We start from the raw sequence: 115,343 nt of genomic DNA, 5'->3' as shown, positions 1-115,343 counted from the left end.
ACCACGGCGCCGCCGCGCACCGTCGCGACCAGCCTCATCCGGGTACGCCGCTCCCCCTCCCGCACCACGACCACCCCGGCGCCGACGACCACGGCACCGCAGAGCCCCCGCAGCACGCCGACGAGCCGGTCGCAGCTGCTCGGCCCGAACAACCTGGGGCAGGCCCTGGCCGGCTACTGCGAGTCGAGCGGGGGCCGCGGCACGGGCGTCGGGCTGGCCCGGGACGGCTGGTACTGCGTGCAGTGGCCCGACCGCGCCTGGCGCATCGACATGGACGCCGCCTGCCGCCAGCTGTACGGCTCCCCCGTGCGCGCCCGGCTGCTCGACAGCACCGACCAGCGGAGCTGGCGCTGCTACCGCGACACCCCGTAAGCTTCGCCGCATGCACGCGCACTTGAGCATGTGGTGGCCCGCCGACCCGGCGGCCCATCCCTCCCGCGCGTAACCTTCACCCACCGCGGCCGCCTCCCCGAGGCGGCCGTCGTCGTGTGGCCCGGCCTCGGGTGGCAGCCTTGAACGCCCGAGGATGACCATGCAGCCTTTCGCCTACCTGCACCGTGACGGCGCCCCGCACATCGACGTGCTCACCGGCGACGTCGTCACCGCCGACACCCTCGCCGACATTCCGCTGCCCCCGGGACGGCCCGGCCCGGCGACGCTCGCGCTCGTGCCGTACCGGCAGATCAGCGAACGCGGTTTCGCCTGCGTCGACGACGCCGCGCCGCTGCAGTGCCTGCGGGTCGCCGCCCACCGCCGGGTGCCGATGGCCGACCTGCTCGCCGAACTGCCGGACCAGCCGATCGCGGCCACCGGCGGCTTCGACATCGCCGACGACGAGTACGCCCGGATCGTCGCGGACGTGCTGCGCGACGAGATCGGCGCCGGCGAGGGCGCGAACTTCGTCATCCACCGGGTGTTCACCGCCGAGCTCGACGGCGACCCGCTGACCGCCGCCCGGGCCGCGTTCCGCCGGCTGCTCACCGGCGAACAGGGCGCGTACTGGACGTTCCTCGTGCACACCGGCGACCGCACCCTGGTCGGCGCCACCCCGGAACGGCACGTCAGCGTCGCGGACGGGCTGACCATGATGAACCCGATCAGCGGCACGCACCGTCACGACGACGGCCGGGAACTGCTCGACTTCCTCACCGACCGCAAGGAGATCGACGAGCTGTACATGGTGCTCGACGAGGAACTGAAGATGATGGCCGCGGTGGCCGAGCACGGCGGGCAGGTCGTCGGGCCGTACCTGAAAGAGATGGCCCATCTCACCCACACCGAGTATCTGCTGGCCGGGCGCGGCCACCTGGACGTGCGTGAGGTGTTGCGGGCCACCATGTTCGCGCCGACGGTGACCGGCAGCCCGCTGGAGAACGCCTGCCGGGTGATCGCCCGCCACGAGCGCCGCGGCCGCGGCTACTACGCCGGGGTGCTCGCCCTGCTGGGCCACGACGAGCAGGGACGGCAGACGCTGGACGCGCCGATCCTCATCCGCACCGCGGAGATCCGCCCGGACGGCACGCTGCGGGTGCCGGTCGGCGCCACGCTGGTGCGGCATTCGACGCCCGCGGGCGAGGTCGCGGAGACCCACGCCAAGGCCGCCGGCATCCTGGCCGCGCTCGGCCTGCGGGCCACCGCGGCACGCCCGGCGTCCGCGGCCGCCCCGGCCACCGACGATCCCCGCGTACGGGAAGCCCTGGCCGCCCGCAACGACCGCCTGGCCCGGTTCTGGCTGGACCAGCGCCGCCCCGGCGAACTGGCCGTGAACGCCCTGACCGGCCGGCACGCGGTCATTGTGGACGGCGAGGACACGTTCACCGCGATGCTGGCACATCAGCTGCGCGCGCTCGGCCTGACCGTGACCGTGGCGCCGTGGCACGATCCGGCACCGGCCACCGGCGGCGCGGACCTGGTCGTCGTCGGTCCCGGGCCCGGCGACCCGGGCAACGCGGCGGATCCGAAGATGGCCGCCCTGCGCGCGCTGGTGGAGTCGCTGCTCGCCGCCCAGCGCCCGCTGCTGGGGGTGTGCCTCGGTCATCAGATCCTCGCGGGCACGCTCGGGCTGGCCGTGCATCGCCGCGGCGTGCCGTACCAAGGGGTGGCGCGCGACGTGCCGCTGTTCGGGGTGACCCGGCGCGTGGGCTTCTACTCCAGTTTCAGCGCCGTGGCGGCCGGGGACACCCTGGACAGCCCGTACGGCCGGGTCGAACTGGCCCGCGACCACGCCGACGGTACGGTCCACGCGCTGCGCGGGCCGGGCTTCGCCGGAGTGCAGTTCCATCCGGAGTCCGTGCTCAGCCAGGACGGCGTGGCGATACTCGCCGACCTGCTGCCCGGTGTGCTCGACGGCGTGTCCGCCGCGAACCGGCCCTGACGCCGGACGGCCGGGCGGATCACGCAGATCCGCCCGGCCACCGCGGTCAGGCCATGCGGTGCAACGCCGCGCGCAGCCGGGCGAGATCGCGTCGCCGCCGTTCCAGCGTCATGGCCAGGCCGACGAGCAGCAGACCGGCCGCGGCCAGCGGGATCCAGCGCGGAACCAGGTCCCAGACCAGCGCCGCCTCGTGCATGGCGACCAGCCCCAGCACGATCCCGCCGGTGACCACGGGCGCCTGCAGCCGGGCCTTCGCACCCACCAGCACGACCCCGAGCGCCCCCAGACCCAGCAGCAGCCGCCGGACCTGCTGGCCGTCACCGGTCAGCACCACCGCGAGCGTGGGCAGCAGGGCGGCGCCGAGCGCGACCGCGTACGCGCTCCAGCTCGACAGCCCGGGCAGGCCACGCCGGGCGAGCCAACCGGCCAGCACCGCCACCGCGGCCGCGGGCAGCGTGTACGCCTCCACGATGGACACCTGCTGGCCCCGGAGCAGCAGCCACCAGCCGACCAGTTCCGTGGCCGCGGCCGCCACGACGTACGCCCGCCGCACGGTCGGCGTTTCCCCGGCCCGCAGCGCGCGCAACCCGACCGTGACACCCCACAGCAGGCACACCACGGCCGCGTACCGCGCCGACCCGGCGGTGTTCAGCAACGCCACCACCGCACCCGCGTGCGCGGCGGCCTGCACCGCGCGCCCCTCAGTGGGACGGCGCCCGGCGAGCAGCACACCCAGCGCCAGTGCCGCGGCCGCCGCGCCCAGTACCGCGAACGCGGTGTGCGCCACCGGCAGCCCCGCGGTACGCCCGGCCGTGTACGCGATCGCCAGGCCCGCGGTGACGGCGGCGAGCCAGCCGGTGAGCCGGGCCGCCAGGTGGCGTCCCGCGGCGCCGGCGGCGGCACCCACGGCGAGCACCGCACCCAGCGCCGCCAGGGCCGACCATCGGGTCGGCAGCGCACCGGCCAGGCCGGCGCCGGTGAGCAGCGCGCCCACCCCGGCGACGGCCAGCCCGCCCGCGTCCTGCCACGACGCGCCGCCGCCGGATCCCTGGGTACCGGTGGCCCCGAACCCACCGGTGCCGGGCCCGAACGGCGTACGCACCGCCACGGCCAGCAGCCCCGCCAGACCGGCGAGCAGACTGCCCGCGGGCACCGCCGGCCAGGGCACCCCGGCCGCGGCGAGGGCCAGCGGCAAGACCAGGGCGAGCGGCGCCCCGGCCGCCCAGCACGCGGCCTGGCCGATTCCCGTCCGGCCTGCCCCGGCCACCGCGCGCCGACCGGCCGCCAGCGCCGCCGCGGGTACCAGCAACGCGATCGCGGCCGTGTCCGCGATCGTCACGTGACCGACCCGGTCGGGGTGCAGGCCGACACCGGCCGGGTGACCGGACCAGGCCGCCGTGAGCCAGCCCCACGGCAGCACGAGCACGCCGTACAGGCTCTCGGCGGCCGCGCCGAGCAGCACCAGCCCGAGCACCACCGCCGAGATTGTGGCGGCGGCATCCCCGGGCGCCTGCGCAGCGCGTGGGACATCGCGGCCTGCGTCCGTCACCTGCGCGCCGATCTGCGTCGTGGGCGCGGCCGGCCGCCAGGCGGTGAGCACGACCAGCAGCAGGCCGGTCGCCGCGTACAGGCTGACCGGGTCGCCCGAGGCGGCCGCCGCCACCGGCGCGCACACCGCGGCGAGCAGGGCGGCCGTGCGCGCCGGGGCGCCGTACCCGGGCCAGCGGGCCGCGACCAGGTGCCGGACGGCGACGAGCAAGACGGCGCCGGCCAGTACGGCGCGCGCCTGCGCGGTCGCGGGCAGTCCCGCCGCGGCGGCCCCGGTCCCGCCGATGGCCGGGACGGCCAGCAGGCCCACGGCAAGGCTGACTCCGCCGATGTCGCGCCGCGTGCCGGCGCCGGCCGCGCCCGCGACACCGAGCGCGAGCACCGCACCGAACGTGGCCGCCGCGACACCGGGCCGCCCGAAGCCCACGGCGACGGCGTGCCAGACGGGCACCACCGCGACGCCCGCGACGCCGCGGCGCACCACCCCGCGACCCGTGGCGTTCACGAACGCGGCGATCCGCGCGGCGAGATGACGGGCCGCGTGCTGCCGGGAACGTCCGGCGCGCAGCGCGACGGCCAGCGCCGCCGCCGCGGCCGCCAGGTCGAACCCGGGCGCCGACCACCACGGCAGGCGCAGCGCCGCCGGGGCGGCGAAAGCCACGAGCACGCCGCCGACCACCGCGGCCGCGGCCCGCACGCCCCGCGGCGCGAGCACCGCGGCACCGGCGGCCAGCAGCACCAGCGCGACGGCGAGCCACCGGTCTCCGCCCACGACCGCCACCGGGGCGACGAATACGGGCTGCGCGAGCGTCAACGTCGCACCGGCCGCCGCGATTGCCTGTCCGGCCGCGATCACGGACGGCACCGCAACGACCACGACGGCACCGGCCCACGGCCCCCGGCGGATCCAGGCCGGCAGGTACCGCGTGCCCACCGCGACCCCGGCGGCCAGCACCGCCGCCACCGCGGCCACCGCGGCGAGGGCCTGCGCGACGGCGAACGTCGCCACCCAGGCGCCGCCCAGGCCGAGCGCCACCACCAGCAGGCCGCCCGTGACCGTACGGGCCACCGTCGACCGGGACACCACGGCCCCGACGACCGCCACCGCGGACGCGGTCACCAGCGCCGCCGCCGCGGCCGCCCCGGGCAGCACGGACGTGGCGACGGCGAGCCCGACGAGCGCCGCGACCGACGACGCGGCGAGCAGGGCCGCACCCAGGGCGTACGCGGTCAGCACCAGCGCGGTGCACGCGCCGCGCAGGTAGACCACGGCCAGGTTGAGCACCGCGGTACCGGCCAATGTGAACGCCCAACCGGTGGCGTCCGGGTGCAGCGGCGCCACGAGCAGCGGGAGCACAGGTTGCGCCACGAGCAGGGCGACGAAACGCGGCCCGACCAGCCCGGTGACGTGCTCGTATCCGGCCGCCACCGCGGCGGTGACCGCGCACACCGCGCCCGCGTACCCGAGCGCGGAGTAGCGGGCCACGCCGAACAGGTCGACGTACCAGGCGGCGTAGCCGTCGAGCAGAACGAGCAGCAGACCGACCCCGGCGAACGTCTCGGCGGTCGCGGTCAGGCCGCGGCGCAGGGCCACGGGCGGCACGGCGAGCGCGGCCGCGGTGAACGTGGCCAGCAGCGCGGCGCGCCCGCCCACCCCGAACTGCGCCCACGCGACCGCGGTGAACACGATCGCGGCGACGCCCAGCAGCAGCCCGCCGAGCAGGAACAACACGTTCTGCACGAGCTTGCCGGAGGCTTCCGCCCGAGCCGGGGCCGGGCCGGACACCGCTGCCGCGGCAACGGGTGCGGGCGCCGCGGGCACGGATGCCAGGGACGGGATCCGGGCCGACGCCACTGTCGCCCGTACCCGGGCCGCGGCGGCCTCCCGCAACCGCCACGTCTCGCGCAGCTCGGTGTCGGTGGCGGCCAGCCGCTGATTCAGGACACGGATTTGCCCGTCGAGGCGAACCACCTCGACAGCGTCCAGGTCGGGGCCACGGCCGCAGCCGGGACATCCCACGGCCGCATCAGCCGGGACACTGCAGAACGGGCACGGGTACGAGATCACGCCAAGATCCTCGCCGCCCGGTGGTCACCGCGGCTGAGTCGGCGTACTCAGATCGACCCGGGTACCGCACTCAACCCGGCGACCACGACGACCAGTGGTGCACCTCGATGCGCAGGAACGGCCCGGCCGGTGGCGTGGCCGCGTACTGCCGGTAGCGGGCGGTGAGGGCGGCCAGCCCGTCGGGCGAGTCCGGCACCACCGTGGCGGTGCCGTCGGCGCGCACCCACCACAGCCGGGTCCAGTCGTCGTCGTAGTGGTCGGCGAGGACACTGACCCGCGGTTCGTGGGCGATGTTGGCGAGCCGGCGCAGCCGCCGGTGCCGTTTCGGCTTGTCGTCGACCGCGCTGTGGATGACGTCGCCGACCACCGCGAACACGATCGGCACGAGATGCGGTGCACCGGTGTCGTCGACCGTGGCGAGCCGCGCGACCCGCGCGGTGGCGAACAATTCGGCGGGCGTCACCGGCCGGTGAGCTCCGCGATCGCCCGCTCCCAGCGTTCCAGCGCCTGCTCCACGACGCTCCACGGCCCGGACGGCAGCCAGTACGACGCCCGCCGCACGCCCGCCTGTTCCAACTGCTCCAGAGCCTTCGGGTCGGAGGGCACGCTGAGCACCTGCACCTCGATCGGCCGGTCGGCGCGTGCCTGCAGCTGCGCGATGCGCTCGAACAGGTTGTCGTCGTGCCACTGCGGGAACCAGCCGTCGCCCCAGGCCAGCACCCGGTCGAGCACGGTCGGACCGCCGCCGCCGACCAGCACCGGAGGGTGCGGCTGCTGCGCCGGCTTGGGCCACGACCAGATCCGGTCGAAGTTGACGAAGCGGCCGGCGAAGGAGGCCTCGTCCTGCGTCCAGATCGCCTGCATGGCCTGCACCCGTTCGCCGAGCAACACCATCCGGGTACGCGGGTCCGTGCCGTGATTGGCCATCTCCTCGCGGTTCCAGCCCGCGCCGACGCCGAACTCCAGCCGCCCGCCGGAGAGGTGGTCGACGCTGGCCACTTCTTTCGCGGTGGTGATCGGGTCACGCTCGACCACCAGGCACACACCGCTGCCCACCCGCAGCCGGGTGGTCGCCTCGGCGGCGGCGGTCAGCGCGACGAACAGGTCGTAGCAGTGCCAGTACTTGCGGGGCAGTTCCGCCCCGTCACGCCAGGGGCTCTCGCGGCTTGCCGGGATGTGTGTGTGCTCCGCGAAGAACAGGGCATCCTGCCCGCGTTCCTCCAACTGCCGGGCCAGCGCGCCCGGGCCGACCCCGTCGTGGGTGGGGAAGTATCCGACGCCGTACTCCATCCTGGAAGTCTATGGGCGATCACGGCCAATCGGGACGGTGCCGGGTACACGTCAGCCCCGGGTGTCGCACGGTCCGCCGCACATCGATGCTGATGCAAACGTCTGATGTGACGTCCGGGTGGCCGTTGCGTTGCCATCTGCGGGTTCGGCCGGATGGATCTTCGGTGACCGTTAGCGTGGCCGGTTGGGCGTACTGCCCAACCGTCACGGAAACCCCGCGTTGAGCCCTTCCACCGCTCCGCGGACGCGACCGCGCCCGTGTTCACGCCTCGATGGCGCCTGCCCGAGTGGAGGTTCGGCCGGGATACACACACGGAAGGAGAACCTGCATGGCACGCCCACGTATCACCCGCTCGAGGCGACGGGTCGCCGTACTGTCCACGATCGGCCTGCTGGGCGCAGCCGGCGCGTTCGTGCTCAGCGGGTCGGCCGACGCGTCCGAGAGCGCCGCGGCCCCCGCCTGCGGCAACGCGACCCTGAAAGGCCGCTACATCTTCGCGGCTTCCGGCTGGACCATCTCCGGTGGGGCGAACCAGCCCTTCGCCCTGTCCGGCATCGAGCACTACACCGGCGCAGGCACGATCACCGGGACCGTCTCGCAGAGCGTGAACGGCGTCATCACCTCCCAAGCGCACGAGACCGGCACCTACAGCGTCAACGCCGACTGCACCGGCACGGCGACCTACACCGTGGCCGGGGTGGACGCCCACTTCGACCTGTACGTGGCTCCCTCGGGACAGTCGTTCACCGAGAACCAGACCGACGCGGGCACCGCGGTGTCCCTCACCGAGAACCGTGTGTCCCACTGAGACACTGCGCTAGTCGACCAGGGTCGACCGGCCTGCACTCCCCCGGTTGACCCTGGCACTGGCCCGCACGACTGCCCGTTGATCGACATACGACCCCACTTTTGGTCTGACCTTTTCCTCGATTCGCGTCCCCGGCCTGCCGACTGGATGGATGCACCTGTTCGGTGCACACATCGGGGAGGCCTGGGAGATGTCGATGTCATCGACGACCGCAACGCGGATGAGGGGTGTGCTCCGCCGGTGGGTCGACAACCGCGCGATGAACACGAAGATCCTGCTCGTGGTCGCGATCCTGGCCGCGACCTCGATCGGGGTCGGGATGGTGTCGCTGGCCCGCCTGGCGGAGATCAACGACCGGGCCCACACCCTGTACGAGGGTTCGGTCCTGCCCGTGGAGCACGTCGAGGCACTGGCCCAGACGATGACCCAGACCCGCCTCGACGTGCTGAACCAGGCCGTGTCGACCACGTCGGCGAACGTGACCCGCTACGAGCAGATCATCAAGAACGACGACGCCGCGTTCGCCAGCCGCCTCGCGGTCTACCGCCCGCAGTCGGCCGCGCCGGAGCTGGTCGACCAGCTCGTCACGACCTGGCGGGAATACCAGCAGGACCGGCAGGGAATGCTCGACGCGGGCCGGCGTAACGACTTCAAGACCGTCGAAACGGTACGGGACACCGTGGTCCGGCCCCTAGTGGACAAGGCGAGCGCGATCGTCTCCGACCTGGTCACCCGGGAGGAGACGGACGCCGCGAGCGTCGCCGCCGGGGCGGAGTCCGCGTACCGGACGGCGCGTACCGCCACGATCGCGTTCCTGCTGGGTGGATTGGTGTTGTCGGTGGCGTTCGGCCTGTTCGTGTCCCGGCGCATCGTCGGTGTGCTGCACCGGGTCTCGACCGTGATCGACGGCATGGCCGCCGGGGATCTGACGCGGTCGGCAGGGGTGACCAGCCGCGACGAGCTGGGCAGGATGGCCGCCGGGCTGGACACGGCAACCAGCCGGGTACGCGAGACGATCGGGGCGCTCAGCGCCAGCAGTCAGACGCTGTCCGACGCCGCGCAGCAGCTGTCGAACGTCAGCCAGCAGATCGGTGACTCCGCCGGGCAGACCAGCGCCGGGGCCGGCAGCGCCTCCGCCGCCGCCGAGCAGATCTCCCGCAACGTCGAGACCGTCGCCACCGGCGCCGAGGAAATGGGTGCCTCCATCCGGGAGATCGCCACCAGCGCCACCTACGCCGCACAGATCGCCGAGGGCGCGGTGCTGACGGCCGAGGACGCCAACCAGACGGTGCACAAGCTCGGACGATCCAGCGCCGAGATCGGCACCGTGGTCAAGCTGATCACCTCCATCGCGGAGCAGACCAACCTGCTGGCCCTCAACGCGACCATCGAGGCGGCGCGCGCCGGCGAGGCCGGCAAGGGCTTCGCAGTCGTCGCCACCGAGGTCAAGGACCTGGCACAGGCCACGGCCGACGCCACCGGCGACATCTCGGCCCGCATCCAGCAGATTCAGGACGACTCGGACGCCGCGGTCGCGTCCATCGGGCACATCTCCGAAGTGATCGACAAGATCAACGGGTACTCCGCCACGATCGCCTCCGCAGTGGAGGAACAGACCGCCACCACGACCGAGATCAGCCGCAACGTCGCCGAGGCGGCCACCGGCTCCGCCGACATCGCCCGCAACATCACCGAGGTTGCCACCGCCGCGCAGTCCACGCACTCGGGGGTCACCGAGGCGCAACGCTCCGCCGACCGCCTCACGCAGTTGTCGGGCGAGTTGCAGCACCTCGTCGGCACGTTCCAGATCTGAGCTTGCCCTTGTGATCCGCGTGAACGCGCCCGCCGTGACGGCGCGTTCCCGCTGGGAACTCAACCATGTCCCCGACAGTACGATTCTGCCGGTGATCAACACGTTGTTGCTGGATGTGGACGGGGTCCTGCAGTTTCCTCGGCCACAGTTCGTCGTGGACATCGAGCACGACTATCGGTGGAACGCCGGATACCTGGCCTTCCAGCAGGAACTGCTGCGGGATCCGGCCGAGGCGCGCAGCCTCGTCGGCGACGGCGACCTGATCACCGTGGTGCAACGACTGCTGCCTCGCCACGTGACCGGCCTGTCGGCCCGGCAGTTCCTCGATCGCTGGCTCGCCGAGAACATCGAGCTCAACCAGGAACTCCTCGACCTGCTCGCCGATGTCCGGGCCGACCAGATCTACCTGGCCACCAACCAGGAGTCCGAACGCGGGCGGCGCGTCAAGCAGCTCTACGCCGGCCGGGCCGGGCTGACCGGCATCCTGATCTCGCACGAGATCGGGCACCGCAAGCCGCATCGGGAGTTCTTCGATGCCGCGCTGACTCGCGTCGGGCGCCGCCCGGAAGAGTGCCTGTTCGTCGATGACCACGCCGCCTATGTCGCCGGTGCGGTCGAGGCCGGCATCGCCGGTCTTCTGTACCGCGACAACGCCCAGCTCATCGCCGCCCTCACGGAGTACGGCCTGCTCTGACCGGCGGCGGTACATATGCTCCGACATCCGGGGGCGGGAACGGCAGGGCGGTCAGGCGACGCCGGCCAGGCGCAGCAGGGCTGCCGTGCCGGCCGCCGCCACGACGACCACCACGAACGGTGCGCGTCGCCATGCCAGCAGCGCGCCGACCGCCACCCCGGCCGGGCGGGCGATGCCCGCGAACCCGCCGCTCTCGGTCAGCGCGGCGGTCACGGCCAACGCCGTGAGCAGCGTCGCCGCGGCCATTGGCAGCAGACGCTGCATTCCGGCCGGGAGTTCGAGGCGTTCGCGCATCTGCACCCCGGCGAGCCGCATGGTGTACGTACCCACGGTCAGCGCGAGGATCGCGGCGATCAGCATGCGGCCGCCTCCTCGCGCCGCGCCGTACCGCCTTGCGGGGTGCGACGGCGCGGGCGGAACAGGGCGGCCAGGCCCAGCAACGCGCACAGCACCGGCAGCCCCGCCGGCAGGATCGGCGTGAGCAGCAGCGCCAGGCCCGCTCCGGCCAGCGCCGTCAGGCGGGTGTCGCGGTCGCGCAGCGACGGCAGGACCAGCGCGATCAGCCCGGCCGGGAACGCGGCGTCGAGCCCGAGCACGGTCGGATCGCCGGCGGCGGCGCCGAGCCAGACCCCCAGGGCGGTGCCCACGTTCCAGGAGGTGAACAGCGTGACGCCGATCAGCCAGTACGTGCGGCGGCGACGCGCCGGATCGTCTTCGGCCAGCGTGAACGCGACCGCCTCGTCCGTCATGAGGTGGCTACCGATCAGCCGGTGGCGTAGCCGGGGACCGACGGACTGCGCGACCGCCAGCCCGTACGGCAGGTGGCGTGCGTTGAGCAGGAGCCCGGCCAGGACGGCGGCGACCGGGTTGCCCGCCGCGATCAGGCCGACCGCGAGGAACTGGGAGCCGCCCGCGAAGACGATCAGGGACATGAGCACCGGCACCCAGGCGGGCAGCCCGTACGTGATGGTGATGGCGCCGAACGACGCCCCGACGGCGAGCATGGCGGCGGCGAGGGCAGCGGCGTCGCGGCGGAGGGCCCGGTCGGGCGTTCGACTTGACGTACGCATGGTTCAGAATAATGAACGATGAGCCGACCGTTCGTCAAACCGAACGACATGATCGATGGAGCGAACATGGAACAGCCCGCACCGCCGCTGGCGACCATCGCCGCCGCGCTACGCCGCGAACGCGAGCGGGCCGGCATCTCGCTCGCCGAGCTGGCACGCCGCGCCGGCCTCGCCAAATCGACCCTCTCCCAGCTCGAAGCGGGGACCGGCAACCCGAGCATCGAAACGCTGTGGTCGCTCGGCGTCGCGCTGGGCGTGCCGTTCAGCCGGCTCGTCGAGCCGCCCGCGCCTCAGGTACGCGTCCTGCGCGCCGGTGAGGGGCCGCGCCTGCGGGCCGAGAGCGCCGACTTCATGGCGACCCTGCTGGCGGCCGGCTCCACCCACGCCCGCCGCGACCTCTACGTCATGGAGCTGGAGCCGGGACAGGCACGGCAGGCCGACGCGCACATCCCGCACAGCGTCGAACACGTGGTCGTCGCCGCGGGCCGTTTGCGGGCCGGGCCGGTGGGCGAAACCGTCGAGCTGGGGCCGGGCGACTACGTGACGTTCCCGGGCGACGTGCCGCACCACTACGAGGCGCTGGCGCCGGGCACCTGGGCGGTCCTGGTGATGGAACACCGCTGAGGCCCCACCTCAATTGCCTGACCTTTGGGATCCGAAAGCAACCGTGATCGCAACTGGCCTGCACCCCGCGGGCCGCACGCTGGGGCAGTCGTAAATCCGCCGGATTGTCAGGAGAGCCACTCGTGCGTCTGCGTCCCGTCGCCATCGCTGCCGTCCTCGCCGCAGCCGTCACGGTCCCCACCGCCGTCACCGCCACCATCGCGTCCGCGGCCAAGCCCGCGCCGCACGCCACCGCGCACGGCAAGCCGAGCAAGCCCGCCAAGCCCAAGAAGGTGGTGTTCAGCGCGAACGGCACCGTCAAAGCGGTCGACGCCGCCGCCGGCACGGTCACCGTCGCCGCCAAGGCAGGCACCAAGGACATCAAGGGCGCCACTCGCACGATCAAGGTTCCTGCGGGCGTCCGGATCGTCCTCAACGGCGCTCGCAAGTCACTGGCCGACCTCGCTCCCGGATACCGGATCACCGTGACCGGCACCCGGACCGGCAACGTCTACACCGCCGCGCGCATCCAGGCCACCGGGACCATGCCGGCCCCGGCTCCGTCCGCGACTCCGATGCCCACGCCGAGTGAAACGCCGACGCCGGACCCCAGTTCCACGCCGGACCCCGGATCCACGCCGGACCCCAGTTCCACGCCGAGCACCTACCCCACGGCCTGACGTGCACCGGCCGCCGGGCGGCCCCCGCTCTCGCGGGTACGCCCGGCGGCCGCGGCGCAACCGGATTGGCTTCTCCCCACAGTCCGACTGGATGGCGACGTCAGCTAGCCGGGAAGATCAGACAAACGACGGTCCTGAACGCGCCACCAGCGGCGCGACGCGAACGCGGCCAGCCCGGCGCCCGCGGCATTGAGCAGCACGTCGTCCACAGAGGACACCCGGTCGAGCCGAAGAACGTACTGCGCGACCTCGACCAGGACCGAGCAGCCCGCCGCGAGTGCCAGAATCCGCGCCACCGACGCCAGCGCCACGAACCGCAACGGCGCGAGGAAACCGAGCGCAGCGAACACCAGCAGATTGCCGACGACCTGGACCGTCACCGTCAACGGCCCGGCCGCCAGGACCGTGGCCAGATCCCGCAGCGGCACCAGACTCACCCGGCCGGGAACAGCCCCGGCCCGGGCACCCGGCAACATGATCATCCACACCCACGGCACCGTTCCGTAGACGATGCCGACCTCGGCGAACGACCTGCGCCACGCCCACGCCCGCGGGGCGCCGGCCGCACTGCGGCGCGCCGCCAGAACCCACACCACCAGTACGGCCAACGGCAGCGCGGCGACCGTGATGAGCACGACGCCGTTGAACGTGCCGAACCAGCCGTGCCACCCCTTGACCATGTCACCTCCGCCGCAGTTCCCGGCGAATCTACCCAGGCCACGCCAGCGACCCGCGCCACGGCCGTCCCGCGGTTCGAACCCCGCCGGCCGGCCGGTGTGCGGGCTCCCGAAGCGTGTCAGCAGGACATCAGGTGAGATGGCACAGCCGGCCACAGACCGGGCAGAAAGCACGCTTCGCGGTGGAGGTGATCTCTACACGGCACTCTTCACAGAAGCCGCCCTCGAACAGGTCCGGTTCAGGGCCGAATCCGCCGTCGTAATAGTCCCGATCAGGCCACGCGACAACGTCGAGGGTCACCGGAGCCTCGTCGGCCAGAAGCGGCACGGTGTCGTCGGCCTTGGTCGCTTCGGCCAGCACGAGGGTTCGGGTAAGGCCGTTCCGTCCCTCGCGATCGCCGTGACCGGGCAGCACACGCCGCACCACGTCGATGAACTCGGCAAGACTGAGCGACCGCAGCTGCGCGGCCAGCTTCTCCCGCTCGTCGTCGCTGCTCATGTTTCCGCCGGGGATCTCCCATCTGCCGTTGTCCCGACGCTGGACCACCAGAACCCTTCCCGTGTCATCGCAGATGACTGCGGCGACGCTCACGGAGTGGCGGGGCCGCTCTGACGTGGTCATCCGGGGTTCCCTTCGAACAGGCAGACGGCGGCGGTGGCGTCGTCGTGACGCTTGTACCGCGTTCGGACATGGCCATGCTGGTCAGCGCACTCCGCGGCGCGTACGCGGCGAATCAGTTCGGCCGGGCCCGCGGTGGCGGCCAGATCAAGCAACCTGGCCCAGCCGAACAGATCGAACTGCTCGACAGCCGCTGACGCGCCGTCGGTGAGCAAGGCGGCGCGGCGTACGTGTCCGGGTCCTCGCAACGGCGCCGAGCCGATGACCGCCTCATGTGCCGCCCGCGGATCCGCCGCGGCGATCCAGTACCCGTCGGGCTGGTTGATGTACTCCCATTTATGGCTGGCCGCGGCAGTCAGGCGTTCGACGTGCCCGGTGCCGGGCACCGAGGCCGCGCGTCGCAGGTTGGCGATCCGTTCGAAACGCGTGTCCTTGACGACGTCTGTGCGGTCACCGACGTCGAGGAGCAGCGGGCTGTCGCACAGCACCAGATAGTCGACGTGATCGCCACCGGCGCGAAGTACACAGGCTGTGGCAGCGGGCGTGCCGGGATGGCTCAGGTCGCAGGTGCCGCGGTGCTCATCCGAGACCGCCTCGATGGCACGAGCGAGTAGGTCGGGCAAGGCTGCGTCGGGTGCTTCACCGTATGCGCCGACGAGCTGCGCTGTCAGGCGGCGCACGTACCAGGCCGGGGTGTGCATGCAGCCGTTGTGAAGATCCGCGGGGTGGGTAACCCCGTCGAATACCGCGACCAGGTCGCCGACCACGACAGCGCCGTCCTCGTTGGCCGCCCGTCCCGGAGCGGCCTGAGAGGCGACCCGGACCTCCATCACAGCCGCATCCCACCCCGAGTCATGTCACCCACGGCGTATCGTGACCACACTCCTACGCAGCGCCACACACTCGGAAGGGTATGCGTGTCGGCTGTCCGCCGGTTGTACGCGGCCCCACGCGGCAGTCACCCGAGCACGAACGTGTAGCCCTTGCTCCTGAGCTGACGAATCGTGGAGTCGAGCGAGGCCACGGTGTTGCTGCGGTTGCCGCCGCCGTCGTGCATGAGCACCACGGCGCCCGGCCGCGCTCCGTGCAGCACCCGGGCGGTGATGGTGCGCGCCGGCGGCCGCTCCCAGTCGCGTGTGTCGACGGTCCAGCCCAGGATGCGCAGCCCATTGTCCCGGACGATGGTGCGGACCCGGGCGTTGGACGAGCCGTACGGGAACCGGAACACCGTCGGGCTGACACCGGCGGCGGCCCGGATCTGCTGCTGGGCCTTCGTGACCTCTGCGCGGGCGGCGGCACTCGACAGCCGTGCCATGTTGGCGTGGTTGCGGCTGTGGTTGCACAGCTGGTGGCCCTCGGCCCGGATCCGGCGGACCAGCGACGGGTACCGGGCGGCGTTGTCACCGACGATGCAGAACGTGGCCTTGATGTGGTACTTGCGCAGCGTGTCCAGCACCTTCGCCGTGTAGCGGGGGCTCGGTCCGTCGTCGAACGTCAGGGCGATGGTCTTGCGGGCGGCAGCAGCTTGAGGGACGGCCACCGGAGCCGACGCCACGGTGATCGCCTGGCGGGTGGCTACAGCGTGCTCGGTCGGTCCGGAGGCGACCATCGTGGCACCGGGCACCAGGGTGGCGAGCGTCATCAGCAAGGCAAGCATCACGGCGGTGATTGTGCCGCTATGACGCGTCGTCGGCCAGTCGGCGAACTGTAATCACGTATGCACTCTGGGGTATCGACCTGCCGTGCCGGTGCGCGTGCTTCAGTCGCCCAAGGGAAGCCTCGCCACCGTGTGCCACTCGTACATCCGCTGGTCGCGGTGCATTTCTATGAGGTCCAGGCGACTGATGCGCACTCGCACCGGATCGATGTGGATCCGCTTCACCGCCGCGACGTACGGTGCCGCGGCGCCGTCGGCCGTGATGTAGCCGATACTCACGTGCGGCCGGAACCGGTCCGGGTCCTCCACCACGCGGCGTTCACCCAGAACCTCGGCGATGGCGTCGCGCGCGGCGGCACGCAGTCGTTGCACCGGACCGGCGGGTGTCGCCGGCATGACAATGGCCTCGCCCGCGACGATCAGCTCCGCGAAGTCGACCTCGAACGCCGGGATGGCTGCCGCGATCCGGCCGGCCCGCTGCGCGAGGTCTCGAACGTCGGGATCCGCAAGCTCGTCGGTGAATCCGATGCCCTGCATGGTGAGGTGCAGCCATTGATCGGGAATGAGCGTCACCGTCGGGAGGTGGGCGAGCGAACTCCGGCACGCCGCCGCGAGAGCCTGTAGCGCCTGCTGCCCCTCGAAGGTGATGTGGAAGGCATAGAAGCGGCGTCCGACACGCCACCCCGGTCGCCACCACCAGTGATCCCGGACCTCGTCCGAGTGCTGACCGGGCAAGAGATCGGCGAGCGACATCATCTCTCCCTGCTAGACCTCTGAGGCGATGTCGGGCTGCACCGGCGTCTGCTCGATGTCATAGTCGTCGATCACCATGATCCCGTCCGCAGGCCATACGGATTCCGAAACCTCGAGGATGCTCCCGTCCTCCGCACGCGCAACGTGAATGACCTGCATGACGGGTGCGCCGGTGGGCAGTTCCAAGGCGGTCGCTTCCTCAACGCTCGGCAGCCGGGCAATCCAATGGTCGCGGGCCGCCGTGTAGCGCTTGCCGGTCAGGTCCTCGATGCAGAGGAACAGCGCTTTGGGAACCAGCGCCGGGTCTTCCAGGAAGGTTCCCCCGGCGATATCGACCGGGATGTAGCTGGCGCCGAGTTCACCGGAACGGCCAGTCTCCCTGTCGTACAGACGTCGGCGACATCGGCGGGCACGGCCGCGCGCTTGCGGAAAGGTCAGACAAAACCCGGAGCCGCACGGGTGGGATGCAGCTCGGGGAACCTCAAGACCGGCGGCCCCGGGTCGAAGGTGAGGTACAGGGTGCTGCGGCGATTCGGAGGCCGGTGTGATCGACGGGGCGGATGGGGCACGGCTGCCCGTCCCCGTGTCCGCCTACGGCCCGCTGGACGCCCTCGCCGAGCAGATCCACCTGATGGCCCAGAGCGGCCGGGCGGCCGAAGCCCTGGACGCCCTGGCGGTCTACGAACCGTTCGCGCGGACCTTCGGTGACACGAAGACCGTCGGTTTCCTCCTGCAGGGCCGCATGTACGCGTACCTGTATCTGGGCCGCATCCCGGAAGCGCTCGCCGTCGCCGAACATCTCCTGGAGTTCCACCAGGCCACCGGCAACGTGGTCGCCGTCGCCAAGAGCCTGGCCGACCTGGCCGACCTCAACCTGCGCGCCGACCGGGTCAACGCGGCGATGGCCAGTCTCGCGCGAGCCGGTCTGCTGCTGGAACAGACCACCATCCGCAACGACCGGTACGTCGCCGCCCTGTCCTCGGTGATCTGCGCGGCCACCAGCATGGAGCTGTTCGAGTCCGCGCACGCCACCTACCTGCAGTTGTCGCAGTGGTGGGCGTCGGAAGGCCGGACCGAGACGACAGCCAACCACGACCTGATCTACGCCGAGACGCTGCTGCAGTGGGGTCTGCGGCTCGATCAGCTCGGTGACCACGCCGAGGCAGGGCCCCGCCTGCGCACCGCCGCGAACATCTTCGGGCAATGGTGTGCGGCCTGCGAGGGCCGGGACGCGGCCGGACCGTTCATCGCGTTGCGTTCCCTGGCGCTGGCGAAGACCGGCGAGCTGGAGCTGGCGCACCGGCTCGCTGCCGAGGTCGTGGTGCAGCTCCGCACCGATGACGACCCGCACACGGCCTGGCCCGCCCACATGGCGCTGGGACTGGCGCTGCGGGCCCGGGGCGAGGTGGCCGCGGCGCGCCGCGAGTTCGTCGCCGCCGCCGAGCTCATCCGGGTCACCGGCTCCCCCAGCGAACAGCTCATCGTCGGCCACGAACTCGCCTGTCTGGCCGTCGACGAGGTCGGCGAGCACGCCAGCCGCGACCTGCGGCGCATGGTCGAGACCCAGGCCCGTCAGCTGTGGCAACTGCGTCTGCAACGCGTCACCATGCTGCGCCAGGCCCGCCACCGCGAGGAGCAGGAGCAGGCCCGGCGGGCGGCCGAGGCCGCGTCGCTGCACGACCCGCTCACCGGGCTCGGCAACCGCCGCCGCTTCGACCAGCTCCTGGCCGATCTGGACGCCGACCGGTTGCCGCAGCCGACCGTACTGTTGTTCATCGACGTGGATCGGTTCAAGGCCGTCAACGACACGTACTCGCACCGCGCCGGCGACGCCGTCCTGCGCGACATCGCCGCCACGCTGCGGGCGAACTGCCGCATCGACGACATCCCCATCCGCTACGCCGGCGACGAGTTCGTCGTCTTCCTGCGCACCGACCCGGACGGCGCCCGCCATGTCGCCGAACGCATCCGCGCCACGATCGCCCAGACCGATTACGACGACATCGCTCCGGGCCTGCACGTCAGCATCAGCATCGGCATCGCCGCGCACCGGCCCGGCATGCCCGCACACGAACTCGTCGACACCGCCGACGCGAACCTCTACCACGCCAAGCGCAGCGGGCGGGACCGCATCGCCGCCTGAGGACTACCGGTGCAGGGTCAGGATGAGGTCCACGACCAGCGCAGTCCACCCGGTCTGATGCCAGGCGCCCAGCCCAGCGCCGTTGTCGCCGTGGAAGTACTCCGGGAAGACGACCAGGTCCTTCCAGTCCGGATGATTCTGGAACAGTTCGTTCGCGCCGTACAGGGGGCGGCGGCCCCACGAGTCCGGCATGAACAACGACACCAGGCGGCGCGACACGTCGTCGGCCACCTCGGCCAGCGGGACCTGCACCCCGGAGCCGGTCGGGTACTCGACCTTCAGGTCGTCGCCGTAGAACTCGGCGTACTCCCGCAACGCCTCGACGATCAGGTAGTTCACCGGCATCCACACCGGACCCCGCCAGTTGGAGTTGCCGCCGAACAGCCCGCTGGTGCTTTCCGCCGGCTCGTACCCGACGGTGAAGTCGGAGCCGCCCAGCGACACCGTGAACGGTTTCTCCAGATGCGCGCGTGACAGGGTCCGCAGCCCGTACGGGGAAAGGAACTCCTCCGGGTCGAGCATCCGCGCCAGGATCCGCACGAGCTGATCCTGGCCGACCATGGACAGCAGCCGATGCTGGCGGCCGTCCGGGCCGAGGCGGCGGGCGCTGATCACGTCGCCGTACTGGGGCTGGCTGGTCTGCATCCAGCGCAGCCGCGCGGCCAGCGCGGGCAGCCGGTGCATCGTCGAGGAGGTGAGCCGGGTGGTGGCCGCCAGCGGCAGCAACCCGACGATCGAGCGTACCTTCAGCGGCATCTTGTGCCCGTCGGGCAGGCGCAGCACGTCGTAGAAGAAGCAGTCCTCGTCGTTCCACAGCCCCTGCCGGTACGCCGCCTCGGCGATGTACGCGAAATGCTCGAAGAACTTCGTGGCCATGTCGGTGTACGCGGAGTCGTGCAACGCCAGCCGGATCGCCATGTCGAGCAGGTTCAGTGCGTACATGGCCATCCAGCCGGTGCCGTCGGACTGCTCCAGCACCCCGGCCACCGGCAGCGCCGCCGACCGGTCGAACGGCCCGACGTTGTCCAGCCCCAGGAAGCCGCCCTCGAAGACGTTGTTGCCGCCGACATCCTTGCGGTTGACCCACCACGTGAAGTTGAGCAGCAGCTTGTGCATCACCTTGGCGAGGAAGTCGAAGTCCTTCCCGCCGTCGATCTCGAACACCCGCAGCGCCGCCCACGCGTGCACCGGCGGGTTCACGTCGGAGAACGCCCATTCGTACGCGGGGATCTGCCCGTTGGGGTGCATGTACCACTCGCGCAGCAGCAGCAGGAGCTGGCTCTTGGCGAAGCCGGGATCGACGCGGGCGATCGTGACACAGTGGAACGCCAGATCCCACGCCGCGTACCAGGGGTACTCCCACGGGTCGGGCATGGAGATGACGTCGAACGAGTTCATGTGCCACCACGCGTGGTTGCGGCCGTACTTGCGGCCCGGCGGTGGCGGCGCGGTTGCCGGGTCGCCGTGCAGCCACTGCTTGACGTCGAGGTGGTAGAACTGCTTGCCCCACATGAGTCCCGCAATGCCCTGCCGGGCGACCGCGGCTTCCTCGGCGGACGCGGCGGCCGGGATCAGCTCGGCGAAGAACTCGTCCGCCTCCGCCTCCCGCAGGCGCAACACCTCGTCGTACCCGGTGCCCAGGTCCGCAGGCGGCGGTGGCTCGTCGCTCTGGGTCAGGCGCAACCGGATCTGCCGGGTCTCTCCCGGACCGAGCGTCAGCACGTAGTGCAGCGCGCCCTTCGTGCCCTGCCCGTCCGGACTGACGGTCGGGGCGCCCGCGACGATGTGGTCGTTGATGCCGTCCTTGGGGTACAGCGTGGTGCCGGGCAGACCCCACAGCCGCTGCGCGTTGGTCTCGTTGTCGCACATCAGTGCGGGCGGCTCGCCTTCGGCGTCCAGCGTGATCCGGCCCAGGCTGCGATGGGTGCCCAGCAGCCGGCCGGGGCAGCCCTCCATCTCCGGGACCGGCCGGTTCGACGCCCCCCACGACCACGTGTTGCGGAACCACAACGTGGGCAGTACGTGCAGGGTGGCCGCCTCGGGGCCGCGGTTGGCGACCGTGACGAGGATGCACATGTCGGTCGGGGTGGCTTTGGCGTAATCGACCGTGACCGCCCAGAACCGGTCGTCGTCGAAGACGCCGGTGTCGACCAGCTCGTACTCGGACTCCTCCCGGGTGCGGTGGCCGTTGACGCGCACCAGCTCGTCGTACGGAAAAGCCTCCTGGGGGTAGTGGTAGCGCCACCGCATCCACGAGTGGGTGGGGGTGGAGTCCTGATACCACCAGTACTCCTTGGCGTCCTCGCCGTGGTTGCCGCCGTCACCACCGAGCCCGAACATCCGTTCCTTGAGGATCGGGTCGCGCTCGTTCCACAGCGCCAGCGCGAAGCAGAACGTCTGCCGGTCGTCGCACACCCCGGCCATGCCGTCCTCGTTCCACCGGAACGTCCGGGACCGGGCGTGGTCGTGCGGGAAGTAGTCCCACGCGGTGCCGTGCTCGCTGTAGTCCTCCCGGACCGTGCCCCACGCACGCTCGGCCAGGTACGGGCCCCACGCCCGCCACGGTTGCTCACCCGAATCCGCCTGCGCCAGCCGCACACGTTCCGCCACGCCGTCTCTCACCCCCATGGCTCGATCATCATCTCCGGTCGACCACACTGTGATTGTTACCGGCATGTGTTACGGGCGAGGGACGCTTCCCCGTTCAAGGTCAGGAGGGGGCCCGGTGCGGCGCATCGCGTTCGGCCCGCAGGTCTGCGGCCGCATCGAGGAGTCCTCCCTTCGCGAATGGCTGGTACCCGACGGCTGCGGCGGCTATGCCATGGGCACGGTCGGTGGCCTGCGCACCCGCCGCTATCACGGCCTGCTCATGGTCGCCGGGCGGCCGGTCGCGAGCCGCCGGCTGGGCCTGGCCGCACTGGACCCGGTGATCACCATGCCTTCCGGGACGATCGTGCGGCTGGGCACCCACGAGTGGGCCGACGGGACGATCGCGCCGCAGGGCCACACGCTGATGGCCGGGTTCGACCTGGTCGACGGCGTACCGCGATGGCGGTGGCGCATCGGCGACGTGGTGCTGGAGCGGGAGCTGGCCATGTCACACGGCAGCCCGAGCGTGGCGATCGTGCACCGGCTGCTCACCGGCGGCCCGGTCAGCCTACGCCTGGAAGCCCTGGTCACGTGGCGCGACGGGCACGCCGGGCGGACCGCGGCCGACGGGCCGCCGCCCACGGTCGCGCCGGCCGAGGGCGGGTGCGTCGTCGAGGACGCGTTCCGGCTGCGCGGCCCGGACTTCCTGGCCGCGGGCGAGTGGTACCGCGACGTCCACTACCGCCAGGAGGCCGCGCGCGGCTTCACCCCCACCGAGGATCTTTGGTACGCGGGTGCCGGCCACGCCGAGCTGCGCCGGCCCGGAGACACCGCCGAGGTGTCCGCGTGGGCGGGTGACCTGGCCGTGGTGCCGCCTCCGGCCGCGATCGTGGTCGCCGCGGCCCGCGAGCGCAACCGGGCCGTGGTGGCCGCCGCCGCCCCCGCCGACGAGTCACAGGCCACGCTGGCGCTGGCGGCCGACGCGTTCGTGGTGCACACCGCGGACGGCCCGGACGTGGTCGCCGGGTACCCGTGGTTCGGTGCCTGGTCGCGCGACACGATGCTGTCGTACGAGGGGTTGTTCCTGGCCAAAGGCCGCGCCGAGCTGGGCCGCGAGCTGCTGCGCAGCTACGCCGCCACGCTGTCGCAGGGGATGCTGGCCAACACCGCGGACACCGGCACGGTCGAGTACAACACCGCCGACGGCACGCTGTGGTTCCTGCACGCGATCGGCCGGCACGTGGCCGCCACCGGCGACACCGACCTGGCCGCCGAGCTGCTGCCCGCGGTCCGCGACGTGGTCGACGCCCACCTGGCCGGCACCCGGTACGGCATCCGTGCCGACCCGGCCGACGGGCTGCTCACCCAGGGCGCCCCCGGCGAGGCCCTGACCTGGATGGACGCCCGGGTGGACGGGGTGCCGGTGACCCCGCGCGCGGGCAAGCCGGTCGAGGTGAACGCGCTGTGGGTCAACGGGCTCGCCACGGTCATCAAGCTGGCGTGGCAGGCCCGTACGCACGCCGGCGCCGCCGACCGGGCGCACCCGGCGGCACTGGCCGGGTTCGCCCGCCGCTTCCCCGCCCCGGGCGGCCTGCTCTACGACGTGGTCGACGGCCCCGCCGGTGACGACGCCACGCTGCGCCCGAACCAGCTGCTCGCCTGGTCCCTGCCGTACGCCCCGCTGCGCCCGGAACCGGCCCCGCTGCAGGTGATCGGGCGGGCCCTGATGACCCCGCTGGGCCCGCGCAGCTTGGCCACCACGGAACCGGACTATCAGGGACAGCACCATGGTTCACCGGAGGAACGGGACACCGCGTACCACAACGGGACGGTGTGGCCGTGGCTGACCGGTCCGTACGTGGCCGCGTGGCGGCGCCTGGGCGTCTCCGCGGAGCAGACCCTGTCGGACGCCGACGGCCACCTCGGCGAGTACGGCCTCGGCTCGGTCTCGGAGACCGCCGACGGCGACGCCCCGCACGCCGCCACCGGCTGCCCGTTCCAGGCGTGGTCGGTGGCCGAGTCGCTGCGCGTACGCCGCCTCGACTGAAAACCGTCGCACCCCTTCGCTACGGTCCACTCCATCGATGCGATCAGCGCGCCCGCGCCATGCCGAGAGGTGGCCCCATGCCAGCCGACACGACGTACCTCGAACTGTCCGAAGAGGCGGGTAGCGCGCACAAGTTCTACGAGGTGACCGTCGACGGGACGGACGTGACCATCCGATATGGCCGGATCGGTGACCGCGGCCAGCTCAAGCTGTCGTCGTTCGCCACGCCGGACAAGGCCAGGGCCGAGGCGTCGAAGAAGATCGGCGAGAAGGTCCGCAAAGGGTACGCTCCGGCCGTTCCCGGAGCCCGGCAGAAGCGCGGCGTCTCCCGCCGCCAGATCGTGAGCACCCGATCCACCGCCACCCGTGCCCCCGTTCTGTGGAGGTATGTGTCGGGCAGCCCGGCGTTCGGCATCTTCGTCGACGACGAGGTCTGCATGGTCGGCAACGAGAGCGGCCTGATCACGACGCTCAGCCACGGCGCCGAGGTGCTGCAGCAGTTCCGCCTGCCCGACGGCGTGAAGTGCATCGTCGCCGACGACGGCTGGATCTACGCGGGCTGCGACGACGGCAATGTGTACGACCTGTCCGGCAAGGTGCCGCGCCTGGCGTACCGCATCGCCCCCGAGATCGACATCTACTGGCTCGACATCCACGACGGCGTCCTCGGCGTCTCGGACGCCGACGGCGGGATCTCGGCCGTCGACCACGAGGACGAGTTCCTGTGGCGGCGGCCCGGCCGAGGCGACTCGGCGTGGATGGTCCGCTGCGACGCCACCGCGGTGCACCACGGCCACTCTGCCGGCGTGACGAGCTACGACTGGCGTACCGGCCGCGAGCTGTGGCACACCACCACCGGGTCGGTCCTGTTCGGCTGGCAGGAGCGCGCCACGCTCTACGCCGGGACGTCGACCCGGCAGGTCGTCGAGCTGGGCAAGGACGGCACGCGCCGGCAGACGTACCGGTGCGACGCGGCGGTGTATTCGTGCGCCACCGCCCAGGACGGCCGGTATGTTTTCGCGGGCGACAGCGCGTCGTCGATCTACTGTTTCGACACCGACGGCACCCGGCTGTGGAAGCTCGGCACCGGCTGCGGCTCGGCGTACTCGATGCAGTATCGCGACGAGCGCCTGTACATCGTCACCACGGACGGGTCGCTGGCCTGCATCGACGCCAGCGAGCACGCGATCCGGTCCGCCATGGGCGGCACCGTCCCGACCGCGGTCGACGTGAAGGCACCACCCCGGATGCCCGCCATCGTCCCGTCCACCACCGTGGAAATCACCCACGACGTGGCGGACGGCGTCGTGGTCGAGTGCGTCGAGGACAGCGGCCGCCTGCGCGTGCGGGTGGTGTCGTCGGGCTACCACCGCGACTGGCAGGTCCAGTTCCCGAAGGGAATCCGCGAGCCCGGCAGCCGGTTCGTGGTGACCGGCATCCGCGAGGCCAGCCGCGGCGGCTTCTACCGGGCGTACGGCGACATCCGCCGCCTCCTCTAGGGTGTGCCGGTGCAGAATCTGTTGGACGACATGGTCGACGCCCGCCTCGGATGGACCTCCCCCGTCGTCGGGTCCTGGTATTCCGAGACCGACCTGCGTCAGCAGTTGCGCGACGCGATGGCCGCCGAAGCCGACCGGACGCACAACGGGGACTTCGGCAGCGAGTACCGCGACGGCGTGGGGATGGACGGACCCACGGACCCGCTGGAATGGGCCAACCGCCGCCTCGATCTGCCCGGCGGCGGTTGGGCGGTCACCGGGATCCGCTTCCGCGCACGTGACCTCAAGCGGCCGTTCGTCGACGTGGTCGCCACGAGTCTCCCCCCGACACCTGACGGCTTGTCCGTCGTCGCAGCGGCGGTCGCGTCGGCGTACCGGGACTTCGGCCCGTTGTGCTTGCGGGTGGATGCGCCGGACGTTGCGCGGCTGGTCCAGCAACTGCGGTCCGACCCCCGCTTCGGCCCGCACTGTGCCGTCGACATGTACGTCGTCGCGGGGCTCCTCACGCAGCTCAGGGCATACCCGCGGGCGTCCTCGTACGCCACGGTGCACCTGCGCGCCGGGGAGCCTCAGTTCCTGGCCGGGCGGGTGTCGGCCATCTACCAGGAGCTGGCGGAACGCGAGCCGCAGCTGCGGATGTGGGCGGCCCCGGAGGACGCCGAGTCCCTGACCGAGTGCGCGGACGCGGGACTGCTCTTCGAGGTGCACGCCGACGATGTGCCCGCCGGCGTCGTTGCGGCGCTGCGCATCGACGCGCACGCGATGCGCGGGTTCTCCGTGCAGGAGCTGTGCCTGGACGCGTCCCACCGGGGTCGGCGACTTGCCTCCGGGACTGTCCAGAGGCTGGTGGATCAGCTCGGCACCGACGACGGAGACGTGCTGTGGGGAACGATCCACCCGTCCAACTCGGCTTCCCTGCGCAATGCGCTCTCGATCGGCCGGGAGCTGGTGGGCGGCTACGCGTGGGTTGCCACGGAAGACTTTCCCGGCATGCCGGCCGACGCGGCACGCTGAAATGACGTCACGGTCGGCTCGCCTGGACTTCGCGAGATGATCGTGCGGATGGCCGGCGTGGCGGATGTGGCGGCGCTCGCGGAGCTGCGGGACATCGAACCGGACAAGCTCGCTGCGTACGCGGACTGGGTGGCCGCCCATGCGGACACGCACCTGGCCTTCGTCGCCGAGGTCGACGAGTACGTGGTCGGATCTGCCTGGCTGCTCATCGCGGAACGGGTGCCCGGCAACGGGTCGCTGGACCGGCGGTACGGCGACATCCAGTCGGTCATGGTCCGCGAGGAATACCGCAAGCAGGGCGTCGGCGCCGCACTGATGGACGCGATCCTTGCCGAGGCTCGCACCCGGGGCTTACTGCATGTGACCGTCCACTCAGGACGTCGCGCGGTCGACTTCTACCTGCGCACCGGCTTCAGCCACCACCGCCAGCTCCTGCTCTGGGAACCGGCCGCCCCCTGAGCGACCGGCCGGCACGCTTTGTGCGTGCCGGCCGGGCCGTCAGATGGTGAGGGGGCTGGGGATCAGGTCCAGCCGAACATCTGGGTGTAGTACGGGGTGCCGTTGCTCGCGTAGATCACACCGACCGCGAACGACTTCGCCTGGCAGTTGAGAATGTTCGCCCGGTGCCCCGGGCTGGCCATCCACGCCTTCATCGTCTCCGACGCGGTCCGGTACCCGTACGCCACGTTCTCACTCTGCGGGTACCGGTACCCCGCCGCGTGCGCCCGGTCCACGAACGACGAACCATGCGACCCGATGTGACTCATCCGGTTGGTCTGCGCCTGGTACGCACTGTGCCCCCGCGCCGCCAGCAACAACCGGCTGTCCACCCGGATGGCCTTGCAACCCGCCCGGACCCGGGTGTTGTTCGTGTAGGTCACCAACTGCGTCTGCAACGTCGAGGTCGACACCGCCGCCGCCGACGCGGGAGCCGCGGACACCGACAGAGCAGCAACCGAGGCCCCGGCACCGGCCAGCAGCACACCGACCGTCGTGACCATCTTGCGCAGCGTCTTGCGACCCACTCTGAATCTCCCCCGCTCCGGCCCGGCCCCTGTCAGCCGGTCACATGAAGAAGATTCGGGGTCGTCCGGAGCGGGCCCGGGTCCGCGACGGTTGCCTACCGGTTGCGACTCATACTTTCGGTGATCGCCGCGGGCGATATGGCCAGCCGGACCTGTCCGACCGGCCAGCACCCGAGTTCGCCGCGAGATCGGAGCCCGGGCACTTCGACGGCGCCGCCTACGGCGACTCATCGACAAACCAACGAGCCGCCCGGCGTGATGCCGGGCGGCTCGTGTGGTGCTGGTGGGTCAGGCGATTTTGACGTTGAAGATGGGGTTCGCGGCGAGGGTGCGGAACGCGGCGAGGTTCTGCTTGGTGGAGTCGATGCTGATGTCGCGGTCGCCTTGGTCGTCGTGCTTGGTGTCGAAGTAGACGATGGCCTTGATCCCGGGGCGCTTGGCCAGCTCCGGCAGCACCGACTGGTAGCCGGCGGTCTTGTCGACGGGGTGGCCGATGCGGTGGTACACACCCCACTCGGCGATCATGATCGGCTTGCTGGGGTGGTTGGTGACGGCCCAGTCGTACCAGCCCAGTCCCTTACCGGTCGACGCCTTGCGGTCGAGCAGGTCGGCGAACTGGCCGTAGTGGTAGTAGCCCTTCTCCGCGGACACGTAGGAGTCCAGGCCGATCCAGTCGACGACGTCGTCGCCGGGGTAGAGGTCCTTCCACCAGGACTGGGCCATCCACTTCTCGTTACCCATGTAGGCGAGCACGTTGACCGCGTTGGTCACACCCTGCGCTTTGAGCCGGGTGATGGTGTGGCGGTACATGGCGGCGAAGTCCTTGGCTTCCATGCCGGAGCCCTTGCGGGCGATGACGTCGTTCTCCGGTTCGTGGTTGAGCACCAGGAAAAACTTCTGCGGGTAGCTGGTTTTGATCCGCTTCGCGAACGCGTCGATGCGCTTGTCCTGCTCGCCCTTGGCGACGTTGGCCCAGGTGGAGCCGTAGGCGATCTTCCAGTTGACCAGCAGCGCCCGGGGGTGGGCGGGGTCGGTGGTCATCGCGATCTCGCTCTGGGTGGGGAAGACTTCGTCGCCCTTGTGGTAGGTGTGGAAGATCGACGCGGTCCGGCCGGACAGGGCCTCCCACTTCTTCAGCTCGGCGTCGCGGGGGGCGGAGGTGAAGCCGCCCGCGGCGGCGCCCCACAGGACTCCGCAGGAGGGGACGAGCTTGGCGCCGGTGACGCACTGCTGCTTGGCCTTCGGCTTGGCCGAGGACGCGGGAGCGGCGTGCGCCGCCCCGGCCGCGCCGACCACCGCGGTGGTCCCGGCCAGCATCGCACCCAGCAGCGTGACGACCTTGCGAACCTTGCGACCCAAAACGAATCTCCCCCGTTTGTTCCGGCCCACGTCGGCCGGTCACATGAAGAAGATTCGGGGTCAGGGGGAGCACCCCCGGGTCCTGGAAGGTTTCCTAACGGTTGCAGCTCATACTTTCGGCCCGGCCGATGCCCTGACCAGCCGATAGAGCCCCCACCGAACGGCGACCGGGGCCTCGTTGGGGTGGCGATGGCGGGACGGGGCATACCACCGCGGGCGTACAGGCCTTGCCGCCGCCGGGATGACGCGCGAATCCGGCCGCGGCGCGACGATGACGTCATGACCGACCGACAATTCCGCTTCGGCGTCGTCGCCGCGCTGGCAGGCAGCGGCGCGCAATGGACCGCGACCGCCCGGCGCGCCGAGGAACTGGGCTACGACATCCTGCTCGTGCCGGACACCGTGCACACGCTCGCGCCGTTGCCCGCACTCGCCGCCGCGGCGGCTGCCACCCGCACGCTGCGGGTCGGCACGTACGTCCTCAGCGCCCCCAACCGCAGCCCAGGGCTGGTCGCCTGGGAGAGCCGCAGCATGCACCTGCTCACCGACAGGCGGTTCGAACTGGGACTCGGCGGCGGCCGGCCCGGCGCCGACCGGGACGCCGCCCAGCTCGGCGCCGAATTCGGCACCCCCGGGCAGCGGCTGCGCGCGGTGGCCGACACCATCCGCGCGGTACGCGAAGCCGACGGCCCCGCGCCGCCGGTCCTGGTCGCCGCGAGCAAGCCCCGGATGCTGCGGCTGGCCGCCGAACAGGCCGACACCGTCGCGCTGGGACTGCCCCCGCGCTCCGACGAGCAGGACCTGGCCCGCGCGGTCGCGACGCTGCGGGAGCTGGCCGGGAACCGTACGCCGGAACTGCACCTCAACGTGGCCGCGGTCGCCGCGGATGCCCAGGCCGTACCGGCGGAGCTGGAGCGGATGGTCGGCGGCGACCCCCGCGCGATGGCCGCCGCCGGCGCCATCGGGTTCCTGCTCGGCTCCCCCGGCCGGATCGCGGAGACGTTGCGGCGCCGCCGCGCCGAGCTGGGCATCTCGTACGTGGCAGTGAACGGGATGTTCATGGAGCAGTTCGCGCCGGTCATCGCGCTGCTGAGGTAGCCGGCCACACCCGACCGGAACGGGCTCACGTTGTCGGGTCCGGCCCTGTGCAGCCGCCTAGCGTGATGTCAGCACAGGGAGGAGACGAGGTTGCTGGAACGGCTGAACGCGGCCATGGACCACATCGAACGCCATCTCGACGCGACCATCGACCCGGCCGAGCTCGCCCGGATCGCGGTCACCTCGGAGTACCACCTGCGGCGGATGTTCTCCGCGCTGGCCGGGATGCCGCTGTCGGAGTACATCCGGCGGCGGCGGATGACCGTCGCGGGCGCGGACGTGCTCGCCGGTCGCCTGACGCTGCTCGAGATCGCGGTCCGCTACGGCTACGGCTCCGGCGAAGGGTTCGCCCGCGCGTTCCGCGCCGTTCACGGCGTCGGGCCGGGCGAGGCCCGCCGCGACGGGGCAATGCTGCGTGCCCAGCCTCGGATGTCGTTTCGTCTGATCGTCGAAGGGAGCCACAGCATGCAGTACCGGATCGTGCGCCGCGACGGATTCCGGGTGGTGGGGCGCAAGGCCCGCGTACCACTCGTGCACGAGGGGGTGAACCCGGCGATCGCCGAATTCATCCGTGGCATCGGGCAGCCGGCTTTGCACCGCATCGCGCAGCTGTCCGACACCGAGCCGGACGGGATCATCAGCGCGAGCGTGAACCTGGACGACAGCCGCGCGGAAGGCACCGAGCTGGACTACTACCACGGCGCGGCCACGACCGGGCCCGTGCCGGCCGACCTGGACAGCCTCGACGTCGCGGCGGGGACGTGGGCCGTCTTCGACAGTTCGGGCGCGTTTCCGCAGGCGTTGCAGGGCCTCTGGCGGGACGTGTTCACCGAGTGGTTCCCGTCCAACCCGTACCGCAGCAGGCCGGGGCCGGAGATCCTGCGCGTACGGCTGTCGCCGGCGGCGACCGAAGCCGAGGCGCAGCTGTGGATTCCCGTGGAGGAGGCCGCGGCGACGCGGTGACCCGGCTCAGGCGGGACGCCTCACCGGCCGCGGTTGCGGGGATGGTTCCTCGCCGTCCGTTCGTTGCCGTGCCGGTAGTTGCCGGTCAGGCGGGCCATCAGCTCCTGCGGGTCCTCGTTCTCCACGTCGGCCAGGAACCGGGCGGCCATGGCGCCGCGCAGCACACCGGCGGGGCGGCCATGATGAAGCATCTCGACGTCGCCGTTCTTACGCTGGCGATAGGTGAATCCGTCCGGGGAATTGGTCACGCCGCATCATGGCGTGCGGCGGTGACCCACACGAGCGAATTACGGACGGCGAGCGCGCCGCACCGCGATCGCGGCAACGGACGAGACCGACCGGAGCCTCGAAGAGTGCCGCCATGCTGCAGAAACGCCACTGTTGTCGGTAGTCTCTCGGCCTTCGTGACGTGGAGAGGCAGAGGGATGGGCTGGAGCCGGAGGCGCGCGCTGTATGTCGGCGGCTGGCTGGCCGTGAACGCCGGTCTCATCGGGCTGTGGCGCTGGTCGCCCAGCAGCTCGTTGTTGCCTCACGACGACGGCTTCACCGTCGGCGACGTCGGGGCGCAAGAGGCCGTGGCGTTTCCCGTGCCGGAGCGGACCGCACGGCTGTTCCAGGACGGCAGCCGGCACCTGCTGGACAGCGGTGACTTGGCGATCGCCTCCACCAAGCCCGCCGGTGTTCTGCGCCTGCCCACGGGGCAGCTCGTGGCCGCCGACCCCAGTTGGCTTCCGAGCGCGCGGCAGCTCGGCATCGCCCCGTACACCGTGACCGTGCCCCCGGGCTCGTACCCGGTGGCGCTGGCGATGGTCAGCCTGCCCGGGGAGCAACGGGTCGCCGCCGCGAAGCTGACGATCCGCGACCAGCCCGTCACGGCCTGGGAGATGGCCCTGCGGCCGGGACAGAACCCCGCGACCCTCACCGCCGGACAGGCCTTCACGGTGGGTGTCGACTCCGGGACGATCGCGATCTTCGACGGGTCTGTGCTCGACGCGGCGGTCCGGCGTTCCGCGGACGATCCCCGGTCCTTCGACCTGGGCGAGAACGACTCGACGACCGCATCGATCGACGCGGCCTCGAAAGCCAACCTGGTCGCCTTCCGGACGGGATGGGGCGACGGCGCCTATCCGGCCTGGATCGGTCGCACCGCGAACGGCGCGGTCGGTTGCTTCCTCTTCGACATGACGATGCTGGCGCCGCAGCCGGGCGACACGGCAGCGGCGACCCCGACGCCACGCAGCAGCCCAACCGGCTGAGCGTGGCGGCGGGCCTGATGGGCCGGCCCAGGCGAAAACGGCCGGCCCATCCGTACGCCGTTACAGGGTTGCGCCGTCCCAGGTTTCCCGGCGGGTGTCCTTTCCGGGCTCCCAGACCCAGTGGGTGAGTTTGCCGTCGGCGCCCGCCGCCCACACGTGGTGCTGGGTCCCGAGGACGTAGCTGGTGGGGTCACCGGTGATGCCGTCACCCAGCACCTCGTCCTTGCGGCCGACCCCGCGGGTCCAGCTCCAGTGGTGCAGCTTGCCGTCACTGCCGCGGGCGTAGATGTGCTGCGCGTCGCTGGTGGCGTACCCGGTGGGGTCGCCGGCCAGGCTGCCGCTCCAGTCCTCGTGACCGCGCCCCTCGTTCGGGGTCCACTTCCAGTGCTGCAGCGCCGGGACCTGGCCCTCGGCGCCGCGTGCGTAGACGTGCTGCTGGTCGCCGTAGAGGAAGCCGACCGGGTCACCGATGATGTCCCCGCTCCAGGTCTCCTTGCGGGCCGGCTTGCCGGGATCCAGCACCCAGTGGGTCAGCACGCCGTCGGTGCCGCGAGCCCACACGTGCCCCTGCGCGCCGAGGGTGTAGCTGGCCGGGTCACCCTCGATGCCGTCACCGATGATCGAGTGGACCAGACCCGTGGCGCTGGTCCAGCTCCAGTGGTGCAGTTTGCCGTCAGTGCCCCGGGCGAAGACGTGCTGGGTGTCGGCGGTCGCGTAGCCGGTGGGGTCACCGGCGATCGTGCCTTCCCACGTGTCGCGGCGCACTCCCTTGCCAGGTTCCCACACCCAGTGGCTCAGTGTGCCGTTGTGGCTGCGGCCCAGCACGTGCTGCTGGTTGCCGTACACGAACGCGACGGGCCGGCCCGCCAGGTCCCCGCCCCAGCTCTCGAAGCCGCGACCCTCACCCGGAACCCACTTCCAGTGGTAAAGCTTGCCGTCCGCGCCGCGGGCGAAGATGTGCTGCTGATTGCCGTAGAGGAACGCCGCCGGCCGGGCCGGCAGCTTCACGTCGAGGGCGGTGGCGGCGTCCTGGCCCTTGAGCAGGAAGGTTTGCAGGCTCACCAACGTACCGGTGGTCAGCGCCTGCTCGGCGGCGGCGGTCAGGTTCGGCTGGTGGCCGGTGCTGCGGGCGGCCGCGCGAATCGCGGTGACCCGGTCGCGGAGCGCGGCGAGTTCCTTGGCGGCGGCGGCCTGCTCGTCGCGGGTGTTGGCCGCGGCGCCACCGGTGAAGATGAAATCGGACAGGGCCTTGGCGAGTTCGGCGTCCGGGGCGTTCAGGGCGGCCTGCGACGCGAGGATCACCTCGGCACCCTTGGCGCTGTTGTGGACCTGCAGGACGAACTGCCGGTCCGGCGCGTTGACGAGCTCGTCGGTCACCGGCAGCAACAGCAGCTGCAGCAACGCCCGCTTGGCCTGCGCCACCTGTTCGGCCCTGAGCTTCGCGGCCTGCTCGGCGTCGGCCTTGGCGATGGCCTCCTCGCGGTCCTGGTCGGCCGCGGCCTTCGCGCCCGTGGTCAGGAACGCCGTCCAGTCCTGCTCGGTGCTGCCGTCCCGGATCGCGTCCTTCGCGGCGGTCCACACGTGGCTGCCGGGTGCGACGCGCTGCCAGACGCTGAAGATGAAGTCCCGGTCGTTCTTGTCGATCAGCGCCGTGTCCTTGGGGTCCAGGCCGACCGTGACCGCGACCGACCGGCGCAGTGCCTTGGCGCGTTCGGCCGCGATCTCGATCTGGGCATCGTCCACGGCCGCGGTGAAGATGCCTTTCGTGATGAACGTGTACGCGGCGTCGGGGTCGGCGTCGTCGTACGCCCGCAGCGCGCCCACCTTCACGAACGTATCCGCCCGTGCGGCCCGCCAGAGCGCCAGCACGAACTCCTGGTCGTTGAGGACCAGCATGTCCACGCCCGGGTTGATGCCCAGCTCCCCGGCCGCCTTGACCTTGTCCTCGTCGCTGGCCTTGTTCGTCGGCTCCGCGATGCTCGACGCCGCGACCGCGACCGGCGGATCGGCGAATGCCGGCAGCGCGAAGCCGGCCGAGAGCACCGCCGTCGCGGCGAACGCGGCGACGAGCCGGCCCGCGGCCCGCGCTGCCACGCGGGTGTTCACTGTGCTTGCTGCCACTGAGAAAGCTCCCCCAACCATGTCGGCCGGGCGAGCGACGCCGAAGGTCGGTTACGACGTTCGGACCGGCCCCGTTCCGGCTCTACGCGTACGGTGCCGTCGGGCACCGGTTTTCCACAGGCGTCGCCCCGTCGGTGCGGGACGCCGTGAAGTGATCGCCGCGAATACTAGAACATGATCGGCACCAGGGTGCGGGCCGCCTCAGTCCCACCAGAAGAACCATCCGGTGGCGTTGACGAGGTCGTCGGCGTACTCGCTCAGTGAGCCGGTACCCTGCGTGATGTTGTCCGGGGCGAACGCGAAATGCTCCGCCGCCACCCGCAACGCGTGGTCGCGGTCGGCCGGCGGCGCGGCGACGCTCACCTGCATGGTGTCGAAGCCGAGCCCGATCAGGCGCGCGCCGAAGCGGTCCTCCCAGTCGCGCAGCACGGCGCAGATCCTGGTGATGTCGCCCTCGTGATTGACGGGACCGGACCAGCCGAGAACGGCCGGTACGTCGGCGCCCCGCTCGGCCGGCACGAGCCCCGGCCGCGGACTGTGGATCCAGCCGGCCCCGAGCAGCGACCGGAACTCTGTGGCGGCCCGCTCGTCGGGATCGCCCTGCAGCACACCGGGACGGGCGCGGCCGGGCCAGCCGTCCAGGAACGGGGCGACGGCCTCGCGCAGGTCCTCCTCACCTTCCTCCTGTTCGGGCTCGGCAGCCGTCCACCACTGACTCAGCAGCGCCTCCGGGTCGTGGTCGGACGGTGTCCCGGCGCTCCGGCCCGCCACGAGCTCGCCGGTGAGCCAGGGACGGTCCGGCTCGCGCGCCGACAGCCCGTGCAGCAGCAGCGGCCACCGCCCGGTGTGCCCGTGCCGGGCACGCGCATCCGCCCACCAGCCCGCGTCGAGCACCACGTCAGGAAGCTGGAGCGGGCTGTCTGGGCGTCGGCCGCCGCGCCGTGCGAAGAACATGGCCGGGACCATAACGGGCGGGTCCGACGCGTTCGGACCCGAGCACGGATCAGCCGAGCCAGCCGGGCCGGATCAGCCCGGCCTCGTACGCGTGCACGACGAGCTGAGCGCGGTCGCGGGCGCCCAGCTTGACCATCGTCCGGCTGACATGGGTCTTCGCGGTCGCCGGGCTGATCACGAGCCGGGCGGCGATCTCGTCGTTGGACAGGCCCTCGGCGACCAGCACCAGCACCTCCCGTTCCCGGTCGGTGAGCTGGTCCAGGCCCTGCGGCACCACGGCCGGGCGGTTGCGGGCGCCACCGGGAGCCGCGAACTCGCCGATCACCCGACGGGTCACGCTCGGCGACAGCAGCGCGTCTCCGGCGGCAACGGCCCGTACGCCGCGCAGCAGCTCGACCGGCTCGGTGTCCTTGACCAGGAAGCCCGCCGCCCCGGTGCGCAGCGCCTCGAAGACGTACTCGTCCAGCTCGAACGTGGTCAGAATGACCACCCGGGTGCCCGCCAGGGACGGGTCGGCGACGATCCGGCGGGTCGCTTCCAGGCCGTCGACGCCGGGCATCCGGATGTCCATGAGCACCACGTCGGGGCGGGTCCGGCCGGCGAGCTGCACGGCCGCCAGCCCGTCACCGGCCTCCGCGACCACCTCGATGTCGGGTTCGGCGTCGAGCAGCGCGCGGAAACCCGCGCGCACCAGGGCCTGGTCGTCGGCGAGCAGCACGGAGATCATGCGCCGCCCCGGGCGGGCACGGCGGCGGTGGGCAGGGCCGCACAGACCAGGAACCCGCCGCCGGGATCCGGCCCAGCGGACAGAGTGCCGCCCAGCGCCTGCGCGCGGGCGCGCATTCCGGCGATGCCGCTGCCCGCGCCGTCCGGACCGCGCTCGCCCGGGTGGGCCGCGGCGCCGTCGTTGCGGACGGACAGGCGCAGCTCGTCGTCCGCGTACGCGACGGTGACCGTCACGGTCGCGCCGGGCGTGGCGTGGCGGCGCACGTTGGTCAGCGCCTCCTGCACGATCCGGTACGCGGCCCGGTCCACCTCGGCCGGCAGCTCGCGGCGGTCGCCGCTGGTCGTGGTCGTGACCGGCAGACCCGCGTCCGCGGTCAGCTCGGCCAGCCGGTCCAGCCCGAGCGCGGGCTGACGCGGCGCCGCCTCCTCTTCGGGGCGCAGCACCCCGAGCACGGCGCGGACCTCGCGCAGGGCTTCCGCGCTCGCGGACTTGATCGCGGACAGCGCCTCGCGGGCCTGCTCCGGCCGGCTGTCCATGAGGTGCAGGCCGACGCCGGCCTGCACGTTGATCAGCGACAGGTGGTGGCCGAGGACGTCGTGCAACTCGCGGGCGATGCGCAGCCGCTCCTCCGACGCCTGGCGCCGCTCCTGCTCGTCGTGAGCGCGGGCGCGTTCCGCCCGTACCTTCATCATCTCGGCGAAGTGTTCGGCGCGGGCCTTTGCCGCGCCGCCCAGCAGCACGGTCACCGTCAGGGCGGCGGCAGCGAGCAGCGCCGCCCGCGGGTCGGTGTGGGCGGCCTGGCTCAGGCCGAGCCGCGCCGCTAACGGGCCGGTGACCAGCGCCCAGGTGAGCCAGCCGGCGGCGGCCAGGGCCACCGCGGACCGGCGCCGGCCCGCCTTGACCGCGCTGAACAGCGCGGCCACGGCGGCGGCCGCGTACGGCCAGCGGGGGGCGGTCAGTGCCGCGAAGCCGATCGTGGTGGCGAGCGCCACCGCCAGTACGGCGAGCGGGGCGCGCCGCCGCCACGCCAGGGCAATCGGCCCGGCCAGCAGCAGCGCGCACGCGAGCAGATCGCCCGGGGGTGCCACGGCGCGGGCCAGGCCCCAGGCGCCGAACACGTGGAAGCAGAACGCGGCGATCACCGCCCCGCCCGGCCGTGCCCGGTCGCGCCCACGCCAGGGCACCGGATGCATGTCGCGCACGTCTCGAACGTACGGCACCGCCGGGCGCCCGGGCATCCGCGCGCGGTCGCGTCGCGGCTGCGCCCGCCGGAGTACGCCGCGACCGCCGCTACTCCCCCGGGAGTACGTGGGCGGGCCGGGCTGCGCCCGCGCAACCGGACACGGATGCTCCTCCGGGGCGACGCGGCCCGGCCCGGATCGGGCGATTCTGGAGTCGTGTCCCGCCCCGACCTGGAGGTCAACGTGAACATGCACGACGACACCACCTGGTCCGGACCGAACCGGCTCCGGACCTCCGACAGCGAACGCGAGCAGGTCGCCACGATCCTGCGCGCCGCCATGGGCGAGGGGCGTCTCAACCTCGCCGAGGGTGAGGAGCGGCTCGCCGCGGCGTACGCGGCCACGTACCGCGACGAGCTGACCCGGCTGACCGCGGACCTGCCCGGCGGTGGCCGCCCCGATCTGCAGGAGACCCCGCAGGCGCGGACCGCCACCCGGCGCGGCGTACGCCGTCACGCGGGCGGGGTGGTCGTGGTCGCGGTGGTGCTGGTGGGCCTGTGGGCGCTGTCCGGGGCGCACGTGTTCTGGCCGGCGATCCCGCTCGCGTTCCTGTTCATCGGCGTGGTCCGGCACGCCCGCTACGGCGGCTACCGGCATCACGTGTACCACCATCACGGCGTCGCCCCGTGGAACCGGTGATCATCGACACTCCCACGTGGACGTGGCGGTCGTTGAACGCCCCCACCCGCTCTGCCACAGTGGCGGGGTTTACCCCCGGCCACTGCGGACCGGGCGTACGGGGAGGGGGCGACCGCCATGATGGGTCCATCGCATGCGCTGTCGGGTGCGGCGGCCTGGTTGGCCGGCTGCTGGGCGTTGGATCACTTCGCCGGGTACGGCCAGTCGCCGCTCGCGGTCGCGGTCGGCACCGCGATGTGCGCGGGCGGAGCGCTGCTGCCCGACCTGGATCTGTCCGGCAAGGTCACCCGTAACCAGGGCGGTGCCACGGTGGCCCGTACGTTCGGGGTGCTGTCGCTGTTCGTGGCGGAGGTCGTCGAGAAGGTGTCACTGGGCATCTACACGGCGACGAAGCTGCGCCGCGACCCGCGCCGGGACAACGGGCACCGCACGTTCACGCACACCCTGCCGTTCGCGGGGCTGGTCGGGTGGGGCACGACGGAGCTGTGCGTACGGTTCGGCAAGTGGGCCGTGGTGGCGATCGTGTTCTTCACCGCGGGCCTGGCGTTGCGCGGGTTGTTCGACGAGTGGGCGGAGCGGGCGGGCTGGCTGATCGTCACCGCGGCGTCGGCGGTGGTGGCGTGGTTCACCTGGTTGCACCTGCCCGGCGATCGCGGCTATCCGATGCTGGGCGTGGCGGTGGGGGTCGGGTGCGTGGTGCACCTGCTCGGCGACATGATCACGAAGAACGGGGTGCCGATCCTGTGGCCGATCCCGCTCGGCCGTCGCATGTGGCGGATGATCGGCATCCCGAACGCGGTGGCGGTCAAGGTGGGTGGCCGTGGTGAGGTGCTCGTGCTGCGCACGCTGTTCACCGTGGTGGCGCTGCTCGCGGTGGCGGCGATGTTCGCCCCGCACCTGCTGCAGCGCTTCGACCTGAACACGTGGGCCGACGGCACCGAATAGCGTCACCTGGCGTCGGCGTAACAGTCCACGACGGACACGTCGAGCGGGAAACGCACCGAGCTCCCTCCGAACAGCAGCCGCCCGGCCTCGGCCGCACCCGCCTGCACCACGGCGACCACGCGCTCGGCCTCGTCGGCCGGGCAGTGCACCACGATCTCGTCGTGCACGAAGAACACCAGCTCGGCGCGGAGATCGGCCAGGGCGGCACGGACCGTGGCGAGCAGCACGAGCGCCCACTCCGCCGCGGTGGCCTGGATGACGAAGTTGCGCGTGAACCGGCCCCGGGCCCGCCCGGACGCACCGCCCTGCGGCGACTCCGCGGAGCCCAGTTCCTCGGGCGGCTCCAGGCCCGCGTCGCGCCAGGCCGTGGACGCGGGCGGGCACGTACGCCCCAGCCAGGAACGGACCAGCCCGCCCGCCTCGCCGGTGCGGGCGGCGGACTCCACATACTCGAACGCGGTCGGATAGCGCTGCCGCAGCACCGCCAGGGCGGGCACCGCGGCGCCGCCGGTCTGGCCGTACATGGCGCCGAGCAGGGCCAGTTTGGCGCGCGGGCGGTCGCCGCCGAACGCGTCCGCGGCCAGTGCCGCATACAGGTCGCCGGCGCCGCCGGCCGCGGCGAGCCGGGCGTCGCCGGACACCGCCGCCAGGACCCGCGGTTCGAGCTGGCCCGCGTCGGCGACCACGAAACGCCAGCCCGGGTCGGCCATGACCGCGCGGCGGACCACCTTGGGGACCTGCAGCGCGCCGCCGCCGCGGGTCGCCCACCGGCCCGAGACCACGCCACCGGGCACGTACTCCGGGCGGAACCTGCCGTCGCGCACCCACGCGTCGCGCCAGGCCCGGCCGTGCGCCGTCCAGATCCGGTACAGCTCCTTGTACTCCAGCAGCGGCTTGACCGCCGGATGCTCCACCCGGCGCAGCACCCACGCCCGGGTGTTGGGGACCTCGATCCCCGCACGGGCGAACGCGCGCAGCACCTCGGCGGGCGAGTCGGGGTGCAGGCCGTGCACGCCGAACGCGTCGTTGACCTCGGCGGCCAGCTCGGCCAGGCGGCGCGGCGGCCCGACCGGCTGGGGCGGACCGAGCAGGTCGCGCAGCAGCTCGTCGTGGATGTCCGCGCGCCACGGCAGGCCGACCCGCCCCATCTCCGCGCCGACCAGGGCACCGGCCGACTCGGCAGCCACCAGCAGCCGGAAGCGCCCGGGATCGGCCGCGGCGGCCACCCGGCGCTGCTGGTCCGCGTACACCTCGACCAGGGCGCGCAGCCGCTCGGGCCCGGCGGCGGCCGGCGGGCCCGCGGCGGCCTCGAACAGGGCGCCCTGGGCCTGGCCGGGGGGCTCGGGCGGGCGCGGCGGCGGGTCGTCGGGCACGGGCGCACCGGTCAGGCGGGCCCATGCCGCGGCCAGGGCCCGGGGCTCACCCCACCGCCCCGCATACCCCAGCAGCAGGGCCTCGGTCAGCTCGACGTCGTGGCACCGGCCCACCCGCACCCCGGCGCGCAACAGTGCGGGATAGACGTCGGCGGTGGCGGGCCACACCCAGCGCACCGGGCCGACGGCCTCGCGGGCACGGACCGCCGCGGCCAGGTCGCCCACCGGCTCGGGCGCGGCCGACGGGCCGCCGTCGCGGCCCAGCGCCTGAAGCAGGCCGGCGGACGCGGACGCGCCGGCGGACTCCCCGCCCGGCCCGCTCGGCACCACCGCGACCAGCACGACGGCCATTCTGCCGCCGGGGTACGACAGCCCCCGGGCGGCCGGTTGCCCGTACGCCGGGAGTCACGTGTCCCGCGCGTCGCCCGCCCCAGTACGCTCGGCACCGTGCCGCGGCACAGGCCGCCACCCGCTCGGACGGGGGCGACGCCGTGGCCGATTCGGCGAGTTTGATGGCGTTGGTGGAGGTTTGGTCATGGCGGTGGGCAAGGTGGTGCGGTTCGACCGCACGCGGGGGTACGGATTCATCGCGCCGGACGGCGGCGGCGATGACGTGTTCGTGCACATGAACGAGCTGACCTCGCACGACTCCGTGATCGCCTCGGGAACGCGGGTGTCGTTCGAGACGATCGACGGTGAGCGCGGCCTCAAGGCGTACGACGTGCAGGTGCTCGACAAGCCGGCAAGGACCGCGACGTCCTCGTCCGGCACGGCGATGGGTGAGGACGAGTGTGAGGTGCTCAGCGAGGCGGAATTCGTTGGCGAGGTCACCGAGCGCCTGATCACCGGCGTGCCCACGCTGACCGGGGCGCAGGTCGCCGCGGTGCGTACCGCCGTCGCCAGCCTCGCTCGCGCACACGGCTGGCTCGACTAGGAGAGCGCGCCGGGGTCGGGGCGGTGTCTCCCTCCCGCCTGCGCTCGGTGCAGTCGCTCACGAAATGGTCGGGGCCTTCGGCCGGCCCGGGCACCGCGTAAGATCCGGGGCCACTCCGACACCGACAGCCGAGGGAACAGACGAGCGTGACTGATCAGATTGTGGTCGACGAGCCTGCGGCGCCGTCGGCGGCGAAAGGCCGCCCGGCGGAACCCGCACGCAGGCGGCCGGCGCTGCGGCGGCTTCTGACGCACGAGTGGTCGATCGCGGCGTTCTCGTCCGTTCTGTTGTCGATCGCGATGACCTGGCCGGCGGCCAGGGACCTGCGGCACACCATGGCGCTGGACATGGGCGATCCGTCACTGCAGTCGTGGGAGTTGTCCTGGATCGGGTGGGCGGTCAAGCACGACCCCGGACGGTTGTGGCAGACCAACGCGTTCCACGGCGAGCACCTGCCCCTGGCGTTCTCCGACTCGCTGCTCGGCTACCTGCCGTTCGCACTGTTCGGCTCGGGTCCGCAGGACGCGATCCTGCGGTACAACATCCTCTACATCCTCGTCTTCGCGCTGAGCTTCTTCGGCGCGTACGCGCTGGCCCGGCAGCTCGGCTCCCGCGTGCCCGGCGCGGTGGTGGCCGGGGCGGCCTTCGCCTACGCCCCGTGGCACTGGCCGCAGGGCGCACACCTGAACATCCTGTCCACCGGCGGCATCGCGCTCGCGCTGGCGATGCTGGCCCGGGGGCACGGCTACTCGCTGCGCGACGGCTACCGGCCGGAACGGGTCCGGCCGTGGTGGGCGCTGGCCGGGTGGCTCACCGCGGCCTGGCAGATCACCCTCGGCTTCGGCATCGGCATCCCGTTCGGGTACGCGCTCGCCGGCCTCGGGGCGCTGGCGCTGATCGGGTGGCTGGTGCGCCGGCCGCCGTTCAGCAAGCGGCTGCTGCGGATGGACGCCATCGGCGGTCTGATCCTCGGCGCGGTGACGGCGGGCATGGCCTACCACTACTTCGAGATGCTGAAGGCTTACCCGTACGGCCGGCGACAGCTCGCCGAGGTCCAGAACTACTCGACCGAGCTGCGGGGTTTCTTCGCCACCGGCCCGGACAGCTGGCTGCTCGGCAATCGCTTCCCGGGCATCCGGGAGAATCTGATCGGCGGCTGGGAGGGCCTGCTCAACCCGGGCTACGCCCTGTACGCACTCGCCCTGATCGGCCTGTTTGTCTCGGTCTGGTCCTGGCGGCGCCGGCTGCTGATGTTCGCCACCCTGATCATCGTCGGCATCCTCGCCCAGGGGCTCCAGGCGCCGACCACGCTGCTCTACCGCGCCATGTACAAGTTCGCCCCGGGCTGGGACGGGATGCGTACCCCGGGCCGGCTCATCGTGTGGATCACGCTGTTGCTCGCCGTCCTGGCCGCCGGTGCGGTGACCGCGATCGGCGAGCGTTTCGGCCCGCGCCTGCGTCGGGCCCCACGCCTGGTGGCCGCGCCGTTGCTGGTGCTGGGCATGCTGCTGCCCGGTGCCCTGGTGGTGCTGGAGGGCGTACAGAAGATGCCGTTCAAGACCGCACCGATGGGCCCGCCCGAAGTGGCGAACGCCGCGGGCCCGGTCCTGGTGCTGCCCATGAACTGGCGCGACGACCAGCTGACCATGCTGTGGTCGACCGACAGCTTCGTGACGCTCGCGAACGGCTCCAGCGGCTTCTTCCCCGCCGGCATCAACCAGACGCGCGAGGTGACCCGCAGTTTCCCGGACGCCGCGAGCGTGAAGTTCCTGCGTGACCGAGGCGTGAAGTCGGTCGTGGTGTTGCGCCACCCGGTCTTCGTGAACCAGCCGCTCGCCAACGACGACATGAAGGTCCCGCCGAACGCCCTCGCCGGCCCGATCGACGGTCTCGGCATCACCCGGCAGGAGTATCCGGAGACGGTCGTCTACCGGCTCACCGACTGACGTGCCGACGGCGCCGGGCGTTCGCCCGGCGCCGTCGGCCGCGTCACGCGGAGGTGCGCGACAGCCGTTCGAGGACGTGCACCTCGTCGGTGATCAGGCCCACCTGACCCGCCGCTTCCTGCACGCTCAGCGCGATCTGCCGGACCGAAGCGGACTGCTGCTCCAGCGCCGCCGCCAGCGACGTGTTGTGCGACGCGAGGTCGCCGACGCTCGCGGTGATCTCCGAGACCCGCTCCACGGCCGCGGCGACCTGCGTCTGCACCTCGCCCAGCGTGCGGGCGATGGTCTCGGCGTTACCGCCGGACTGGTGGGCAAGGTCCTTGACCTCGCCGGCGACGACCGCGAACCCGCGTCCCGCTTCACCGGCGCGCGCCGCCTCGATCGTGGCGTTGAGGGCGAGCAGGTTGGTCTGCTCCGCCACCCCGTGGATGACGTCCGAGGCCGCCATGATCTGCTCGCTGGACTTCTCCAGCGCGCGCATCAGGTCGGAAGCGTTGCCGGCCTTGTCCGCCACCGTGCCGGTGATCTCCTCGGTGAGGTGCGCGGTCCGGGTCAGGTCCTCAATGGCGCGCGACATCTCGTCGCTGGCGGTGGCGACCGCCTCGGTCTGCCGCCGTACCTGCTCGGCAGCCTCGGCGAGCACGGCACCCTTGTCGGCGATCTGCTGCTGGATGCTCTGCCGCTGCGCCAGTTCGGCGTCGGTCGCGGCGAGCCGCTCCTGGTCCGCGCGTTCGCGGTCGGCGGCGGCCTGGGCCTGCGCCTCCGCGGCGCGCTGCTCGGACGCCGCGGCCGCGGCGCTGGCGGCGTCCAGCCAGCCGCGCAGCACGTGCATGGTGATGCCGATGGCGGTGACCGACGCCCACGAGACCACGGTCAGCGCGGCGGCGTGCAGCGGCGTCTCGTGCATGAAGAGCGGCACGCCGATGCCCACGGCGGCCAGCGCCGAGGTGGCGATCATGTCACGCCGGTCGAGCGAGAAGCCGACCCACATCAGCAGCATCGAGAAGCCGACGATCACCATGAGCTTGTTGCCGCCCAGGCCGGTCAGGAAGAGGTTCACGGTGGCCACCGCAGGGGTGGCCCGCACCACGATCAAGGGCAGGCGGCGCAGCTTGACCGCGAACATCCCGCAGGCCACGACCAGCGCGTTGACGCCGGGCACGATCAGCCACAACCGAGCGTTGAAGCTGTCGACGGCAAGGACCGAGATCAGCGCGGCGAATCCCCAGACCAGCCACAGCGGCGGCAGCAGTAGCCCGGACAACGTCATGTCCTGGGACGGATTCGGACGCGCCACCGTGGTCGCGGCGGGCGTGGCGGGCAGAGCAGCGGGAGCGGGAGTCTCGTCGGTCACATCGCTGTTTTTCGGCGAACCGGCGGGCCGTCTTGAGGAGCCGCGGACGATATCACCGGGCTGATCCCGCCACAATCCCCTACGGCCATTTGGTCAGACGATATTCCGAGGCAAGGCAAGCCTGACGACGCCGCGGCGGCGCCCCGGCCGGGCACCGCCGCGTGCGCGTACCGCTTACTTCGTGGCGCCGGCGGTGAGACCCGCCTGGATCTGGCGCTGGAAGAAGGCGTACACAATGATCATCGGCAGGATCGAGAGGGTGAGCGCCGCGAACAGCGCGGCCCAGTTCGCCTGATAACCCGCCGACACCGAGATGTTCGCGATGCCCTGGGTGAGCACCCACTTCTTGTCCGCGTCCTGGCCCTGCATGATGGCCACCGGCAGCAGGTACTGGTTCCACTGCCCGACGATGTTGAAGATCGTGATGCTGACCAGGCCGGACCGCGCCATCGGCAGCATGACCTGGAAGAACAGCCGGGTGTGCGAGGCGCCGTCGACGATCGCGGCCTCCGCGACGTGGTTCGGCAGCGTCTTGAAGAACGCCGTCATGAAGAACACCGTGAACGGCAGCGAGTAGGCGATGTAGACCAGGATTAGACCGGTGTACGTGTTCAGCAGGCCGAGGTTCTGCAGGATCAGGAACAGCGGGACCAGCGCGAGGAACACCGGGAACGCCAGGCCCGAGACGAACAGGTAGTAGATGAACCGGTTGCCGAAGAACTTGTACCGGGCCAGCACGTACGCGGCCATCGAGCCGAACAGCATCGTGCCCGCCGTGCTGACCGCGACCACGAAGACGCTGTTGAGGAAGTACCGGCCGACGTGCGCCTCGCTCCACGCGGTGCGGTACGTCTCGAACGACAGCTTGCTGGGCAGGCTGAACGGGGCGTGCGTGAAGATCTCCGTGTTGCTCTTGAACGACGCGAGGATCACCCAGATCAGCGGCGCGATGACCAGCAGGCCCCAGACCGCCAGCGCGATGTGGGCGAAGCCGGTGAACATGCGGGTGTCGCGGTTGCCCTGGCCCGCTGCCGTGGCACGGCGGCCGGACCGCGACGCCGGTGCCGGATCGGGCGGCGGGACTGCCGAGGTGTCGGTGCTCATCAGGTTGGTCATCCTTGGCTCCCCGGGGCTCAGAGCTCGATCGACTCGCGCCGAGTGACCCGCAGGGTCAGCGCCGCGAACGTGATGGTGAGGAAGAACAGCACGACGCCCATCGCCGAGGCGTAGCCGAACTGGGCGTAGTCGAAGGCGTTGCGGTAGATCTCCAGGCCCAGCACCGTGGTGGCGCCGTCCGGACCGCCCCGGTCCACCGACATGACGTTGACCAGCGCGAACGCGTCGAATGCCGCGATGCCGAGGTAGACCCACGCCACCTGCAGCGTGTTCCACAGCAGCGGCAGCGTCACCTTGAAGAACAGCACCCCGCGCGATGCCCCGTCCAGCGCCGCGGCCTCGTAGATCTCCGTCGGGATCGAGCCCATACCGGCGGAGAACAGTACGACGTAGAAGCCCACGGCCTGCCACACGAGCACGGCCAGGATGGACCACAGCGCGATCCGGCCGTCCGCGAGGAACAGCACCGGCCCGAGGTTCAGCTGGTGCAGCAGGCCGTTGATGAGGCCGCTCTCGTCGGACGAGTAGACCCGGGCGAAGATGACCGCGACCAGCGCCAGCGCGAGCAGCTGCGGGAAGAAGAACACCACCCGGTAGAACTTCGAGCCCCGTACGCCCTGGGTCCGGCCGCCCTTCGACCCGCCGCCCACGTTGAGCAGGAACGCGAAGAACAGCGCGAGGGCGATCGTCAGCAACGGCAGGAAGATGAGCAGCACGATGTGGTGCCGGATCGCCTTCCAGAAGATGTCGTCGCCGAACAGCTTCGTGAAGTTGTCGATACCGATGTAGTGCACGTCCGGCGAGAAGCCCCGCCAGTCCGTGAACGACAACTGGAACGCCTGGACGTACGCCGCAATCACGAACGTCGCGTAGATGGTCACCGGCACGATCAGGAAGCCGATGATGAACGGGTACCTGCCGTGCTTCATGACTCTAGCTCCGTCCGTGATTGCGGGTACGTCGTCAGGGGTGGATCAGCGGTGGAACTTCTCGATGGAGGAGTCCTTCTTGATGGCGTCGGCCGCCTTCTGCATGCGGGCGCAGAACTTGTCGGCGGTGCCGCCGTTGTACATCAGCTCGTTCGTGGCGGCGCGGAGCTCGTCGTCGAGCTTCTTGTACCAGGTGTCGAAGCGGAAGCTGAAGTAGTTGGAACCGGCCGCGGACAGCATCTTGTTGCCGCTGGTCAGCCCGGGCGAGATGTCCTCGCCGTCGGTGGCGCCCTTGACGACGGTCAGCACCTTGGTGAGCTCGGTGAAGCCCTTGGCGCCGGCCTTCGACAGCATGTGGCGCAGGTACTCCATGCCGCCGCGCGGGTTCTTGCCGTGGCTGGCGACGAAGTACTGCTCACCGGCGGCCGCGTAGATCGCGGTCGCGGGCAGCTTGTCGGAGGCGGTGACGCTGGGGATCGGCATGACCTGGTAGTCGAAGCCGGCCGGGGTGTCCTTGGCCTGCTCGTTCTCCAGCCACGACCCGGACGGGTAGAAGCCCACCTTGTACTGGTCCTGCTGCAGCTGGACCTCGGTGTGCTTGAGCCCGAGGAACGCCTTGTTGGAGTACTTGGCGCCGACCTCGGCCCACGCGGCCGCGGCCTGCTTGACCGCGTCGTTGGTCCAGGCACCGTCCTCGAGGTTGTCGATGTTCTTGAGGACGTCCGCACCGCCGATCTTCGCAGCGCTGGTGAGGATCGCCGTGTACTGGTAGTACGAGGCGTTGGCGCCGGCGTAGCCGTACGGCGTGATGCCCTTGGCCTTCATCTTGTCCAGCAGCGCGGTGAAGTCCGCCCAGGTGGCCGGCGCGGTCCAGCCGTTGTCCTTGAACAGCTTGCCGGAGTACCAGAGCCCGAAGACCGTGAAGGCGTAGTTGAGCACGTACGGCTTGCCGTTGAACGTGCCCTGCTCGACCGTGCCGGGGATCAGGGTCTCCGCCACGGTCTTGCCGGGGATGTCCAGCGACGGCGCCGCGAACAGCTCGGTCAGGTCCTGCACCTGGCCGGCCTGCACGAGGGCGCCCTGGTCCATCAGCTTCGAACCGGAGTTGTTGATCATGTCCGGCGGGTTGCCCGCGGTGAACCGCGGCTGCACGACCGTCGCGATCTCCTCGGTCTGGCTGAACGCGACCTTCGAGTCCGGGAACAGCTTGTTGTACGACGGGATGTCCACGTCGGTGGCGTACTTGGTGCCCAAGCCACCGTTGAAGATGATGACCTCGAGCGGGGCCTTCGGGTCCACGCCGAGCGGGTTGGTCGCGGACTTCTCGCCCTTCGGCTTGTCCGCGTTGTTGCCGCTGTCGCTGCCACCGCCGACGCAGGCGCTGAGCATGCCGACGGCCGGGGTCGCGAGCAGGCCGACCGCAGCAGCGCGACGCAGCAGAGTACGGCGGTCAAGCTCGGGGGTGCCGAATATCTCGGACATCACATTCTCCTCGAGGGGTTTGGGAAGAGGTGGTCGGCCTGTGACGGAACCGGCCGCCAGGCGGAGCGGCTTGGAGGGTTATGCGGGTGAAGAGGGAGGATCTGGTACGGAGGGACTGCTTGACCGTCACCGGGGGCACGGGGATGGTCGCACCGGCCGGGGGCTGGCCCGGACGGCACCGATATTCATTTCTCGCCCTTCGCGTCCTTGACGGTCTTATGGCCGTGGACAGCCTGGGCGGTGCGCTGGAACGCGGTGTGCGAACGGTCGTGGGTGCGCTGCGCGACAGCAATGTAGAGAAGGTCGAGCACCACCAGCTGCGGATGACGCGCCGACAGCGCATCGGGCCGGAACGTGGTGGCCTGGGTGGCGGTGATCAGCACGATGTCGGCCAACTCCGCCAGCGGCGAGCGCGGGAAACTGGTGAGCGCGATCGTGGTGGCACCCCGGCTGCTCGCCTCGGCGAGCAGCTCGATCGTCTCCCCCGTCTCACCGCTGTGCGAGATGCCCAGCGCGACGTCGCCCGCCCGGGACAGCGCCGCGCTGGCCAGGCCGTTGTGCACATCGGACCACGCCCACACCGGTACGCCGATGCGGTGCAGGCTGAACTGCATCTCCTCACCGACCAGAGCGCTGCCGCTGGCGCCGTAGATGTTGACCCGCGACGCCGAGGCGATGGCGACCGCGGCCCGCTCGACCTCCGCGAGGTCGAGCAGTGTGGCGGTGTCGTGCATGGCCCGCGTGTCGGCCGCCATGATCTGACCCAGCACCCGGTCCAGCGGGTCGCCGGGCTCGATCTCCCGTCCGATGTCGACGGTCCAGCCCGCGGCGCGCGCCCGGCCGGTCTCGGCAGCGATGCCCAGCCGCAGGTCGGCGTACCCGTCGAAGCCGAGGGCCCGGCAGAACCGGGTCACGGTCGCCGGGGAGGTGCCGCTGCGCTCGGCCAGCTCGACGATCGTCGCCCGGGCGGCCGCGGCCGGGTCGGCCAGGACCTGCTCGGCGACCCGCTGCAGGGCGCCGGTGAACTCGGGGAGCCGGCTGCGGACCCGCACGAGCGCGTCGCCCGCGCCGCCCCCGACGGACACGACCTGGCCGCCCAGGGAGTCGACGACCGCGGTCAACGCGGTGTCGGTCATCTCTGGCTGCGCCATGGTGGTGTTCCCCTCAGGAAGGACTATTAACGGTTGCGGTAAAATTTCTTACTGAGACCCCCTTCCTGTCAAGAGCGTGAGTGAACTTTTCACGCGATTACTTGGAGTGAGAAGTCGAGCCACGGCGGTCGCTGTGTGATTTGACCACCGTCAATCCACAAATGTCCGAAACGGCCCGGCACGCCGCCACTGACCAGGTTGGATGCTGTTCACCCAGCGGCGGAACGGACGACCACGGCCTGGTCGACAGCAAACGTGATCACTCGCCCAGGCGCCCCCGACACCGGTACCAACATCACGGAGCGCACATGTTGGACCGATCGATGGCCGACATCCCATGAAAATCCGTGCCATGTGAACGATCGGCCGCCGCGCCTCGGACAGGGACGCGGCGGCCAACCGTTAGGAAATTGATGCGCAGGAGCTATGCGGAGGCGCGGATCGCCTCGGCGAAAACCTCGGAGCGGTGCTCGAAGTTGCGGAAACGGCCGTAGCTCGGCGCCGCCGGGGACAGCAGCACCACGCCCCCGGCCGGGGTCACCTCGCGGGCCAGGCGCACCGCCGCGGGCAGGTCCTCGGCGATCTGGGTACGCACCCCGGGCAGCCCGGCCAGCTGCGCGAGGATCCGCGGGCCGCTGTCCGGCAGACCGATCACCGTGATGTCCCGGCCGCGCAGATGCTCCCGCAGCGGCCCGTAGTCCAGCCCCCGGTCCGTGCCGCCGACCAGCACGGTCAGCGGCCGCCCCTCGTACGCGTCGATCGCATGCATCGCCGAGTACGGGCTGGTCGACAACGTGTCGTCGACGAACGTCAGACCCGACGGGTCATCGATCTCGGCCAGCCGGTGCGGCAGCCCCTCGAACGCCGTGACCGCCTTCTCCAGCACCCCCCGCTGATCCACCACGTCCACGCCCATGCCGTCCAGCACGGCCAGCGCCACGCACAGATTGCGCCCGTTGTGCTGCCCGCGCAGCCGCAGCGCCGTCCGCGGGAACAGGCGCGTGTCGCTCGCGTACACGTAGTCGTCCGGGCCGATCCGGAACCGCGAATCCGGCCCGGCGGCCTCCACCGGCGGCCAGCCGTTGAGGTCCGAGACGCCGCGCACCTCGCCCGACAGGCGCTCGTCGGCGCCGTTGACCACGATCAGCTGCGGGCCGTGCCGCAGCAGGTTGAGCTTGTCTCGGTAGTACTCGCGCTCACCGCCGTGCGCGTCCAGATGCTCCGGGAACAGCGCGGTCACCACAGCCACCCGCGGCGAATCGGTCAGATCCGCACATTGGTAGCTGGACAGCTCCAGCACGTACAGCTCGGCGTCCGGCAGATCCAGCAGGGGTACCCCGATGTTGCCGCCGAGCACGTTCGGCTTGCCCACGGCCTCCAGCAGCCGGCTGATCAGGCTGGCCGTCGTGCTCTTGCCCTTGCTGCCGGTCACCCCGACCGTACGGGCGGCGTGATCGGCCAGCCACAGCGCGCTGCCGCCGGTGATCGTGATGCCCCGGGAACGCAGCTCGGCCATCCACGCGTGCGTCGAGGGCACCCCCGGCGAGCGGACCACAACCTCCGCCGCGGCCAGCGCCGCGAACGCGTGCTCTCCCCCGGCCAGCGGGGCCAGCGCCGCCAGCTCGCCCTCCCACGGTACGGACAGGTAGTCGGCGCTGTCCTCGACGACGATCAACCGCGCCGGCTTGTGCGCCGCAATCGCCCGGACGGCCGCCCGGCCTTCCCGGCCGGTGCCCCAGACAGCAACGGACCGGCCGGTGAGGTCTGCCAGGCGCAACGTCGTCTCCCTTGGTCGAGTCGCACTAGTATGGCTCGCCGGGACGACGACGGGAGCCACTGGGTGCACGCGCAATTCGAGGTCATGCGATTCCCCTCGTACGCCTTCGACCCCGGCACCGGCGTCGTCACGTTCGACTACCTGCTCGACGGGCCGGCGCCGCTGCGCTTCACCGAGACGATCGAGCTGCCCGTGCCGGCGACCCCGCCGACCCCCGCGACCCTGGCCACGGTGCGCCGCGTACTTGACCTGCTGCACGTGGTGGCCGGGGTGAGCTACTACAAGGTCGGCGCGCCGCCCCGGGTCCAGGCGCCGGCGCCCGTCCCGGCCGCGGCCCAGGCGCTGTTCACCGCGGTCTACACGCACGGCCTCGCCGAGTACGCGTACCGCAACGACCTGCCGCACGTGCTCGGCCTGGCCGTCGAGGTGCCTGGCGTGACCGGGCCCGCGGCGCCGGTCGACAACGCCGAGGGCCGCCCGCTGTCCGCGGTCGGCGGCGGCAAGGACTCCATCGTCACGCTGGAGATCCTGCGCGCGGCCGGGCTCGACCCGGTGCCGTTCTCGGTCAACCCGAACCAGGTGATCGTCGACGTGAACGCCGCGTCCGGGCTGCCCGCGCTCGCCGCCCGGCGCCGCCTCGACCCGCACCTGTTCGAGCTCAACAAGGCCGGAGCGCTCAACGGCCACATCCCGGTCACCGCGATCAACTCCCTGATCGCGATCGCCACCGCCACCCTGCACGGCCTCGGCCCGGTGGTGATGTCCAACGAGCGTTCCGCCTCCGACCCGAACCTGATCTGGAACGGCCACGAGGTCAACCACCAGTGGTCCAAGGGCGTGGATGCGGAGGGCCTGCTGCGGGCCGCCGTGACCGCCCACGCGGGCCTGACCGAGCCGTACTTCTCGCTGCTGCGCTCGCTGTCGGAGCTGCACATCGCCCAGCTCTTCGCCCGGCACACCCGCTACGACGACGTCGTGACCAGCTGCAACAAGGCGTTCAAGCTGCACGACCGGACGGCCCGCTGGTGCGGCGACTGCCCCAAGTGCCGGTTCGTCTACCTGGCCATGGCGCCCGCGATGAGCCCGCAACGCCTGACCGGCATCTTCGGCCACGACATGCTCGCCGACCCGGCCCAGGTCCCGGGGTTCGCAGAGCTGCTCGGCATCGACGCGCACAAGCCGTTCGAGTGCGTGGGCGAGGTGGAGGAGTCCCTGGTCGCACTCGGCATGCTCGCCGAGGACCCGCGGTGGCGGGACATGCCCGGGGTCGTCGCGCTGACCGGCGCCGTGCCCGAGGCCGCATGGGCCAGTGCGTCCCGGCAGGACGTGCTGACCCCGGGCGGGCCGACGTTCGTTCCGCCCGCGTACGCGAAGGCGCTGGTCGACGCCTACTCCGGCGCGTCGTGATGGATCCGCTCCGGCGCCACCCCTAGCTGTTGCAGGGCCGCGCCGGTCGCCTCCAACATGATCGGCGGTCCGGCCAGGAAGACCTCGTGCCGCGACCACTCGCCGTAGGCCGCGATCGCGTCCGTGACCAGGCCCGATGCGTACGGGCCCGGGTCGCCCTCCGAGATGACCGGGACCACCGTGGCGCGCCGGCACGACCGGGCGATCTCCGCGATCTCGTCGATGTCGTACAGCTCGGCCAGGGTCCGGGCGCCCCAGAACAGCACCGCCGCCCGCGCGTCCCGGGTCGCCGCCAGCTCGATCAGCAGCGCCTTGAGCGGCGCGACCCCGGTGTCACCGGCCACGAACAGCAGGTCGTTGCGGTTGTCCGTGGGCAGGCCCATGGCGCCCTCGGCCTGGGCGATCCGGAGGTGGTCGCCGGGGCTCGTGCGGTGCACCAGCGCCCCGCTCACCCCGGAGTGAGTCTTGGCCCGTACATGCAACTCCACGGTGTTGTCGCGGCGCGGCGCCCCGGACAGCGAGTACGGGCGCCACACCCCGGGCAGCTCCGCCACCTCGATCCGCGCGAACTGCCCCGGCCGGTACGGCATCGGCAGGTACGGCCGGACCCGCACCACCGCGAGATCGGGCCGGCGCAGCTCGTGCTCCGTCACCACCGCGCGCCAGGTCATCGGCTCGTACCCGGCGGTGGCCATGCCGTGCGCGATCCAGTCGTGGGCGTGCTGCCAGGAGCCCCGCCACGCCTCATCCAGGTCCTGCCGCCAGGCCCCGGCCAAGCCCGCGCGCATCGCCTCGGCCAACGCCGCTCCCACGAGCTGGGTCGACGGCAGCGAGACGCCGCAGTGGGCCAGCGCGGCACCCAGCTCGGCGCAGCCGGCCGCCAGGGCCGGCGGGTCGTCGAAGTTGCGCGCCAGCCAGGTCAGCGCCGCGGCGAGCTGGTCGCGCTGGCTCAGCGGACCGCCCGGCAGCGTGGCCAGCAGGTCCGGCACCGCCTGCCGCAGCGCCGCCTGCAGGCGGGTGGCCACCTCCGGCGCGCCGCCCGCCTCGGTCAGGCTGCCCACGAGCAGCCGCTGCACCGCCCGCAGGGCGACCTCGTCCGCGGGGTCCATGCCATCGAGTGCCGCGGCAGCGGTCCGGGCCGGCGGCATGACGATCGGCGGCGGCCCGAGCTGGGTCGGGTGTGTGTCCGCCCGGACCGCGCCGCCCGGGATCCCGGCGGCCGGGGGCGGGCCCGGCGGGGCCGGGGGCACGGGGTTGGGCACCGGCCGCCCGAGGGGTTGCAGACCACCACCGGCCATCGCGCGTGCGACCTCCGCGCCGGGCGCCAATACCGGAGGCTGCCCGCCGGGCGCCAATACCGGAGGCTGCCCGCCGGGCGCCAATACCGGAGGCTGCCCGCCGGGCGCCAATACCGGAGGCTGCCCGCCGGGCGCCGATGCCGGGGGCTGCGCGGAGGCCGGTGCCGGAAGCTGCCCGGCGGAGGCCGCCATGCGCAGCTGGATGGCGCGGATCAGCGCCAGCAGGTGCGGCTGGCCGGAACCCGAACCGGAGCCGATCATCGACACCTGCACACCCCCCGAGACGCCGGACCATCACGAATGCGCCGGACCACGCGAACAGGACAACCGTACTGCCGACGCGCTGAGGCCCGAAAGCGTGGTGCCCGTGCTACGCGGTGGCCGCCGCCATCCGCCCGACGGCCTCGTCGAGGATCTCGGCACTCGTGCCGAAGTTGAGCCGCACGTGACCGGTGCCCGGGGCGCCGAAGCGCAGGCCGGGCTCCAGGGCGATCCGCCCGCGGGCGAAGAACAGCTCCCGCGGTGCGTCGCCCGAGCCCAGGACCGCGCAGTCGAGCCACGCCAGGTACGTCGCGTCGGGCGGTCGCCATCGCACCCCCGGCAGGCGTTCGGCGAGCAGACCGCCGAGCTGGGTGCGGCGCGCGTCGAGAGTGGCCAGGAGCCGGTCGAGCCAGGCGCCGCCCTCCGTGTACGCGGCGACGCTCGCGAGCACCCCGAGGTGCCCGGTACGCCAGCGGGCGTCCGCCGGGAAGCGGTGCACCAGGGCGGCCGTCGCGGGCGCGGCGGTCACCACGGCGGCGCACTTGAGGCCGGCCAGGTTGAACGCCTTGCTGGCCGACACCACGCTCACCGCCACCTCGGCAGCGCCGGGCACGCTCAGCAGCGGCGTGAACGTAGCGCCCGGCAACACCAGCGGCGCGTGGATCTCGTCGCTGACGATCGGGACGCCGTGGACCCGGGCGAGGCGGACCAGCGCGGCGAGCTCGTCGGGAGTATGCACCCGGCCGACCGGGTTGTGCGGGTTGCACAGCACGTACGCGGCGGGCCGGGCCGCGAACGCCCGGTCCAGCGCGGGCAGGTCCAGGCGGAAGCCGCCGTCCTCGTCGCGGGCCAGGGGCACCTCGTGCAGCCGGGCGCCGGCCTCGGGCACCCAGTCGAAGAACGGCGGGTACACCGGCGGGCTGACCACCACCGCGTCGCCGGGACGGGCGAGCGTGCGCAGCAGTTCCACGACGCCCACGCCGACGTCCGGTACGGCCGTCACCGCCGTCGGATCGACGGTCCAGCCCCAGCGTCGCGCCGCGAACCCGGCCAGCGCGGCACCCAGACCGGCATCGGCCGCCGAGTACCCGGTGTCGGACGCCTCGACCGCCGCGCGCAGCACCTCGGCGACCGGCGGGGCGAGCGCGAAATCCATCTCGGCGACGGTCAGCGGCAGCACGTCGGGCGGATGGGTCCGCCACTTGGCGCTGCTGCGGCGGCGCAGCTCGGCAAGGGGCGGGACGGGCAGTTCGGCGCTCATGCCCCCATCCTCGCGTACGCATCGAGAGCCCTCTTGCCCTTCCTGAGTTTGTATTGCAAACTTGTTGGGTATCCACATCCGAGGGGGTTCCCATCATGACCGACCTGTCCCGCTCGCCCGGCGCGGGCGAGGCCGAAGCACTGCTGGCCGACATGGCCCGGCTGCGGCACGCCACCCGGCGGGCCCGGCACGCGTACGCGGTGCCCACGCTGCTGTTCGGCGCTCTGACGCTGATCGCCGCACCGCTGTACCTCGACCACATCGGACCCAGCGAACTGCGCGCCACGCTCGACAACCCGCCGATGGCCGGGCTCGGCGGCGACCTGCTGGAGCACTCCGCGGCGATCGGCTGGTACTGGCTGGGCGCCCTGATCGGCGGCTACCTGCTCACGCTGTACTGGTACCGGCGGCACGCGCTCACCAGCGGCGTCCAGAGCCCCACCCGCCGGTACGTGTGGGCCGGCGTCGCCGGGGTCACCACCGGCCTGGCGCTCGGCCCGGTCCTCGACTGGCTCACCACACAGGCGTGGACCACGGTCTCCGACGTCGCCCGGCCACTGCTGGGTCCGGTGCAGGTCGTGCACAACCTCGGCCTGGTCCCCGTGTTCGTCGTCGCGGCGGGCCTGCTCGTGCTGGCCTGGCTGGAACGCAGCCTCCTGCTGGCCACCGTGGCCGGCACCGTCCTGGTCACGCTGGCGCTGGGCGCGGCATCCATCGCCTCGGGCGCCGCCACGGACGCCTTCCCCCGGTACGGCTACCTGCCGCCCGTACTGTTGTCGGGCCTGATCCTGCTCGCCGCCGGTGGTGTCGCCGCCGCCCGGACCCGCCGGACGCCCGCATGACCGAGCCCGACGCGTCCCCATCGAGCCCACCCGACGCGCACCCCACCAGCGGACTCGACGACGTCGTGCACCAGCGGCACCGCCTCGGCATCCTCACCGTCGCCGACGAGGCCGAGCGAGTCGAGTTCACCTATCTGCGCGACGCGCTGCAGCTCACCGGCGGCAACCTCTCCCGGCACCTCGCGGTGCTGGAGGAAGCCGGTCTGATCAGCCAGGAGAAGGGTCACCAGGGACGCCGCCCGCGGACCTGGATCACGATCACCGACCAGGGCCGCACCGCACTGCAGGCGGAACTGGACGACCTGGACCGGCTGATCCGACGGCACCGCGCCGGCCGGACGAGCTGAGACCCCTCACCCGGATGCGGGTTCGTCGTCGCGGCCCAGCTCCCAGAACGCGACCGCGGCCGCGGCCGCGACGTTGAGCGAATCCACCCCCCGGCGCATCGGAATACGGACCCGCACGTCACTGCCCGCCAGGGCGTGCCGCGACAGGCCCGGGCCCTCCGCACCGAGCACCAGCGCGGCCCGGGCCCGCTGCGCCCCGGTGAGGCGCTGCAACGGTACGGCGTCCGCGCCCGGGGTCAGCGCGAGCACGGTGAAACCGGCCTCGCGGACCCGTTCCAGGCCGTCCGGCCACGGTTCCAGCCGGGCGTACGGGACGGCGAAGACCTCACCCATGCTGACCCGAACGCTGCGCCGGTACAGCGGGTCCGCGCAGGACGGCGAGAGCAGCACCGCGTCGATGCCCAGCGCCGCCGCGCCGCGGAACACCGCACCGATGTTGGTGTGGTTGTTGACGTCCTCCAGGATCGCCACCCGGCGGGCGGCCGCCAGGACGTCGTCCGCCTCGCGCAGCGGCAGCCGGTGGAACGAGGCGAGCACCCCGCGGTGCACGTGGAAACCGGTGGCGCGTTGCAGCACGTCGGGGGTTGCCGCGTACACGGGTGCGGTGCCGAGCAGATCGCCCAGCTGGTCGACCCGCTTGGCATCGACCAGATAGGAACGTGGCGCGTACCCGGCGCGCAGGGCCCGGCGCAGCACCAGTTCGCCCTCCGCGATGAACAGCCCGTGCGGCGGTTCCCACCGGGTACGCAGTTCCACGTCGGTCAGCGCGCGATAGTCGCCGAGCCGTTCGTCGTCCGGATCCGTCAGCAGGTGCACAGTGGACATCAGCCGCTCAGTCCACCCGGTACGTGAGGTGGGTGGCGGTGCCGGAGGGCCTGACCCGTACCTGGCGCAGCTCACGCGGGGCGACCCCGCCGGCGAACAGCGGCGTGCCCGCGCCCAGCAGCACCGGCGACACGTGCAGGCGCAGCTCCTCCAGCAGCCCGGCGTCGAGGCAGCCGCGGATGACCTCGGCGCCGCCCATCACCACGACGTCACGTTCCTCGGCCATCGTGCACGCCTTGCTGACCGCGCTGCCGACACCGTCCACGACGAACGTGACCCGGTCGGCCATGCGTACCTTGTCGGGAGGGTTGCGGGTCACCACGAGCACGGGCTGCTGGCCCACGGCGTCGGCGCCGTAGCCCACGTCGTCGTTCCAGCCGTACGGACCGTCCACGATGTCGAACAGGCGGCGGCCCATCACGATGACGCCGGTGTTGTCGACCGCCTCGGCGAGCACCTCGGCGTCAACGTGGTCACCCCGGAACGCCCACGTGTGCAACGCCTCGCCGCCGCGGCCCAGGCCCTGGTCCAGGCCGGGGTCGGGGCCGGTCACGAACCCGTCGACGGACATCGAGATGTCGGCCACCACCTTGGCCATGTCCACGCTCCTTCCCGCGAGGCGCAGCACCCGCGCCCCGTCCACGGGAGCATGCCACCCGCCCGGCGCCACAGGTTCCGGGGCTCTGGAGATCGTGGAAGCCCGCCTCCAGGATCGCGGAAGGCGGCGGTCAGGCCGCAGGGATCAGGCGGTTGCCGGTCCACGCGAGTCCCATGCCCGCGGCGAGCATCAGCAGCGCACCGACCGTGGGCAGTGGACGTACCGCGAACGTACCGGCGCCGATGGACACCGCGGCGAGCATGACCAGGATCCCGTCGGCCGGGTTGACCAGCCGCGACCGGAAGACCGCCCAGCCCAGCAGCAGCCAGCCCGCCCCGGTGACCGCCGCCCCGACGAACGCGAGCGTCCGCACGGCGTCACCGGACAGGGCGCTGCCGGCCGGGGACGTGTCCGGCGGCAGGGCGGCGATCGGGAGCAGCAGCATGACGCCCGCGAGACCGACCAGCAGCCCGGCCAGGGCGGGGCGGCGTACCCGGGAACCGGCGAGCAGCCCGGCCAGGGCGATCATCGCGACCAGCGAGAACCAGCCCGCGGACAGCCGCAACAGCAGCGGGCCGGGCTGGGCGCCGAGCGTCGACCAGCCGTACAGGATCGCGGCCACCGGTAACGCCCAGAGGGCAACCCGCGCGTAGCGGCGTACCGACCAGATCCAGACGGCCTCACGGACCGGGAGCAGCCCGTCGTCGGCGCCGGTGGCGGGCTGGGCGGCGCCGACCCACGCGGGCGCGACCCGCAGCGGACGGCCACTGGCGGTGTGATGCTGGCTGATGCTCATGGCACACGCCCCCCGCTGTGCTCAGCCGAGCGGCCGGGGGGCACCGTCGGATCCCTGTCGGCCAGCCTTCCAGAAACCAGGCACGCACGGATCATTTCCGCCAAAATCGGACTGTCGGCCTGTCGGACGACGGACGCACAGAACGGCCCGGCCGGCATACGCATGATGCCGTCCGGGCCGTCGTGTGCCTGGGTTCAGGCGCGTTCCTGCTGCTGGTGCGCGCCGTTGTAATCGCCGCTGTCCAGGGCCGCGGGTGTCGGCTCCGGCGCGGGCAGGCCCTTCGGGGCGTCGCCGGACACCTGCGCCTCGGCTGCCCGTACGGCGGCGTCGACCTTCTCCGCCTCGGCGGCCGCGGCCTGAGCCGCCGCCGCGGCCTCCCGCTCGACCGCACCGGCGTCGACGGCGGACGACGGGGCGTCCCCGACCATGTTGGCCAGGCCGCCCAGCGCACCGCCGAGACCCTCCAGCGCCTTGGTCAGCTCGGTCGGCACGATCCACACCTTGTTCGCCGAGCCGTTGGCGATCTGCGGCAGCGACTGCAGGTACTGGTACGCGAGGACCTTCTGGCTCGGATTGGCCTGGTGGATCGCGTCGAACACCGTACGGATGGCCTTGGCCTGGCCCTCGGCCTGCAGGATGCGGGCCTGGCGGTCACCGTCGGCGCGCAGCACGGCGGCCTGCTTCTCACCCTCGGCCGTGAGGATCTGCGCCTGCTTGTGACCCTCGGCGTTCAGGATCGCGGCGCGCCGGTCCCGCTCCGCGCGCATCTGCTTCTCCATCGAGTCACGGATGCTTGGCGGCGGCTCGATCGCCTTGATCTCGACCCGGGTCACCTTGATGCCCCACCGGCCGGTGGTCTCGTCCAGCACGCCGGACAGATGCTTGTTGATCTCCTCGCGGCTGGTCAGGGCGCGCTCCAGATCCAGCGAACCAATGACGTTACGCAACGTGGTGACCGTGAGCTGCTCGATGGCCTGCAGGAAGTTCGAGATCTCGTAGGTGGCCCGGACCGGGTCGACCACCTTGAAGTAGAGCACGGTGTCGATGGAGACCACCAGGTTGTCGCTGGTGATGACCGGCTGAGGCGGGAAGCTGACGACCTGCTCGCGCATGTCCACCTTGGTACGGACCGCGTCGATGAACGGGACCAGCAGGTTCAGCCCGGGCGAAAGGGTGCGCTTGTACCTGCCCAGACGCTCGACGACGTCCATCCGCTGCTGCGGGACGATTCGCACGGACCTGATCAGCGTGATGACCGCGAACAACGCGATCACCATGACCAGGAGACCGATCACATAATCCATGGTGCCTCTCTTTATCGAATGTGCTCAGCAGCTCAGAGATGGGGCAGGTCGTCGCGCCAGACCAGCGCGGTGGCACCGCGTACCTTCACGACCCGGACGTGGTCGCCCGGCTGGTAGGTCTCCGTGCCGTCGAACGAGCGCGCCTGCCACAGCTCCCCGTCGATCTTGATCATGCCGCGGTCCGCGTCGACCTCCTCCAGCACGGTCGCCTGCGCACCCTCCAGGGCGGCCAGACCGAACGAGGACTCCCCGGCGTCGAGCTCCGGATGCGAACGCTTCACGATCAGCGGCCGGATCGCACCGACGGACAGCGCGGAGACAACGGCGAAAACGATCGTCTGCAGGAGCACCGGCGCCCCGAGCGCGGCGGCACCCGCGGCCGCGAGCGCACCCGCCGCGAACATGATGACGAACAGGGTCGCGGTGAACGCCTCGGCGATCGCGAGGGCGATGGCGAGAACGATCCACAGCACGGCTTCCACCCCACGATCGTGACACGAAGGCGCACTCCGGGGCGATGGCCCGACCGACCCACGCGCGCCCGCCACCATGACGCTGCGTGCACCCGCGTCCTGTATCCGTAGCCATATGCGCGCGGGGCCCGTTGTACACCAGGCATCGCCCCCCGAACATCCCCCTGGAAGGTGCGCCGTGTCCCTGTTGCCGGAAACCGGCCGACGTGTCAACGAGATCGCCGCACAGGCCCAGTCCGCGGGCCGGGCGCCGTCGCTGGCACTGGGTATCGTCCGCGACGCCAAGCTGCTGCACTTCGCGGCGGCGGGCGAACGACCGCAGCCCGACCCCGGACTCCAGTACCGCCTCGGATCGATCACCAAGACCATGACCGCGACGATGATCATGCAGCTGCGCGACGAGGGCTTCTTCGCCCTCGACGACCTGCTGTACCGGCACCTGCCGGGCACCTCGGTCGGCGGGATCACCCTGCGCCAGCTGCTCGGGCACGTCTCCGGGCTGCAGCGCGAACCCGACGGCACCTGGTGGGAACGCACCACCGGCGGCGACGTCGACCAGCTCCTGGCCGAGTTGCCGTACGAGAAGGTCGCCGGCCCGCCGTTCCGGCGCTACCACTACTCGAACCTCGCGTACGGGCTGCTCGGCGCGGTGCTGCACCGGGTCACCGGCGAGGACTGGCCGACCCTGGTCAGCAAACGGGTGCTGGACCCCCTGGGCATGAAACACACCACGTACGGGCCGGTCGAGCCGTTCGCCCGCGGCTACGTGGTCCACCCGCTGCACGGCAGCCTGCACGAGGAGCCGCGGCTGGACGCGGGCGCGATGGCGGCGGCCGGGCAACTCTGGTCCACGGTCGCGGACATGGCGGCGTGGGCCGCGTTCCTCGCCGACCCGGCCCCCGAAGTGCTCGCCCCCGACACCGTCGACGAGATGTGCGCACCGGTCGTCATCGCGGACGACACCTGGACCGCCGGCCACGGGCTGGGCCCGCAGCTGTACCGGGTCGGCGAGCGGGTGTTCGTGGGCCATGGCGGCTCCATGCCCGGGTACGTGGCGCAGCTTGCGGTGCACCGGCCCAGCCGTACCGGCGTGATCGCGTTCGCCAACGCGTACGGGCTGCGCGGCACCCACATCCAGCGGGTGGCCCTGGACGCGCTGACCGCCGTACTCGACGCCGAGCCCGTCACGGTGCAGCCGTGGCTGCCCACCGCCGCGCCCGAGGGTGAGGCCGCCGAACTGTGCGGCCGGTGGTGGTGGATGGGCCGCGAGTACGAGATCCGCGCCGACGCCGACGGCGTGGTGATGACGTGCCTGACCGTGCCGACAATCCCGTGGCGTTTCGCGCGTGAGGCGCCCGACCGGTGGCGCGGCACCTCCGGCATGAACGACGGCGAGATCCTGACCGTGCTGCGCGACGCGGACGGCGCCGCGGCCACGCTGGACATCGCCACGTTCGTCTTCGGCCGCGACCCGTCCCACCTGGCCTGACCGTTCAGCCGGCCGGGTCGTCCAGCACGGTGACGAAGTCGATGAGCCGCTCCATCGCGTTGACCAGCGGCGTCTCCACGTCCTTGTAGCTGTTCACCCCGGCCAGGATCCGGCGCCACATCTCCGCCGGTTCGGCGACCCCGGCCGCCGCACAGACCCCTTCCTTCCAGGGCTGCCCGGGCGGCACCACCGGCCAGGCGCGCAGCCCGACCCGCTCCGGCCGCACCGCCTGCCACACATCCACGTACGGGTGCCCGGTGACCAGCACATGCGGTGAGGTGACCGCGGCGACGATGCGGCTCTCCTTGGAGCCGGGCACCAGATGGTCGACCAGCACCCCGAGTTTGCGCCGCGGCCCCAGGGCGAAGTCACGAACCGCGTCGGCGAGGGAGTCGATGCCGTCCAACGGCTCCACCACGACACCCTCGATGCGCAGGTCGTCGCCCCAGATCCGCTCCACCAGGGCGGCGTCGTGGATGCCCTCGACCCAGATCCGGCCCGCCTTGGCGACCTGGGCGCGTACCCCGTGGACCGCCACCGACCCGGACGCCGTACGCCGCGGGCGCACCGGCACGGCCCCGCCGCCCGCCGGACGGCGCAACGTCACCACGTTGCCCTCCAACCGGAACGCGGCCGGTTCGAGCGGGAAGTTGCGGCGGCGACCGTTGCGGTCCTCCAACACCACCGCACCCAATTCGAAACCGACGACGGCGCCGCAGAAACCGGAGTCCACGTCCTCCACGACCAGGTCACGCTCGGCGTCGATGACCGGCACGACCTTGCGCCGGCGCCAGTTGCCGGCGAGCACATCCTCCCCATACATGCCCCGCACGGTAACTCCCCCGTGCGGGTACGCCCGCCCGACGCTCCGGCCGAGACAACCCCGGTGATCGGCACGTACCCTTGCTCGCATGTCCCCCGCAGCTGATGCGGCCACGCTCACCGCGCGCCGCTCGACCCGGTTCGTGGCCTGGGTGCGTGCCTGGCGCGCCGGGCTCGTCCCGTTCGACGAGCTGGCCGACGAGATCGCCGCCGGCGAGGAGCACCTCGTCGCGGACTCCCCCGGCACGTGGACCGACGTGTCCCTGTCCGCGGCCCTGCCCGCCTTCGCCAAGCTGCACCCGGACGACATCCGGCTCGTGCTTCCCGCCCCCGGCGACCCCCGCGGCCTGCCCGGCCCCGGGGAGCTCACGGGCGCGGCGCTGCTGGCCGGCGAGGCCGTGATGACCCCGGAATTCGGCGTGGTGCCCGAGGTGCGCCGGCACACGTCCGGTTCCGGGGTGACGTTCGAGACCGTGCTGTGGCGCTTCCACCCGGTGCCCGCGACCGGGTTCCGGCCCGGCTTCCAGATGGCGCCCGCCGAGGCCGAGGCCGAGCTGACCACCGCGCTGACCGAGGCGACCGCGCAGCTCACCCGGCTCGACGTCGCCCAGTGGCGCCCCGAGCTGGCCGGGGCGTTGCAGGCGCTGCGCCGCCCGGAGAGCACGGCCACCCTGCCACCCGGCTTCGACCCGCGTTCGCGGCGCCTGTTCGCCCGGGCCAGCATCCTCGACCAGGTGCTGGCGCTCGCCGAGCACAGTGCCCCGGGAGGCGCCGTCAACGGGTACGAGGCTCAGCAGCGCGACGCCGCGTTACGCCCGCTGACCTCGGCCTGCCGTCAGGCGCTCGTCGCGGCGTGCAACTCGCCGCTGCACCCCTGAGCCGCACATGCCGGACCGATACGCACACTGCACCTTCTGCGGGGCCCGTTTCACCCCCGGCCAGCCGTGGCCGCGCCGGTGCGCCGCCTGCGGCGAGACCAGCTACCTGAACCCGGTGCCGGTCGCGGTCGCTCTCCAGCCGGTCGGCCTGGGCCTGCTGGTCGTGCGGCGGGCCATCCCCCCGGCCGCGGACCTGCTGGCCCTGCCGGGAGGCTTCATCGAGCGCGGGGAGACCTGGCAGGAGGCGACCGTACGCGAGCTGCGCGAGGAGGTGGGCGTGCCCGCCGACCCGGCGACCGTACGCCTTTTCGACACGCTCAGCGCCCCCGACGGCACGCTGCTGGTCTTCGGCCTGCTCCCGTCGCTCGCCTCGCCCGAAGCCCTGCCGGACAGCGTCGCGAACACCGAGTCGCACGGCTGGCGGATCCTCGACGCGCCCGTCCCGCTCGGCTTCGACCTGCACACCCGCGTCGTCGAGGCCTATTTCGCCGGGATCGCCGCCGCCTTCTGACCGACGGCTGCCACCGGGTCGGGCCGGAAGGTGCCCTGCTCGGCGGGTATCCGGCGCCGTCGTGGCTGCGCGCGGATCAGTCCGGCGTTGCGGTCCGCCCACGCCATCCGGATGTACCAGAGGACACCCAGCGGGGTGAGCACGAGGCTGGTGACCAGCGTGTAGAGCGGCATCAGGGCGAGCCACCGGGTGCGCTGGCGCCAGTGGGCGTACGTGGTGACCGCCGTGTGCAGCACCAGCACGATCAGCAGGACCCGGCCCGCCGCGGCCAGCGACAGCCAGCGCAGCGGCGTGCCCAGCGTGACCAGCAGCGTGCCGTAGACCCAGAAGAACGGGTGCCGCAGCAGCAGCTGGGCGTTGACGGCGAACAGCCGGAACTCTCCCCCGGACCAGGCCAGCCGCTGCCGCCACCAGCTCCGCAACGTGTTCGGCACGGTGGTCAGCACCGGGAACGGCAGGTGCCCGACCCGGTAGCCGAGCGCCGTGGCGAGCAGCCCTGCCTCCACGTCGTTGCCCTGGAAGAACATCGAGTGGCGACGCATCACCGCCCGGTGCACCTCGGTACGCGCGACGTGGCACGCGCCGGACACCTGCCACGGCGCGATCCGGCGCAGATTCATCGCCGTGCGGTACTCGTACGCCTGGAGCCGCTCCAGCATCCCGGAGGTGTTCGCCGGCACGAGTGGCACCGACGCGAAGTCGTACCCGTGGGCGGCCATGGCGCCGACCAGCTCGCCGAGCGGGCGCTCCGTGGTGGTGTCGGCGTCGACGCACACCACGTACGGGCGGGTCACCGCGTGCTCAAGCGCCTCGCGTACCAGGCGGTCGCGGATCGTGCCGGAGGTGGCCCGGCGGCCGTTGCCGCCGGCGCCGCCGGCGACCGACTCCGCCCGGAAGATCCGGAAGCCGTGCCGGCGGGCCAGGCCGGCGATCGCGGCGTAGAAGTACCCGGACTCGCCGCCGGTGGTGCACAGCACCACCCGGTCGCCGTACTGCGCCAGGTAGTCGACGTTCTCGAGGTACGACACCGAGCCGTAGATCGGCACCAGCACGTCGAAGTCCTCGACCGGTACGCCCTCAGCGGCCGGAGCGCGGCGGGCCACCCGGGCGCTGATCCACGCCAACCGGTCGATGAGCACGGACGTCACCGGGATGATCAGCAGCGACAGCGCCAGGACCAGCCAGCTCACGGTGCTCGCGGTCACTAGGGCACCATCCCTTCGACAGGATCTTGGAAGTAGGGTCTTGTCGATCTCGGCGAGGTTCGGGAGATGGCTTGGTGCGGTCGCCCTTCGAGGGCCTTCATGACACCGCCACTCCCGGGCCTTGCCGGGGCTGCCTGACCGGCAACAGGGAGATGCGCCGTAGAGCGCCGGTTAGTGACCACCCGGCCGTCAGCCCCGCTCGTCGAGTCACGTCGCTGCCAGCGTTTGTAGGAGTTGTGTTGTCTCTCAACGTCGAAGGAGCATCCTTCTTCGTCGGAATCGACTGGGCCGCCGAGACTCACGCCGTGTGCGTGCAGGACGAAGCCGGCCGGAAGATCGCCGCGTTCACCATTGAGCACACCGCCGACGGCCTGGCCGGCCTGACCCGGCGGCTGGCCCGCATCGGCGAGCCCGAGACCATGCCAGTCGGGATCGAACGCCCGGACGGCCGCCTGGTCGACGTGCTGCTCGAAGCCGGCCACCCGGTGGTGCCGGTCAAACCGAACGCCATCAAAGCGTGGCGCGACTCCGAGGTGCTCTCCGGCGCAAAGTCCGACGCCGGCGACGCCGAAGTCATCGCCGAGTATCTGCGGCTGCGTCGGCACCGGCTGCACCTGGCCACCCCGTACTCGGCGCAGACCAAGGCCTTGCGCACCGTGGTCCGCACCCGTGGTGACCTGGTCGAGATGCGCGTCGCGGCCACCAACCAGCTGTCCGCGCTGCTCGACGCGCACTGGCCCGGCGCCAAAGCGATCTTCGCCGACGTGGAATCGCCGATCGCCCTGGAATTCCTGACCCGTTACCCGACCGCCCGCCACGCCCAGCACCTGGGCGTCAAACGCCTGGCCGCGTTCTGCGTCAAGCACGGCTACTGCGGCCGGCGCCCCGCCGAGCAACTCCTGGCCCGGCTGCGCGGCGCACCCGCCGGCACCCTGGACGAGACGCTCTGCGAGGCGGTCCGTGACACGGTCCTCGCCCTGGTCACCATCTTGAAGGCCATGGTCGGCGCACTCAAGGACCTCGACCGCAGCACCATCGCCACACTCGGAGAGCACCCAGACGCGCCGATCTTCACGTCGCTGCCAAGGTCTGGTCAGATCAACGCCGCCCAGATACTCGCCGAGTGGGGCGACTGCCGGCAAGCCTACGACAGCCCCGACGCCATCGCGGCGCTGGCCGGAGCCACCCCGGTCACCAAGGAATCCGGCCGACACCGAGCTGTGCACTTCCGCTGGGCCTGCAACAAGCGCTTCCGCGTCGCGGTCACCACTTTCGCCGACAACAGCCGCCACGCCAGCCCATGGGCCGCGAAGGTCTACACCGACGCCCGAGCCCGCGGCCACGACCATCCCCACGCCGTCCGCGTACTCGCCCGCGCCTGGATCCGCGTCATCTGGCGCTGCTGGCAGAACCGCACCGCCTACGACCCCGCCCGGCACGGCAACGCAAAACGCCTCATCCAACCCGGACAAAACGATTTGCTCGTTGCCTGAGGTTGACACAGGGAGTGTCATGAGGCTTCCGCCAGGGGCACGTCGCCGCCGGTGCGCAGCAGCAGGGTCCACAGGTGGGCCTGCAACTGCTCGTCGCCGTCCACCGCGGCGGCCATACCGAGCCGGTCCACCTCGGCCAGCAGACCCGGGTCGACCGGCCCGTCGGCCACCACCGCGGACACGCGCGAGTGCCGGGTCCGGACCAGCGTCTCGATGCCGTCGGACAGCTCCTCGTGCAGCTTCTCGCCGGGGCGCAGCCCGGTGTACGTGATCCGCGGCTGGACGTCCAGCCCGGCGGCGAACCGGCGGACCAGGTCCTCGATGCGCACCGGCGCGCCCATGTCCAACACGTACGTCTCGCCGGCCGACGCCATCTCGCCCGCCTCGATGACCAGCCCGGCGGCCTCGGGGATGGACATGAAGAAGCGGGTGACCGCCGGGTCGGTGATGGTGACCGGCAGGTTGTTGCTGAGCTGCCAGTGCAGCGTCGGCAGGAACGAACCCCGGCTGCCCAGGACGTTGCCGAAGCGGACCGACGCGACCCGCATGTCGCCGCCGGCCCAGGCAGCGGTGACCCGCTCGGCCAACCGCTTCGTGGCACCCAGCACACTGGTCGGTGCGGCGGCCTTGTCCGTGGAGATGTTCACCATGGTCGCGGTGCCGGCACGGGCGGCGGCGGCCACCACGTTGGCCGTACCGAGCACATTGGTCTTGATGCCCTCGGCGGGGTACCGCTCGAGCAGCGGCAGGTGCTTGTGGGCGGCGGCGTGGAACACGATGTCCGGGCGGATGCGGGCCATCAGCCGGTCGAGGACGTGGCCGTCGCGGATGTCGGCGAGCACGATGCGGTCGTCGTTGAGCAGGCCGTGCCCGCGGAGTTCGACCTGCAGGGCGTGCAGGGCACCCTCGTCGTGGTCCAGCAGGTAGACGACCTCCGGGTCGAGGCGGTGCACCTGCCGGACGATCTCGCTGCCGATGGAACCGCCAGCGCCGGTGACGAGCACCTTGCGCCCGGCGATCGAGGACTGCGCGGCCGGGCTGTAGACCGGGTTGATGCTCTTGCCGAGAAGGCTGGCCAGCGCGGACGGGCCGATGGTGAGCGGGTTGGTGTGCATCTACGGATCCCTCAGGGTGTCCCAGGGGAACGTCGGTTTCGCCAGTGGCTCCCCGCCGGGCACTCGGCGACCAGACTCGCCCGGCGGTTCGTTGCCTCGCTCGCGGCCGTCGATCGGCCGCGGGAAAAGTCTGATCAATTCTTCTTATCCGGACAATCCACCTTTTGTCAGGCTGCCTCGGTCGGTCGGTCAGGGCCGCACGCCCGAACCGGCATCACATCGGCCACAGCCGCCTCACCCGGCATCGTCGGTCACAGAGCCCGCCCGGGCCGACGCGCGGCGACTCGGCCGGTCAGACTTCGCCGATGAGGTCCGCGACGCTGTCGACGATCCGCGACGGCCGGTACGGGTACCGCTCGGTCTCGGCGCGCGTACTGATCCCGGTCAGGACGAGGATCGTCTGCAGGCCCGCCTCCAGCCCGCACAGCACGTCGGTGTCCATCCGGTCACCGATCATCGCGGTGGTCTCGGAATGCGCCTCGATGGTGTTCAGCGCCGAGCGCATCATCATCGGGTTCGGCTTGCCCACGAAGTACGGCTCGACCCCGGTGGCCTTGGAGATCATCGCGGCGACCGATCCGGCCGCGGGCAGGTCACCCTCGTTCGACGGGCCGGTGGCGTCGGGGTTGGTGCAGATGAACCGGGCCCCGCCGTTGATCAGCCGGATCGCCTTCGTGATGGCCTCGAAGCTGTACGTCCGGGTCTCACCCAGCACCACGTAGTCGGGGGCGTAGTCGGTCAGCACGTAGCCGACCGCGTGCAGCGCCGTGGTCAGGCCGGCCTCGCCGATCACGTACGCGGTGCCGTCCGGGCGCTGGTCGGCCAGGAACTGGGCGGTGGCCAGCGCGGAGGTCCAGATCGACTGCTCCGGCACCTCGATGCCCATGCGGCTGAGCCGGGCCTGCAGGTCGCGCGGCGTGTAGATGGAGTTGTTCGTCAGGATGAGGAACGGCTTGCCGGACTGCTGCATCCGCGCGACGAACTCGGGGGCCCCGGGGACGGGCACCCCCTCGTGCACGAGGACACCGTCCATGTCGGTGAGCCAGCTCTCGATGGCCTTGCGCTCGCTCATGACGCTCCTCGTCGCGGTGGAGGCGGGCAGCAGTTCTCCGGGCACACGTCCCACACCGGCAGCGTACCGAGCCGGGCGGGGGTGACCTGGGCGGTCCGCTCCAGTACCAACTCCCGGACCATCGCCACGAACCGGGGATCCGTGCCGGGGGTGGCCGCGCGGGCGTACCCGAGGCCCAGCTCCCGGGCCGTCGCGGCGGCCTCGTTGTCCAGGTCCCACACCACTTCGAGGTGGTCGGACACGAAGCCGATCGGGCTGACCACGACGTCGGTGATGCCCTTGTCGGCCAGTTCCCGCAGGTGGTCGTTGACGTCCGGTTCCAGCCACGGCACCTGCGGCGGGCCGGAACGGCTCTGCCAGACCAGGTCCCACGACAGGTCCGGGGCGGCCGCGGCGTGCACCAGCGCGGCGGTTTCGTGCAACTGGGCGGTGTACCGGTTGCCGTCCGGCCCGGCCGTGGCCGCCATCGTCACCGGGATGGAGTGCGCGGTGAACACCAGACGGGTGCTCGCCCGCCGGGCCGGGTCCAGTCCGGCCAGGGCGGCACGGACCGCGTCGGCGTGCGGCGCCACGAAGCCGGGGTGGTCGTGGAAGTGGCGCAGCTTGGCGATCCGGGGCGCGCCGGGGCCGACGTGCGCGCGGGCCGCGGCGATGTCCTCCCAGTACTGCCGGCACGACGAGTACCCGCCGTACGCGCTGGTGGCGAAGCCGAGTGCGGAGGTGACACCGTCGTCGCGCATCCGCGCCACCGTGTCGGCCAGCATCGGCTGCCAGTTGCGGTTGCCCCAGTACGCCGGCAGCCCGACGCCGTGCGCGGCGAAGTCGGCGTCGATCGCGGCCAACAGGTCCCGGCACTGCTGGTTGATCGGCGACACCCCGCCGAAGTGGTAGTAGTGCTCGGCCACCTCGGCCAGGCGTTGCTCGGGCACGCCGCGCCCGCGCGTCACGTTGCGCAGGAACGGCATGACGTCGTCACGGTGTTCCGGTCCGCCGAAGGACATCAGCAGGAAAGCGTCGTACCCCACGGCGTCCATCCTTCCCGAGCCCGGCCGGGCCGCCCACGTGAGGTCGGCCTCAGGCCCCCAGGGCGTGGTAGCCGCCGTCGACGTGCACGACCTCGCCCGTGGTGGCCGGGAACCAGTCGGACAGCAGCGCGCACACCGCGCGGGCGGCGGGCTCCTGGTCCTGCAGGTCCCAGCCCAGCGGCGCCCGGTCCGCCCAGGCCTCCTCGAACTGCTCGAAGCCGGGGATCGACTTGGCGGCCATGGTGCGCAGCGGCCCGGCCGACACCAGGTTGCTGCGGATGCCCTTGTCCCCGAGGTGCAGGGCCAGGTAGCGGGAGGCGGACTCCAGCCCGGCCTTGGCCACGCCCATCCAGTCGTAGACCGGCCACGCCTTGGTGGCGTCGAACGTGAGGCCGACGACGCTGCCGCCGCGGCCCATCAGCGGCAGGCACGCGGTCGCCAAGGATTTGTACGAGTACGTGGAGACCTGCACCGCGGTCGCCACGTCCTCCCACGGCGCGTCCAGGAAGCCCCCGCCGAGGCAGGTCTGCGGCGCGAACCCGATGGAGTGCACGACCCCGTCCAGCCCGTCGACGTGCTCGCGCACCTTGTCCGCCAGCCCGGCCAGGTGCTCGGCGTTGGTGACGTCCAGCTCGATGACGGGCGCCGGCTCGGGCAGCCGCTTGGCGATCCGCTCGACCAGCGACAGGCGGCCGAACCCGGTCAGCACGACCGTGGCGCCGTTCTCCTGAGCCAGTTTCGCCACCGAGAACGCGATGGAGGCGTCGGTGATGATGCCGGTGACGAGCAGGCGCTTGCCGGCGAGCAGTCCAGACACGGGTCTCTCCTGAAGTGGGTGGAACGGTCGTCAGTGGCCCATGCCGAGGCCGCCGTCGACCGGGATCACGGCGCCCGAGATGTACGCCGAGGAGTCGCCGGCCAGCCAGGTCACCGCGGCGGCGACCTCGCCGGCCTGGGCGAGCCGCCCGGCCGGGACGGCGTTGATGATCTCCGCCTTGCGGGCTTCGGGCAAGGCGTCGGTCATGTCCGTCTCGATGAAGCCGGGGGCGACCACGTTCGCGGTGATGTTGCGGCTGCCCAGCTCGCGAGTGATGGAGCGGGCCATGCCGACCAGCCCGGCCTTGCTCGCGGCGTAGTTGACCTGGCCGGGGCCGCCGTACAGGCCGACGACCGAGGAGATGAAGATGATCCGGCCCCACTTGGCGCGCAGCATCTTGGCGCTGGCCCGCTTGGCGCACCGGAACGCGCCGGTCAAGTTGGTGTCGAGCACCCGGGTGAACTGGTCCTCCGACATGCGCAGCAGCAGCGTGTCGTCGGTGATGCCGGCGTTGGCGACCAGCACCTCGACCGGGCCCAACTCCGCCTCGACCGTGGTGAACGCCGCGTCGACCGCGGCGCTGTCGGTGATGTCGCACTGGACGCCGAACAGTCCGTCGGGGGCGCCGCTGCCGCGGTGGGTGACCGCGACCCGGTCGCCCTGCTTGGCGAACTCCTGCGCGATGGCCAGGCCGATGCCGCGGTTGCCTCCGGTGACCAACACGGTGCGTGGCACACGAACTCCTTCTGCTGCGGGGATCACCTGGAGACTAGCGGGTGGCCCCCGCCACGCCGGGGACGCGCCGGTTTTCCTTATGTCGCGCTTCGGAGGTACGCTCTTCGACGGCCCGCAGACCGCCACGTTCCCGTGGCCCTCGACCCGACGGAGGTGATCGCTGTGCGAGATGGCGATCCTCCTAGTCGTGGCCGGGCCGGTCGTCAGCCCGCCTGAGCGCTGACACCCTTCCGCCCTCCCCCACCCGCAGCGCCGCATGATCGGCTGCGGGTCCGGTCGTGCGCGCCGCGGCCGCCGGGGAGCAGCGCCGGCCGCGACGTGACGCGTGCGCAGTTCCCCGCCGGTCTTCACTTCCGGAGGTTCCCGCAGATGAACCGTTTCGTCGCGCCTCTCGGCTTCACCATCGCCGCCGCCTGGGTGGTCGTCCTGTTCGTGCTGGTGCACAGCACACCCTGACCCGCTCAGGGCAGGCGGGAGGTCCACAGCAGACTCAGCCCCGCGGCGACCAGCCCGAACAGCAGGGCCGCTCCCGCATACCACTGGGTGATCTCCCGCGGCTCGATCCGGTGACCGATCGAGCTGCCCATGTCCTCGTACACCTGCTTCAGCTCGCCGACCGAGGCGGCTTCGTAGAAGTAGCCCTTGGTCGTCTCGGCGAGCTGTTGCAACGACAACCGGTCCACCGGTACGCGCTGCAGCTGGCCGCGGATGTCGACGACGCCGGTGTCCGTACCGAAAGCGATCGTGGAGACCGGGACGTTCGCGGCCGACGCCGCGGCGGCCGCGTCCTCGATGGAACGCCCGGAGGTCCGGTATCCGTCGGAGAGCAGCACAATGCGGGCCGGTGGGGCGCCGGCCGCCCCGTCGGCGGGCACGGAGCGGATCGCGTCCAGCGAAGTGAAGACGGCCTCGCCGGTCGCGGTGGCCTCGGCCAGCGTCAGCCCGTCGATGCCCGCGAGCACCGCGGACCGGTCCTTGCTCGGCGGCACCAGCACGTTGGCCGACTTCGCGAACGACACCAGCCCCAGGTTGTACGTGGGTGGCAGCTCGTCGACGAACGCCTTGGCCGCCTCCTGCGCCGCCTGGATCCGGGTCGGGGCCACGTCGTCGGCCTCCATGGACAGCGACACGTCGATCGCCAGCATGACCGTGGCCCGTTCCAGCGGCTCCTGGCGGTCGACCGACGGGCGCGCCATCGCCGAGGCCAACGCGACCATGCTGAGCAGGAACGCGCCCGCCGCCGCGTGGCGGCGCCACCCCAGGCCCTTGGGGGCGAGCGTGCGCAGCAGGTCGACGTTGGTGAAGCGCATCGCGTACGAGCGCTGGCGGAACTGGCGCCACACGTACACGCCGGCGACCACCAGGACCGGCAGCCAGGCGAGCAGCCACCACGGAGCCAGGAAACGGATCATCGGGTGGTCCCCCTGGTGCGTGCGTGTCGTTGGGCGGCCACGAAGCGGACCATGTCCAGCAGCCAGTCCGTGTCGGTGCGCAGGCGCAGGTGGGCGGCGCCGGCGGCGCGCAGGGCCCGGGCGATGACGGCGCGCTGCTCACCGGCCGCCTCGGCGTACCGGCGGCGCAGCCCCGGGTCGGCGGTCTGCACCTCGTGCAGCGCGCCCGTCTCCGGGTCGGCCAGGGTGAGCACGCCGACGTCCGGCAGTTCCAGCTCGCGCGGGTCGACGACCTCGATGGCGAGCACGTCGTGGCGGACCCCGAGCTTGCGGACCGGGCGGGCCCACCCCTCGACCGGGGCGAGGAAGTCGGAGATCACCACGGCCACCCCGCGGCGGCGCGGCGGCCGGTTCAGCATGTCGACCAGGGCGCCCAGGTCGGTCCGGCCGGGCCGGATCTGCGTACGGGCGATCGCCCGCAGCAGTCCCTGCGCCTCCTTGCGCCCCGGCCGGGCGGGCAGCCGCACCATCGACGGCTGCGGCGGCGTGGTCACCGGCGGGGTGTCGCGGCGCCGGCGCCACCCGCGGGACGCGACCGGGTCCGGGGCGCCGGAGCCGGTGCCGACGACCGCGCCGATCCGGTTGCCGCCGCGGACGGTGAGGTGGGCCATCGCGGCGGCAGCGGCGATCACCAGGTCGCGTTTGAGCCAGCGCGCGGTGCCGAAGTCGAGGCTGGCCGACAGGTCCACCGCCAGCCAGGTCTCCAGTTCCCGGTCGGCGACCGTGCGCCGCACGTGCGGGGTGGTCGTACGGGCGGTCACCGGCCAGTCCATCCGCCGTACGTCGTCGCCGGGGCGGTACTCCCGTGACTCCCCCGCCTCGCTGCCGGGGCCGGGCAGCAGGCCCGCGTAGTCGCCCTGCAGCAGGCCGTCCAATTTGCGGGTGACCAGCAGTTGCAGCCGGGACAGGACGGCCTCGGCGCGGGTGGTCCCGTCGTCCGCGGCAGGGGGTGCGGTGCCGGCCTGGGTCACGGCTGCCCCGGCCAGCCGACCTGCTGATGCTGGTGCGGTGGTGCGTCGTACCCGCCGGCGGGCGGGCCGCTCGCGGGGCCGGGCTGGCCGTTGGGCGCGGAACCCTGGCGGGAGGCGACCGACGGCACGGGCACGCTCTGCATGATGCGGGCGACGATGTGGTCGGCCGGGATGTCGTCGGCGAGCGCGTCGTAGCTGAGCACGAGCCGGTGCCGCAGGATGTCGGGGGCGATGTCCTGCAGGTCCTGGGGCAGGGCGTAGTCGCGGCCCCGCAGCAGGGCCAGGGCCCGGGTGGCGCGGACGATGCCGAGCGAGGCGCGGGGGCTCGCGCCGTACTGGATGAGCTGCGCGACGTCCGGCATGCCGTGCTGGGCGGGCGCCCGGGTGGCCAGCACCAGCCGGACCGCGTAGTCCACCAGCGCGTTGTGCACGAACACCTGGTCGGCGCGGCGCTGCAGGCCCAGCAGGTCCTCCGGGGTGAACACCGCGTTCGGCTCGGGCGCGCGCACCCCCATCCGGTAGACGATCTCGCGCTCCTCCGCGTCGGTCGGATAGCCGACGAGAATCTTCATCAGGAAGCGGTCGCGCTGCGCCTCGGGCAGCGGGTACACCCCCTCCTGCTCGATCGGGTTCTGCGTCGCCATGACCAGGAACGGGTCGGGCACCTCGTGCGTCTGCCCGCCGATGGAGACCTGGTGCTCGGCCATGACCTCCAGCAGCGCGGACTGCACTTTGGCGGGCGCCCGGTTGATCTCGTCGGCGAGCAGGAAGTTGACGAAGACCGGCCCGAGTTCGACGTCGAACTTCTCGCTGGACTGCCGGTAGATCCGGGTGCCGATGATGTCCGCCGGGACCAGGTCGGGGGTGAACTGCACCCGGGAGAACGTGCCGCCGACGACCTTGGCCAGCGTCTCCACCGCGAGGGTCTTGGCGACCCCGGGAACACCTTCGAGCAGGCAGTGGCCGCGGGCCAGCAGGGCGACGAACATCCGCTCGACCATCCGGTCCTGGCCCACGATGACCCGCTTGACCTCGAACATCGCCCGTTCGAGCTGCGTGGCGTCGTGCGCGGGCGGTACGGGGGCCCCGGCGTCGGTGCTGGTCTCGGTATCGGGCGTGGTCGGCTGGGCCACCGGTCCTCCACAGCGGGTTCGGTTCATCACGTCGGCGCGGGTGCCGACGCTCAAGACTTACACGACCTTGCTGAGAACGGTCCGGCAGAGCGGCATTCGCCCGCCGGACGCCGGACAACGGCCACCGCGATCCGATCTTTATGCGCGATCCGCCGGAACGGGCACCCCGCGGGGCTGGACGCCGGGGCCATGGGAGCGTGTAGCATTCAGCGCGTCGCCGGGCGACTTCCCCCGTGGTCGCCCGGCGCTCAACTCTCCCACCGCCCCGCAGGTGCCCGCCGACGGCGAGGCCCGCGTAGTGTTGCCGGCGTGGTCGAGGACCTGACCCCCCAATGTTCCGCCAAGGGTTGCCGGGCGGCGGCGCTGTGGCAGCTGCGGTGGAACAACCCCAAGCTGCACGAGCCGCAGCGACGCAAGACGTGGCTGGCGTGCGCCGAGCACCGGGAATCGCTGGGAGCGTTCCTCGACGCCCGCGGCTTCCTGCGCGAGGTGCTGCCGTACCCGGCGGCCGAGATCGCGCCGTCGCCGCCCGGTGCACCCATCTCCTAGGCTCGAAGCGTGGCCGAACCTTCGCCTGTCACTTCCTCACCCGCCCCGCTCGGCGCCGGACCGGCCGGGCCGGTCGACCCGCTGCAGCCGTGGCCCGACACGGTCGCGTGGCGCCGGGTGTCGCCTCGGCTGATCACAGTGGAGCTGATCGCCCGCGGCCTGCTGACGGTCGTGGTGCTGGCCGGGCTGCTCGTCGGCTGGCTGTTCGCCACCCACCCGTGGTGGCTGGCCGCCATGGCCGTCGTCGTGGTGGTCGCGGTGTGGCGCGCGGTCACGACCGTACGGGCCGTCCGGGCGTGGGGGTACGCCGAACGCGACAACGACCTGCTGGTCCGGCACGGGCTGCTGATCCGCCGGCTGTCGGTCGTGCCGTACTCGCGCATGCAGTACGTGGATGTCACCGCCGGACCGTTGGAGCGCGCATTCGGCCTGGCCACGGTGCAGTTGCACACCGCGGCGGCGGCCAGCGACGCCCGGGTGCCCGGCTTGCCGGCGCAGGAGGCCGCCCGGTTGCGTGACCGGCTCACCGCGCTCGGTGAGGATCGGGCCGAGGGCCTGTGACCACCGACGCGTCCCTGCCGGCCGGGCCACCCCGCCCGGAGCCGCCCCACGTCGAGGCACCGCGCCCGGACTCGCCCCACGCGGAGCCGCCCCACGTGAACGCGCCCCGCCCCGAGCCGCCCCACGCGGAGGCGCCGCGCCCCGAGCCGCCCCACGCGGAGGCGCCCCGCCCCGAGCCGCCCCACGGGGAGCCGCACGTCGGCGAGCCGCCGCATGCGGAACCACCCCCCGCGGAACCGACCCACGCCCAGCCGCCCGCGGTGGTGGAGCCGCGTCGTCGGCTGCACCCGCTCAGCCCGCTGCTGCACGGCGCCAAGTCGCTCGCGGTCATCGTGGCCGCGCTCAGTTGGCAGACACTGTCCCAGGTCGGTCTGGAACGCTTCGCGATCGTGGTGGCCGTGCTGGCGCTGGGCGCGATCGTCATCTCGGTCGTCGGCTGGCTCAACACCGGCTACCACGTGGTGGGGCGGGAGCTGCGCATCGCCGACGGCCTGCTGTGGCGGCGCAACCGGGCCATCCCGCTGGAGCGGCTGCAGGCCGTGGAACTGCGCCGGCCTTTGCTCGCCCAGCTCACCGGCCTCGCCGAACTGCGGCTGGAAGTGGTGGGCGGGGGCAAGACCGAGGCGCCGCTGGCGTACCTGACGGTCCGGGACGCGACCACGCTGCGGGCCCGGCTGCTCGCCCTGGCGGGCCGCGCCCCCGCCGTGACGGCGGCCCTGAGCAACGCGGCCCTGGGCGACCCGGCCCTGAGCGACCCGGCCCTGGGCGACCCGGCCCTGGGCGACCCGGCCCTGGGCGACCCGGCCGCGCCCGCCGAGCGGCGCCTGGCGGCGGTCGCCAACGGCGATCTGATCGTGAGTCAGCTGCTCACCCCGCAGGCGCTGCTGCTGCCGGTCGGCATCGGGGGCGTCGCTCTGCAGTTCGCGATGGACGGCACGTTCACGTTCGTCGGCATCGCCAGCACGCTCACCGCGGTCATCGGTGTGCTGCTGCAGCCCGCGCGGCGGATCCTGCGGGACTGGGACTTCCGCCTGGCCCGCGACACCGGCGGCCGCCTCGCGGTACGCCACGGCCGGGTGGAGACGCGCAGCCAGGTCGTCCCGTTGCACCGGGTGCAGTCCGTCACCGCCACCTGGCCGCTGCTGTGGCGGGCGAAGGGCTGGCTGCATCTGCGTCTCGACGTTGCCGGGTACGCGGGCCCGCAGGACAACGACGAGAACCGTTCCGACCGGCTGCTGCCGGTGGGTGACGCGGTCACCGCCCGGGCGCTGGTGTGGGAGGTGCTGCCCGGCGCCGACCTGTTCGCCCTGCCGACGATGCCGCCGCCCGCCCGGGCCCGGTGGCTGCACCCGTTCGCGCTGCGGTACTTCGGTGCCGGGCTGGCGCCCGGGGGCTTCGTCACGCGGTCCGGGTGGCTGACCCGCGAGCTGCAGCTCGTGCCGTACGCGCGGCTGCAGAGCGTCCGGGTGGTGCAGGGGCCGCTGCAGCGGCTGCTGCGGCTGGCGACGGTACACGCGGACACCGCGGGCGGGCGCGGCGCGGCGGCCCGGGACCGTGACCTGGGCGAGGCGTGGGCACTCGCCGCGCAGCTCGCGGAGCGCGGGCGGCAGGCCACCGCGCCTTAAGCTGAGCCGATGGAGCTTCCGGAGTTCGCCCCCGGTCTCACCGCGCGGGTGGAGTTGACCGTCACCGATGCCGACACCGCCCAGGCCCTCGGCTCCGGCGACGTGCCCGTGCTGGGCACGCCGCGTGTGCTCGCGCTCGCCGAGGCCGCCACGGTCGCGGCGACCGCCCGCCAGATTCCCGGCGGGGTGACCACGGTCGGGACGCGCACCGAGCTCGAACATCGCGCCCCCACACCGGTCGGCCGTCGGGTGACCGCGCTGGCCACGCTGGCGAAGGTGGACGGCCGCAAGCTGGTGTTCGACGTCGTGGTGCGGGACGGCGAGGAACTCGTCGCGGAGGGCCGGGTGGAGCGGGTCGTGCTGGACCGGCAGCGGTTCATCGCCAAGGCGCTGGGCTCCTGAGCGGCGCCACGGCGCTGGGCTCCTGACCGCCGGCCGGCCCTCAGGGCAGGGGGCCCCAGCGGCCGGTGACCTCCGCAGCGGTGGGCATCGCCACCGCGCCGCCGGGGCGTTCGCACACGAGCGCGGCCACGGCCAGGGCGAAACGTACGTGGCGCTGCCAGTCCGCCGGGCCGGCGGGCGGGCCCTCGGCGAGCAGCCGCTGCACCAGCGCGCCCATCACCGAGTCGCCGGCCCCGGTGGCGTCGCGGGCGGACACCCGCGGCGCGGGCAGCATGGTCGCGGCGCCGGGTGTCGCCAGGTAGGCGCCCTGTGCCCCCGCGGTCACCACGACCACCCCGGCGCCCCGCCGCAGGATCTGCGCGGCGGCCTGCTCGGGTGGGGCTCCGGCGTACAGCACCGCGGCGTCGGCGGCGCTGAGTTTCACCAGGTCGGCGGTGGCGAAGAACTCCTCGACCAGGTCACGTAGCGAGGCCACGGCGGCAGGGCCAGGCAGCAGGGTGGGACGCACGTTGGGGTCGAAGACCCGTACCGGGCCGGGGATCGCCCAGGCGGCGCGGGCGGCGGCCCGGAATGGCTCGCGCAGCAGGGCGATGGAGCCGGCGTACAGCACGGAGGCGCCGGCGATCAGGGCCGCGTCGAGGTCGTCCGGGCGCAACAGCGCGTACGACGGGGGCTCGCCGTAGAACGTGAAGCTCGGTTCGGCGCCCTCGAACGTGGTCACGGCCAGCGTCGTGGGCACCGGCACCCGCCGCACGCCGCGGGCGCCGACCCCGGCCGTACGCAGAAGGGCGGCGATGCGCTCGCCCGGCGCATCCGTGCCCAGCGTGCCCGCGAACTCGACGTCGCCGCCGAGGCGGGTGGCGCCGACCGCGACGTTCAGCGGGGCGCCGCCGATGGCCTGGCGGTAGATGAGCTCGCCGTCGCGTTCGGTCTCCAGCAGGTCGACGAGCGCCTCGCCGAGCACCACCGCGTAGCCCATGTCGTTCCTTCCTGCGCCGGACACCGGCCCCCGCACCGTTTTCTCCGGTGGTGAAGCTCTTTCCCCGCAAACATCATTTCTATACGGTTCGGGGCGACGGTTCGGGGCCACTGCCATGGCCACCCGCCACCGGTCGGCCGGGAGGCGGTAACGTCGGCTACCGGACGACGGGAGGATGAGGCATGGCCGAGCAGAGCGACGGCGGCACCGAGGTGAAGACGGAGTCCCACGATCCGGATTTCCCTGAGGCGTTCCTGCAGTTCATGCGTGGCGGTTGGCGCGACGACGCCCGCACCGCGTCCCCGCTGCCCGAGGTACCGAACTACGCCAAGCGGCGCAACGCGCTGTCCGAGGCGTTCCCGGGCGAGACCCTGGTGATCCCCACGGGCGTGGAGAAGGTCCGGGCGAACGACACGGACTACCCGTTCCGGCCGGGCAGCGACTTCTTCTACCTCACCGGCGACCACGGCCCGGACGGGGTGCTGGTGCTGCGCCCGAGCGGTTCGGGCCACGACGCGGTGCTGTACTCGCGGCAGCGGTCGTCGCGGGACAACGACGAGTTCTTCCGCAGCCGCGACGGCGAGCTGTGGGTCGGGCGCCGCCCCACCCTCACGGAGAAGTCGACCGCGCTGGGCATCGAGACGGCGTCGTACGGTGAGCTCGGCCGGGCGCTGGCCGACTGCGCCCCGGCCCGGACCCGGGTGCTGCGCGGCCTCGACCCCAATGTGGACCGGGCGATCCTGGCGTACGAGCCGGCCGCCGACACGCCCCGCGACCGCGAGCTGGCCCACGTCATCAGCGAGCTCAAACTGGTCAAGGACGAGTGGGAGATCGGCCAGCTGCAGCAGGCCGTCGACGCCACGGTCCGCGGCTTCGAGGACGTGGCCCGGGTGCTGCCGGCCGACCGGGCGGTCAAGGAGCGGCTGCTGGAGGGCGTGTTCGGGCTGCGGGCCCGGTTCGAGGGCAACGACGTCGGCTACAGCTCCATCGTGGGCGCGGGCGCGCACGCCACGATCCTGCACTGGATCCGCAACGACGGCGTCACCCGCCCGGGCGAGCTGCTGCTCATGGACATGGGGGTGGAGGGCCACAACCTCTACACCGCGGACGTGACCCGCACGGTGCCGGTGTCGGGCACGTTCACCCCGCTGCAGCGCCAGGTGTACGACATCGTGCTGGCCTCGCAGCAGGCCGGGATGGACTTCATCCGGCCGGGCGTCAAGTTCCACGACGTGCAGCTGGTGTGCATGCGGGTGCTCGCCGAGGGCCTGCACGACATGGGCCTGCTGCCGGTGAGCGTGGACGAGGCGATGTCGGAGCAGTCGTCGGTGTACCGCCGGTGGACGCTGCACGGATTCGGGCACATGCTCGGCATCGATGTGCACGACTGCAACGCGGCGCGCAAGCAGGCGTACCGGGACGGCCAGCTGGGCGAGGGGTACGTGCTGACCGTCGAGCCGGGCCTGTACTTCCAGCCCGAGGACGACCTGGTGCCCGAGGAGCTGCGCGGCATCGGTGTCCGGATCGAGGACGACGTGGTGGTCACCGCGGACGGCTGCCGGAACCTGTCCGCGGGTCTGCCGCGTACGGCTGACGACGTGGAGTCGTGGCTGGCCGATCAGCGGGCGGCAGGTCCCCGGCTGCCCGAGTAGCAACCCCGGGGGGATCAGGACGCCGGCGCGTACTCCGTGATGACGAAGCACGACCCGTCGGCGTCCAGCCGCCCCGAGACGCTGAAGCTCACCGCGGTGGGGTGGCCGTCGCCCGGGTCGAACGCGGTGGTGACGGCACCGCCGTCGTCGGCGACGGTCTGCGCCAGCGTGAGCAGTTCCCCGAGCGTGGGGACCTCGATCTCCTCCTCGCCGGCGGCGGTCTTGCCGTCGATCCGCTCGGTGCGCACCACGTGCCCGTCCTGCACCGTGACGCGGTAGCGGCCCAGCGACGGGCCCTGCGTGCAGCGCCGCTCGGCCACGAATCCGTACGCGGCCGGCTCGTGCCAGGCCGGCGCGGACGCCGACGGCGCACCCGACCCGCCCGCGAACGTGGGGTGCGCGGGTGGTGACGACGTGCACGCCCCGAGCGCTGCGACCAGTGCGACACCGCCCAGCGCCACCTTCAGCCGCACGCTGACCTCCGACCTTCTGCTGCCGTCCGCCCTCGCGGCGGCGCCCGTGACCCGACCGCGCAATGTATCACCGCGATCCCCGTGCGCGGTGCGGCGTTACGGGGCTGGCCTCCGGGCGCTAGCGTGTGTCGTCGGCGAACCGGAAGGCACCCAGCAGGCATGAAGATCCTGTTTCTGATCAGCAACGGTTTCGGCATCGGCGGCACGATCCGGACGACGTTCAACCTGGCCGGCGCGCTCGCGGCGCGCGGGCACGACGTCGAGGTGCTGAGCACGCAGCGCAGCCGGGACGTGCCGCAGCTTCCGATGGACCCGGCGATCCGGCTGACCTCGCTGGTGGAGGCGCGCCCGCAGCACGCCGACTACTTGCCGGACGAGCCGCTGCGGGGTCAGCCCCCGCTGGTGTACCCGAAGGCGGACTTCCGTTCCGCGGACTATGACCTGTTCGTCGAGCAGCGGTACCGGCGCTTCCTGCAGTCCAGTGACGCCGACGTGGTGATCGCGACCCGGGCCGGGCTGATCGCGTACGTGGCGCAGTTCGCGCCGCGCCGGATGATCCGGATCGGCCAGGAGCACCTGACCCGGCGCCAGCAGCGCAAGGCGATGCGCGAGGAACTGCCCCGGCACATCAGGCGGCTGGACGCGTTCGTCACGGTCAGCGCGCGCGACGCGGAGGATTACCGGGCGCACCTGGGCCGGTTGCGCCGTACGGAGCTGTTGTTCATCCCGAACAGCGTGCCGCAGCCCGCGCTGCCGCCCTCGGACGGCACCTCCCGGATCGTGGTGGCCGCGGGCCGGCTGGTCGCCAGCAAGCGCTACGACGTGCTGATCAGGGCGTTCGCGAAGGTCGTCGCGGACCACCCGGACTGGCAGTTGCGGATCTACGGCGGCGGGACGGAGAACGCGGCCCTGCGCAGCCTGGTGCTGGAGCTGGGCCTGCACAACCACGTGCTGATGCCGGGCAGCTTCGCCCCGATCGACTCGGAGTGGGCGCGCGGCAGCATCGCGGCGGTCCCGTCGGACCGGGAGCCGTTCGGGATGACGCTGGTGGAGGCGATGCGGTGCGGGCTGCCGGTGGTGAGCACGGACGCCCCGCACGGGCCCCGGGAGATCCTGGCCGACGGCGAGGACGGGCTGCTCACCCCGGTCGGGGACGCCGACGCCATGGGTGAGGCGCTGCTGCGGGTCGTGGGCGACGCCGAGCGGCGCCGGACGATGGCCGCGGCGGCGCTGACGAACTCCGCGCGCTACGACCCGGATCCGATCGCCGCCCAGTACGAGCAGCTGTTCGAGCGGCTCGCCGCGCGCAAGCCGACCCGTCGCTGGTTCGGGCTGCGCGCGCTCGCGGCGCCAGGGCCACCGATGCCCGTCCTGGGTCCGGCGCCGCTGCTGTCGCAGCCGGCCGTCGACTGCACCGTGACGGCGGACGGCGAGGTGCGGCTGTTTCCGGCGGGTGCGCTGGCGGCGGACGCGACGCTGTGCTGGCGTCGCGTCGACGGCACCGGGCAGCAGCCGCAGCAGGGTCACACCGTCGGGCGCGAGGACCTGCCGGAAGGGGCCTGGGAGCTGCGTCTGGGCGACGGGCAGCCGGTGCATGCGGGGCTGCGCGACACCCGCACGCTGACCGAGCCGCAGCTGCCGGGAGACGGTGTCGCGGTGCTCGTGCCGTACCGCACGGGGGCGGGGACGTTCGCGGTGCGCAGCTGGCGCCGCGCGGTGCACGCCGAGGTCGGTGCGGTGTTCGCCGACGAGACCGGTCTGCACGTCGAGGGCCGGCTGATCGGGGCCACGATGCAGGCGCCCGTGCTGCAGGCGCGCGACGGTGACCGGGTGCACGAGGCGGCCGGCCAGGCGCTGACGCCGGACCGGTTCCGGGTGTCCGTGCCGGCCTTGCCGCCGGGGACGTGGCAGCTGTGGCTGCAGCACGACCCCGATGCGCCGTCGGTGCGGCTGGGCCGGTTCCTCGACGACGTGGTCGACAAGCGGACCGCGTACGTGCTGCCGGCCGCCGAGGTGGGCGGCGCGCGGCTGCAACCGGAGTACTCGGAGGCCAACGAGCTCGCGGTCCGGGTCGATTCCTGACCCGGGGTTGCACCCAATAGCAAGACGGACGTACGGTTTACAGCGAGCCTGAAACCGCTGGTTAGGTGTGCCTAACCGAGCGACGGCCCTCAGCCGTGCGACAGACTGCTGAGGAAAACTCACGCTGGGTGTGAAGGAGATGACGTGGCCAGCCTCGACACCTTCGGTGCGAAGAGCCAGCTGCGCGTCGCAGACGCGAGCTACGAGATGTACGCGATCGACAAGGTGGAGGGCCACGCGCGGCTCCCGTACTCCTTGAAGATCCTGCTGGAGAACCTGCTGCGGACCGAGGACGGCGCCAACATCACCGCCGACCACATCCGGGCGCTGGGCGGCTGGGACCCCACCGCGGATCCCAGCGTGGAGATCCAGTTCACCCCGGCCCGGGTGCTGATGCAGGACTTCACCGGCGTGCCCTGCGTCGTCGACCTCGCCACGATGCGCGAGGCCGTCAAGGCGCTCGGCGGCGACGCCACCAAGGTCAACCCGCTCGCGCCCGCCGAGATGGTCATCGACCACTCGGTCATCGCCGAGCTGTTCGGCCGCGAGGACGCGTTCGCCCGCAACGTGGAGCTGGAGTACCAGCGCAACCGCGAGCGCTACCAGTTCCTGCGCTGGGGCCAGACCGCGTTCAACGAGTTCAAGGTCGTCCCGCCGGGCACCGGCATCGTGCACCAGGTCAACATCGAGTACCTGGCCCGTACGATCATGGAGCGCAACGGCGTCGCCTACCCGGACACGGTCGTCGGCACCGACTCGCACACCACGATGGTCAACGGCCTCGGCGTGCTCGGCTGGGGCGTCGGCGGCATCGAGGCCGAGGCCGCCATGCTGGGCCAGCCGGTCAGTATGCTGATCCCGCGGGTCGTCGGCTTCAAGCTCTCCGGCGACATGCCCGCCGGCACCACCGCCACCGACCTCGTCCTCGTGATCACCGAGATGCTGCGCAAGCACGGCGTCGTCGGCAAGTTCGTCGAGTTCTACGGCCCCGGCGTCTCCGCGGTGCCGCTGGCCAACCGCGCCACCATCGGCAACATGTCGCCGGAGTACGGCTCCACCGCCGCGATCTTCCCGATCGACGGCGAGACCATCAAGTACCTCAAGCTCACCGGCCGCAGCGAGGCCCAGGTCGCGCTGGTCGAGGCGTACGCCAAGCGGCAGGGCCTGTGGCACGACCCGGCCGCCGAGCCGGACTACTCCGAGAAGCTCGAACTGGACCTGTCCACGATCGAGCCGTCCCTGGCCGGCCCGAAGCGCCCGCAGGACCGGGTGCCGCTGAACAGCGCCAAGTCGATGTTCCGCGCCGCCCTGGTGGACTACGTGGACACCACCGGCGTCGAGGGCACCGCCGACGAGGCCAGCGCCGAGTCGTTCCCGGCCAGCGACCCGCCCGCCAACACCGGCGACGACCCCGCCGACCGGCCGCACGAGCTGGTCAGCGCCGCGCGCGGAGCGGACGGGCGGCCCAGCAGCCCGGTCCGGGTCACCGGCGCCGACGGCACCGAGTACGAGCTGGACCACGGCGCGGTCACCATCGCCGCCATCACGTCCTGCACCAACACCTCGAACCCGCAGGTCATGGTCGGCGCGGCGCTGCTCGCCCGCAACGCGGTCGAGCGCGGCCTGTCCCGCAAGCCGTGGGTCAAGACCACCCTCGCCCCGGGTTCCAAGGTCGTCATGGACTACTACGACCGGGCCGGGCTCACCCCGTACCTGGACAAGCTGGGCTTCAACCTCGTCGGGTACGGCTGTACCACCTGCATCGGCAACTCCGGCCCGCTGCCCGAGGAGGTCTCCGCGGCCGTCAACGCCAACGACCTCACCGTGGTCAGCGTGCTGTCCGGCAACCGCAACTTCGAGGGCCGGATCAACCCGGACATCAAGATGAACTACCTGGCGTCCCCGCCGCTGGTGGTCGCGTACGCGCTGGCCGGCACGATGGACATCGACCTGGCCAACGAGCCGCTGGGCACCGGCTCGGACGGCCGCCCGGTGTTCCTCGCCGACGTCTGGCCCAGCGCCAAGGAGATCGAGGACGTCATCGGCTCCGCGATCGGTGCCACCGCGTTCTCCGACGCGTACCAGGATGTGTTCGCCGGTGACGAGCAGTGGCAGTCGCTGCCCACCCCGACCGGCGACACGTTCTCCTGGGACGCCGAGTCGACGTACGTGCGCAAGCCCCCGTACTTCGAGGGCATGGCCGCGCAGCCGCAGCCGGTCGCCGACATCGCCGGTGCCCGGGTGCTGGCCAAGCTGGGCGACTCCGTCACCACGGACCACATCTCCCCGGCCAGCACGATCAAGCCCGACTCCCCCGCCGGCAAGTACCTGGCCGAGCACGGGGTGCCCCGCCACGAGTTCAACTCGTACGGGTCGCGGCGCGGCAACCACGAGGTGATGATCCGCGGCACGTTCGCCAACATCCGGCTGCGCAACGAGCTCGTGCCGGGCGTGCAGGGCGGCTTCACGGTCAACCACCTGACCGGTGAGCAGACCACCATCTACGACGCCTCGGTCGCGTACCAGGCGGCGGGCGTCCCGCTGGTGATCCTGGCCGGCAAGGAGTACGGCTCCGGGTCCTCGCGCGACTGGGCGGCCAAGGGCACGATGCTGCTCGGTGTCCGCGCGGTCATCGCCGAGTCGTACGAGCGGATCCACCGCTCCAACCTCATCGGCATGGGCGTGCTGCCGCTGCAGTTCCCGCAGGGCCAGAACGCCGCGTCGCTGGGGCTGACCGGCACGGAGACGTTCACGTTCACCGGCGTCGAGGAGCTGAACTCCGGCTCCACCCCGCGGACGGTGAAGGTCAGCACCGACACCGGCGTGCAGTTCGACGCGGTGGTGCGCATCGACACCCCCGGCGAGGCGGACTACTACCGCCACGGCGGCATCCTGCAGTACGTGCTGCGCAAGATGCTCGCGCACTGATCTGACGAAGCACCGATGCCCCGCCGTCCCGCGACGGCGGGGCATCACCGTCTTCGGGCCGGTGTGCCTACGCTCTTGGACATGGATGACAAATCTGTCCTCAACCAGATCCACGGCCTGGTCGCCGAGGAGCACACGCTGCGCGGGCAGCTGGGCCGCGGCGAGATCAGCGGCGACGAGGAGCGCGCCCGCCTGCAGGAGCTGGAAGAGGCCCTCGACCAGTGCTGGGACCTGCTGCGGCGCCGGCGCGCCGCCCGTGACCAGGGCAACGATCCGGACGCCGAGCAGGCCCGCGCCGTCAGTGAGGTCGAGGGTTACCTGCAGTGACGCCGCCCTGCCGCGGCCACCGGGGTGCCGGTGGCCGCGGCCCGGGACGGGCGGTCCGTGGTGGCGTCGCCCCCGTATGCCGACTCACCGCAGACCCGCCTCGGTCAGCAGCCGCGCCGTAAGTTCCTCCTCGTCGAGCACCTCGGCGGGCAACCCGCGCGCGGCGAACCAGGTCGCCACGTTGTGCACGTCGCGGGCCAGGAACTGCGGCCCCTGCGGGTTGGCGACCACGTCGACCACCTGCGGCAGGTCGATCAGCACCAGCCGCCCGCGGTGCACCAGCAGGTTGTACGGCGACAGGTCGCCGTGGGCGAGCCCGCACCGGGCCAGCACGGACAACGCGTCCACCAGCTGATCCCACAGGTCGCGCAGCTCGTCGGCGTCGGGGCGTACCTGGGCGAGCCGGGGCGCGGCCTGCCCGGTCTCCCAGTCGCCGATGAACTCGAGCATCAGCTCGGTGCCGGCGAGCTGCACCGGGTACGGCACGCAGATCGCCCCGCTGGCGTGCCCGAGCTGCCACAGCCGCGACAGTGCGGCGAACTCGGCAGCCGCCCACTGGCCCGCGATGAGGTCGCGCCCGAACGCGGTACGCGTGGTCATCGCCCGCATCTCCCGGGAACGGCGCACCCGCCGCCCTTCCAGGTAGCCGGCGTCGCGGTGGAACAGCCGGTGATCGGCGTCCCGGTACCGCTTGGCGGCCAGCATGCTGACCTGCCCGGACTCGGGGACGGCCCGGCGGACCAGGAAGACGTCCGCTTCCTTGCCGGTTTTCAGCATGCCCAGCTCGGTGTCCACGGCGCCGTGCTCGGTGCGTACCCATTCGGGTTGCGGCTGCGGGCCGTGCAGGGCCCCGTCCCAGGTGGACCAGCGGTCACCGGTGTCGGGCAGGTCGGGGTCCTCGGTCAGGGCCGGTTCCAGCCGGCCCCGCTTCAGGAATTCGGGTTGGTCGTCGTCGAAGGTGCGACGGCCGCGGCGCATCGTGGCCCGGCCGGAGAAGTCGTGCTCACGCACTGCAGGGTCTCCTCGAGAGAAGGAAGAACAAATGGCGGGATCAGGCGCAGGGCAAAGACGGCCATGGTCGCCACCCCCTTCTCTCTCGGACCGGCTGCACCGGTCGGGGTCGCCCGGACCGGAATCAACCGGCCGGCGCGGGTACGCGCAGGACTCTGCCCGGCGCGGCCGGGGTGCGCAATCGAATTTCCGTCAGCGGACGGTTCCCCTCAGCGGGCGGTTCCCATTCAGCCGGCGGTTCCCAATCAGCGGGCGGTGGCCATGATGGCCGACAGGCCCTGGATGACGTTGCCGACGACCCGGGTGGGCGCGAACCGCTGATCCACCCAGTCCCGGCCGCGATGCAGCCACACGCTGGGCAGGCCCATGGCGGCGGCCCCGCCGATGTCGGCCTCGGGGCTGTCACCGACCACCCAGGCGCCGCCGAGGCGCATCCGGACCCGCTGGGCGGCCAGCGCGAAGATCCGCGGGTTCGGCTTGCTGACGCCTTCCTGCCCGGAGATCACCCAATCGGCGACATACCGGTCCAGGCCGGTGCTGCGGATCCGGCTCTCCTGCAGTTCGTGCGGGCCGTTGGTCACCACGACCGGGACGAATCCGGCATCGCCCGCGATCTGCAGGGCGCACGCGACCAGTGGGTCCAGCCGTTCATGGGTGAGCGGGCCCTCGTGCAGCTCCTCCAGCAGGTCGATCGAGGGGGTACGCAGGTGGTAGCGGTCGCGGATCAGGTCGGCGAGGTCCCACCGCGAGGTGAGCCCATCGGCATCCATCGAGATCAGCCACTCGAGGTCGTCCTGGGGAGCGGCGATCTCGTCGAGGAAACCCTTCGCCCAGAGCCGGAACGCACCACTGCGATCGAGCAGGGTGTCGTCCAAGGCGAGGAAGACGAGAGGCACGCGGGCACTTTACGTGAGTGGTTGCGGGACGAACAGCCCGCAACTGTCAACATGCCCTAACCAGCCCGGCTGAATCCGCCTCATCCGACCAGGGCGCACACCCGGTCCGTCCGGACCCGGCCGCGGTGTGGCAAGCCGTACGTACGGATTGCAAGGCACCGAGCGCTCATGACACGATCAATGACGTGCCCAGGGTTAGCCAGGACCAGCTCGACGCCCGCCGCCACGAGATCCTCGCCGCGGCCCGCGGCTGCTTCGCGCGCTACGGCTACGAAGGGGCCACGGTGCGCCGCCTGGAAGACGCCACCGGCCTGTCCCGGGGCGCCATCTTCCACCACTTCCGGGACAAGGACTCCCTGTTCCTCGCGGTCGCCGAGGACGACGCCGCCACGATGGTCGAGACGGTCACCCGCAACGGCCTCGTCCAGGTGATGCGCGACCTGCTCGGCCGGGCGGGCGCCTCGGCCGGCGACGGCGACACCGCCGGATGGCTCGGCACCCAGCTGGAGGTGTCCCGCCGGCTGCGCACCGACCCCGCGTTCGCCAAGCGCTGGGCCGAGCGGTCCAACGCGATCGCGACCGCCACCCGCGAGCGCCTGCAGCGCCAGCGCGACGCCGGGGTGCTGCGCGACGACGTGCCGGTCGAGGTGCTCACCCAGTTCCTGGAGCTGGCGTACGACGGGATGGTGCTGCACCTCGCGACCGGGCGTCCCCCGGGTGAGCTCAGCCGGGTTCTCGACCTGGTCGAGGAGGCCGTCCGGCGGGTGTGACCGTACCGTTGCGCGGGCCTGCACAATGAGGCCCAGAGCCCGGTTCACGGGCCAGTTCACACGGGAGGTCCGCACATGACGCTCGCCGCGACCGGCGCCACCTGGGGCATCCCCGGCCCGACCTTCCTGCTCTACTACATCGCCGCGGCGTTGGTGCTGACCATCGCGGCGATCGTGCACCGCCGTGCCCTGTTCGCCGGGCGCGCCGACGCCGCCGTCGACCGGCTCGGCCCGCAACAGGTCGCGTACCTGGGCGGCGGGCCGCGGCTCGCGCTCTACTCGGCGCTGGGCGGGCTGCGCGCCGCCGGTGCCATCGGCAGCGGGCCCGACCGTACGCTCGTGCAGACCGGCCCGCTGCCCGGCGGGGTGACCCCGCTCGACACCGCGGTCTACAACGCGGCCGGACAGCGCATCCGCGCCCGCGACGCCATCTCGGAGCAGTGGGTGTCCACCGCGCTCACCCAGCTCGGTGACGGCCTGGAGGCCACCGGGCTGGCCACCACGACGGCGCAGCGCCGCGCCGGCCGCCTGTGGGCCCTGGCCGCGCTGGCGCTGCTGGTGCTCGGCGTCGCCCGGCTCGCCGCGGGTCTGGCCGGTGGCAAGGCAGTCGGCTTCCTGGTGCCGCTGCTGTTCGTGGTCGCCTTCACCGCCTTCCGGCTCTCCCGGGTGCCCCGGCAGACCCGCGCCGCCACCCGCGGCCTGGCCGCGCTGCGCGTCAGCCACCAGTACCTGGCCCCGCGCGAGTCGCCGTCGTTCGCCACGTACGGCGCGACCGGGGCCGCGATGGGCGTCGCCCTGTTCGGGGCGGCGTCGCTGTACACGATGGACCCGGCGTTCGCCGCCGACGCCGAGATCCGGCGGCGCGCCGCCGACAGCGGGTGGGCCGGCACCACGGGCAGCTCCTGCGCCAGCAGCAGCAGCTCGTGCGGTTCGACGAGCTCGTGCTCCTCCAGCAGCAGCTCGTGCTCGTCCAGCAGCAGTTCGTGCGGCGGGGGCAGCTCGTGCGGCGGCGGTGGCGGCGGGTGCGGCGGATGACCGGTCCGGAGACCGCGTACGGGGTCGGCATCGGCTGGCGTCCCGAGATCGCCGGGTTCGTCGCCGAGCTGCCCGGCCTGCGCTTCGCCGAGGTGGTCGCCGAGTCCGTGCCCGCCCACGGCGACCTGCCCACCGGACTGGCCCGGCTCCGCGACCGCGGCACCGCCGTGGTGCCGCACGGGGTCAAGCTGTCGCTCGGCGGCGCCGAACCGGTCGAACCGGCCCGGGTCGCCCACCTGGCCACGGTCGCCGACCGGCTGGGCGCACCGCTGGCCAGCGAGCACATCGCGTTCGTCCGGGCGGGCGGCGTCGAGGCCGGGCACCTGCTGCCGGTCCCGCGCAGCCGCGAAGCGGTCGACGCCGTGGTGGCCAACGTCCGGCGCACCCAGGCCGAGCTGGGAGTGCCACTGGCCCTGGAACCGATCGCCGCGCTGTTCGACTGGCCCGACGACGAGCTCGACGAGGCCGCGTTCCTCACCGAGATCCTGGACCGGAGCGGGGCGCTGCTGCTGCTCGACGTGGCGAACGTGTACGCCAACGCCCGTAACCGGGGCACCGACCCGCTGGCCCTGCTCGACGCGCTGCCACTGGAACGCGTCGCGTACGTGCATGTGGCCGGCGGCGCCGAGCACGACGGCATCTACCACGACACCCACGCCGATGCCGTGCCACAGCCGGTGCTGGACCTGGTGGCCGCGCTGTGCACCCGGCACCGCCCGCCCGCGCTGCTGCTGGAACGCGACGGCGCGTACCCGAGCGCCGACAGCCTGCGTGCTGAGCTCGACGCGATCGCCGCCGCCTCCGGCTACCCGGAGATCACATGAGCGGGCGGGGACTGGCCGAACGCCAGGCCGAACTCGTCGCGGCGCTGACCGGCGGGGTGGCCGTACCGGCGGGCTTCGACGCCCGGCTGGTCGAGGCCGCGCGTGTCGCACTGCTGAGAAAGCGCGCCGGTGAGGTCGCGCGGCAATGGCCGCTGCTGGCGGCCGCGCTGGGCGAGCGGTGGCCGCACGAGTTCGCCCGGTGGGCCGCGGCGCGGCCCACCCAGGGATCGCTGCGCGACGGCTGGGACCTGGCGCGCGAGCTCGTGGAGCAGGGCGCGCTGCCGGCCGCGGCCGGCGAAGAGCTGGCCACCCGGGAGGCCGTGTTCACCTACGACGGTCGGTCGGCGCCGCGGGCCCGCCGGGTGCCCGCGCTGCGGCGCGCCGCCGGCTCCGCGGTGGTGCAGGTCTTCGGCCGGGTACGCGCCCTGGGCCGCCCGGCGCACCGCCGGGCCTGAGGACAGTGGCAGGATCCTGACCATGGATCTGGGTCTCGCCGATCGTGTCTACGTCCTCACCGGCGCCTCCCGCGGCCTCGGCTTCGCCACCGCCCGGGCGCTGGTCGCCGACGGCGCGAAGGTCGTCGTGTCGGCCCGCGACGCCGCCCGCGTGGACGCGGCCGTCGCCCAGCTCGGGGGCGCCTCCGCAGCGACCGGTGTGGCCGCCGACCTCACCGACCCGGCGACGCCGCAACGGCTGGTCGACACCGCGACCGAGACGTTCGGCCGGTTCGACGGTGCGCTGATCTCCGTCGGCGGGCCCACCCGTGGCACCGCGGCGCAGATGACCGACGAGCAGTGGCGCACCGCGTTCGAGACCGTCTTCCTCGGCACGGTCCGGGCCGCACGCACGTTCGCGACCGCGCTGACAGCCGGTGGCGCGATCGGGCTGGTGCTGTCCACGTCGGTCCACTCCCCCATTCCCGGGCTGGGCCTGTCCAACGGCCTGCGCCCGGGCCTGGCCGGGGCTGCCAAGGACATGGCCGACGAGTACGGGCCCTCCGGCGTCCGCGTGGTCAGCCTGCTGCCGGGCCGGCTGCTCACCGACCGCAACCTCGAACTGTTCGACGCCAGCGGTGACCCGGCGGCCGCGCGGGCGCAGGCCGAAGCCGCCATCCCGCTCGGCCGCCTGGGCGAGGCGGCCGAGTTCGGCCGGGTGGCGGCGTTCGTGCTGTCCCCCGCGGCCGGCTACCTCACCGGCCTGACGATCCCCGTGGACGGCGGCGCCCTGCGCACGCTGTGAGCACCGGTCAGGGTTCGAGCGGAGTGGCGGGCACCGCGACGATGACCGGTTCCACGTCCTCGGCGTACGGCGGCGCCGGGCTGTCCGCCACCGCGAACTGTGTCCGGTACAGCTCCGCATACAGGCCGCCCGCCGCGACCAGGTCGGTGTGGCGGCCCCGCTCGACGATCCGGCCCTGGTCGAGCACGAGAATCTGGTCGGCGTCGCGGACCGTGGACAGGCGGTGCGCGATGACCAGCGCCGTACGCCCCTCCAGCGCCTTCGTCAGCGCCCGCTGCACCGCGGCCTCGGACTCGCTGTCCAGGTGGGCGGTGGCCTCGTCGAGGATGACGATCGACGGGTGCTTGAGCAGCAGCCGGGCGATGGCGATGCGTTGCTTCTCGCCACCGGAGAATCGGTAGCCGCGCTCGCCGACCACGGTGTCCAGCCCGTCGGGCAGCCCCTGGACCAGGTCGGCGACCTGGGCGCCGCGTAGCGCCTCCCACATCTCGTCCTCGGTGGCGTCGGGGCGGGCGTAGCGCAGATTCTCCGCGATGGTCTCGTGGAACAGGTGCGAGTCCTGGGTGACCACGCCGATGGTGTCGCGCAACGACTCCAGCGTGGCGTCCTGCACGTCGACGCCGCCGACCAGCACCGCCCCCGCGGTGACGTCGTAGACGCGGGAGACCAGCATCGAGGTGGTGGACTTGCCGGCGCCGGACGGGCCGACCAGCGCCACCATCTGGCCCGGCTCGACCGTGAAGTCGACCCCGCGCAGGACCGGCGCGGTCTCGGTGCGGTCGAGCGCGGCCACATCCTCCAGGGAGGCGAGGGAAACCTCGCCCGCGCTGGGGTAGCGGAAGTGAACGTCGCGGAACTCCACCCGGCCCGCGCCGGGCGGGATCGCCGTCGCGCCGGGCTTCTCCTCGATGCCGGGGCGCAGGTCGAGCACCTCGAACACCCGGTCGAACGACACCAGCGCGCTCATCACGTCGACCCGGACGTTGCTCAGTGCGGTGAGCGGGCCGTACAGCCGGGTGAGCAGCAGCGCCAGCGTCACCACGGTGCCCGCGGTGACGCTGCCGGTGACCGCCAGCCAGCCACCGAGCCCGTACGTCAGCGCCTGGGCCAGCGAGGCGACCAGCAGCATCGCGACGAAGAACGTGCGCGAGAACATCGCCTGCTGCACCCCGATGTCGCGGACCCGGGCGGCCCGCTCGCCGAACCGGGCCGCCTCGGTGTCGGGACGGCCGAACAGCTTGACCAGCAGGGCACCGGAGACGTTGAACCGCTCCGTCATCGTCGCGTTCATCTTCGCGTCGAGGTTGTACGACTCGCGGGTGATCTCGGCGAGTCGCTTGCCGACCCGGCGGGCCGGGACGATGAACATCGGCAGCAGCAGCAACGACAGCACCGTGATCTGCCAGGACAGCGTGAACATGACCGCGGCGGTGAGCACGAGCTGGATGACGTTGCTGACCACCCCGGACAGCGTGGAGGTGAAGGCTCGCTGAGCCCCCATCACGTCGTTGTTGAGCCGGCTCACCAGCGCACCGGTCTGGGTGCGGGTGAAGAACTGCAGCGGCATGCGCTGGACGTGGTCGTACACCTGGGTGCGCAGGTCGAGGATGATGCCCTCGCCGATGCGCGCCGAATACCACCGCTGGGCCAGCGACAGGAACGCGTCCACGACCGCCAGCACCGCGATCGCGAGCGCGAGCTGGACGACGACCGTGGTGGCCCCCGGCCCGCCCGCGGTGATCGCGTTGACGACGTGGCCGGCGAGGACCGGAGTCGCCACCCCGATCCCCGCGGCGAACACCACGGTGACCAGGAAGACCAGGATGTCGCGGCGATACGGCCGCGCGAACGTCAGGATGCGCCGCGTCGTACCGCGGCTGAGGCTGTGCTGGGCGACCCGGTCCGAGTTCTGGATCGAGCGCAGCATCCCCCAGCTGGAACCACCGGACATGCCCGGGCCCATGCGTCACCTCCGGGGTGTGGACGACTGCAGGACAAGTGTGCCCGCAGGGTCTGACAACCCCGAAGGTAACGCCCGTATTCCGGAATGCGCCTTACAGTTCGGTCGCGGTGGGGAGGGCTTACTCGCCCGCGCCTGCCAGCTCCCGCAACCGCCGGGTCTGCGCCTCCCGCTCGGCGCGGTCCTGCTCGTCGTACGAGCGGTCAGCCGCCCCCGCGAGCAGCGCCTTGATCTCGGCGACCGCGCCGCCGTCGGCGGACAGCACCGCCGCGGTCAGATCGGCCACCGCACCGTCGAGCTCGGCCGCCGGCACCACCGCCGTGGCCAGGCCGAGCCGGGCGGCCTCATCCGCCGCGATCCGGCGCCCGGTCACGCAGATCTCCAATGCCCGCCCGTAGCCGACCAGCTCGGTGAGCCGCTTCGTGCCGCCCAGGTCCGGAACGAGCCCGAGCGTCACCTCGGCCATGGAGAAACGGGCATCGTCGGCGAGGATGCGCAGGTCGCAATTGAGCGCCAGCTGGAATCCCGCTCCGATGGCGTGCCCGTGCACCGCCGCGATCGTCAACAGCGACGGACGCCGCAGCCACGTGAACGCCGCCTGGAAGCCCGCGATCCGCGCGGCACACTCCTCCGGCGACAGTCGGGCCAGTTGTGCCGGAGAAGCATCGCCGGAACCCCGCGCGACCGACAGATCGAGACCGGCGGAAAAGGCGCGCCCTTCCCCACGGACAATGACGACCCGCACGTCGCCCGGCAATTTCCGGGAAATGCTTTCCAGCTCGGACCACATGGCCGGGGTCTGCGCATTGAGCACGTCGGGGCGGCACAACGTCACCGTTGCCACCGGCCCCGCCTGCTCCCAGCGGACGCCCGCGTCGTCAGCGCCGTCAGCGCTGCCGGACGTCACGCCTTCTTACGACGCCGGGCGCCGCCACGCTGGCGCAGTTGCACACCCGACTCGGTAAGCACTCGGTGCACGAAACCGTACGACCGTCCGGTCGAAGCGGCCAGCGCGCGAATGCTCTCGCCGGAGGTGTAACGCTTGACCAGATCCTTGGCGAGCGTCTGGCGCTCGCTACCGACGATTCGGCGACCCTTCTCAGTGCTGGTGGCTGTGCCGGTGGCTGCCATGTTGAATCCTCACGTCCCAGACTGTGCGGTTCGATACGGTCCCACCTATTAGACCGCCTCGGACGATCATGCGCTAGGTATCCGGCGACAGCCAACGTGCCCATTTACCACTGTCAGGAACCCGACGGTGACCAAGCGCATCGATGCCCACGGCGCGGCGCGGCACCACGACCCGAGCCGCCCAGGTCAGCGCCGCGCCGCGGGAGGCAGCCCGGGCCACGCTCGGCACACCGTCGATCACCTGCGGATATGACCATGCGCGGCGACGCATCGAAGCTCACGCAAAGTCCCCAGATGCTCACCGTACGGCGTCGGCCGCGCGGGCTCCGCCGGACGCGCCGCCCGGGCGGGACGCGCGGGCCGCACCGGAGCCGCAGCCGCATCGTGCAGATGTCGCACATGCTGTGTGGGCACCGGTTGACAACCGACGATGTCGGTGACCCGGCGGCTCAGGCGAGCTCCACCAGCTCCAGCAACTCGTCGCTCCAGGCGTCCTCGTCACCGTCGGGCAGCAGGATCGCGCGGTCCGGCTTCAGCGCCACGACCGCACCCGGATCGTGCGTGACCAGCACGATCGCGCCCGGGTAGTTGGCGATCGCGTCCAACACCTGCTCCCGGCTCACCGGGTCGAGGTTGTTGGTCGGCTCGTCGAGCAGCAGCACGTTCGCCCCGGAACAGACCAGCGTCGCCAGCGCCAGCCGGGTCTTCTCGCCGCCGGAGAGCACCCCGGCCGGCTTGTCGACGTCGTCACCCGAGAAGAGGAACGCCCCCAGGATCTTGCGCAGCTCCGTGTCCGTCTGCTCCGCCGCGGCGCTGCGCATGTGCTCCAGCACCGTACGGTCGATGTCGAGCGTCTCGTGCTCCTGGGCGTAGTAGCCCAGGCGCAGGCCGTGCCCGGGCCGTACCTCGCCGGTGTCCGGTTGCAGCAGGCCGCCCAGAATGCGCAGCAGCGTGGTCTTGCCGGCACCGTTGAGCCCGAGGATCGCCACCCGCGAGCCGCGGTCCACCGCCACCCCGACGTCCGTGAAGATCTCCAGCGAGCCGTACGACTTGGACAGCTCCGACGCGGTCAACGGCACCTTGCCGCAGGGCGCCGGCGTGGGGAAGCGCACCTTCACCACCCGGTCCGAGGTACGGGCTTCCTCCAGGCCACCCAGCAGCCGCTCGGCCCGCCGCGCCATGTTCTGCGCGGCCACCGTCTTGGTCGCCTTCGCGCGCATCTTGTCCGCCTGGGCCATCAGCGCCCCGGCCTTCTTCTCCGCGTTCGCGCGCTCCCGCCTGCGCCGCCGCTCGTCGGTCTCCCGCTGCTCCAGGTACGTCTTCCAGCCCACGTTGTAGATGTCGACGACCGAACGGTTCGCGTCCAGATACCAGACCTTGTTGACCGCCGCCTCCAGCAGCGAAACGTCGTGGCTGATCACCACGAGGCCACCCTTGTGCTGGGCCATGTATCCGCGCAGCCAGGCGATCGAGTCCGCGTCGAGGTGGTTGGTCGGCTCGTCGAGCAGCAGGATGCCCTTGCCGCCCTGGGCGGCGTCGCGGAACAGGATGCGGGCCAGCTCGATGCGGCGGCGCTGGCCACCCGACAGGGTGCCGATGGTCTGCGCGAGGACCCGGTCCGGCAGGCCCAGGTTGGCGCAGATCCGGGCCGCCTCCGCCTCGGCCGCGTACCCGCCGAGGCTGGCGAACTGGTCCTCCAGCGCGCCGTAGCGGCGGACCAGCTTCTCGTCCGCGCTCTCCTCCAGCTGCACTTCCAGCTTCTGCATCTCGGCGAGCAGGGTGTCCAGACCACGGGCGGACAGCACCCGGTCACGGGCCGTCACGTTCAGGTCGCCCGTACGCGGGTCCTGCGGCAGGTAGCCGACCTCGCTGCGCCGCTCCACCGCACCCGCGTACGGCTGTCCCTCGCCCGCCAGCACCTTCAGGGTGGTCGTCTTGCCCGCGCCGTTGCGCCCGACCAGGCCGATCCGGTCACCCGGCTGCACCCGCAGCGTGGTGGGCGACATCAGGATGCGGGCGCCGGCACGCAGTTCGAGTCCGGTGGCGGTGATCATGAGAAGGCGTCTCGCTCTCGCAGGGGTCAGGCTGGCTCAGGGCACACGCAAACGCCGACCGGGTTCGTCCGCGGTCGGCGCGGGGGCGGTCAGCCTTCGCAGAGCAGCACTCGCCCATACTAGCGACCCGGCCGATTCAGCCCCCAGCCGATTGGCGGGCAGGATCAAGGGGTACACGCCGGACACCCGCGGCCGGACGGCTCAGTGAGGATGACATGGAACTCAACGAGAACGCCGAGATCGACACCAGTCAGATCGACGACGTCCGCGACTCGGGCGGAGGCGGCTTCGGCGGCGGTGGCGGCGGCTTCGGCGGCCTGCCGATCGGCGGCGGCGGGCTCACCGGCATCGTCATCTCCGTGGTCGTGGCGCTGGTCACCGGCTACTTCGGCATCAACCACCTGACGGGCGGCGGCTCCCGGCCCTCCGGCGACAACACCCGGCTGCGCCAGGAGTGCGCCCAGTCCGACCGGCTCAAGCAGCTCGACTGCCGCAACGCGCTGTACGTCAACTCGATCCAGAACTACTGGTCCGAGGCGATGCCGCACACGTTCAACAAGAGCTACTGGCCCGCCAAGACCGTGTACTTCTCCCGCGCCGTACGCACCGGATGCGGCAACGCCGATTCGGGCGTCGGCCCGTTCTACTGCCCCGCGGACGACCGGGTGTACATCGACCTCAGCTTCTACCGGGTGCTCTCGGACTCCCTCGGCGCGCCGGGCGAGTTCGCCCAGCCGTACGTGCTCGCCCACGAGTACGGCCACCACATCCAGGATCTGCTCGGCACCGAGGCGCAGATGCGCCGCGCGCAGCAACGCGACCCGAAGAACGCCAACCAGCTCTCCGTGCGGTTGGAACTGCAGGCCGACTGCTACGCGGGGGTGTGGGCGAAGAACGCGACCGGCACCGAGTCCGCCGAAGGCACCAAGATCTTCAAGAGCATCACGGCGCAGGACATCCAGCAGGGCCTGGACACCGCCGGCAAGATCGGCGACGACACGTTGCAGCGGCGCAGCGGCGGCGGCGTCAACCCGGCCGAGTTCACCCACGGTACGAGCGCGCAGCGGCAGCACTGGTTCTCCACCGGATTCCAGACCGGCACCGCCAAGAGCTGCGACACCTTCGGCGCCGCCTCCCTGGGCTGAGGCGCATCTCCGGGATCCTGGTTCGGTCCACAGCAGAACCCCGCAGAGGTAGCCAGGTCGAGCGGGTGGGCACCCCGGTCAGATACCCGTTTCGTTCAGCGCAGCTTCGCCCTCGCGGCACGAGCCGAGCGATGGTCCAGGTGGACGCCGGTCGCCGCGTCGGGCCGCCGGCCCCGAATCGCGTACTCATGCGAAGCCGCCGAGGAGCCCGGCCCGCTCGAGGTCGTCTGCGCCCTGCCGTCGGGGCTGAGGATGACGGAACCGAACCAGCTGTTGGCGACGCGACAGACCAGGTCGGGCAGGAGTTCCCGATCGCTGAGTGCCGGCCACGACGAGAGCAGATGGCGCCACTGCCGTCGGAGCGCTTCCAGCTTCTTCTCCGCCTCGTGGCTGAGCACCTCGGTCACCTGGGCCGGCCAGTCGGGGCCGCGGGTGTCCGGGTTCGGGGCCGCGAGCGTCAGTACCTCCTGCTCGAGCTCGGCGAGGCACAGCAGCAGGTCGACCACGCGGCGGTGGGTGGCTGCCTCGCCGTGGTCGGCGCCGGCGAGGAACTCCACGGCTTCGAAGTCGGCGGTGGCCAGGTTCACCAGCTCCGCACGGTCGGCCACCGGTGCCTGAGGAAGAGCGCGAAGCAGGATGTCCTCGGCCGCCACGAGCGACAGCGTCACCGGGTCCTGTTGATCCGCGACCAGCGGGGGAAGGCTCGCGCCGACACCCTCGAGCTCGCGAAGGATGCCTACGAGGTCATCCTCGGCGTCGGTACGCAGCCGATATTGGATGGGCTGGCCACCGGGACGGCGCTGAGCTCTGGTGCCGTCCCGTTCGACGAAGTGGGTGTCGCGTCCCAGCACGGTCCGGACGGTGTTTTCCTTGACCCCGCTGTAGTGGGCAAGGTCGGCGACGGTGAACTCCCGCAGCGCCAGGATGGCGTTCAGGACGCGATAGCGGATGAGCATGGCCATCGCTCACCTACCTCTTCTGCCTGCCCCGCTCCGCGGGAAGGACGACGCTCGGATGACCACAGCCTCCTCTGCCGTTATTCATTTGTCAAGTGAATCATCAAGGACTTCGTCGATCAGTTGGCCGACATCGTCGGTCTCCAGGTACCGACGGGTCAGAGTCACGAGGGCGGGGTTCACCCTTCCCAAAGTCGCCTTGTACACCCGCCCGACGAAGCACTCGCGTTGCTTGTTGCTGATGGTGGAGGTGTTGAGCCGGATGCTCAGGCGGACGAAGACCGCCTCCGGGTCCGTACGTGCTTCGGGCAGCTTGGCCAACAGCGCCACCATGTTCTGAGCGGCTTGGGCCCCCACGGCACGCTGGGCCCAGGCCCGGCCGTGGGGAGTGCGTTGATGGCGCGCCCGGTGCACCTTCTCGGCCGCCTCCAGCCGGGCGGTGGCCCGGGGCGAGGCCAGCAGGTCGGGCCCCGGCGTGTCGCCACGCCAAGGGTGGTCCAGCATCCGGTGCGCCAGGTACGCCGCGACGTCCATCCAGCCCTCGGCGAAACGGTCGGCCGCGTCCGGCTGGCTACGTCCCGCCTCCCAGGGGCCTTGCAGGACGTGGCAGACACACTCGTGCAGCAACACGTAGGGCAGCGAGAACACTGTCAGCTCGTCCAGCTCACCCGGGTTGATCACCACATCGACGCGAGCCGAGGGCCCTTCCGGCGGATCGTCGAGGTAGGTGGTCGCGGTGAGCTGGATGGGCAGCTCGGCCTGCAGGGGCATGCCCTGGTGCCCGAAGGTCACCGAGACCCGTTTCACGACGTCCTGCGGGACGTCCACGCCGTGCCGGCGGTACAGCTCGGCGGCCGCCCGCATCGCGTCGTCGAAAGCGGCCCACAGAAGGTCCTCGTCGTACCGGCCGGCTTCGGCCAGGACCCGATCGATCTCGTCCAGCAGGGGGATGCATGTCCTTTCGGCATCCGGGTCGGGAAACGAGATGCTTGCCCTGATCTCGGCACCCAGTTGACTCAGGTAGGAACCGAGTGAACCCGCGGGACTGAACTCGACCTGTGCCGCCGTCGAGTGGAGCAGCCGTTCCCTGATCGCGGTCCACAGCAGGCCGTATCCGGCAGCCTCGATCTGCACGTGGTGAAGATCGAGCATCTGGAACACGAGGCTGCGCGCCCAGACGGCCTTCTCCACGTGCGCGGGCAGAGATCGCGCGGCGCTCACGGTTCCGGCGCTCTCTCATCCTGGATGGCGTCCCGGCCGTACCTGCTGCGGATGCGCGGCAGCAGGACCTGCTTCCACAGCGAAACGAGGATCTCGTTGGCGGCCGGGGCGAAGGCAACGATCAGGGCGACGGCCGTGGGGTCGATGCCGGCGCCCCGCACGCTGACCCGGATGGCGCCCGGCCGGTCCGGCGCCGGCACCGCGGACGGGTCGACACCGGCGTCGGCCAGTTCCTTGCGCAGCTCGTCGCTGGCGTCCAGCTCGGCCCAGAAATTGTCGATCTCGCGCTGGACTTCGTCGGCGGTTCGGGTGCCCCGCCCGTACCACAGCTCCGTCATCTCCGCCCCTTTCCCTGGAGCCGCACGTCGACGTGGCGGACCAGAACTGTGGATCTCTGCATCGCGATCTCCAGGCGATCAGTCCGGCAATTGGTATCGAGCTTGACGAATATGGCGAATGGTTACCAAGATCGCAATGAGTGTGAAGCGCATGAAAGTCAACCAGATGATGCGAGGCGGCACCACCGCAAAAACCCGAGAAAACGGGGCCACTGCCCAACTTCCGACACCGTCAGGTTCTTTGGTCCCGGTTACTGCACGAGATGGCAGGACGGCGGGAAATGAATTGGTGACCGCTGGTGGACCTCGTTCCACCAGCGGTCGCTTTCTAAGGCCCCGGATCGCGGACCAGGATCCGCACGGCCCGGGCCGCGGCGATCGCGCCGACCAGGACCGTGCGCCGGGGCTCCGGCACGTCCAGGAAACGGTCCGCGCGCAGCCCCGCCAGCGGCGCCAGCGCGGGCGCGGACAGGACGGCGTCCACGGCCGCGCGGTCGCCGCCGGTGACGAGCGCCGCCATTGCCCGTACCTCGGGCAGCAGCAGGCGCACGACGATGTCGGCGCCGTCCGCCGCGGCCGCGCGGGCCTGGTTGTCGCGGCGGCGTGCGAAACGCTGCTGCGACCACCCACCGGCCGCGGTCCGGCCCTGCACGTAATGCGTCTCGACCTTCGACGCGACCAGCTCGTCGCCGTCGGCGACACCGACCGCGACGGCACCCTTGCGGGCCAGCAGCAGACCCAGCCGGCGCGGCGCGGCCGCCGCCTGCAGCAGCCCGGCGAGGTCGGCGACGGCCGGGGCTCCCGGCGGCGCGGCCAGCTCGGCCGACGCACCGTCCGCCGCCACCACGGTCAGACCGTGTTCCGTGTACGCCCCGTGCCGGGTCGCGAAGTTGTCCAGCCAGCGCGGCACGCGCTCGGGGGCGACATCGACCCAGCGGCCACCGCCGGCGGCCGGACGTGCGCTCATGGCCCGACCTTACCGATGACATGATCGGCCCATGTCCCGAGCGCTCGCCGACGAGATCCTGGACCGCCTGGTCCGGGTCTACGACGCCGCCCGCGAACCCGAGCGGGCCGTGCGGGCGGCGGCGTACATGCGCGACCAGTTCCCGTTCCTCGGCATGCCCGCACCGACCCAGGTGTCGCTGAACCGCACCGTGTGGGCCGGGCTGCCCAAACCCACCGAGGACGAGCTGCGCACGGTCGCGCTCGCCTGCTGGCAGCTTCCCGAACGCGAATACCAGTACTTCGCATGCACCTACCTGCGCCGCCACGCGGCGGTGCCCGGCCCCGGCTTCCTGCCCACCCTGCGCACTCTGATCAGTACGAAGTCCTGGTGGGACACGGTCGACCTGCTGGCCACCCGGGTCGTCGGCACGATGGTCCGCCGGCATCCCGCGCTCGGCGGCGAGATGGACGCGTGGTCCGCGGACGAGGACCTGTGGCTGGTCCGTACCGCGATCCTGCATCAGCTGAACTACGCCGCGGACACCGACGCCGACCGGCTGTTCGGCTACTGCACCCGGCAGGCCGGGCACCGCGACTTCTTCGTCCGCAAGGCGATCGGCTGGGCACTGCGCCAGTACGCCCGCACCGACCCGGACGCGGTACGCGCCTACGTGGCCGACCACCGGGACGCGCTGTCCGGGCTGTCCGTCCGCGAGGCCACCAAGCACCTGTAGCAGCCGCCACCGGCGCGCGCCCACCCGCGAATACCCGGCCGGCTACCGACTGCAGCCGGTCCACCCGAGGGTGTGGCCGAACCGGGCCCCGGTCCCCCACCGCGCCCGGGCCGGATCCGTCCTACAGCAGTTGCACCGCCAGCACCGCGATGACCACGCTCGACACCAGCGCGGTCACGAGCCGGGCCCGCTCACCGGTCAACAGCCGGCCCGCCAGCGAGCCGCCGCCGGCGATGAGCAGTTGCCAGCTCGCCGACGCCGCGAACGCGCCCAGCACGAACATCACCCCGCCACCGGAGCCACCGCGGCCCAGGACCAGCGCGGCGAAATACACGATCGTCGCCGGGTTGAGCATGGTGAGGCTCAATATCCCGAGGTACGCCCGCAGCGGGGTCGGGTCGGCCGCGCGGGCCGGTCCGCCGGGGCGGCGTGGGCGCAGGGCGGTCCATGCGGTGTGGCCGGCAAGCCCGAGCAGGACCGCCGCTGCCACCCAGCGCAGCGGCACGGCGATCGGCGCCACCAGACCGGCCAGCGCCGCACCACCGAGCACCGCGAGCAGCGCGTAGATGCCGTCGGCCGTGGCCGCGCCGAGTCCCGCGGCCGCGCCGACGCGCAGCGACGTACGGGCGCTCAGGCCCGCGACGAGCACGGCGATGGCACCCACGGGTATGGCGACGCCGTAGCCGGCGACCACGCCGGCCAGGAACGGGCCGGTCATGACAGCGCGGGTCGGACCGCCGGTTCGCCCGCGCACGCCTGCTGTCGCGCGGCCCGGACGGGCGCAGCGACAGTGGGGCAGCGGAACGAATCTGGCTTGGTCACGGGGCCATGGTGCCCTCGCCCGGCCGCCGCGGCCACCGAATTGCGCCGCCGCGCGAGCTTGTTCACAAACCCTCAACCGCCGCCCGCCCGGGCCGCGCGGGCTACTCGGTGTCGCCCCAGGTCAGCAGCAGCTCGACCAACTCCCGGTCGCCGTCGACGCGGACCCGCTCCAGGGGGATCCGCCGGTACAGCGCGAGAACCAGGTCACCGGCCGGACCTCGAACGGTGGCCCGCGGCTCGCCACCCGCGGCGGGATCGGGTTCCGGCGAGGAACCAGCGGGATCGAGCCGGACCCCCGCCGGCGACAGGTCGACGAGCCAGGACGGCCCCTCGGCGGTCACGAACGCGATCCGGGCCGCGGCATGCGGCCAGGCCCCCTCGGAGCCGAGGCCGACCTGCACGAACTCCGCGACCCCGTCCACCGCGCACGACCCCGGCAACGGCTCGGGCCTGCCGATCGCCTCCTGCGCGTCGAACGCGTGCACCGCGGCCTCCTGCACCTGATGGCGGGCCACCGCACCGGCCGTCATCGGGGCGCCCGAGGTGCCCCACCACGTCCAGCACGGCTGGCCCGGACCGGCCTCGCCCAGCGCGTCGAGCAGCAGCCGGGTGGACGCCGCGGACCAGTCGAGGAGATCACCGGTGGGCTCCGGATCGGGCACGCGGTCCCGCGCCGGCGCCGCGGCCGGATCGGCATCGGAGACCGCCACGGCCCAGAACCGGTGCACATGTCCCAGGTGGACGGTGAGGTCGCGCAAGGACCAGTCCGGGCAGCCAGGCACCGGGGCGGCGGGATCACCGGCGGCCACCGCGGCGCGCAGCGCGGTGGACCGCTCGTCGACCAGGGACAGCAGCTCGGGAAAGGACGGTGTCGTCATGAGGGCGTTGTACCACCCGCGACCGACACATTCGCCGGACCTTACGGGGCGACCACCATGGCGGGAGTGGAGAAGTTCGTCGCGGTGTACGCCACCACGTAGTAGGTGGCCGGGCCCGCGGGCGGGTTCGGCTCGGTGAACTGCTCGGTTTCCCCACCGGCGATCAAGCCGAGCCGGTCGACGAGGTGCACCTCGCCGGCGACCGTGCCTTCGATGCGATACCAGGGTTGCACCGACACCGCGAACGCCGGCGCCTCCTCGAAGACCTTGCCGGTGGCCCAGCCGGCCGGGGAGTCGACCGGCGCGCGCAGGTTCCATTCGGTGGTGGACAACACCCTGCCGGCGGCGTCGAAGAATTTCATGCCCGCGTGGACGCGCCGGCCGGCACCCAGGGTTTTCGCGGAGATGACCGCGGTGTACTGCTGCCCCGGAGTCGTGGCGATCCTGCGGCCGACCACCTCGAGGTCGCCGGCACCGCTGGAGGTCAGCGCCAGCGCGCCCGTACCGACCGCACCGCCGGTGCCCACGCGGCTCAGCGTGGTGCGCCCGTTTGCGGCGGTCCAGCCCGCGGTCAAGGCCGCAGGATCCTCGAAGCTGGACTCGTCGGCGGTCAGCAGGTTGCCGCGGACGTCGGTGCTGTCGGCCGGCACGTCGGCCACGACCTTGCCGTCGCGGTACACCCGGTAGCCGAGGATCGGGGGGTCGGACGCCGAGGACCCCGGCACGTTCCAGCCCAACGACTTGCCGGTCGCCGCAAGCCCTCCCGGGGCCGAGAGCGAGTTCCACCCGAGGATCGGCGTGCCGAGCAGGCCCGCGAAGGTGTTGGTCTCGCCGTTCGGTCCGGTGAGCACGGTGTTGGACGGGCTCCCCGAAAGGAGGTGCAGGTCGATGCCGAACCAGGTGGTCCTCCGGGCCGGGTCGTCCGCGATGGTGTTGCCGTAGATCCGGTCGCCGTTGCCGATGCCGATGCCGATGCCCGCGGTGACGAACCGGCCGGCGCCGGTGTCGTAGAAGGCGGAGCCGGACCAGCCGGCGTTGCGGATCGTGTTGCCCGTGAGCGTGTCCGGAACGCGCTTACCGGCGTCCCCGTACACCACGATGCCGGACTGGTCGGCGTACTCCACGACGTTGTCCCGGATGACGTTGTTGCCACCCTCGTCGACGATGTCGTCGGTGGGACCGCCGGGGTTCTTGCCGTAGGCCACGACGATGCCGGCGTCGTCCGCGACGCTGACCCGGTTGCCGGAGATCACCGTGTCGGCCGGGTTGCGGTAGATCTTCCTCCCGCCCTCGTATTCCACGTCGGTCATCCAGTCGAGGCGAATGTGGGCGCCGTACAGCACGTTGCCGCTGATGCTCGCGGCGGACATGCCTTCCAGGTGGAAGCTGCCGGCCACCCGCTTGTTGCGGGCGGCGGCGACGGCGCGATCGGACCGTACGGTGTTGTTGTCGATCGTGTCCCGCCAGCCACCGACGAGGTGGATGCTATCCCCGGACGCGGTGGTGTCGAACTGGTTGTCCTCGATCGTCACGTACTCGGCCCCGGCGCCGCCCACGTTGTCCGCCTCGCCCGACTCGGCGCCGCCCCAGTTGTCGAAGCGGTTGTCGCTGATGTGGACATGTCGGGTCGGGTCGTCGAGCCGGATCCTCACGGACTCGATGTTGGTGAAACGGACCTGCCGCACCATCCACCCCTCGCCGACCGACATGCCGCCCACAGCGTCCGCCGGGGACGGCCAGCCACCGGCGCCGCGGTAGTCACAGGGCTCGCCCGGGCGGCCCGGCATGTCCTGCGGGTTCGGGGCACCGGCGCCCTCGCGGCAGTTGCCGTTGACCGTCAGGTCGGACACCAGGCTGGTGGTTTCGTCCGCATACTCCGCAGAGCTGTGGTCGATCAGGTAACCGCCGCGGAGGTTGGACCAGTTCGCCGTGATCATCGAGAGCGTGGTGGCGGTGATGCCGCGGCCGCGCAGGTTGACGTAGGCGGGCAGCCGCAGGCTGTGGCTCAGGCGGTATGTACCGGCGTCGAGCAGCACCGTGGCCGGTACGGGCATCGTCCACGTCTCGCCGTCGAACGACAACGGGATCACCCGGGCAGCGGCCGCGTCCATGGCCGTCTTCAGCGCCGCGTAGTCGTCGCCGCCCGACGGGGCCGGCGCGGGCACGCAACGGGTGTCGGCGCTGCACTCGGTGGCCGTCATGGCGGGCGGGGAGACCGCGGTCGGGAGCGAGTACACCGGCGCGAGCGGCGCGGCGGCGACGGTCCACTCGATGGCCGCCGTCCCGGTACGGCCGACGATGTCGACGACGGTGACCGTGCTGCTGCGCGGCCCGGCGGTGGTGGGGGTGCCGGCGACGACGCCGGTGGCCCGGTCCATGCTGAGGCCGCCGGGCAGGCCGGTGGCCGTCCACGTGTACGGCGCCACGCCGCCACCCGCGGCGATGCTCAGCGACATGGCGACGCCGACGACGCCGTTGCGGGCGCCCGGGTTCTCGATCGTGACCGGCTCGGCGACCGCGATGGTGAACGTCGCGGTGCCGGTGCGGTTCCCGGCGTCGGTGACCGTGACGGTCACCGACGCGTCGCCGGCGGTCGCCGGGGTTCCGGACAGGACGCCGGCGGCGCTGAGGGTCATGCCGTCGGGCATCCCGGCCGCCGACCAGGTGTACGGGGCGACGCCGCCGTCGACGGTGAGCGTGGTGGTGGCGGCGGCCGTGGCGACCGTGGCGATCCGCGTACCGGGGTCGGTGATGACCGGCGCGGCGGCGGCGACCCACCGGAACGACGTACTGGCGCTGCGCTTGGCGGTGTCGGTGGCGGTGATCGTGACGGTGGTGGCGCCGGCCGAGGTGGGTGTGCCGGAGACGACGCCGGTGGCCGGGTTCAGCATCAAGCCCGCGGGCAGGGCGGTGGCGGCCCACGTGTAGGGCGCCTCGCCACCGGCGGCGGCCAGCTGCAGGGTGGCAGCCCGGCCCAGGGTGGCCTGCTGGGTGCCGAGTTCGGCCACGGTGATCGGGCCTGCGACCGCCCACGTGAAGGTGGCGCTGCCGGACCGGTCCGCGGCGTCGGTCACGGTCACGGTCACGGTGGCATCGCCCGCGTTCGTGGGGGTGCCGGTGACCGTGCCGGTGTCGGCGTTGATCCCCAGCCCGGCGGGCAGGCCGGTCGCCGACCATGCGTACGGGGTCGTGCCGCCGGTGGCGGTGAGGGTGGTCGATGCCGCGACGCCGACCGTGCCGGCCAGTGCGCCGGGTTCGGTCACGGTCGGCCTGGTCGCGGTCTTCCACGTGAACGTGACGGCGCCGGTGCGCCCGACGGTGTCCGTGGCGGTGACCGTCACCGTGGAGTCGGCGGTGGCGGTGGGCGTGCCGGAGACGACCCCGGTGGCGGTGTCGAGTGTGAGCCCGCCAGGCAGCCCGGTCGCGGTCCACGTGTACGGGGCGGTGCCACCGGCCGCGGCCGGGGTGAGGGTGGCCGGATCCCCGACGGTGGACTGCCGGGTGCCCGGGCTGGTCACGGTGAGCGCGGCGGCGGCGACGTCCCAGGTGAAACTCGCGCGGCCCGCGATCTTCCCGGCATCGGTCGCGGTGATCTCGGCCGGGTGGGTGCCCGCCGCGGTCGGGACACCCGCGATCACGCCGGTCTCCGCGTCGATGCTCAGGCCCGCGGGCAGGCCGGTCGCCGACCACACGTACGGGGCCTTGCCGCCCGTGGCCGACATGGCCTGGGAGACGGCGGCGCCGACGACCGCGGGCCGCAGGCCCGGGTTCACGACGACGGGCGCGGTCCCGGCGACCCACCCGAACGTGACGGTGTGGGTGCGCTTGACCTTGTCCGTGGCGGTGACCGTCACCGTGGCACCGGCGTCGGCGGTGGGCGTGCCGGAGACGACCCCGGTGGCGGCGTTGAGTGTCAGCCCGGCGGGCAGCCCGGTCGCGCTCCAGGTGTAGGGAGCGGTGCCACCGGCCGCGGCCAGCGTGAGGGACGTCGGCTGCCCGACGGCGGACTGCCGCGCACCCGGGCTGGCCACGGTGAGCGCAGACGTGGCGACGTCCCAGGTGACGCTCGCACTACCGGCGATCTTCAGGGCGTCGCTCGCGGTGACCTTGGTCGTCCAGGTGCCCGCCGCGGTCGGGCTTCCCACGATCGCCCCGGTCGCCGCGTTGATCCTCAGGCCCGTGGGCAGGCCGGTCGCCGACCACACGTACGGGGCCTTGCCGCCCGTGGCCGACATGGCCTGGGAGACCGCGGTGCCGACGACCGCGGGCCGCATGCCCGGGTTCACGACGACCGGCACGGTCGCGACGGTCCACGTGAACGACACACCACCGGAACGCTTGGCCGCATCGGCCGCGGTGACCTTTGCGGTGTACCTGCCGACCCTGGTCGGCTTGCCGGAGATCAGGCCGCTGGTGGTGTTGATCCGCAGACCGGTGGGCAGCCCGGTGGCCGACCACCGGTACGGCTTCCGGCCCCCGCCGGCGGTCATCTGCAGGCTCAGCGTGACGTTGACCGCGCTGGAGCGGGCGCCCGGGTTGGTCACCTTCGGCGTGCCGGCAGCCTGCGCCGAGGGCACCGCCACGACGCCGGTGACCAGCGTCGCCACACATGTCAGCGCGAGTACCGCCAGCATGCGGCGCCCCGCGCCGCGCCCGGCGGAACTCATCGCAACCCTGTCCGTCATGCCCACCTTCCACGCTCCCAGCGACAGAAGGAAAGTACGTATTGGCGGCATATGCCCGGCAGGGTCGACCGTCCCGCACCGGCGTGCGGTCGGTGCCGTCAGGGTCCGCCGCGCACCGATCTCGGTGCCCGAAGGGAGGAGACGCACTCAGGGCCACCTCAAGATCACGCATCAGCACGGCGATGCGGCCCCACCGGTCACACCGGCACCGGACGACCGCAGGCGGGTCGGAAAGATCTCCGGGAAAGCCCTAAAGGCATTCAGGCGCGCCGGATCCCCGACGCGCCTGAATGCCACGAGCCACCGTTACTGGCGGGCCCAGTTCCAATCCTTGATCAGCACCTCGTGCTGCGGCGCCCAGGTGGCCGTTTTGCCCGGCCACAGCGAAATCGCCTCGGCCTGCAGGCGGGCCGACACGTCGATGCCCCACCCGCTCTTGGGCGTCCGCGAGTACGGCGCCGGAATGGTGACACCGTCGATCGTCAAAGCCACCTTCTGGCCCGCCGGATCCACCATGAACGACACGTTGTGCCAGGCCGTGTCCGGCTTCAGGTAACCGGCTGCCGCCCACGTGCCGCCGTTCGCGCTCGTCCACACATTGATCTTGCCGAAGTTGGCATCCCAGGGGTTGAGCACCCACTGGAACGCGGTCCCGTGGTCGACCCGGGTGTTCATCCCGTCCCAGACGAACAGCCCACCCTCGACGGTCTGGCCGTTGAGCGGCCCCCCGGCCGTCGTCGGCATGTACGGCATCCGGAACGAGTACCCGGCCCGCTGCACCGTCGACATCATCGTCACGTCCGTGACCCGCTTGTACGACAGCACGTGCGCCATGATCCCCCGGTTGCCGACGTTGGCGCGCAGCCGCGTGTCGGTGCCCCGGTGCTCGGCGGCGATGTCCGCGTCGCTCACGGGCGCCTGGTTTTCCGCCGCGAAGACGCCGTCGCCGACGATGGTGGTCCAGCCCGTCAGGTCCGTACCGGAATCGGTGGCCGCAGCGACCACCGTGGACGGCGTGGAGTTGTCGTCCGACGTGTACGCCACCACGTGGTAGACGGCCTGCCCCGCCGGCGGGTTCGCCTCGCTGAACATCTCGGTACGCGTCCCGCCGACCAGGCCGAGCCGGTCGACCAGGTGCACCTCACCGGCGACCGTGTTCTCGATGATGTACCAGGCCTGCACCGACGTCGTGCCGGCCGGGGCCTTGCCGGTGTAGCTGCTGGTCATCCAGCCGGTCGTGGCGTCGAGCGTCGCCTGGTTGCCGGTCGCGGGCTCACCCAGCACCGTTCCGCTGGCGTTGGTGAACTTCAGGCCCGCGCGGACCCACCGCCCGGCGCCCTGCGCCTTCGCCGAGACGACCGACGTGTAGTCCTGACCCGCCGTCGCCGCGACCTTGCGGCTGAGCGCCTGGAGCTCGCCGGCGCCGGTGGAGGTCAGCGACATCGCACCGGTGCCGATCGCGCCGCCGGTGTCCACGCGGTTCAGCGTGGTGCGGGTGTTGGACGCGGTCGTCCAGCCGGTGGTCCCGGCGGCCGCGTTCTCGAAGCCCGACTCGTCCGCGGTGAGCAGGTTGCCCGGGACCGCGACGCTGCCGACCGGCAGATCGCCGACGACGTCGCCGTCGCGGTACACGCGGTAGCCGGCGACCGGAAGGCCGTCCTGCGGGACCGACTCCTCCCACGTCAGCGCCTTGCCGTTCGCGGTGACCTTGTTCGGCGCCGCCGGCATCCGCGTGGCGATGTGCACCGGCAGGGCGATCAGGTCGCTGAACGTGTTCGTCTCGCCGTACGGGCCCGTCAACACGGTGTTCGTCACGGGGGTGGGGCTGCTGCGGGCGCCCAGGTCGATGCCGTACCAGGTGGTCTTCTTGGCCGGGTCGTTGACGACGGTGTTGTCGTAGACCTCGTCACCGTTGCCGATCGACAGGCCGATGCCGGCGGTGTCGAACAGCCCGGCGCCGGAGTCGTAGACCGCGGAACCCGCCCAGCCGGCATTGCGGATCGTGTTCCTCTTGATCGTGTCCGGGGCGTTCTTGGCGACGTTGTAGGAGCCGATCACCAGGATGCCGGAGCGGTTGGCGTACTCGACCACGTTGTCCTCGATGACGTTGTGGCCGCCGGGCCGGACGAAGTGGTCGGTGCTGACCGTGCTGTCCTTGCCCCACTCACCGACGGTGCCCGTCGTGCCGTCGCCGTCCTTGTAGTCGTCGTAGGTCACGACGATTCCGGCGTCCGCCGGGTACAGGATGTGGTTGCCGTGCACCGCCGAGTCGCGCGGGTTCGTGATGTCCTTGTTCTCGCCCGAGTGGCCGTACGCGCCGTTGGTCTTGAGGTTGATCGCCGCGCCGTACAGGACGTTGTACGAGACCGTGGCCTCGACCATGCCCTCCAGGTACATGTTGCCGGACGCTTCCCCGCGGGCGGCGGTGACCGCACCGTCCGCGCGGACGGTGTTGTGCGCGATCGTGGTCCGGATGGCGTTGGTGAAGTCGAAGCTGTTGCCGTGGATGGTCTTGTCGAACTGGTTGTACTCGATGACGGCCCCGTCGTTCTTGCCGCCGCCGCCGACGTTGTCCTCGTTGCCGGACTCGGCGCCGCCCCAGTTGTCGAAGCGGTTGTCCGTGATCCGGGCGTCCGTGACGCCGTCGCCGACCCAGACCTTGAAGTACTCCAGGTTCGTGAAGCGCACCTGACGTACGGTCCACCGGTCACCGACCGCGATGCCGCCACCCGCGTTGTTGCTGTCCACGGGCGTCTTCACGCGGAAGTCGCAGTCCTGACCCGGACGCCCCGGCATGTCCTGCGGGACCGGGGCACCGGCACCCTCACGGCAGTTGCCGTTGACGGTCAGGTCCGACACCAGGTTGCTGCTGCCCGCCTTGGCGGTGTGGTCCCAGCTGATCAGGAAGCCGTAGTTGAAGTTGACCCAGTTGGCCGTGATCATCGAGACCGTGGTGGCGGTGATGCCCCGGCCGCGCAGGTTCACGTTCGGCGGCAGCTTCAGCATCTTGCCCAGCCGGTACGTCCCGGCGTCGAGCAGCACCGTGGCCGGCACCGCCGGGGTCACCACCGCACCGCTGCCGTCCAGCTCCGCCGGGGTGATGCGCGCGGCCGCCGCGGTCACCGCGGTGTTGAGCGCGTTCCAGTCGTCACCGCCCGAGGGGGCGGGTGCGAGGACACAGGCCGGGTCGCCGGTGCAGTCACCGGCCGTGATGGCCGGCGGCGACACGGTCGCGGCCAGCGAGTACGCCGCCGCGGCCGCGGCGGCGGTGTTGCCACGGACCTCGACCTCGTCGACCAGGGTCCAGTCGGCGCCGCCGTTGACGTCCACCTTGATGTAACGGACGTTCTGGTCCAGGTTGATCGCCCGGTACGTCTTGATCTGGTCGGCGTCCGAGACCGCGGGACGCTCGATCGCGGCCACCGGCGTGTACGCGTGGCCGTCCACCGAGGTCGAGTACGTGACCTTGGCCGGGAGGGAGATCTCCTCGGACCGGATCTGCAGCCAGCTGCTGTTGATCTCGGCGACCGGGCGCAGAACGCCCAGGTCCATGACGTACGAGAACGTGGCGTTCTGGCTGTGGCCCTGCCAGGGACCGGAGTTCTCCACGTCGAGGTCGCCGCGCCGGCCGTCGGTCAGCTCCGCGTCGTTGGCGTCGCCGTACTCCCGGCGGGTCGGCGAGGCGATGGTGGTGTAGAAGCAGCCGCGGTGGCGGTCCGCCGCGTCGCAGCGGGCGTAGTTGTACCGGGTGACCGGCAGAGCGCCGGTCGTCGCCGTCACCTCGGTGCTGCGCGCGGACTCGGTACCGTTCCCGTCGACCGTGCTGACCTGGTAGCGGTAGCCGGTCGAGCCGTCCAGCTGCCGGTCGGTGAACTGCGCGTTCGGCACCGTGGCGACGTACGCGTCATCGCGGTAGATCTTGTATGCGGCCGCCCCGGCCACGTCGGGCCACGACACGGTCACGGTCTGCGGGTCGGTCGACGACGTGGTCACCTGGCCCGGTGCCCCCGGGGCGACGCCCCATTCGACGACCACGCTGCCGGTACGGCCGAGCGCGTCGACCGCGGTGATCGTGGTGCTCGTCGGGCCGGCGGTGGTGGGGGTGCCGGTGAGCACGCCGGTGGCGGGGTCCAGCGACATGCCGGCGGGCAGGACGTCCGCCGTCCACGTGTAGGGCGCAGTGCCGCCGGTGACCGGCACCGGCACGGTGGCCGCGATGCCCACGGCAAGGTTGCGCTGGGCGGGAATGCCCACGGAAAGGGTGCCGAGCACGGTCCACGGGAAGGACAGGCTGACGGTACGGCCCGCGGCGTCGGTGACGGTCACGGCCGGCACGTACGAGTCCTCGGTGCTCGGCTTTCCGCTGATGACGCCGGTGGCCGCGTCGATGGCGAGGCCGCCGGGCAGCCCGGTGGCCGTCCACGCGTACGGCGCGACGCCGCCGCCGGCGACGAGGCTCAACGAGGTCGGGACGCCGACCGCGCCGGTGCGGGTGCCCGGGTTCTCGATGCCGACCGGCTCGGCGACCGCCACGGTGAACGTCGCGGTGCCGGTGCGGCCCCCCGCGTCGGTGACCGTGACGGTCACCGGCACGTCGCCGGCGGTCGTCGGGGCTCCGGCGAGGACACCCTGGGGGCTGATCGCCATCCCGGCGGGCAGGCCGGTCGCCGACCACACGTACGGGGCGACGCCGCCTTCCGCGGTGAGCGTGGTGTTCGTGTCCACGCCGATCGTGGCGATCTGCGTACCCGGGTCGGCGACGGCCGGTGCGGCCGCGGCGATCCAGGTGAACGAGACGCTGCCGGTACGTCCCGCAGCGTCGGTGCCGGTCACCGTGACGGTGTCACGGCCGGCCGCGGTCGGTGTTCCGCCGATCACGCCGGTGCCCGCGTTCAGGGTCAGGCCGGCCGGCAGGCCGGTGGCGGCCCACGTGTACGGCAGCGTGCCGCCCTCGGCGGCCAGGGTCAGGGTGGTGTCCTGCCCGAGGGTGGCCTGCTGCGTGCCGGGGTCGGTCACGGTGATCGTGCCGGTGACGGTCCACGTGAAGGTGGTGTGGCCGGTGCGCCCGGCGGTGTCGGTCACGGTCACGGTCACGGTCGCGTCGCCCGCGTTGGTGAGCGTGCCGGTGATGGCCCCGGTCCCGGCGTTGATCTGCAGCCCGTCGGGCAGGCCGGTCGCCGACCAGGTGTACGGCGCCGCGCCACCGCTCGCGGTGATCGTCGTGGCCACGGTCGCGCCGACCGTGCCGCTCTGCGCGCCCGCACCGGTCACGGTGGGCTCGGTCGCGGTCACCCAGGCGAAGGTGATCGTGTGAGTACGCCGGACCGCGTCGGTGGCCGTCACGGTGACCGTCGAGGTCCCGGAGGCGCTCGGCGTACCGGTGACGACGCCGGTGATGGCGTTGAGGCTCAGCCCGGCGGGCAGCCCGGTCGCGGCCCACGTGTACGGGGCGGTGCCGCCCGTGGCGGACAGGGTCAGGGTCGCCGCCCGGCCGACCGTCGACTGCCGGGTGCCCGGGTTGGTGACGGCGAGCACCGTGGTGGCGACGTCCCAGGTGAAGGTGGTGCTGCCGGGGATCTTCGCGGCGTCGGTCGCGGTGACCGTGACGCTGTACGCACCGGCGGCGGTGGGAGTGCCCGCGATGACGCCGGTCGTGGCGTTGATGCTCACGCCGGTGGGCAGCCCGGTCGCCGACCAGACGTACTTGAGTTTGCCGCCGGCGGCCGACATCGGCTGCGTGACGGCGGCACCGAGGACGGAGACGCGCGGGCCGGGGTTGCTCACGGTCGGCGCGATCCCGGTCGTCCACGGGAACGACACGCTGGCGGCCCGCTGGCCCGCGTCGGTCGCGGTGACCTTGACGCTGTACGCCTTCGCGGTGGTGGGGGTACCGGTGATCGCCCCGGTCGACGGGTTGATGGTCAGCCCGGCGGGCAGCCCGGTCGCGGTCCAGGCGAACGGCGTCGCCCCGCCGGTGACGGCCATCGGCAGGTTCACCGCGATCTTGATCCCGCTGAACTGGGCGCCGAGGCTGGTGACGACCGGGGTGGTCGCGGTGGCCCAGCCGAACCTGATGGTGTGGGTGCGCTGGACCTTGTCGGTGGCCGTCACCGTGACCATGGAGGCGCCTGTGGCGCTGGGGATTCCGGTGACGGCGCCGGTGGTGGCGTTGAGGGCCAGCCCGGCGGGCAGCCCGGTCGCAGCCCACGTGTACGGGGCGGTGCCGCCCTTGGCGGCCAGTCGCAGCGTGACCGCACGGCCGACGGTGAACTGCTGGGTGCCCGGGTTCGTGACGGCGAGCGCGGTGGCTGCGACGTTCCAGCTGACCGTGGTGCTGCCGGGGATCTTCACGGCGTCGGTCGCGGTGACGACCGTGGTGAACGCACCGGCCTTGGTGGGGGTGCCGGTGATGGCGCCGGTGGTGGCGTTGATGCTCACGCCGGCGGGCAGCCCGGTCGCCGACCACACGTACGGGGCGGTGCCGCCGGTGGCCGACATCGTCTCCGAGACGGCGGAGCCGACGACGGAGGCGCGCAGGCCGGGGTTGGCCACGGCCGGCGGGATCTCCGTCGTCCACGCGAACGACGCGCTGCCGGTCCGCTTGCCCGAGTCGGTCACGGTGACGCTCGTGGCGTACGTGCCGACCTGGGTC

General features: G+C 72.1%; 101 protein-coding genes (2 of these 101 running past the window's edge). 42 read left to right on the top strand and 59 right to left on the bottom strand.

The genetic code is table 11. The annotated features are described in order from the left end of the window. Nucleotides 1-372: the 3' portion of a hypothetical protein gene (locus ACMCNK_RS33195; protein WP_412740266.1), read on the top strand. Its footprint begins 318 nt before the window's first position; 372 of the gene's 690 nt are visible here — the last part of the coding sequence; its start codon lies beyond the left edge, outside the window; it ends in the stop codon at nt 370-372. 160 nt (nt 373-532) lie between these two features. Then, nucleotides 533-2,374 (top strand): anthranilate synthase family protein, encoded by a 1,842-nt coding sequence (locus ACMCNK_RS33190; protein ID WP_412741073.1) that lies wholly within the window; start codon nt 533-535, stop codon nt 2,372-2,374. A gap of 46 nt (nt 2,375-2,420) precedes the next feature. On the opposite strand, the gene ACMCNK_RS33185 is transcribed toward ACMCNK_RS33190, so the two are convergent. The 3 genes from ACMCNK_RS33185 to ACMCNK_RS33175 all read right to left on the bottom strand — a co-directional run bounded on the left by ACMCNK_RS33185 (nt 2,421) and on the right by ACMCNK_RS33175 (nt 7,280). After that, nucleotides 2,421-5,990, bottom strand: a complete 3,570-nt coding sequence (locus tag ACMCNK_RS33185) for an SCO7613 C-terminal domain-containing membrane protein (RefSeq protein ID WP_412740265.1) — start codon at nt 5,988-5,990, stop codon at nt 2,421-2,423. Between the two features lie 70 nt (nt 5,991-6,060). After that, entirely contained in the window at nt 6,061-6,453 is a 393-nt protein-coding gene (locus tag ACMCNK_RS33180) for a TIGR03668 family PPOX class F420-dependent oxidoreductase (RefSeq protein WP_412740264.1), read from the bottom strand. Continuing rightward, the gene (locus tag ACMCNK_RS33175; protein ID WP_412740263.1) at nt 6,450-7,280 is read right to left on the bottom strand and encodes an LLM class F420-dependent oxidoreductase; all 831 of its coding nucleotides are present in this window, start codon (nt 7,278-7,280) and stop codon (nt 6,450-6,452) included. The genes ACMCNK_RS33180 and ACMCNK_RS33175 overlap by 4 nt, the downstream gene beginning before the upstream one ends. Nucleotides 7,281-7,609: 329 nt before the next feature. Here ACMCNK_RS33175 and ACMCNK_RS33170 point away from each other — a divergent pair, with 329 nt between their 5' ends. The 3 genes from ACMCNK_RS33170 (at nt 7,610) to ACMCNK_RS33160 (ending at nt 10,596) form a co-directional block, all read left to right on the top strand. Further along, nucleotides 7,610-8,089 carry a hypothetical protein gene (locus tag ACMCNK_RS33170; RefSeq protein ID WP_412740262.1) on the top strand — a complete coding sequence of 160 codons (480 nt, stop codon included), beginning with the start codon at nt 7,610-7,612 and terminating at the stop codon, nt 8,087-8,089. 220 nt (nt 8,090-8,309) lie between these two features. Next, the gene (locus ACMCNK_RS33165) at nt 8,310-9,902 is read left to right on the top strand and encodes a methyl-accepting chemotaxis protein (protein ID WP_412740261.1); all 1,593 of its coding nucleotides are present in this window, start codon (nt 8,310-8,312) and stop codon (nt 9,900-9,902) included. A 91-nt stretch (nt 9,903-9,993) separates the two neighbouring features. Continuing rightward, on the top strand, nt 9,994-10,596 hold the full coding sequence (locus ACMCNK_RS33160) for an HAD family hydrolase (protein ID WP_412740260.1): 603 nt from the start codon (nt 9,994-9,996) through the stop codon (nt 10,594-10,596). A gap of 51 nt (nt 10,597-10,647) precedes the next feature. Here the strand turns inward: ACMCNK_RS33160 and ACMCNK_RS33155 are convergent, their stop codons facing one another. Both ACMCNK_RS33155 and ACMCNK_RS33150 read right to left on the bottom strand, forming a co-directional pair. Beyond that, nucleotides 10,648-10,956: an AzlD domain-containing protein gene (locus ACMCNK_RS33155; RefSeq protein ID WP_412740259.1), complete on the bottom strand. Its 309-nt coding sequence runs from the start codon at nt 10,954-10,956 to the stop codon at nt 10,648-10,650. Then, complete coding sequence (locus tag ACMCNK_RS33150; protein ID WP_412740258.1) at nt 10,950-11,666, bottom strand: AzlC family ABC transporter permease; 717 nt, start codon at nt 11,664-11,666, stop codon at nt 10,950-10,952. The genes ACMCNK_RS33155 and ACMCNK_RS33150 overlap by 7 nt, the downstream gene beginning before the upstream one ends. 66 nt (nt 11,667-11,732) lie before the next feature. On the opposite strand from ACMCNK_RS33150, the gene ACMCNK_RS33145 reads away from it, so the two are divergent. Both ACMCNK_RS33145 and ACMCNK_RS33140 read left to right on the top strand, forming a co-directional pair. After that, a complete protein-coding gene (locus tag ACMCNK_RS33145) occupies nt 11,733-12,290 on the top strand; it encodes a helix-turn-helix domain-containing protein (RefSeq protein WP_412741072.1) in 558 nt (185 codons plus the stop codon). A gap of 122 nt (nt 12,291-12,412) precedes the next feature. Next, complete coding sequence (locus ACMCNK_RS33140; protein ID WP_412740257.1) at nt 12,413-12,949, top strand: hypothetical protein; 537 nt, start codon at nt 12,413-12,415, stop codon at nt 12,947-12,949. A gap of 104 nt (nt 12,950-13,053) precedes the next feature. Here ACMCNK_RS33140 and ACMCNK_RS33135 read toward each other — a convergent pair whose 3' ends face one another. From ACMCNK_RS33135 to ACMCNK_RS33110, 6 genes are all read right to left on the bottom strand, one after another. Next, entirely contained in the window at nt 13,054-13,629 is a 576-nt protein-coding gene (locus tag ACMCNK_RS33135; protein ID WP_412740256.1) for a VanZ family protein, read from the bottom strand. Between the two features lie 127 nt (nt 13,630-13,756). Beyond that, nucleotides 13,757-14,248, bottom strand: coding sequence for an NUDIX domain-containing protein (locus ACMCNK_RS33130; protein WP_412740255.1), 492 nt, complete (start codon nt 14,246-14,248; stop codon nt 13,757-13,759). Beyond that, nucleotides 14,245-15,012 (bottom strand): hypothetical protein, encoded by a 768-nt coding sequence (locus ACMCNK_RS33125; RefSeq protein ID WP_412740254.1) that lies wholly within the window; start codon nt 15,010-15,012, stop codon nt 14,245-14,247. The genes ACMCNK_RS33130 and ACMCNK_RS33125 overlap by 4 nt, the downstream gene beginning before the upstream one ends. Before the next feature lie 191 nt (nt 15,013-15,203). Then, nucleotides 15,204-15,902, bottom strand: a complete 699-nt coding sequence (locus ACMCNK_RS33120) for a polysaccharide deacetylase family protein (RefSeq protein ID WP_412741071.1) — start codon at nt 15,900-15,902, stop codon at nt 15,204-15,206. Nucleotides 15,903-16,004: 102 nt separating this feature from the next. After that, nucleotides 16,005-16,655 (bottom strand): 2'-5' RNA ligase family protein, encoded by a 651-nt coding sequence (locus ACMCNK_RS33115; protein WP_412740253.1) that lies wholly within the window; start codon nt 16,653-16,655, stop codon nt 16,005-16,007. Between the two features lie 12 nt (nt 16,656-16,667). Then, entirely contained in the window at nt 16,668-16,997 is a 330-nt protein-coding gene (locus tag ACMCNK_RS33110) for a UTRA domain-containing protein (protein ID WP_412741070.1), read from the bottom strand. Between the two features lie 202 nt (nt 16,998-17,199). Between ACMCNK_RS33110 and ACMCNK_RS33105 the strand changes: the two genes are divergently transcribed. Then, entirely contained in the window at nt 17,200-18,798 is a 1,599-nt protein-coding gene (locus ACMCNK_RS33105) for a diguanylate cyclase (protein ID WP_412740252.1), read from the top strand. Nucleotides 18,799-18,801: 3 nt separating this feature from the next. Here ACMCNK_RS33105 and ACMCNK_RS33100 read toward each other — a convergent pair whose 3' ends face one another. Continuing rightward, a complete protein-coding gene (locus ACMCNK_RS33100) occupies nt 18,802-21,426 on the bottom strand; it encodes an MGH1-like glycoside hydrolase domain-containing protein (protein ID WP_412740251.1) in 2,625 nt (874 codons plus the stop codon). Between the two features lie 97 nt (nt 21,427-21,523). On the opposite strand from ACMCNK_RS33100, the gene ACMCNK_RS33095 reads away from it, so the two are divergent. The 4 genes from ACMCNK_RS33095 (at nt 21,524) to ACMCNK_RS33080 (ending at nt 26,406) form a co-directional block, all read left to right on the top strand. Continuing rightward, entirely contained in the window at nt 21,524-23,434 is a 1,911-nt protein-coding gene (locus ACMCNK_RS33095) for an amylo-alpha-1,6-glucosidase (protein ID WP_412740250.1), read from the top strand. Nucleotides 23,435-23,511: 77 nt separating this feature from the next. Then, a complete protein-coding gene (locus ACMCNK_RS33090) occupies nt 23,512-24,933 on the top strand; it encodes a WGR domain-containing protein (protein WP_412740249.1) in 1,422 nt (473 codons plus the stop codon). A gap of 9 nt (nt 24,934-24,942) precedes the next feature. After that, nucleotides 24,943-25,947 carry a hypothetical protein gene (locus ACMCNK_RS33085; protein WP_412740248.1) on the top strand — a complete coding sequence of 335 codons (1,005 nt, stop codon included), beginning with the start codon at nt 24,943-24,945 and terminating at the stop codon, nt 25,945-25,947. Nucleotides 25,948-25,983: 36 nt separating this feature from the next. Continuing rightward, entirely contained in the window at nt 25,984-26,406 is a 423-nt protein-coding gene (locus tag ACMCNK_RS33080) for a GNAT family N-acetyltransferase (RefSeq protein ID WP_412740247.1), read from the top strand. Between the two features lie 62 nt (nt 26,407-26,468). On the opposite strand, the gene ACMCNK_RS33075 is transcribed toward ACMCNK_RS33080, so the two are convergent. Further along, complete coding sequence (locus ACMCNK_RS33075) at nt 26,469-26,972, bottom strand: CAP domain-containing protein (RefSeq protein WP_412736698.1); 504 nt, start codon at nt 26,970-26,972, stop codon at nt 26,469-26,471. Nucleotides 26,973-27,260: 288 nt separating this feature from the next. Next, nucleotides 27,261-28,331, bottom strand: coding sequence for a glycoside hydrolase family 26 protein (locus tag ACMCNK_RS33070; protein ID WP_412740246.1), 1,071 nt, complete (start codon nt 28,329-28,331; stop codon nt 27,261-27,263). 279 nt (nt 28,332-28,610) lie between these two features. On the opposite strand from ACMCNK_RS33070, the gene ACMCNK_RS33065 reads away from it, so the two are divergent. Both ACMCNK_RS33065 and ACMCNK_RS33060 read left to right on the top strand, forming a co-directional pair. Then, nucleotides 28,611-29,429 carry an LLM class flavin-dependent oxidoreductase gene (locus ACMCNK_RS33065; RefSeq protein WP_412740245.1) on the top strand — a complete coding sequence of 273 codons (819 nt, stop codon included), beginning with the start codon at nt 28,611-28,613 and terminating at the stop codon, nt 29,427-29,429. A gap of 90 nt (nt 29,430-29,519) precedes the next feature. Beyond that, complete coding sequence (locus ACMCNK_RS33060; protein ID WP_412740244.1) at nt 29,520-30,392, top strand: AraC family transcriptional regulator; 873 nt, start codon at nt 29,520-29,522, stop codon at nt 30,390-30,392. Nucleotides 30,393-30,412: 20 nt separating this feature from the next. Here ACMCNK_RS33060 and ACMCNK_RS33055 read toward each other — a convergent pair whose 3' ends face one another. Beyond that, nucleotides 30,413-30,640 carry a hypothetical protein gene (locus ACMCNK_RS33055; protein ID WP_412740243.1) on the bottom strand — a complete coding sequence of 76 codons (228 nt, stop codon included), beginning with the start codon at nt 30,638-30,640 and terminating at the stop codon, nt 30,413-30,415. A gap of 177 nt (nt 30,641-30,817) precedes the next feature. Here ACMCNK_RS33055 and ACMCNK_RS33050 point away from each other — a divergent pair, with 177 nt between their 5' ends. After that, nucleotides 30,818-31,648, top strand: coding sequence for a DUF4241 domain-containing protein (locus tag ACMCNK_RS33050; protein ID WP_412740242.1), 831 nt, complete (start codon nt 30,818-30,820; stop codon nt 31,646-31,648). A 60-nt stretch (nt 31,649-31,708) separates the two neighbouring features. Here the strand turns inward: ACMCNK_RS33050 and ACMCNK_RS33045 are convergent, their stop codons facing one another. From ACMCNK_RS33045 to ACMCNK_RS33030, 4 genes are all read right to left on the bottom strand, one after another. Beyond that, the gene (locus ACMCNK_RS33045; RefSeq protein ID WP_412740241.1) at nt 31,709-33,769 is read right to left on the bottom strand and encodes a VCBS repeat-containing protein; all 2,061 of its coding nucleotides are present in this window, start codon (nt 33,767-33,769) and stop codon (nt 31,709-31,711) included. Between the two features lie 201 nt (nt 33,770-33,970). Then, nucleotides 33,971-34,723, bottom strand: coding sequence for a DUF4253 domain-containing protein (locus tag ACMCNK_RS33040; RefSeq protein WP_412740240.1), 753 nt, complete (start codon nt 34,721-34,723; stop codon nt 33,971-33,973). Nucleotides 34,724-34,772: 49 nt separating this feature from the next. Further along, on the bottom strand, nt 34,773-35,450 hold the full coding sequence (locus ACMCNK_RS33035; protein ID WP_412740239.1) for a response regulator: 678 nt from the start codon (nt 35,448-35,450) through the stop codon (nt 34,773-34,775). Further along, a complete protein-coding gene (locus ACMCNK_RS33030; protein ID WP_412741069.1) occupies nt 35,447-36,643 on the bottom strand; it encodes a sensor histidine kinase in 1,197 nt (398 codons plus the stop codon). The genes ACMCNK_RS33035 and ACMCNK_RS33030 overlap by 4 nt, the downstream gene beginning before the upstream one ends. Here ACMCNK_RS33030 and ACMCNK_RS33025 point away from each other — a divergent pair. Both ACMCNK_RS33025 and ACMCNK_RS33020 read left to right on the top strand, forming a co-directional pair. After that, nucleotides 36,638-37,330: a DUF1707 domain-containing protein gene (locus tag ACMCNK_RS33025; RefSeq protein ID WP_412740238.1), complete on the top strand. Its 693-nt coding sequence runs from the start codon at nt 36,638-36,640 to the stop codon at nt 37,328-37,330. The genes ACMCNK_RS33030 and ACMCNK_RS33025 overlap by 6 nt on opposite strands. Before the next feature lie 117 nt (nt 37,331-37,447). Further along, nucleotides 37,448-38,275, top strand: coding sequence for a metal-dependent hydrolase (locus ACMCNK_RS33020; protein WP_412740237.1), 828 nt, complete (start codon nt 37,448-37,450; stop codon nt 38,273-38,275). Between the two features lie 2 nt (nt 38,276-38,277). Here the strand turns inward: ACMCNK_RS33020 and ACMCNK_RS33015 are convergent, their stop codons facing one another. Then, the gene (locus tag ACMCNK_RS33015; RefSeq protein WP_412741068.1) at nt 38,278-40,020 is read right to left on the bottom strand and encodes a bifunctional 3'-5' exonuclease/DNA polymerase; all 1,743 of its coding nucleotides are present in this window, start codon (nt 40,018-40,020) and stop codon (nt 38,278-38,280) included. A gap of 163 nt (nt 40,021-40,183) precedes the next feature. Between ACMCNK_RS33015 and ACMCNK_RS33010 the strand changes: the two genes are divergently transcribed. Both ACMCNK_RS33010 and ACMCNK_RS33005 read left to right on the top strand, forming a co-directional pair. After that, on the top strand, nt 40,184-40,582 hold the full coding sequence (locus tag ACMCNK_RS33010) for a cold-shock protein (protein WP_412740236.1): 399 nt from the start codon (nt 40,184-40,186) through the stop codon (nt 40,580-40,582). Between the two features lie 146 nt (nt 40,583-40,728). Further along, a complete protein-coding gene (locus ACMCNK_RS33005) occupies nt 40,729-42,528 on the top strand; it encodes a hypothetical protein (RefSeq protein WP_412740235.1) in 1,800 nt (599 codons plus the stop codon). Between the two features lie 43 nt (nt 42,529-42,571). Here the strand turns inward: ACMCNK_RS33005 and ACMCNK_RS33000 are convergent, their stop codons facing one another. The 6 genes from ACMCNK_RS33000 to murD all read right to left on the bottom strand — a co-directional run bounded on the left by ACMCNK_RS33000 (nt 42,572) and on the right by murD (nt 50,337). Continuing rightward, a complete protein-coding gene (locus ACMCNK_RS33000; RefSeq protein ID WP_412740234.1) occupies nt 42,572-43,882 on the bottom strand; it encodes a methyl-accepting chemotaxis protein in 1,311 nt (436 codons plus the stop codon). 174 nt (nt 43,883-44,056) lie between these two features. Next, nucleotides 44,057-44,986 carry a carbohydrate ABC transporter permease gene (locus ACMCNK_RS32995; protein WP_412741067.1) on the bottom strand — a complete coding sequence of 310 codons (930 nt, stop codon included), beginning with the start codon at nt 44,984-44,986 and terminating at the stop codon, nt 44,057-44,059. Nucleotides 44,987-45,015: 29 nt separating this feature from the next. Further along, a complete protein-coding gene (locus tag ACMCNK_RS32990) occupies nt 45,016-45,927 on the bottom strand; it encodes a carbohydrate ABC transporter permease (RefSeq protein WP_412740233.1) in 912 nt (303 codons plus the stop codon). A gap of 45 nt (nt 45,928-45,972) precedes the next feature. Continuing rightward, complete coding sequence (ngcE, locus tag ACMCNK_RS32985; RefSeq protein ID WP_412740232.1) at nt 45,973-47,409, bottom strand: N-acetylglucosamine/diacetylchitobiose ABC transporter substrate-binding protein; 1,437 nt, start codon at nt 47,407-47,409, stop codon at nt 45,973-45,975. 185 nt (nt 47,410-47,594) lie between these two features. Next, nucleotides 47,595-48,560: a MurR/RpiR family transcriptional regulator gene (locus ACMCNK_RS32980; RefSeq protein WP_412740231.1), complete on the bottom strand. Its 966-nt coding sequence runs from the start codon at nt 48,558-48,560 to the stop codon at nt 47,595-47,597. Between the two features lie 424 nt (nt 48,561-48,984). Further along, nucleotides 48,985-50,337 (bottom strand): UDP-N-acetylmuramoyl-L-alanine--D-glutamate ligase, encoded by a 1,353-nt coding sequence (murD, locus tag ACMCNK_RS32975; RefSeq protein WP_412740230.1) that lies wholly within the window; start codon nt 50,335-50,337, stop codon nt 48,985-48,987. Between the two features lie 84 nt (nt 50,338-50,421). Here murD and ACMCNK_RS32970 point away from each other — a divergent pair, with 84 nt between their 5' ends. Continuing rightward, nucleotides 50,422-51,744 carry a hypothetical protein gene (locus tag ACMCNK_RS32970; protein ID WP_412741066.1) on the top strand — a complete coding sequence of 441 codons (1,323 nt, stop codon included), beginning with the start codon at nt 50,422-50,424 and terminating at the stop codon, nt 51,742-51,744. Here ACMCNK_RS32970 and ACMCNK_RS32965 read toward each other — a convergent pair. Continuing rightward, entirely contained in the window at nt 51,726-53,303 is a 1,578-nt protein-coding gene (locus ACMCNK_RS32965; RefSeq protein WP_412741065.1) for a globin, read from the bottom strand. The two genes, ACMCNK_RS32970 and ACMCNK_RS32965, sit on opposite strands and share 19 nt — an antisense overlap. A 109-nt stretch (nt 53,304-53,412) precedes the next feature. Continuing rightward, complete coding sequence (locus tag ACMCNK_RS32960) at nt 53,413-54,564, bottom strand: MalY/PatB family protein (protein WP_412740229.1); 1,152 nt, start codon at nt 54,562-54,564, stop codon at nt 53,413-53,415. 95 nt (nt 54,565-54,659) lie between these two features. Between ACMCNK_RS32960 and ACMCNK_RS32955 the strand changes: the two genes are divergently transcribed. Both ACMCNK_RS32955 and ACMCNK_RS32950 read left to right on the top strand, forming a co-directional pair. Beyond that, a complete protein-coding gene (locus tag ACMCNK_RS32955; protein WP_412740228.1) occupies nt 54,660-55,406 on the top strand; it encodes a hypothetical protein in 747 nt (248 codons plus the stop codon). Then, nucleotides 55,403-55,753 (top strand): winged helix-turn-helix domain-containing protein, encoded by a 351-nt coding sequence (locus ACMCNK_RS32950; protein WP_412740227.1) that lies wholly within the window; start codon nt 55,403-55,405, stop codon nt 55,751-55,753. Before ACMCNK_RS32955 ends, ACMCNK_RS32950 begins: the two co-directional genes overlap by 4 nt. 6 nt (nt 55,754-55,759) lie before the next feature. On the opposite strand, the gene ACMCNK_RS32945 is transcribed toward ACMCNK_RS32950, so the two are convergent. From ACMCNK_RS32945 to ACMCNK_RS32925, 5 genes are all read right to left on the bottom strand, one after another. After that, a complete protein-coding gene (locus ACMCNK_RS32945) occupies nt 55,760-56,578 on the bottom strand; it encodes a TrmH family RNA methyltransferase (protein WP_412740226.1) in 819 nt (272 codons plus the stop codon). A 7-nt stretch (nt 56,579-56,585) separates the two neighbouring features. After that, nucleotides 56,586-57,176 carry a dihydrofolate reductase family protein gene (locus ACMCNK_RS32940; protein WP_412740225.1) on the bottom strand — a complete coding sequence of 197 codons (591 nt, stop codon included), beginning with the start codon at nt 57,174-57,176 and terminating at the stop codon, nt 56,586-56,588. A 130-nt stretch (nt 57,177-57,306) separates the two neighbouring features. Next, the gene (locus ACMCNK_RS32935) at nt 57,307-57,972 is read right to left on the bottom strand and encodes a hypothetical protein (RefSeq protein ID WP_412740224.1); all 666 of its coding nucleotides are present in this window, start codon (nt 57,970-57,972) and stop codon (nt 57,307-57,309) included. 194 nt (nt 57,973-58,166) lie between these two features. Continuing rightward, nucleotides 58,167-59,276 (bottom strand): SPFH domain-containing protein, encoded by a 1,110-nt coding sequence (locus ACMCNK_RS32930; protein WP_412740223.1) that lies wholly within the window; start codon nt 59,274-59,276, stop codon nt 58,167-58,169. Nucleotides 59,277-59,308: 32 nt separating this feature from the next. Next, nucleotides 59,309-59,758: an NfeD family protein gene (locus ACMCNK_RS32925; RefSeq protein ID WP_412740222.1), complete on the bottom strand. Its 450-nt coding sequence runs from the start codon at nt 59,756-59,758 to the stop codon at nt 59,309-59,311. 169 nt (nt 59,759-59,927) lie between these two features. Here ACMCNK_RS32925 and ACMCNK_RS32920 point away from each other — a divergent pair, with 169 nt between their 5' ends. Then, nucleotides 59,928-61,238, top strand: a complete 1,311-nt coding sequence (locus tag ACMCNK_RS32920) for a serine hydrolase domain-containing protein (protein ID WP_412740221.1) — start codon at nt 59,928-59,930, stop codon at nt 61,236-61,238. A gap of 4 nt (nt 61,239-61,242) precedes the next feature. On the opposite strand, the gene ACMCNK_RS32915 is transcribed toward ACMCNK_RS32920, so the two are convergent. Then, on the bottom strand, nt 61,243-62,061 hold the full coding sequence (locus ACMCNK_RS32915; protein ID WP_412740220.1) for a DUF3097 domain-containing protein: 819 nt from the start codon (nt 62,059-62,061) through the stop codon (nt 61,243-61,245). Nucleotides 62,062-62,149: 88 nt separating this feature from the next. On the opposite strand from ACMCNK_RS32915, the gene ACMCNK_RS32910 reads away from it, so the two are divergent. Next, entirely contained in the window at nt 62,150-62,938 is a 789-nt protein-coding gene (locus ACMCNK_RS32910) for a hypothetical protein (protein WP_412740219.1), read from the top strand. Between the two features lie 7 nt (nt 62,939-62,945). Further along, complete coding sequence (locus ACMCNK_RS32905; protein WP_412740218.1) at nt 62,946-63,449, top strand: NUDIX domain-containing protein; 504 nt, start codon at nt 62,946-62,948, stop codon at nt 63,447-63,449. Here ACMCNK_RS32905 and ACMCNK_RS32900 read toward each other — a convergent pair. Then, nucleotides 63,419-64,654 (bottom strand): glycosyltransferase family 2 protein, encoded by a 1,236-nt coding sequence (locus ACMCNK_RS32900; RefSeq protein WP_412740217.1) that lies wholly within the window; start codon nt 64,652-64,654, stop codon nt 63,419-63,421. The genes ACMCNK_RS32905 and ACMCNK_RS32900 overlap by 31 nt on opposite strands. A gap of 239 nt (nt 64,655-64,893) precedes the next feature. Between ACMCNK_RS32900 and ACMCNK_RS32895 the strand changes: the two genes are divergently transcribed. Continuing rightward, nucleotides 64,894-66,147, top strand: a complete 1,254-nt coding sequence (locus ACMCNK_RS32895) for an IS110 family transposase (protein WP_412734627.1) — start codon at nt 64,894-64,896, stop codon at nt 66,145-66,147. A gap of 17 nt (nt 66,148-66,164) precedes the next feature. Here ACMCNK_RS32895 and ACMCNK_RS32890 read toward each other — a convergent pair whose 3' ends face one another. The 5 genes from ACMCNK_RS32890 to fabG form a co-directional block, all read right to left on the bottom strand. After that, nucleotides 66,165-67,262, bottom strand: coding sequence for an SDR family NAD(P)-dependent oxidoreductase (locus ACMCNK_RS32890; protein WP_412740216.1), 1,098 nt, complete (start codon nt 67,260-67,262; stop codon nt 66,165-66,167). A gap of 292 nt (nt 67,263-67,554) precedes the next feature. Beyond that, the gene (locus ACMCNK_RS32885) at nt 67,555-68,334 is read right to left on the bottom strand and encodes an HAD-IIA family hydrolase (RefSeq protein WP_412740215.1); all 780 of its coding nucleotides are present in this window, start codon (nt 68,332-68,334) and stop codon (nt 67,555-67,557) included. Then, the gene (locus ACMCNK_RS32880) at nt 68,331-69,359 is read right to left on the bottom strand and encodes a ferrochelatase (RefSeq protein ID WP_412740214.1); all 1,029 of its coding nucleotides are present in this window, start codon (nt 69,357-69,359) and stop codon (nt 68,331-68,333) included. Before ACMCNK_RS32880 ends, ACMCNK_RS32885 begins: the two co-directional genes overlap by 4 nt. Before the next feature lie 49 nt (nt 69,360-69,408). Then, complete coding sequence (gene fabI, locus ACMCNK_RS32875) at nt 69,409-70,176, bottom strand: enoyl-ACP reductase FabI (RefSeq protein ID WP_412740213.1); 768 nt, start codon at nt 70,174-70,176, stop codon at nt 69,409-69,411. 30 nt (nt 70,177-70,206) lie between these two features. Continuing rightward, nucleotides 70,207-70,911 (bottom strand): 3-oxoacyl-ACP reductase FabG, encoded by a 705-nt coding sequence (gene fabG / locus ACMCNK_RS32870; RefSeq protein ID WP_412740212.1) that lies wholly within the window; start codon nt 70,909-70,911, stop codon nt 70,207-70,209. Nucleotides 70,912-71,229: 318 nt separating this feature from the next. Between fabG and ACMCNK_RS32865 the strand changes: the two genes are divergently transcribed. Further along, nucleotides 71,230-71,367 carry a hypothetical protein gene (locus ACMCNK_RS32865; protein ID WP_412740211.1) on the top strand — a complete coding sequence of 46 codons (138 nt, stop codon included), beginning with the start codon at nt 71,230-71,232 and terminating at the stop codon, nt 71,365-71,367. Between the two features lie 5 nt (nt 71,368-71,372). Here the strand turns inward: ACMCNK_RS32865 and ACMCNK_RS32860 are convergent, their stop codons facing one another. Genes ACMCNK_RS32860 through ACMCNK_RS32850 form a run of 3 tightly spaced genes read right to left on the bottom strand, consistent with a single transcriptional unit; the run spans nt 71,373 to nt 74,466 of the window. Next, the gene (locus ACMCNK_RS32860; protein WP_412740210.1) at nt 71,373-72,323 is read right to left on the bottom strand and encodes a VWA domain-containing protein; all 951 of its coding nucleotides are present in this window, start codon (nt 72,321-72,323) and stop codon (nt 71,373-71,375) included. Then, entirely contained in the window at nt 72,320-73,333 is a 1,014-nt protein-coding gene (locus ACMCNK_RS32855) for a DUF58 domain-containing protein (protein ID WP_412740209.1), read from the bottom strand. The genes ACMCNK_RS32860 and ACMCNK_RS32855 overlap by 4 nt, the downstream gene beginning before the upstream one ends. Then, entirely contained in the window at nt 73,330-74,466 is a 1,137-nt protein-coding gene (locus tag ACMCNK_RS32850) for an AAA family ATPase (RefSeq protein ID WP_412740208.1), read from the bottom strand. The genes ACMCNK_RS32855 and ACMCNK_RS32850 overlap by 4 nt, the downstream gene beginning before the upstream one ends. Before the next feature lie 309 nt (nt 74,467-74,775). On the opposite strand from ACMCNK_RS32850, the gene ACMCNK_RS32845 reads away from it, so the two are divergent. The 4 genes from ACMCNK_RS32845 to ACMCNK_RS32830 all read left to right on the top strand — a co-directional run bounded on the left by ACMCNK_RS32845 (nt 74,776) and on the right by ACMCNK_RS32830 (nt 77,603). Beyond that, the gene (locus ACMCNK_RS32845; RefSeq protein WP_412740207.1) at nt 74,776-75,015 is read left to right on the top strand and encodes a hypothetical protein; all 240 of its coding nucleotides are present in this window, start codon (nt 74,776-74,778) and stop codon (nt 75,013-75,015) included. Nucleotides 75,016-75,024: 9 nt separating this feature from the next. Further along, complete coding sequence (locus ACMCNK_RS32840; protein ID WP_412740206.1) at nt 75,025-75,576, top strand: PH domain-containing protein; 552 nt, start codon at nt 75,025-75,027, stop codon at nt 75,574-75,576. Nucleotides 75,577-75,671: 95 nt separating this feature from the next. After that, nucleotides 75,672-77,201: a PH domain-containing protein gene (locus ACMCNK_RS32835; protein ID WP_412741064.1), complete on the top strand. Its 1,530-nt coding sequence runs from the start codon at nt 75,672-75,674 to the stop codon at nt 77,199-77,201. Nucleotides 77,202-77,210: 9 nt separating this feature from the next. Continuing rightward, nucleotides 77,211-77,603, top strand: a complete 393-nt coding sequence (locus ACMCNK_RS32830; protein ID WP_412740205.1) for a thioesterase family protein — start codon at nt 77,211-77,213, stop codon at nt 77,601-77,603. 40 nt (nt 77,604-77,643) lie between these two features. Here ACMCNK_RS32830 and ACMCNK_RS32825 read toward each other — a convergent pair whose 3' ends face one another. Continuing rightward, nucleotides 77,644-78,582 carry a carbohydrate kinase family protein gene (locus ACMCNK_RS32825; RefSeq protein ID WP_412740204.1) on the bottom strand — a complete coding sequence of 313 codons (939 nt, stop codon included), beginning with the start codon at nt 78,580-78,582 and terminating at the stop codon, nt 77,644-77,646. A 182-nt stretch (nt 78,583-78,764) separates the two neighbouring features. Between ACMCNK_RS32825 and ACMCNK_RS32820 the strand changes: the two genes are divergently transcribed. Continuing rightward, the gene (locus ACMCNK_RS32820) at nt 78,765-80,234 is read left to right on the top strand and encodes an aminopeptidase P family protein (RefSeq protein WP_412740203.1); all 1,470 of its coding nucleotides are present in this window, start codon (nt 78,765-78,767) and stop codon (nt 80,232-80,234) included. A gap of 14 nt (nt 80,235-80,248) precedes the next feature. Here the strand turns inward: ACMCNK_RS32820 and ACMCNK_RS32815 are convergent, their stop codons facing one another. Then, entirely contained in the window at nt 80,249-80,707 is a 459-nt protein-coding gene (locus ACMCNK_RS32815; RefSeq protein ID WP_412740202.1) for a DUF6174 domain-containing protein, read from the bottom strand. Nucleotides 80,708-80,866: 159 nt separating this feature from the next. Here ACMCNK_RS32815 and ACMCNK_RS32810 point away from each other — a divergent pair, with 159 nt between their 5' ends. The 3 genes from ACMCNK_RS32810 to ACMCNK_RS32800 all read left to right on the top strand — a co-directional run bounded on the left by ACMCNK_RS32810 (nt 80,867) and on the right by ACMCNK_RS32800 (nt 86,044). Beyond that, nucleotides 80,867-82,789, top strand: coding sequence for a glycosyltransferase family 4 protein (locus tag ACMCNK_RS32810; protein WP_412740201.1), 1,923 nt, complete (start codon nt 80,867-80,869; stop codon nt 82,787-82,789). A 144-nt stretch (nt 82,790-82,933) separates the two neighbouring features. Further along, nucleotides 82,934-85,717, top strand: coding sequence for an aconitate hydratase (locus ACMCNK_RS32805; RefSeq protein ID WP_412740200.1), 2,784 nt, complete (start codon nt 82,934-82,936; stop codon nt 85,715-85,717). 81 nt (nt 85,718-85,798) lie between these two features. Beyond that, complete coding sequence (locus tag ACMCNK_RS32800; RefSeq protein ID WP_412740199.1) at nt 85,799-86,044, top strand: DUF2630 family protein; 246 nt, start codon at nt 85,799-85,801, stop codon at nt 86,042-86,044. A gap of 84 nt (nt 86,045-86,128) precedes the next feature. Here the strand turns inward: ACMCNK_RS32800 and ACMCNK_RS32795 are convergent, their stop codons facing one another. Both ACMCNK_RS32795 and ACMCNK_RS32790 read right to left on the bottom strand, forming a co-directional pair. Next, nucleotides 86,129-87,055 (bottom strand): serine protein kinase RIO, encoded by a 927-nt coding sequence (locus ACMCNK_RS32795; protein ID WP_412740198.1) that lies wholly within the window; start codon nt 87,053-87,055, stop codon nt 86,129-86,131. 245 nt (nt 87,056-87,300) lie between these two features. Continuing rightward, complete coding sequence (locus ACMCNK_RS32790) at nt 87,301-87,951, bottom strand: HAD family hydrolase (RefSeq protein WP_412740197.1); 651 nt, start codon at nt 87,949-87,951, stop codon at nt 87,301-87,303. 185 nt (nt 87,952-88,136) lie between these two features. Here ACMCNK_RS32790 and ACMCNK_RS32785 point away from each other — a divergent pair, with 185 nt between their 5' ends. From ACMCNK_RS32785 to ACMCNK_RS32765, 5 genes are all read left to right on the top strand, one after another. Then, nucleotides 88,137-88,721, top strand: coding sequence for a TetR/AcrR family transcriptional regulator (locus ACMCNK_RS32785; RefSeq protein WP_412740196.1), 585 nt, complete (start codon nt 88,137-88,139; stop codon nt 88,719-88,721). A gap of 75 nt (nt 88,722-88,796) precedes the next feature. After that, entirely contained in the window at nt 88,797-89,756 is a 960-nt protein-coding gene (locus ACMCNK_RS32780; RefSeq protein WP_412740195.1) for a TIGR04222 domain-containing membrane protein, read from the top strand. Continuing rightward, nucleotides 89,753-90,580: a DUF692 domain-containing protein gene (locus ACMCNK_RS32775; RefSeq protein WP_412741063.1), complete on the top strand. Its 828-nt coding sequence runs from the start codon at nt 89,753-89,755 to the stop codon at nt 90,578-90,580. Before ACMCNK_RS32780 ends, ACMCNK_RS32775 begins: the two co-directional genes overlap by 4 nt. Continuing rightward, nucleotides 90,577-91,035: a hypothetical protein gene (locus ACMCNK_RS32770; protein WP_412740194.1), complete on the top strand. Its 459-nt coding sequence runs from the start codon at nt 90,577-90,579 to the stop codon at nt 91,033-91,035. The genes ACMCNK_RS32775 and ACMCNK_RS32770 overlap by 4 nt, the downstream gene beginning before the upstream one ends. A gap of 22 nt (nt 91,036-91,057) precedes the next feature. Beyond that, on the top strand, nt 91,058-91,819 hold the full coding sequence (locus ACMCNK_RS32765) for an SDR family oxidoreductase (RefSeq protein ID WP_412740193.1): 762 nt from the start codon (nt 91,058-91,060) through the stop codon (nt 91,817-91,819). A gap of 7 nt (nt 91,820-91,826) precedes the next feature. Here the strand turns inward: ACMCNK_RS32765 and ACMCNK_RS32760 are convergent, their stop codons facing one another. The 4 genes from ACMCNK_RS32760 to ACMCNK_RS32745 form a co-directional block, all read right to left on the bottom strand. Further along, the gene (locus ACMCNK_RS32760; RefSeq protein ID WP_412740192.1) at nt 91,827-93,782 is read right to left on the bottom strand and encodes an ABC transporter ATP-binding protein; all 1,956 of its coding nucleotides are present in this window, start codon (nt 93,780-93,782) and stop codon (nt 91,827-91,829) included. A gap of 118 nt (nt 93,783-93,900) precedes the next feature. After that, a complete protein-coding gene (locus tag ACMCNK_RS32755; RefSeq protein ID WP_412740191.1) occupies nt 93,901-94,686 on the bottom strand; it encodes an enoyl-CoA hydratase/isomerase family protein in 786 nt (261 codons plus the stop codon). Then, nucleotides 94,683-94,910 carry a helix-turn-helix domain-containing protein gene (locus ACMCNK_RS32750; protein WP_015620263.1) on the bottom strand — a complete coding sequence of 76 codons (228 nt, stop codon included), beginning with the start codon at nt 94,908-94,910 and terminating at the stop codon, nt 94,683-94,685. The genes ACMCNK_RS32755 and ACMCNK_RS32750 overlap by 4 nt, the downstream gene beginning before the upstream one ends. A gap of 449 nt (nt 94,911-95,359) precedes the next feature. Next, nucleotides 95,360-96,964 (bottom strand): ABC-F family ATP-binding cassette domain-containing protein, encoded by a 1,605-nt coding sequence (locus ACMCNK_RS32745; protein WP_412740190.1) that lies wholly within the window; start codon nt 96,962-96,964, stop codon nt 95,360-95,362. Between the two features lie 215 nt (nt 96,965-97,179). On the opposite strand from ACMCNK_RS32745, the gene ACMCNK_RS32740 reads away from it, so the two are divergent. After that, on the top strand, nt 97,180-98,109 hold the full coding sequence (locus ACMCNK_RS32740) for a neutral zinc metallopeptidase (protein WP_412740189.1): 930 nt from the start codon (nt 97,180-97,182) through the stop codon (nt 98,107-98,109). Nucleotides 98,110-98,204: 95 nt separating this feature from the next. Here the strand turns inward: ACMCNK_RS32740 and ACMCNK_RS32735 are convergent, their stop codons facing one another. The 4 genes from ACMCNK_RS32735 to ACMCNK_RS32720 all read right to left on the bottom strand — a co-directional run bounded on the left by ACMCNK_RS32735 (nt 98,205) and on the right by ACMCNK_RS32720 (nt 101,591). After that, on the bottom strand, nt 98,205-99,071 hold the full coding sequence (locus ACMCNK_RS32735) for a hypothetical protein (RefSeq protein ID WP_412740188.1): 867 nt from the start codon (nt 99,069-99,071) through the stop codon (nt 98,205-98,207). Between the two features lie 78 nt (nt 99,072-99,149). Continuing rightward, nucleotides 99,150-100,286 (bottom strand): hypothetical protein, encoded by a 1,137-nt coding sequence (locus tag ACMCNK_RS32730; RefSeq protein WP_412740187.1) that lies wholly within the window; start codon nt 100,284-100,286, stop codon nt 99,150-99,152. Continuing rightward, the gene (locus tag ACMCNK_RS32725; RefSeq protein ID WP_412740186.1) at nt 100,283-100,624 is read right to left on the bottom strand and encodes a hypothetical protein; all 342 of its coding nucleotides are present in this window, start codon (nt 100,622-100,624) and stop codon (nt 100,283-100,285) included. The genes ACMCNK_RS32730 and ACMCNK_RS32725 overlap by 4 nt, the downstream gene beginning before the upstream one ends. Before the next feature lie 328 nt (nt 100,625-100,952). Then, the gene (locus ACMCNK_RS32720) at nt 100,953-101,591 is read right to left on the bottom strand and encodes an acVLRF1 family peptidyl-tRNA hydrolase (RefSeq protein WP_412740185.1); all 639 of its coding nucleotides are present in this window, start codon (nt 101,589-101,591) and stop codon (nt 100,953-100,955) included. A gap of 31 nt (nt 101,592-101,622) precedes the next feature. Between ACMCNK_RS32720 and ACMCNK_RS32715 the strand changes: the two genes are divergently transcribed. Further along, nucleotides 101,623-102,306 carry a DNA alkylation repair protein gene (locus ACMCNK_RS32715; RefSeq protein WP_412740184.1) on the top strand — a complete coding sequence of 228 codons (684 nt, stop codon included), beginning with the start codon at nt 101,623-101,625 and terminating at the stop codon, nt 102,304-102,306. A gap of 121 nt (nt 102,307-102,427) precedes the next feature. Here the strand turns inward: ACMCNK_RS32715 and ACMCNK_RS32710 are convergent, their stop codons facing one another. The 4 genes from ACMCNK_RS32710 to ACMCNK_RS32695 all read right to left on the bottom strand — a co-directional run. Further along, entirely contained in the window at nt 102,428-103,024 is a 597-nt protein-coding gene (locus ACMCNK_RS32710) for a LysE family transporter (protein WP_412740183.1), read from the bottom strand. A 205-nt stretch (nt 103,025-103,229) separates the two neighbouring features. Continuing rightward, the gene (locus ACMCNK_RS32705) at nt 103,230-104,006 is read right to left on the bottom strand and encodes a maleylpyruvate isomerase family mycothiol-dependent enzyme (RefSeq protein ID WP_412740182.1); all 777 of its coding nucleotides are present in this window, start codon (nt 104,004-104,006) and stop codon (nt 103,230-103,232) included. A gap of 41 nt (nt 104,007-104,047) precedes the next feature. Beyond that, the gene (locus tag ACMCNK_RS32700) at nt 104,048-108,691 is read right to left on the bottom strand and encodes a putative Ig domain-containing protein (protein WP_412740181.1); all 4,644 of its coding nucleotides are present in this window, start codon (nt 108,689-108,691) and stop codon (nt 104,048-104,050) included. A 306-nt stretch (nt 108,692-108,997) separates the two neighbouring features. Beyond that, nucleotides 108,998-115,343, bottom strand: partial view of a putative Ig domain-containing protein gene (locus ACMCNK_RS32695; RefSeq protein WP_412740180.1) — the 3' portion only. The gene runs 320 nt beyond the window's last position; the window shows 6,346 of its 6,666 coding nt (coding positions 321-6,666); its start codon lies beyond the right edge, outside the window; the stop codon is at nt 108,998-109,000.

It is taken from the genome of Krasilnikovia sp. MM14-A1259 (genome assembly GCF_047159535.1).
Lineage (GTDB): Bacteria > Actinomycetota > Actinomycetes > Mycobacteriales > Micromonosporaceae > Actinoplanes.
This window is presented reverse-complemented; position numbering and strand designations above follow the sequence as displayed.

Coding starts and splice junctions, on each gene's coding strand:
- ACMCNK_RS32995 (WP_412741067.1), bottom strand. CDS start 44,986: ATGAGCACCGACACCTCGGCAGTCCCGCCGCCCGATCCGGCACCGGCG.
- ACMCNK_RS32820 (WP_412740203.1), top strand. CDS start 78,765: ATGGCCGAGCAGAGCGACGGCGGCACCGAGGTGAAGACGGAGTCCCAC.
- ACMCNK_RS32750 (WP_015620263.1), bottom strand. CDS start 94,910: ATGGCAGCCACCGGCACAGCCACCAGCACTGAGAAGGGTCGCCGAATC.
- ACMCNK_RS33130 (WP_412740255.1), bottom strand. CDS start 14,248: ATGACCACGTCAGAGCGGCCCCGCCACTCCGTGAGCGTCGCCGCAGTC.
- ACMCNK_RS32970 (WP_412741066.1), top strand. CDS start 50,422: ATGCGATTCCCCTCGTACGCCTTCGACCCCGGCACCGGCGTCGTCACG.
- ACMCNK_RS32890 (WP_412740216.1), bottom strand. CDS start 67,262: ATGCACACCAACCCGCTCACCATCGGCCCGTCCGCGCTGGCCAGCCTT.
- ACMCNK_RS32765 (WP_412740193.1), top strand. CDS start 91,058: ATGGATCTGGGTCTCGCCGATCGTGTCTACGTCCTCACCGGCGCCTCC.
- ngcE (WP_412740232.1), bottom strand. CDS start 47,409: ATGTCCGAGATATTCGGCACCCCCGAGCTTGACCGCCGTACTCTGCTG.
- ACMCNK_RS32770 (WP_412740194.1), top strand. CDS start 90,577: ATGAGCGGGCGGGGACTGGCCGAACGCCAGGCCGAACTCGTCGCGGCG.
- ACMCNK_RS32715 (WP_412740184.1), top strand. CDS start 101,623: ATGTCCCGAGCGCTCGCCGACGAGATCCTGGACCGCCTGGTCCGGGTC.
- ACMCNK_RS33090 (WP_412740249.1), top strand. CDS start 23,512: ATGCCAGCCGACACGACGTACCTCGAACTGTCCGAAGAGGCGGGTAGC.
- ACMCNK_RS32800 (WP_412740199.1), top strand. CDS start 85,799: ATGGATGACAAATCTGTCCTCAACCAGATCCACGGCCTGGTCGCCGAG.
- ACMCNK_RS32940 (WP_412740225.1), bottom strand. CDS start 57,176: ATGGCCAAGGTGGTGGCCGACATCTCGATGTCCGTCGACGGGTTCGTG.
- ACMCNK_RS32915 (WP_412740220.1), bottom strand. CDS start 62,061: ATGTATGGGGAGGATGTGCTCGCCGGCAACTGGCGCCGGCGCAAGGTC.
- ACMCNK_RS32720 (WP_412740185.1), bottom strand. CDS start 101,591: ATGAGCGCACGTCCGGCCGCCGGCGGTGGCCGCTGGGTCGATGTCGCC.
- ACMCNK_RS33145 (WP_412741072.1), top strand. CDS start 11,733: ATGGAACAGCCCGCACCGCCGCTGGCGACCATCGCCGCCGCGCTACGC.
- ACMCNK_RS32780 (WP_412740195.1), top strand. CDS start 88,797: ATGACGCTCGCCGCGACCGGCGCCACCTGGGGCATCCCCGGCCCGACC.
- ACMCNK_RS32775 (WP_412741063.1), top strand. CDS start 89,753: ATGACCGGTCCGGAGACCGCGTACGGGGTCGGCATCGGCTGGCGTCCC.
- ACMCNK_RS32950 (WP_412740227.1), top strand. CDS start 55,403: ATGACCGAGCCCGACGCGTCCCCATCGAGCCCACCCGACGCGCACCCC.
- ACMCNK_RS32710 (WP_412740183.1), bottom strand. CDS start 103,024: ATGACCGGCCCGTTCCTGGCCGGCGTGGTCGCCGGCTACGGCGTCGCC.
- ACMCNK_RS33155 (WP_412740259.1), bottom strand. CDS start 10,956: ATGCTGATCGCCGCGATCCTCGCGCTGACCGTGGGTACGTACACCATG.
- ACMCNK_RS33080 (WP_412740247.1), top strand. CDS start 25,984: ATGATCGTGCGGATGGCCGGCGTGGCGGATGTGGCGGCGCTCGCGGAG.
- ACMCNK_RS32830 (WP_412740205.1), top strand. CDS start 77,211: ATGGAGCTTCCGGAGTTCGCCCCCGGTCTCACCGCGCGGGTGGAGTTG.
- ACMCNK_RS32885 (WP_412740215.1), bottom strand. CDS start 68,334: ATGAGCGAGCGCAAGGCCATCGAGAGCTGGCTCACCGACATGGACGGT.
- ACMCNK_RS32760 (WP_412740192.1), bottom strand. CDS start 93,782: ATGGGCCCGGGCATGTCCGGTGGTTCCAGCTGGGGGATGCTGCGCTCG.
- ACMCNK_RS32810 (WP_412740201.1), top strand. CDS start 80,867: ATGAAGATCCTGTTTCTGATCAGCAACGGTTTCGGCATCGGCGGCACG.
- ACMCNK_RS32735 (WP_412740188.1), bottom strand. CDS start 99,071: ATGGCCATGCTCATCCGCTATCGCGTCCTGAACGCCATCCTGGCGCTG.
- ACMCNK_RS33025 (WP_412740238.1), top strand. CDS start 36,638: ATGCATGTCGCGCACGTCTCGAACGTACGGCACCGCCGGGCGCCCGGG.
- ACMCNK_RS33040 (WP_412740240.1), bottom strand. CDS start 34,723: ATGTTCTTCGCACGGCGCGGCGGCCGACGCCCAGACAGCCCGCTCCAG.
- ACMCNK_RS33150 (WP_412740258.1), bottom strand. CDS start 11,666: ATGCGTACGTCAAGTCGAACGCCCGACCGGGCCCTCCGCCGCGACGCC.
- ACMCNK_RS32700 (WP_412740181.1), bottom strand. CDS start 108,691: ATGACGGACAGGGTTGCGATGAGTTCCGCCGGGCGCGGCGCGGGGCGC.
- ACMCNK_RS32905 (WP_412740218.1), top strand. CDS start 62,946: ATGCCGGACCGATACGCACACTGCACCTTCTGCGGGGCCCGTTTCACC.
- ACMCNK_RS32825 (WP_412740204.1), bottom strand. CDS start 78,582: ATGGGCTACGCGGTGGTGCTCGGCGAGGCGCTCGTCGACCTGCTGGAG.
- ACMCNK_RS33030 (WP_412741069.1), bottom strand. CDS start 36,643: ATGCATCCGGTGCCCTGGCGTGGGCGCGACCGGGCACGGCCGGGCGGG.
- ACMCNK_RS32955 (WP_412740228.1), top strand. CDS start 54,660: ATGACCGACCTGTCCCGCTCGCCCGGCGCGGGCGAGGCCGAAGCACTG.
- ACMCNK_RS32910 (WP_412740219.1), top strand. CDS start 62,150: ATGTCCCCCGCAGCTGATGCGGCCACGCTCACCGCGCGCCGCTCGACC.
- ACMCNK_RS33120 (WP_412741071.1), bottom strand. CDS start 15,902: ATGCTTGCCTTGCTGATGACGCTCGCCACCCTGGTGCCCGGTGCCACG.
- ACMCNK_RS33135 (WP_412740256.1), bottom strand. CDS start 13,629: ATGGTCAAGGGGTGGCACGGCTGGTTCGGCACGTTCAACGGCGTCGTG.
- ACMCNK_RS32930 (WP_412740223.1), bottom strand. CDS start 59,276: ATGGATTATGTGATCGGTCTCCTGGTCATGGTGATCGCGTTGTTCGCG.
- ACMCNK_RS32980 (WP_412740231.1), bottom strand. CDS start 48,560: ATGGCGCAGCCAGAGATGACCGACACCGCGTTGACCGCGGTCGTCGAC.
- ACMCNK_RS32745 (WP_412740190.1), bottom strand. CDS start 96,964: ATGATCACCGCCACCGGACTCGAACTGCGTGCCGGCGCCCGCATCCTG.
- ACMCNK_RS32740 (WP_412740189.1), top strand. CDS start 97,180: ATGGAACTCAACGAGAACGCCGAGATCGACACCAGTCAGATCGACGAC.
- ACMCNK_RS32935 (WP_412740224.1), bottom strand. CDS start 57,972: ATGAGCATCAGCCAGCATCACACCGCCAGTGGCCGTCCGCTGCGGGTC.
- ACMCNK_RS32945 (WP_412740226.1), bottom strand. CDS start 56,578: ATGTCCACTGTGCACCTGCTGACGGATCCGGACGACGAACGGCTCGGC.
- ACMCNK_RS33190 (WP_412741073.1), top strand. CDS start 533: ATGCAGCCTTTCGCCTACCTGCACCGTGACGGCGCCCCGCACATCGAC.
- ACMCNK_RS33165 (WP_412740261.1), top strand. CDS start 8,310: ATGAGGGGTGTGCTCCGCCGGTGGGTCGACAACCGCGCGATGAACACG.
- ACMCNK_RS33065 (WP_412740245.1), top strand. CDS start 28,611: ATGACCGACCGACAATTCCGCTTCGGCGTCGTCGCCGCGCTGGCAGGC.
- ACMCNK_RS32960 (WP_412740229.1), bottom strand. CDS start 54,564: ATGAGCGCCGAACTGCCCGTCCCGCCCCTTGCCGAGCTGCGCCGCCGC.
- ACMCNK_RS32965 (WP_412741065.1), bottom strand. CDS start 53,303: ATGATCGGCTCCGGTTCGGGTTCCGGCCAGCCGCACCTGCTGGCGCTG.
- ACMCNK_RS32860 (WP_412740210.1), bottom strand. CDS start 72,323: ATGATCCGTTTCCTGGCTCCGTGGTGGCTGCTCGCCTGGCTGCCGGTC.
- ACMCNK_RS32705 (WP_412740182.1), bottom strand. CDS start 104,006: ATGACGACACCGTCCTTTCCCGAGCTGCTGTCCCTGGTCGACGAGCGG.
- ACMCNK_RS33115 (WP_412740253.1), bottom strand. CDS start 16,655: ATGTCGCTCGCCGATCTCTTGCCCGGTCAGCACTCGGACGAGGTCCGG.
- ACMCNK_RS32725 (WP_412740186.1), bottom strand. CDS start 100,624: ATGACGGAGCTGTGGTACGGGCGGGGCACCCGAACCGCCGACGAAGTC.
- ACMCNK_RS33035 (WP_412740239.1), bottom strand. CDS start 35,450: ATGATCTCCGTGCTGCTCGCCGACGACCAGGCCCTGGTGCGCGCGGGT.
- ACMCNK_RS32990 (WP_412740233.1), bottom strand. CDS start 45,927: ATGAAGCACGGCAGGTACCCGTTCATCATCGGCTTCCTGATCGTGCCG.
- ACMCNK_RS33100 (WP_412740251.1), bottom strand. CDS start 21,426: ATGGGGGTGAGAGACGGCGTGGCGGAACGTGTGCGGCTGGCGCAGGCG.
- ACMCNK_RS33010 (WP_412740236.1), top strand. CDS start 40,184: ATGGCGGTGGGCAAGGTGGTGCGGTTCGACCGCACGCGGGGGTACGGA.
- ACMCNK_RS33170 (WP_412740262.1), top strand. CDS start 7,610: ATGGCACGCCCACGTATCACCCGCTCGAGGCGACGGGTCGCCGTACTG.
- ACMCNK_RS33050 (WP_412740242.1), top strand. CDS start 30,818: ATGGGCTGGAGCCGGAGGCGCGCGCTGTATGTCGGCGGCTGGCTGGCC.
- ACMCNK_RS33175 (WP_412740263.1), bottom strand. CDS start 7,280: ATGGAGTACGGCGTCGGATACTTCCCCACCCACGACGGGGTCGGCCCG.
- ACMCNK_RS33020 (WP_412740237.1), top strand. CDS start 37,448: ATGATGGGTCCATCGCATGCGCTGTCGGGTGCGGCGGCCTGGTTGGCC.